Origin of the sequence: Bradyrhizobium sp. CCBAU 45321 (genome assembly GCF_028128975.1) — a bacterium.
GTDB classification, from domain to species: Bacteria; Pseudomonadota; Alphaproteobacteria; order Rhizobiales; family Xanthobacteraceae; genus Bradyrhizobium; species Bradyrhizobium yuanmingense.
In genome coordinates this window covers 447,095-557,331 of record NZ_LFKZ01000017.1, presented here as the reverse complement: position 1 = coordinate 557,331, position 110,237 = coordinate 447,095, and the positions used below count along the sequence as shown (strand labels likewise).

The window sequence follows — 110,237 nt, the reverse complement described above, 5'->3', positions numbered from 1 at the left end:
GCTTTGCGCCGCTGCTGATCGCCGGGGCCGCGCCTTCTGCTTGCTGCAAGCCCCTCAACGTTTCCCGGGCCACCAATGTCTGGCCGGGCGGAGCAACGAAGCTGCTGAGATCCGCGGCACCCAGGCGTGGCGCGTTGCCGACATCGACCGGCAGCGTGACCGGCTCGATGCCGAGCAGCCGCACCGAATGCCCGTTGATCTGGACGCGCCCCTCCAGCACCGGCGACACCGGCCAGCCGGCGCGGCGGAGCTTTATGAACAGCTCCTGCGGGAAAGTCGCCGCATTGGGGGCGACCAGCATCGCCGTGCGCACGCCGCCGAATGTCGCTGCGGCGCGGTCATAGGCATTGCGGGCCTGCTGGTTGATGGCCTGCACCCCGCTCCACAGCGCGGTTGCAGCGATCAATCCGATGAGCAGCGTCGCGAATTGCATCTTGTGGCGTCGCCAATGGCTGAGCAGCACGGCGAGAACCCAGAGCGCGCGCTTCATGAAATGCGCCCCGCATGCAACGTGAGATGACGGTCGAGCGTGGCGGCGAGATGCAGGCTGTGCGTCACCATCAGGAAGCCGCAGCCGGTGCGCGCCACGAGATCGCGCGCCAGCGCCAGCACCTCCTCGGCGGTAGCTTCGTCGAGATTGCCGGTCGGCTCGTCCGCCAGCAGCAGCGCGGGCTTTGCCGCCAGCGCCCGGCCGATCGCGACGCGCTGCTGCTGGCCACCCGATATTTGCTCTGGATAACGTTTGAGCAGGCTGCCGAGTCCGAGCCGCTCGACGAGCTCTCTTGTCCAGGCCGCATCATGCCGGCCGGCGATCCGCGCCTGGAAGGCGAGATTGTCCGCGACGGAGAGGCTCGGGATCAGGTTGAACTGCTGAAAGACCAGGCCAACGCGATTCCGCCGCAAGCTGGCGCGTCCGGCATCCGATAGCGTGGTGACCTCGGCGTCACCCAGCCTGATCGAGCCGCCATCGGCGGCGTCGAGGCCGGCGATCAGGTGCAGCAGCGTGCTCTTGCCGCTGCCGGATTCACCGGTCAGCGCGACGCGCTCGCCAGCCCCGAGGTCGAGGTCGACGCCGCGCAGAACATGGACGGGCTCGCCGGCCGAAGAGAAGGTCTTTGAGAGGTTTCGGATGCTCAGCACGGGCCTGCCACTTCTCTTCCACCTCTCCCATAGGGAGAGGTAAGAATGCTGCCTAGCACACCTGATGCGGAAATGCCGGGGTTGCGTTGGCCCTGAAGCCGCTGTTAGCTTCCAAGACGGCCAAATCAAAAAGGTACCGAAAAGACATACGGGGAGAATGATGAGCGCTCAGGAAATGCCGAATGTGGCGGCTAAGACGACCAAAACGCCAAAGGGCGCCTGGACTATTACATTTCTCCTCTTTCTTTTCATGGTGGTGAACTTCGCGGACAAGATCGTGGTCGGTCTCGCCGGCGTGCCGATCATGACCGACATGAAGCTCAGCGCCGAGCAGTTCGGCCTGCTCGGGTCCTCGTTCTTCTTCCTGTTCTCGATCTCGGCCATCGTGGTCGGCTTCATCGTTAACAAGGTGCCGACGCGCTGGGTGTTGTTGACGCTGGCGGTGATATGGGCGGTGTCGCAGTTCCCGATGGTCGGCACAGTCTCCTTCACCACGCTCTTGATCTGCCGAATCGTCTTGGGGGCGGGCGAAGGGCCGGCCTTCTCGGTCGCCGCGCACGCCATCTACAAATGGTTTCCCGACGAGAAGCGCACGCTGCCGACCGCAATCCTGTCACAGGGCTCGGCCTTCGGCGTCATTCTGGCGGTGCCGGCGCTGAACTGGATCATCGTCAACCATTCCTGGCACTACGCGTTCGGCGCGCTCGGGGTCGTCGGCTTAATCTGGGTCGCAGCCTGGCTCGCGCTCGGCAAGGAAGGCCCGCTGGAGGATACCGAGGTCCTGGCCGCCACCGAGCCGAAGATTCCGTACGTGCAGCTGCTGACCTCGCGCACCTTCCTCGGCTGCGTGGTCGCGACCTTCGGCGCTTATTGGGCGCTGTCGCTCGGCCTCACCTGGTTCACGCCCTTCATCGTCAAGGGGCTCGGCTTCTCGCAGAGCCAGGCCGGCTTCATCTCGATCCTGCCCTGGGTGTTCGGCGCCACCATCGTTCTCCTCACCGGCTGGATCTCGCAGGTGATGATGGCCCGCGGCTACACCACGCGCGTCTCGCGCGGCGTGCTCGGCTCGGTGCCGCTGGTGATCGGTGGGTTGATCCTCGCGATGATGCCGCATGTGCAGGGCGCCGGCCTGCAGATCGCGCTGCTCGTCGTCGGCTCCGGACTCTGCGGCGCGATCTACGTGGTCTGCCCGCCGATGCTCGGCGAGTTCACCCCGGCCTCGCAGCGCGGTGCAGTGCTCGCGATCTACGGCGCGCTCTACACGCTTTCAGGCATCATCGCGCCGAGCGTGATGGGCACCGTGATCCAGCGCGCCGGCAGCATGCTCGACGGCTACCTGACCGGCTTCACCATCAACGCGGTGGTCATGATTGGCTCCGGCGTCATCGGCCTGCTGCTGCTGTGGCCGAATACGGAGAAGGCCAGGCTGACGCGTGGTGCGGCGGCGCAGGGCGCGGCGCTGAAGGGCGCGGTGTCGCCGACGTAAGTCGCGGCTCTCTCTTACCCTGCCCTGGAGGGGGAGGGTCGCTGCGCATGTGGGGTGGGGTGACGGTGTTTCCCCATCCGGCAGTGCCCGAGAGGAGAGATCACCCACCCCGCTCGCGCTGCGCGCGATCGACCCTCCCCCTCCAGGGCCCCTCCAGGGGAGGGTAAGCGGCCGCCTCGCTAGCCTTCGCAGGAACGACAGTTGAATTTGTGTCGATACCGACGGCTCAATTTGCTTTCGCCGGCCGGCGCTCCGTGAACGGCGACAGCACCACCGTCGCCACCATGAAGATCACGGACGCGCCGAACACCCAGTGCGGCGCGCTTTGATCCATGATCCAGCCGAACAGCAGCGGTGAGACGATGCCACCGAGGTTGAAGCCGGTGGAGACGATGCCGAAGGCGCGCCCCGCGGCACCCGGAGGCGCGGCATTGCGCACCAGCATGTCGCGCGAAGGCGCGATCACGCCGGAGAGGAGACCTGCGGTCGCCATCGTCGCGGTCAGGGCCCAGCCCGGCAGCGTCACCAGCGCGATCAGCAGCACGATAGCCGCATTCGCGGCGAAGCAGGCCGCGGCGACATAGCCGTGGCGCTCGGTGCGGTCGGCGAGGAAGCCGCCGGCGAGCACGCCCGCGGCGCTTGCGGCGAGAAACGCAGTCAGCGCGACATTGGCGATCGAATAGGACGTGCCGTAGCCGCTCATCAGCGCCACCACGCCGAAATTGTTGATGCCCGCGACCGACAGGCTCAGCAGCATGAACAGTGCGGTCAACGTGATCAGCGCCGGCGTGATCACGGCCTGCTTCGGCGCGCTTGCGCTGCCCGATTTCTTCTTGTGTGCGCCGGCCTCGGGGATGCCCATGGCTACCAGCAGCATCGCCACCAAAATGGCGATCGCGCCAGAGGCGATCAGCGCACCGACGCCGCCCCATAGCATGACCAATGCCGCCACGATCGCCGGCGTCACGGCGCCGCCGAGATAGCCGGCGAAGGTGTGGACCGAGAAGGCGCGGCCCATCCGCGCCTCGTCCATGTGCTCGGCCAGGATCGCGTAATCGGCGGGGTGATAGACGCTGTTGGCGAGCCCGAGCAGCACGGCGCAGGCGATCAGCGCAGCGTAGCTGAGGTGCAGACCGAGCAGGATCAGCGCGCAGCCGCCGAGCGTCAGCCCGATCAGCAGGATTTTGCGCGCGCCAAAATGATCGACGAGGTAGCCGGTCGGCGCTTGCGTCAGGCCGGAGACGAGGGCGAGCGTGGTCAGCGAGAAGCCGAGCTCGACATAGCCGACGCCGAGCTCTTCCTTCAGGAACGGAAACAGCATCGGCAGGACCAGCAGATGGAAATGGCTGACCCAATGCGCGATCGAGATCCCCGTCAGCGTGCGCAGCGCACTGTCCGTCTTGCCTTGTTGCGGTGCGGCGAGAACGTCGACCATTGCAGTTCCGTTTCACTCCCGATGGACCGGCAAACTATCGGGGCTGGCGGTTATTTGTCCATGAACGCAGACGCATGGCAGGTAGTGCGGGTAGGCCTCCATCCCACTAGCGCGCGATCAAAATCAACGTCCCCCTCAGAACGGCTCGTCGTCCGGGCCATAGCGATCACGTTTCGGCGTCGCGATGTCGCCGTCTTCGTAATCGTCGTCATCGGTCTGGTGCCGGCGCGGGGCTCTCTTGTTGTCCGCGGGCTTGTTCTCGGTGGTCTTGGGCGGCTCGCTCGGCTTGCCGGTCTTGGCCATGGCTGGTCCCGGATGGTGATGCTGCATCCGAATGTACCTGCCAAATATGTGCGGCGCCTGATTTATCTCAAGGGGCGACGAGGCCGTCAGTGCACCACCGGCCCGCCCGCCTTCTTCCAGGCATCGATGCCGCCGGCGATATGTGCGGTGTTGAGAAGCCCCGCCTCCTTTGCAGCCGCAACGGCCATCGCCGAGCGTTCGCCGAAAGCGCAGAAGAACACCACGCGGCGGCCGCTAGCGGCCGCGACCTCGCGCAGCATGCCGCCGGGCTTCAGGCTCTCTTCGACGGAGGGATAGGGCGTGTGCAGCGCGCCTTCGAGCATGCCGTGCTTCATCCGCTCATTGGTCTCGCGCAAGTCCACCAGCAGGATGTCGGGCCGGCCGAGGCTGCGGATCGCCTCGATTGCGCTGAGCGCGCGGCCTTCCTTCTCCAACTCTTCCTGATGCAGGCCGACATGCATGTTGGCGGGGATCGCCACGTCCATCATCTTCGGATTGGGCAGCTTCAAATTGGCCATCAGCTCGACATATTCGTCGACCGAGCGCACCTGGAGCCGCGGATTGTAGCGTCTTTCCTCGCCGATGGTGGAGACGGTGTCGCCCTTGTAGTCGTGGGCCGGAAACACCATCGTCTCGTCCGGCAGCTTCAAGAGGCGGTTGAAGATCGAATCGTATTGCGCGCGCGCCGAGCCGTTCTGGAAATCGGTGCGGCCGGTGCCGCGGATCAGCAACGTGTCACCGGTGAAGACGCGGTCGCCCATCAAATAAGAATAGGAATCGTCGGTGTGGCCCGGCGTGTACATCACGTCGAGCGACAGGCCCTCGATCGTCACCTTGTCGCCGTCGGCCACCCGCATGGCGACGACGTCGGCCTTGGTCTGGTCGCCCATCACGGTCATGCAATGGGTGCGGTCGCGCAGCTCGCCGAGGCCGGTGACGTGGTCGGCATGCAGATGCGTGTCCACCGCCTTGACCAGCTTGAGGTCGAGCTCGCGCAGCAATTGGCAGTAGCGGTCGACCTTCTCCAGCACAGGATCGAGAATCAGCGCCTCGCCGCCGGGGCGGCTGGCGAGGACGTAGCTGTACGTGCCCGAAACGCTGTCGAAGAGCTGTCGGAAGATCATGGCAGGACCCGGCTTGGAACTGACTTCCAAGATTCTACTACAATACGGGTCGGAAAGAGAAGTAAGTCACTGCATGAGCAGAAAAATCTAGAAGATTATTATTATGGCCAGCATGATCGCGGACAAAACACATCATCCCAGTCCTGCAATGCCTGGATTGCCCTCGACCCCTTTCAGCGTCACGCCGGAGCCGAGCCGTTCGGGCATCATCCGGCCCGAGCGCAGATATTTGCCGACCACGTCCCACACCGGCGCGCCCTGCTGGCCGTTGACTGAGGCCCAGCCCGCGACCTTGTAGCGGTGGCTGGCGCTGAGCGCCTTGCCGCTGCCGAGCTTCAGCTCCGAGATGCGGCTGCCGATCGCAGCGTCCGGCGTGCAGGTGTAGCTGAGCCCGCCGGCACGGACCATGTCTCCGCCCTGCTGGTAGTAGGGATCGGCGTTGAAGAGGTTGTCGCAGACGTCCTCGAGCAGGTCCTTGATCTGGGCCCCCGTCATCTCCTGCACATAGGTCTCGGGATAGGTGATCGCGGTTTCCGCCAGCAGATCCTCCATCGTCATCGCCTGGCCGGACAGCGCGGTGATGCCCCAGCGGAAGCCCGGCGACAGCGCGATTTCGGCATCGAGCTCGGTGCGCAGCGCGGTGCAGATCAATTCGTCCATGGGGCCGGAGAAATTGCCGCGGCGATAAAGCAGCCGGTCGGGCGTTGCGATCTTTTCCGACCAGTCGGCCACGTGCGGCGCACGGACCCGGCCGATCAGCTCGGCCATCGCCGGATCGGGCTTCAGCAGCTCCGAATAGACCGGCAGCAACCGATACCTGACGTCGCTGACCTTGCCGCTGTCGAGCGCGAGGTCGAGCACACCCAGAAATTTGCCGTTGGAGCCGGCATTGGTGACGAGCGTCGTGCCACCTGCGTTCTTCACTGGCATAGGCTGCGGCACGGCATCATGGGTGTGGCCGCCGAGAACGACGTCGATGCCGGTGACCCGGCTGGCGAGCTTGAGGTCCACGTCCATGCCGTTGTGCGACAGCAGCACGACGGCGTCGACCTTGTCGGTGCCGCGCAAGGCATCGACATGCTTCTGCAGCTCCTCCTCGCGGATGCCAAAGCTCCAGTCCGGTGTAAACCTCTTGGGATGCGCGATCGGAGTGTAGGGAAAGGCCTGGCCGACGATCGCGATGCGATGCCCGCCGAGCTCCTTGATGACGGAAGGCTTGAACACGCGCCCAGTGGCCTTGTCGAAGGCGGGCGCGTCGTTGAACGCGGCCTCCTCAGTCAGGAACACGTTCTGCGCCAGGAACTCGCCCTTGAAACGCTCGAGATTGTCGCGCAGCGTCTGCTCGCCATAGGTGAATTCCCAATGCCCCGTCATCGCCTCGATGCCGAGCAGATTGGCGACCTCGACCATGTCGCGGCCCTGCATCAGGTTGGCCAGCCCCGTGCCCTGCCAGAGATCGCCGCCGTCGACGAGCAGCGAACGCCGCTCGCCGACATCGGCGCGCAGGCGATCGACCAGCGTCTTCAGATGGGCAAAGCCCCCGAGCTTGCCGAAGCGGCCTGCGGACTTCTCGAACTCGAAGCAAGTGAAGGCATAGGCATCGGCGCTGTCGGCGCGGATGCCGAAGCGCTCGAGAAAGGCCCGGCCGACCAGATGCGGCGGCCGTCCCGCCATCTCGCCGATGCCGATATTGACGCTGGGTTCGCGGTAATAGACCGGATTGAGCTGCGCATGCGTGTCGGTGATGTGCAGAATCCGCGCATTGCCGAACCGTTCGAGGTCATAGATGCTGGCGGCGTCAGCGCCGCAGGCGAGCCGCGGCAGGCCGATCGTTGCGGCGGCAACGCCTGCACCTTTCAGGAAATCGCGGCGGCGGATCGCCATTCAAGAATTCTCCGCGCCTCTCGTGGGGACCGCGTTCACCGCGGGGCAGTCTAGCGGATTTCCATCGCCTTCCAGGCTTCTTTTTCGGAAACAGCCTGGAAGATCGACGCCTTCGCCAGCGCTTCGGCTTCCCTGGCCGCGGCCACCGCACGGCCGAAATCGCCGCCATCGGCAGCCCTTTTCGCGGCCGCCAGCGCAGATACGGTCACCGTCCACTGGTTGCGCATGCCCGCCGCCTCCTTGGAGGCGGCTTCGGCGGCGGCATAGGCCGCCTTGTAGTCCGCCTCACTCGCCGCGCGCGCGGATGGCGCAAGGCTCAAGGCGAGCAGCATGGCCAAGCCAAGTGACAGCTTCATGGCCGTGCTCCCGGTCCCGAGATCGGCAGGCCGTTGGCGACGTAGGACAGGAAATATTCGACGTCGCGATATTCATCCGACTGCGGCTCCAGCGGAACCGCGCGGGTCTGGCTGTTGCAGGTGACGAAGCGGCGGCTGGTCGTGCCCATGCCGCTCCATTCGGAGCGGTAGATCGGCATCGCGTTGAGGATGCCGAGCGCCGGGGCGAGGGTCTCGGCGCGGATGCGCTCGCCCGGGCTCTGCACGTGGCAGCTCGCGCAGGAGAAATTCATCTGGCCGCGCCGCGTGTAGAAATAGCGCTTGCCGTTCTCGTACGCCGCCAGCGCGCGGGGATCGTCGGGTATCTTGATGTCCATCAGCTTGCCGCGCGAGGTGTAGGCCATGTAGGCGGTGAGCGAGGCCATCTCGTCCTTGATGTAGGAATAGGGCGCCTCGCCATTGGCCTCGCGGCAGCGGTTGAGCGCGAGCTCCAGCGTGATGACCTTGCCTTCGCCGCTGTCGAAGTACGGATAGTTCTGGCGGATGCCGATGCCGCCGTTCGGAAAGCAGTCGGCATAGGTCTTGCCGTTCTTGAACGGGGTCGAGAACATCTCCTTGCCGGCCTCGAGCGCGAACTCGTAAGGCGGGAATTCCTCCTTCTCCTGCCACTGCCGCTTCATGTCCTCGTTCATGGAATACGGACCGTTGACGAAATCCTCGTGCTTCACGTTCGGAAACTTTTGGAAGAAGAAGTTCTGGAACGCCTTGGCGTCGGCGACGGGATCGACCTTGTCGGCAGCGATCACGCGCGGCGCGGCGAGCGCGAACGCGACGAGCGCAGCGCTGAGCGAGCCAAGCAGGAGGTGGATGCGGGCGTTCATCACGCGATCTTCGCGGTGGTCGTATCCGAGCCGCCCTTGTTGTCGGTCCAAGAGATCTTGAGCTCGTCGCCCTTCTTGGCGCCCTTGAAGCTGAACTTGACGTAGGGGTCCTTAGAGACCGCTGTGCCCCAATCGGCGACGAACACGTCCTTGCCGTTACACTCGAACTTCAGCTGCTGGATGAAATGTGCCGGGATCAACTCGCCCTTGGAGTCCTTGACGAGGCCGGTGTCCATGGGGTGCTGGATCAGCGTCTGCACCTCGGTGATGTCGCCGGTCGATGTTGCGCGCACGCGAATGCTGGATGCCATGTCGAACTGCCTCGCTTAGCCGCCGCAACCGCCGACGGTGACCTTGACCTCCTTGGTCGCGCTGTAGAGCTTGCCGTCGGCCTCTACGATCGCGGTCAATTTAGTGGTCCTGGCCATCTTCAGCCGGTTGGCGACGGCAGGGATCGTGCCACCGGGAATCCTGTAGCTGGCCGCCAGCGCGTTCGGGTTCTCCGCCACGAAGAACGAGATCGAGGTGACCTTATCCAGCGTCGTCGTCACCGAGATCGGCACGACGCCGCCATTCTCGGCGATCTCCGGCGCATCCAGCTTGACCTTGTCCGACGGCTCGGCGGCCTTGCCGTAGAGCGCCTTGATCGCATCCGCCTCGCTCTTCTGCCTGAAGGCCTCTTCCGGATATTTGTCGTTCGCCGCGGCGCGCGCGGGCGCGAACGGCAGATTGCCGAGGCCGAGCAGCGCCACGGAGGCAGCGCCCTGAAGGATCAGGCGCCGCGTCGGATGAGGCCTCCAATGAGGCTTGGGGGTCGTGGTCATCTCAAGTCTCCTGTGGGCCGCCGGCGGTTACAGGGTCTGCAGGAAATCAACGATCGCGTCGATCTCCTGTTCGGTCAAAATCCGGTTCCGGCCGAACGGCGGCATCATGGTTTGCGGATTGCGCTTGGTCTCGTCGAAGATGATCGCAACCAGCTCGTTGCGATCGGGGTATTTGGCCTTGATGTCCTTCAGCTCCGGTCCGATCGTCCCCGGCAGGTCGCCGCCTTTGATGACGTGGCAGGTGAGGCAATTGCCCTTGCCGCGGTCGAAGGCGAGCTTCTGGCCCTCCGTCACAGTGGATTGCGCCTCCGCCGGGGCCATTGCCGCCCCGGCGAGGAGGGCCAGCGCAGCAAGCAGAGCGGGCTTGCGAGGAAAGGCGGTCAAGGCATCGTCCCGGCGTTATCTCGATGATCTCGTTTGCGGAATTGTTCAAAAGCACAAAGGCCATCGTCTGACAATCAAGACTATGCACGCGGTGAAATGGAGTTAATATCCTGCGCATTGCAACTGACGAGATAGTTCGTTCATTCGTATGGGCGTGAACTAGCAGATTATTCTCGGACGTTTGGTCGCCTTTTCCGGTTCGCATTTTTTGGGGACGTCACTTGGCTGAATATGTGGTCGAATTTGGCAGGGATGGCGGACGGGTCGAGCCGGATGGCCGGCTCGATGCGCCGGCCTTCCATCGCAATCACGAACCGATCTGGGCGGCGCTGGAAAAGCATCTCGCGGATGCGACCGGCAGCGTCGTGGAACTCGGCAGTGGAACCGGGCAGCACGTGGTGCATTTCGCCCGCCACACGCCGGGCCTGATCTGGTGGCCGAGCGATCTCAACCAGCGCCACCTCAAGAGCATCGAAGCCTGGCGCGTGCATGCCGGCCTGCCGAACATCCGCCCACCCCTGCGCATCGATCTCACCGATCCCGACTGGTGTCCGGAAATGAAAAGCGGGCAGGGGCCGACCAGCCTCGCGGCCGTATTCTGCGCCAACGTCATTCACATCGCGCCCTGGGCCGTGGCCGAAGGCCTGTTCGCCGGCGCCGGCCGTTATCTGCGCCGTGACGGCAAGCTGTTCCTCTACGGCCCCTTCAAGCGCGACGGCAAGCATACCGCGCTCAGCAACGCGGTGTTCGACACCTCCTTGCGCGAGGGCAATCCCGAATGGGGCGTGCGCGACGTCGTCGACGTCGAGAAGCTGGCGAAGGCGGCAGGCCTCGGCCTCATCGACACGATCGAGATGCCCGCGAACAATCTGACGCTGGTGTTCGCAAGAGGCTAGGAGGTCGTCATGCCCGGGCTTGTCCCGCCTGCGCGGCCGAAGCCGCTTCGGCGAGGCGAAGGCCCGGGCATCCACGTTCTTCGGGCGGTAAGGCAAGGCGTGGATGGCCGGGTCAAGCCCGGCCATGACGATGTGGAGACGTCAGCGCACCCGCCTCTAGCCTTCATCCCGCCACCCGATCTTCTCCTTCAAGAACCGATAGCCCAGCACCTCGAAACCGGCGCGCTCCTTGTTGTCCTTGCCGTAGCCGTGGCCGCCTGCCGGCGGCTCGTAGAACCAGGCCTCATAGCCCATGGCCTGCAGCTTTGCCGCCATCTTGCGGGCATGGCCGGGATGGACGCGGTCGTCGCGCCGCGTGGTCGCGATCAGGATCGGCGGGTACGCCTGGCCGTCCCTGACGTTGTGATAGGCGGAATAGGTCTTCAGCCATTCCCATTCGTCGGGCTTGTCGGGATCGCCATATTCCGCGATCCAGCTCGCGCCGGCGAGCAGCTTGGTGTAGCGGCGCATGTCGATCAGCGGGATGGTACAGAACAATGCGCCGAAACGCTCGGGGTAGCGTACCAGCATGTTGGTGATGAGGATGCCGCCGTTCGATCCGCCCTGCGCGGCGATGCGTTTTGCGCTCGTCACACCGCGGCGGACGAGATCGGCGGCTACGGCGGCGAAATCGTCGTGAGAGAGCTTCTTGCCGGCAAGCCGTCCGGCATCGTGCCAGCGCGTGCCGAACTCGCCGCCGCCGCGCAGATTCGCCTGCACAATCGTGCCGCCGCGCTCCAGCCACAGCTTGCCGAGCGAGGAATTATAGTACGGCTTCACTGAAACGCCGAAGCCGCCATAGGCGCTCAGATAGACCGGCGCATCGCCGGTCTCGCCAGCGGGGCCGGTCTGCACATAGGGGATGCGCTCGCCGTCAACCGAGATCGCCTCGTGCTGGATCACAACGAGGCCATCGGCGGTGAACGTCTTCGGCGCCTGCTTCAGCACGATCGGGCTTGCGATGCCGCGCTCGATCAGCAGCAGCGCCGGCGGCGTCAGCGGATCCTGCACATTGGCGAGCAGATCGCCATTGCTCTCGGAAGGATGGCGATCGAGCGTCCAGACATCGACGACGCCGATTCCCGGCAGGCCGGGAAGCATCTCGCGGCTCCAGCCGGCCGCGGACGGCGTGCAGACCTCGAAGCGTGGGCGCAGTTCGTCGAGGATCGAAAGCACAAGCTTGCCCGCCGCCCAGAACAGGCCCTGCAAGGCGCGCCGCGGCGCCGGCTCGAACAGCACCGCAAAGTCGCGACTGCCGTTTAGGAACGCCGACAAGGAGATGCCGAGCACGGTGTCGGTGGCATAGGTCCGCCCCCCGGCCGTCCAATCCTTGCGCAGCTTCATCGCGAACCAGTCGCCATGGGCCTGCAGCCAAATGCCGGTCGGCAGATCGAGCTGCTTCATCGCGCCCGACGCATCGCGCAGGCAGATCGCGTGATTGAAGAAGTCGATCTGGTCGACGATCCACGCCCGCGGCGCAGGCCCGGTGTCATCAGTGCTGCCATAGATCACCATGTGATCGGCGGTGGTTTCGGCGATGATCTCGGCGTGATCGACGGGCTGGCCGCGCCGCCACAGCCGAACCGTCCGCGCATAGCCCGAGCCAGTCGCCATGTCCTCGCCATGGGCGCTCGACAGCAACAGCGTGTCGGCATCGAGCCAGTCGACGCCGCCTTTCGCTTCCGGCAGCGCGAAGCCATCAACGACGAAGCGCTTCGTCTCCATGTCGAATTCCCGCAGCGTCACGGCATCGCTGCCGCCGCGCGACAGGCTCAGAATCACGCGTGAGTTCCCCGGCATGCTGGCGATCCCGCCGAGCAGCCAGTCCTCGTTTTCGTTCTGCGCGAGCTGATCGATGTCCAGCATGATCTCCCATGCTGGGTTGGCTTTGCGAAACTCGGCCAGCGTGGTTCGCCGCCACTGGCCGCGCGGGTTGGCGGCGTCCTTCCAGAGATTGTGCAGATCGGAGCCGCGCCGGCTGACATAGGGAATGTTGTCGGAGCGGTCGTAGATCGCGGCAAGGAGATCGCGGTCGTGCTCGAAGGCCTTTCCGCCGAAGGCGCTGAGCGTCAGGCTGTTCTGCCGCTCGACGAAATCGAGCGCCTGCCGGCCCTCGATCTCCTCGAGCCACAGCCAGGGATCGTCGTCGGGAGCTTGCAGGGTGGGCCTGTCGTCGACGGACATGAACGTAACTCCCAAGATCGCGGCGGATAGGATTTGATCGTGCGCAAGCCGTCAAGGGCGCGCGGCGCTATCATTCAAGCGATTGCGTCAGGGGCATGGCCCGCGCCCGTTTGCGCCGGTTGCCGGCCCTCTCTCACCCCTCCATAGTGCCGCGAATCAACAGGCCCTTTGGGCGGAAATGCCGATGCTGGACGTGACTGCAGCCAACGAGATAGTCGGCGATGCCCGCGTGCGCGCCAACGTGGTGCGCCTCGCCGCCGCGCAGGCGCTGACCGGCGCCAACTCGGCTGTGATCTTCGCGACAGGTGCGATCGTCGGCGCAACGCTCGCCCCGGACATGTCGTTCGCGACCGTGCCGATCTCGATGTATGTGGTAGGGCTCGCTGCCGGCACGCTGCCGACCGGCGCGATCTCGCGCCGCTTCGGCCGCCGCGCCGCCTTCGTCATCGGCACCGGCCTCGGTGCGCTCACCGGCCTGCTCGGCTCGTTCGCGATCCTGCACGGCTCGTTCGCGTTGTTTTGTCTGGCGACTTTCCTCGGCGGCCTCTACGGCGCGGTGGCGCAGTCCTATCGCTTCGCGGCTGCCGATGGCGCCAGTGCGGCTTACCGGCCGAAGGCGGTGTCCTGGGTGATGGCGGGCGGCGTGTTCGCCGGCGTGCTCGGTCCGCAGCTCGTGCAATGGACCATGGATGTCTGGCAGCCTTATCTGTTCGCCTTCAGCTTCCTGGTGCAGGCCGCCGTCGCGCTGATCGCGATGGGCATCGTCGCCGGCGTCGATATGCCGAAGCCCGCGCCGGCCGATCTGCACGGTGGGCGGCCGCTGCTCACGATCGTGTCCCAGCCGCGCTTCATCGCGGCGGCGCTATGCGGCGTCATCGCCTATCCCATGATGAACCTGGTCATGACGTCGGCGCCGCTCGCGATGAAGCTGTGCGGCCTATCTGTGTCCGATTCCAATTTCGGCCTGCAATGGCACATCGTTGCCATGTACGGGCCGAGCTTCTTCACGGGCACGCTGATCGCGCGCTTCGGCGCTCCGAAGATCGTCGCCGCCGGCCTGCTGCTGGAAGCGGGCGCCGCCATCATCGGGCTCTCCGGCCTCACCGCGATGCATTTCTGGGCGACGCTGATCGTGCTCGGCGTGGGCTGGAATTTCGCCTTCATCGGCGCCTCCGCACTGGTGCTGGAGACGCATCGCCCGCAGGAGCGCAACAAGGTGCAGGCCTTCAACGATTTCCTGGTGTTCGGCATGATGGCGATCGGCTCGTTCTCGTCGGGCCAGCTGCTCGCCAATTACGGCTGGTCCGCCGTGAACCTCGTGGTGTTCCCGCCGGTGGTGCTGGGTCTTGCCGTTCTCTCGCTGGTCTCCTGGGCCCGCCGCCGCAGGGCGCGCCTGGAGGCGGCGATGGGCGAATTCCCCGACGCGGTCTAGTTTGGCAAGAGGCTGTCAGCAGCGTTGACACTTCGATCCAGGACGAAGTGATTTTCCGGCGACGACTTATTAAATGCGTCACGGCCGGACTTTGGTCCCGGCCATCCACGGCTTAGGCGCGGATCGAAGAACGTGGATGCCCTGGCCTTCGCCTCGCCGAGGCGGCTTCGGCCGCGCAGGCGGGACGAACCCGGGTTAGACGGAGTAGGCGACATGCTCGATAATGCTCGGCATCCCACGCTCGACGAATCCTCGCTCCGTTACGAAGGCTGGCGCGTCGTCGCGGTCTGCTTCCTGCTCGCGACCTTCGGCTGGGGCCTCGGCTTCTACGGCCAGAGCGTCTATGTCGCCGAGCTGCAGCGCGCGCGGGGTTGGCCGGCCTCGCTGATCTCATCTGGCACCACGTTCTTCTATCTGTTTGGCGCGCTGCTGGTCGTCTTCGTCGGCGAGGCCGTGCGGAAATACGGTCCGCGGCTGAGCCTGATCGCCGGGACGCTGGCGATGGCGACGGCTGCGGTCGCGATCGGCGCGGTGCGCGAACCCTGGCAGCTCTATCTCGCTAATGCCGTGCTCGCCTTCGGCTGGGCCGGCACCAGTCTTGCCATGATCACCACCACGATCAGCCTGTGGTTCGACGAGAAGCGCGGCATGGCGATCAGTCTCGCGCTCAATGGCGCCAGCTTCGGCGGCATCGCCGGCGTGCCGCTGCTGGTGGCGTTGATCGGCCATATCGGCTTCGCCGGTGCGATGTACGCCGCCGCCGGCGCCATGCTGGTGCTGCTCGTGCCGATCATCCTTCTTCTCGTCGGCAGCCCGCCCGATCGCCACGGCTGGCACGCGGCAGCGAAGGCGAAGCCGCCATCATCGACCGAAGTTCGCGCCTGGGCGCTGCGGGACACGCGCTTCCTCACGGTGACGATTGCCTTCGCCCTGGTGCTGTTCGCTCAGGTCGGCTTCATCGTGCATCTGATCTCGTTCCTTGATCCCGCGATCGGGCGCGAGCGCGCGGCCGTGGCCGTCGCGGTGCTGACCGCGATGGCGGTGGTCGGTCGCGTGCTGTTCTCGCTGGTGATCGACCGCATCAATCAGCGCCTCGCGTCCGCGCTGTCGTTCCTCAGCCAGGCTGCCGCGCTTCTCGTCGTCGTCAACCTGCACAACGATTATATGCTGATCGCGGCCTGCGCAGTGTTCGGCTTTTCGGTCGGCAACCTCATCACGCTGCCCTCGCTCATCGTGCAGCAGGAGTTCGATTCCGCTGCCTTCGGCGTGCTGATCAGCCTCAACACCGCCATCAACCAGGTGACCTACGCGTTCGGCCCCGGCGTGGTCGGTTTCCTGCACGATCTCTCCGGCAGCTATACGCTGCCCTTCTACCTCTGCATCGCGCTGGAGGTGATGGCGGCGGCGCTGATCATGGTGCGGGGGAAGCCGCGTCTATCCGGGACGGCGCGCGCCTAGCGAGGCGTTAGTCCACCACGATTTTGACGCGGTCGCGCACCTTCACCTGCGAGGTACGATCGAGGCCGTTAAGCACGCGGAAGCGCTCGGCGGGATGGTCGACGCCGGCCATGCGGTGCGAGAGCGATTCCACGGTGTCACCGGGCTGCACGGTGATGACCTTGATGCGCAGCGGGCGCGCGGCCTGGATTTCCTCCAGCGTCAGCCGGCGGAACGAGTTGACGGTCTCGCGCGCATTCCGCTCGCTCTCGGTCGATTTCTGCCGTGCCGCGAAGATGAAGCGATAGACGTCGCTGCCGAATCGCAGCGCATAGACCTTGAACTGCCACTGATCGCCCTTGGCGGTGGCGGACGCCGCCGGGAAACCGTTGACGGTGAGATCCTCGGTCGACGCCTTCTCGACGCCTTCCATCCAGCCGGAGTTGAGGTAGTCCCCGAGTGATTGTTCGGCCGGCACGCGCACGACGTCGAAGCGCATCGCCTGCGCGCCGCCCTCGCGCACGCCGATCACGGCCTGTGCGGTGTTGTCGAGCGTGAAATTGTCCGGCGCCTGGAAGGTGAAGCCGAGCTTCGGATGCAGGAAGCGCCGGCCGCGGACGAAGCCTTCGCTGGGGTCCTCGCCATAAACGAGATTGTCGATCGCGGCGAGATAGCTTTCGCGATCGCGCTCGGCGCCTTCAGGCGCCGTGTATTGGCGGGCAATGTTCTGCGCGTTCTGCACGCGTTCCGGAGTTGCCGGATGCGACGAGGTGAAATCCTGCGCGCGGGGGTCGAGCGAGCTCTTGCCGGCCTTCAGCTCGGCATTTCGCTCCATTGCGGAGAGGAAGCGGGCTGCGCCGTAAGGGTCGAAATTCGCCTTGGCGGAGATGCCGACGCCGATGCCGTCGGCCTCGAATTCCTGCTTGCGCGAGAAGCTTGCCATGGTGAGCTTGGTCTTGGCCAGCGCCAGCGCCGTGAGGTCGGGATCGTTGCTCATGTCGGTGACGACGCGGGTGACGATCGCGGCCTGGCGGGCCTGGTCTTCGCGCATCGCCGCGTGCTTGGACAGCACATGCGCCATCTCGTGGCTGAGCACGGAGGACAATTCGGAGGTGTCGCTGGCGAGCGCAAGCAGGCCGCGCGTGACATAGAGTTGGCCGTTGGGCAGCGCGAAGGCGTTCACCGCCCCGGAATTGAGGATGGTCACCTTGTAGCCCTGATCGGGCCGCTCGGAGGCCGCGACCAGCCGGTCGACGGTCTTGCTGACGAGCGCCTCGAGCTTGGGATCGTCATAGGTCCCGCCGTAGCTCGCCAGGATGCGCTCGTGCTCCTTCTCGGTGGCCGGCGTTTGGGCGACCGCGGGTTTCGGCTTCGGCATCGCGACGGCTGGCGGGGTCGCCGCAGTCTGGAACCGGCCCATATCGCCGCAGCCGGCGAGAAGTCCGCCCAGCACAAGGCAAAGCGCGGCCGGCGCAGCCCGCAGGCGGCGGCAATCGCCCAGTCCGTGCCGTTCTAGCACTCCATTCACGTTGCTTAACCCGTGCCTGGCCTGTCTTAAGGCCTTACCCCTGTCGGCTCGTTTGCGCCCAGCAACTCGATCTGCCCCACGGAGCGCACATCGATACGCGGCCCCGTATTCCCCTCAACCCAGCCCCGAACGCGAATACGCCGATTCTCCAAGGACTTAATGGCCAGACCAGCGCTTTCGAACGCCGCTAGCGTGCGCTTTGAAATAGTCACGGCAAAGCCGCGTGTCCAGTTCCGTCCGAAGTTGAGGTAGGTCGTTGCCCCAGCTTGCCGGACCGACAGGACTTTGCCCTCGACCACCGCAAAACGCCCGATCTCCGCCAAAATATCGTCCGGACTTTCCGCGTTTTTTATGGCCGACGGGTCAGCCCAGCTGCCCATTGTTTGGTGCCGGGCTGCGGCTTCGGAGGCCATCAGGGCGGCCGCGCAGTCCTTGTCCCCGATCTCGGCGGAGGCCATGGCATCGCCCCGGGCGAGCAGCATGGCCTGCACCGAGACGTCGCTTTCGTCGATGAAGACCATTGCGCCCTGGCGGCCGTAGCGATCGGGCGTGTCGTCAGCGCTCCGCAGCATCACGTCGCGGCCGGCGAGCAGCGAGGTCAGCGCCTGCTTCGTGGTCGCGGTCGGCGCGATGCCGCTGAGGCGGATCTCGCGCCCGTCATCGAGCCGCAGGCTGCGCGCATCGACGATGGCAGCGACGCGGCCTTCGCCTTGGGACTCGAACTGACAGGGGCTCGCGAATGCCGAGCTACTTGCGACAAGAAGACATGCGACGATGAAGCGAAGCCGTTGCGTCACGTGATCCGGAGAGGTTGTACTACGCGGTAACCATACCTCATGCGTAGTGGCGCGCGAAGAGGCTTCCTCACGCTCCGTCATTGCGAGCGCAGCGAAGCAATCCGGGCTATTTACGCGGAAAGACTCTGGATTGCTTCGTCGCAAGAGCTCCTCGCAATGACGATGCGGAGACAGCTTCCGTCTTCTCAGCATTCCGCTTTGCGGAAAGCGCGCATTGATCATTCATCTGCATCGCACCTGCGCTTGCTGCGCTCTTGCGCATGCGGCATGATTGCGGCAACAGCGAATAGCCACGAGCAATAGCCAAGAGCAATAACCAAGCCGCCATCAGAGCACGGCGCGATAAGGGAGGTCGTTTTCGATGAAGACTATTTTGTCCGGCATTTTTGCCGCCGCGTTTGCCCTCAATGCGAGCGCCGCACAGGCTCAGGACAAGCCACCGCTGAAGATCGGCGGCATCCTCGACATGTCGAGCCTTTATGCGGATATCACGGGTCCCGGCAGCGAGACTGCGGCGAAGATGGCGGTCGAGGATTTCGGCGGCGAGGTGCTTGGACGCAAGATCCAAGTGCTGGCGGCCGACCATCTCAACAAGGCCGATCTGTCCGCCAACATCGCCCGCGACATGCTCGACAATCAGGGTGTCGAAATGATCTACGACGTCGCGGCCTCCGCGACCGCGCTGGCCGCCGGCGAGATCGCGAAAGCGCGCAACAAGATCATCATGTTTAACGGGCCGGGCTCGATCCGTCTCACCAACGAGGCCTGCGGCCCCTACACCATCCACTACGTGTTCGACACCTACGGCCAGGCCAATGTGACCGGTCTTGCGGCGGTGAAGTCGGGTCTCGACAGCTGGTTCTTCCTTACCGCCGACTATGCCTTTGGCCAGGATCTGGAGAAGGACACCAGCGCGGTCGTGACCAAGACCGGCGGCAAGGTGCTCGGCAGTGTCCGCCACCCGCTCAACACGTCCGATTTCTCGTCCTTCCTGCTCCAGGCCCAGGCCTCCAAGGCCAAGGTGATCGGGCTCGCGAATGCCGGCGGTGATACCATCAACGCCATCAAGCAGGCTGCGGAGTTCGGCATCACCAAGGGCGGCCAGAAGGTCTCGCCGCTGCTCGCCTTCGTCACCGATATCGATTCGATCGGGCTCGAGACCGCGCAGGGGCTGCTGCTCGCGGAAGCGTTCTACTGGGATCTCAACGATGACACGCGCGCATTCTCGAAGCGCTTCATGGAGCGCACCAAGCGGGTGCCGACTTCGGCGCAGGCCGGCGTCTATTCCTCCGTCACGCATTACCTGAAAGCCGTGAAGGCGGCCGGCACCACCGACGCCGCGGCGGTGATCAAGCTGATGAAGGAGACGCCGATCAACGACTTCTTCGCCAAGAACGGCAAGATCCGCGAGGACGGCCGCATGATCCACGACATGTACCTGTTCGAGGTGAAGAAGCCGTCGGAGTCCAAGGGCCGGTGGGACGATTACAAGCTGCTCGCCACCGTCCCCGGGAACGAGGCGTTCCAGTCGCTAGAGCAGTCGCGCTGCCCGCTGGTGAAGAAGTGACGGCGTGACGTAAGTCGCGCCGTCATCCCGGGGCGCGCGTAAGCGCGAGCCCGGGATCCATCGGGCGGCAGTGACGGTCGATGAATGGATTCCGGGTTCGCCCCAAGGGGAGCCCCGGAATGACGGAGCAAAACAACAACCAGGGAGACGCCCCATGAACGACATGGTCCTGCAAAAGCTCGACGGCGGGCTGCTCACCATCACGATGAACCGGCCGGAGCGGAAGAACGCGCTCAACCCGGAGATGGTCGCCGGGCTGGTCGAGGCGGCGCGACGCGCGGCTGATGATCCCGAGGTGCGGGCGGTGCTGTTCAAGGGCGCCGGCGGCTCGTTCTGTGTCGGCGGCGACGTCAAGTCGATGGCGGCAGGGCGCGCGCCGCTGCCGTTCGAGCAGAAGCTTGCAAATCTGCGCCGCGGCATGGAGGTCTCGCGCATCCTGCATCAGATGCCAAAGCCCGTGGTGGCCCAGCTCGATGGCGCGGCGGCCGGCGCCGGCCTGTCGATGGCGCTGTCCTGCGACCTGCGCATCGCCTCCGAATCCTGCAAGATCACCACTGCTTTTGCCAAGGTCGGCTTCTCCGGTGACTACGGTGGCACCTATTTCCTGACACAGCTGCTCGGCAGCGCGCGGGCGCGCGAGCTCTATCTGATGTCACCGGTGCTCACGGCGAAGGAGGCACATGCGATCGGTATGGTGACGAAGGTCGTGCCCGACGCCGAGATCGACGCGGCCGCGCACGAGCTCGCACTGTCTCTGGCGCAGGGGCCGTCGATCGCGCTCGGCTTCATCAAGCGCAACATCAACAACGCCGAGCACCTGGCGCTGGAGGATTGCTTCGACGGCGAGGCGATCCATCACACCCGTTGCAGCGACACCGAGGACCACAAGGAAGCCGCCAAGGCCTTCGTCGAGAAGCGCAAGCCGACCTTCAAGGGCGCTTGACCATGGCGCCCTATGTCCGGCTGCGTCAGATCTGCCTGGTCGCGCCGCAACTCGAGCCCGTCATCACGGATATCGGGCGGATCATGGGCCTCGCGGTCTGCTACCGCGACGGCAATGTCGCCAAATACGGCCTGGAGAACGCGCTGCTCCCGGTCGACACGATCCTGCTGGAGGTGGTCGCGCCGTTCAAGGACGGCACCACGGCCGGCCGCTTCATCGAAAAGACCGGCGGCCGCGGCGGCTACATGGCGATCTTCTGCTGCGACGATCCGGACGAGCGCGGCCGCAACGCCAATGCGCTCGGCGTGCGCACCGCCAACGTCATCGACCACGCGCCATATCACGGCGTCCAGCTCCACCCCCGCGATTGCCGTGCTGCCTTCATCGAGTTCAATCACACCGCAGGCAGCGACGACGTTCTGGGCGCCTATCCGCCGGCGGGACCGGACTGGCAGAAATTCATCCGCAAGGATGTGACCGAGGCGCTGACGGCGGTGGAGATGCAGAGCCCGGATCCGCAAGGGCTGGCAGAGCATTGGGGCAGGATCATCGGCATCGCGCCTGAAGGCGCCGAACTGAAGCTGCCCAACGCGACCTTCCGCTTCGTGAAGGGCGCCAGCGAGATCATGAGCGCGCTGGAGTTTCGGGTGACTGACGTGGCGCAAGTGCTGCATGCCGCCAAGGCGAAGGGGCTCGCGGTCGCAGGCAACGAGTTCTTGCTGGGCGGAGTGACGTTCCGGGTGAGTTGATCGCCCTGAACTCTCTCCCCTTGTGGGAGGGGATGGATCGCTGCGTAGCCGCGAGACGGGTGATGGGTTTCCATCCCCACGAACCGTCTAACGCAGAAGAGTAGGGTGGGCAAAGCGAAGCGTGCCCACGCACTCTTTCATTGGAGACACGACGGTGGGCACGGCGCTCGCACGCCTTTGACCCACGCTACGGCATCGCGACGCTCACCTTCCCTTAAAATTCGCCGCGCGGCGCTCTTCCGTCGCCTTCACGCCTTCCTTGAAATCCTCCGTCGCGCGCAGGCGCGTCTGTTCGGCGAGCTCGTGATTGGTCGCGGCCATCACACGGTCGGCGAGGCCATTGCGCATCGTGGCGCGGGTGGAGAGCAGGCCGAGCGGGGAGCATTCGGCGATCTCGGCGGCGAGCTTCATCGCGGCCGCCTTGACCTGGTCCTGCGGCACCAGCTCGTTGGCGAGGCCCCATTTGTAGGCCTCCTCGCCGGTGACGCGGCGGCTGGTGTAGAACATCAGCTCGGCGTTGTTCTTGCCGATCAGCTCCGGCAGCGTCACGGTCAGGCCGAAGCCGGGGTGGAAGCCGAGCTTGGTGAAGTTTGCGGAGAAGCGCGCTTCGGGACAGGTGACACGGAAATCGGCGGAGACCGCGAGACCGAGTCCGCCACCGATGGCCGCGCCCTGCACGGCAGCAACGATCGGCTTCTTGGCGCGGAAGATGCGCACGGCCTGGATGTAAAGATGGTTGATCGGGCCGAGACTGTCGGCGGGATCGCCTTTCTTCTCGGCCTCGCGCGCCTCCTGCGCCTGCCGCGCTGGATCGCCGAAATTGGCGCCAGCGCAAAACGCCTTGCCCTGCGCGGAGAGCACGGACGCACGAATCTCGATTTCGCGGTCGAACTCGTCGAGCGCGTCCGCGATCTGGTTGATCAGCGAGATGTCGAAGAAGTTGAGAGGCGGACGGCGGATCTCGATGGTGCCGACATGCCCGACCTTCTCGACGCCGATATCTTGATAGGTGCTCATGATGATCCTCGATTGAATTAGCGCAGACCCAATCCGCGGGCGATGATGCCGCGCAGCACCTCGGTGGTGCCGCCCTGGATGGTGAGTTTCGGCGCGGTCTTGATCGCGAAGTCGAGCTGTCGCTCCAAGGTCTCGCGGTTGGTCGCGGTCTCCTCGACGAAGGCAGCGAGATCGCGCACGCGATGCGGCAGCTGCTGCTCCCAGACCGTGCCGATGTCCTTGACGATGGACGCTTCGACCACCGGCTCCTTGCCGGCTTCCAGCATGCCGGCGACCGAGACCGACATGCGCCGCATGGTGTGAAGCTGTGCGACCAGGCGGCCGATGCCCTCGGCGCTACGCGTGTCCGGGTTGGGGCCGACCGCGCGGACCAGCTCGGTCAGCACGTAATAGGTTTCGAGAAAGCGCTCGGGACCCGAGCGTTCATAAGCGAGCTCGCTCGTCGCCTGCTTCCAGGCGCCGTCGACTTCGCCGAGCACATGATCATCGGGAATGAAGTGATCGGTGAAGACGACCTCGTTGAACTCGTACTGGCCGGTGATCTGGCCGATCGGGTTCACCTTGATGCCCGGCTGCTTCATCTTGACCAGGAACTGGGTCAAGCCGTGGCGGCGGTTCTCCTTGGTCGGCGGCGAGGTCCGGAAGATCGCGATCATGTAGTCGGCGATATGCGCCGACGAGGTCCAGATCTTGGTGCCGTTGATGAGATAGCCGCCCTCGGTCTTGGTCGCGCGCGTCTTCGCCGCGAACAAATCGGAGCCCGAGTTCGGCTCGCTCATGCCGATGGCAAAGCAGACCTCGCCGCGGCAGATCCGCGGCAGGATGTCCATCTTGATGTGCTCGGGCGCGTATTTCAAAAGCACCGGCCCGCTCTGGCGGTCGGCGACAAAGAAGCGCCGCGTCGGCGCATTGGCGACGCGCATCTCCTCGGTCACTACGTAGCGCTCGAGGAAGGAGCGTTCCTGGCCGCCATACTTTTTCGGCCAGGTCATGCCGAGCCAACCCTTGGCGCCGACCCGGCGGGAAAATTCCGGCGCGTCGGTGTCCTCGCGATTGGGCTTGTGCGGATCGAAAGTGCCGGCGGCGATTTCCTCGGCGAGGAAGGCGCGCACTTCCTTGCGCAATTGCTCGCATTTCTCCGGCAGGCGGATCGGATCGAAGCGGAGGGCAGCGGTCATTGTGTCTCGTCCCCTGATCAGCGCGATGCCACGAGCGGCCACAATTCGTCGGCGCCGCGATTTGCCACGAGCTTGCCGAGTTCGACGGCCCAGTAGCTTTCCGAGCCGAAATCGTCGCGCCAGGCCAGCGCGCGCAGCGAATAGCGGTGCAGGATGTGCTCCATGGTGAAGCCGATCGCGCCATGGACTTGATGCGCGATGCCGCCGCCCTTCTCGGCAGCTTCCGCGCAGCGGATCTTTGCCGAGGCGGCTTCGAGATAGATCTCGTCGTTGAACGATCTTGCATTGGCGATGGCGTCGGCGGCGGACGTCGCCGCCGCAAGCGCCGCGGCGGATTCGCCGGCGAGGCGGGCGAGATTGTGCTGCACCGCCTGGAATTTCGAGATCTTCTTCTCGAAGGCGACGCGCTCGTTGGAATAGCGCACGGAAATGTCGAGCATGGATTCGAGGGTGCCGGCGATCTGGAGGCTACGCGCGACGCCGCCCATCAGCATAAGATGGGTCTGCTCAAAGCCCTTCGGCGCGGGCTTGATGGCGACGGGCTGGACCTTGTCGAGCATGACGGTATCGCTGTGGTCGTAGCCGACATTGAGCCCGGCCTCGATCCGCGCCTTGGCCGCGTCGATCAGGGCAATGGAAGCACCGTCCTTGCCGTGTGCCAGGACCGCAAAATGCTTCGCTGCTTTTGCAAAGGGCACGCCGCGCGCGCGACCGGAGAGCGCACCGTCGGCATCGAGGGTGATACGGTCCTTCGGGGACGCCGGCACGATCGTCATCTCGCCTTCGGGGGAAGCGATCTTCGCCTGTGCCAGCAGCCATCCCGCCAGCATGGTCTCGGCCAGCGGCACCGCGACTGCGAAACGGCCGGCGGCGTTCAGCAGCGCAAAGCCGTCGGCGAGGCTCGCGCCCGAGCCGCCGAGATCGTCCGGCACCCAGGACAGCGGCAGGCCGGCTTCGCTCAGCGCCTGCCACAGCGGCGCCTGCCAGGAATTCTTCTTGTCGTTGTTGATGGTTTGCGGATCGGCGAGATCGGCGAAGATCTTCTCCGCGGTCTCGACGACGATATTGTCACTCTCCGCCACAGCGTTCCCCGTATCTTGCCATTGGCGCGTCCGGTCTGATCGGCCAGTGCGCAGTCTCTTCTTGCGCCCGATGATCGGAAAAAGCCATGGCCCTGACAAGCGTTGATCGCAGGTCCATCTGCGGCGCCGGCATAGGGCCAGGCTTCAGGAAATGCTAATTCCGCTTAGCGGAGTTTGCTCGATTTGCAGGGCGCGGCAAACTCGCTAAACAGGACGCTACACCAGATACAGGGGAAGGAAATCCGGATGGCAAAAGACGGCTTGTGCGCAATCGTGACGGGGTCCGCATCCGGGCTGGGTGCAGCGACTGCGGAGATTCTCGCCCGCAGTGGGGCGCGGCTCGTCATCAACTATTCGTCGAGCCAGAAGGAAGCCGAGGCGACGGCCGAGACCTGCCGCAAGGCCGGCGCTGCGGAGGTGCTGGTTGCGCAGGGCGACGTCTCCAAGGATGAGGATTGCCGCAAGATCGTCGCGGCGGCGAGCGGCTGGGGCCGGCTCGACATCCTGGTCAACAATGCCGGCACCACCAAGCATGTGGCTCACGCCGATCTCGACGGTCTGTCGGCGGAAGATTTCCAGCGGGTCTATGGCGTCAACACCATCGGCCCGTTCCAGATGGTGCGCGCGGCGCGCAGCTTGCTCGAAGCCGCCGCCAAGGCTTCGGGGCGGCCATCTGCGGTCGTGAACGTCTCCTCGGTCGCCGGCATCAGCGGCGTCGGCTCGTCGATTGCGTACGCCGCGAGCAAGGGTGCACTCAACACCATGACGCTGTCGCTGTCGCGCGCGCTGGCGCCGCTGATCCGCGTCAACACGGTCTGCCCCGGCTATATCGACACGCCCTGGTTCACCAAGGGCCGCGGCGAGGCGCAGGCCAAGCAGGTGCGCGACAGCGTCGTGGCGAAAGTGCCGCTGAAGGTCGCATCATCCGCGGAGGACATCGCCCAGCTCGTCTGCTTCCTGGCGACGCCGGCCTCCAGCAACATGACCGGCGAGGTCGTGCGCATGGATGCGGGGATGCATTTGATTACGTGAGCTCGCGCTCCAATTTCCGCTGTAATCCCCGCCTAGTGCGCAATTGCGCACGTGGGGCGGGGATCCATAACCACAGGGAGGAGTGGTTGCGCGACTCTGGTCACGCCGAGTCTTCGCCAAACTCCTGCCTGTGGCTATGGGTCCCGGATCTGCGCTTCGCTTGTCCGGGACGACAGTGGAGTTGTGGCGGCAGTGGTCACCCCTTGATCACGCCGCTCGCCACCAGCCGATTCCAGATGAACAGCACCACCACTGCGCCGATGGTTGCGGTGATGAAGCCGGCGCCCTGGTCGGGGCTGTAATGGCCGATGGCCTGGCCGATCCAGGTGGCCAGAAACGCGCCGGCAATGCCGAGGATGGTGGTGAGGATGAAGCCGCTCGGATTGTTCGGCCCCGGCGACAGCCAGCGCGCGATGAGCCCGGCAATGAAGCCGACCAGGATGATCCAAAACAGGCCGCCCATGCTCATGATAGTGCTCCCCTCTCTTTGAACCGATCAGACCCGATCCGAGAGTTCATTCTCGGTCGGCAGCCGTCCGTCCGGCGTCAAATGGTCGACCACCTGCGGCAGATACTGGCTGAGGCCGGAGAGCAGCTCTTCGCGCGACAGGCCGCTCTGGGCGGACAGGCTCTCGATCTGGTCGGCGCCGAGTGCGCTGGCGAGATCGCCCGGCGCGATTGGCTTGTTCTCGCCCTTGCCGACCCAGGAATTGGCGGCATCACCGTGTCCGCTTTGCTGGAGCTGGTTGAGGAGATCGCCAAGCCCGCCGCTCAGAATGCTGCCGGCCGCACCGCCGGCGAGCAGGCCGCCGAGGCCGCCCTTGAGCATGTCGTTCAGACCGCCGCCCTGACCTACGTTCACGGGCGGAGGCGCGGGTGTCGGCAACGGTTGGGGCGCTGAGCCGGACTGGTTGCCGGTGAAATGCTTGAATGCTTTCCAGGCGAGCAGGCCGAGCAGCGCCATGGTCATCGGCGACATGCCGCCGGAGGATTTCTCGGAGCTCGGTGTGCTCTGGTCGCGCGGGCCGTTCTGCATGCCGTTGAGGACGTCGAGTAGACCCATGGTGCTCTCCTTTGGCGTCTCGTTCGGCGAGCGCTCGCCGCTGACTGCCCCCGGGGCGAGAAGATATGGGGCACTCATGACCGTTACAAGTCGGATGCGCCGCGATTGGTTGTCGGGCTCGGCTCTGCTATCGAAGGCCGGTCATTCAGGGAGTGAGCTCGGTGATTGCGGATCGACCGATCGTTGTGGCCGGCGCCGGCGCCATCGGCTGTTTCGTCGGCGGCATGCTGGCCGCCAGCGGCCGCCGCGTCGCGCTCCTGGTGCGGCCGCGGGTAAAGACCGAGATCGAGCGGTTCGGCTTGCTTCTGACTGATTTCGACGGCTCCGAGAACAAGCTCGGCGCGGGTCAACTGGCGCTGTCGGAGGATCCCTCGATCTTCCACAGCGCCGGCATCGTGCTGGTGACGGTGAAAAGCGCCGATACCGCTGCTGTCGCCGAGCAGATCGCGCAGCATGCGCCTGAGGATGCCGTCATCGTCTCGCTTCAGAACGGCGTCGGCAATGTCGCTGTGCTGCGCGAGCGGCTGGGCGGCCGGTCCGTGCTGGCCGGCATGGTGCCGTTCAACGTGATCGCGATGGGCGAGGGCCGCTTCCACCGCTCGACCTCCGGCGACATTCATGTTGGCGAGGATGCGGAGAACACGGCCGGGAAGCTCTCGGTCGCCGGCCTCACGATGCGCGCGAGCGGCGACATCACCGGCGTGCAATGGGGCAAGCTGATCATCAACCTCAACAACGCGCTCAGCGCGCTGTCGGACATGCCGCTTGCCGCGCAACTGGCCAGCCGCGACTGGCGCAGGCTGTTCGCCGACCAGATGGCCGAAGGGCTGGCCGTGCTGAAGGCCGCCCACATCGTGCCGGTGTCGTCGACGCCGATCCCGATGAGCTGGTCTCCAACCCTGCTGCGGCTGCCGGATGCGATCTTCGGTGCAATCCTGGGCCGGACCATGAAGATCGATCCCGAGGCGCGCTCCTCGATGTGGCAGGATCTGAAGCAGGGCCGCAAGACCGAGATCGACTATCTGCAAGGCGCGGTCATCGCGCTCGCCGAGCGGAACCATGTTGCCGTGCCGCTGATGCGCCGCATTGTTGCGCTGATCAAGGAAGCCGAGGCGGCAGGCAACGGTCCGCTCCGTATGACGCCGCAGCAGATTCGGGGGTAGCGCCCGAAAGGAGGAGCGCGATGAAATGTGGTCTTGTGATCGGGCTCGCGCTGACCGCCTTCTGCGGCACATCGACGCTCGCCTATGCGAGGCCGCCGACGGTGATGAACTCACCTGGATATGACAGGCGATTGCAGGAGAGCCGGTCGCAGTTGGGTGCTTCGCCGATGGTAACAGCGCCGGTGGATGTGCCGAAGGTCAAATCGAAGCGCGGCAAGAAGAAGCACACGAACTAAGGCGCGACGCTCTCGTAGGGTGGGCAAAGCGAAGCGTGCCCACCAATTCTCTCAATCGCGAATGAATGGTGGGCACGGCGCCTTGCGCCTTTGCCCACCCTACGTCATCTCGCAATGACGGGTGCCGATTCACCCCTTCTTCGCGGGCTTGCTCGGGGTCGGGTTGAACAGCTTCTTCAGGTCGTTCAAGCTCTCCGACAGCCGCGGCCATTCGCAGGAGAACGAGCCCTTGGCGCAAGGTGCAGCCTTCGGCTTCGCGCCCGCGGCTTGCTGCACCTTCGGCCGCTCGACCGGCACCGGCACGCGCGCGACTTCGGTCCGCAGCGCGACCTGCTGCAGCTGCTGCAACTGTTGCTCCTGCTGTTCGCGCTGCTGCCGGGCGATAGCCTGGGCCGCTTCGTTGCTGCGGCGCTGGTTGGCGAGATAGGCCGTATAGGCTTCGTCGATCTTCTTCTGCTCCTCCGGCGTCGGATTGGGACCGGCGATGTCGAAGGTGCGATCCTGGAGGAAATCGTAATAGGAATAGCCGCCACCCGGCTTGCGGCGGCCGGCAAACTTGGCGTTGCAATCGGCAAGGGCCGCCGTTTTCTCCGCCTTGGTCGCGGCCTTCTCGGCGACGTCGGCGCATTCCTCGAAATCGACAGGTGCGCGTTTCCACCATTGCGCCTCGGCACGCCCCTGCGCCAGCAGGAAAAATCCTGCTGCGGCAACGAGAAGCAACGCCGCGCGATGCGATGTGACCACGGCCGACATTCTAAGAGAGCATTCCCTGCAAGGCGCAACCCGAACTGAGTCGAGCCGGATTTTTGCCCCTTTCTTGCCGGCTTGTCACCCATGGAACCCGGGAAATTCATGGCTGCAATGCTGACATTTTGTGCTTGACGTGGCGTGAGAGTCACAGCGCCCTGCCGCGAGGCTGATACACTTCAACTGCGAGCGCCTCACCTCCATGGCGACGCCAAGAACACGAAATGGAAACGCTTGATGTTGCTGCCGCTCTCCGATGTGCCGCGCTGGTACGCGGAACGCAAACCACACGGCACGATTGCGATCCGTCACGGGCAGGACACGCTGACCTGGGACGAGCTCGAGCGCGGCGCCAACCGCCGCGCGCGGGCATTCATGGCCAAGGGCGTCAAGCCCGGCGATTTCGTCGCGATCGGATTGCCGAACGGCAACGCGTTCTTCGAGACCTCCTTTGCTGTGTGGAAATGCGGCGCGACGCCGACCTCGCTGTCCTGGCGGCTGCCGCGCGGCGAAGCCGCCGCCGTGCTCGATATTCTCAAGCCTGCGCTGGTGGTCGGCGGCGAGGCCGACTGGAATGCGCCCAACCGGTTGCCCGCCGACTTCATGCCGGAAGGATTTTCGGATGGGCCGCTGGCGCCGCCGGTGGCGCGATATTGGAAGGCGATGACCTCAGGCGGCTCGACCGGCCGACCCAAGGTGATCCTCGATCACCAGCCGGCCGTGACCGATACCGCGGCTGCGCCGCCGCTCAATATTCCCTTCGGCGTATCGCTGCTCAATCCCGGTCCGCTCTACCACAACGCGCCGTTCATCGTGTCGCATTATGCGCTGTTCGTCGGCGGCAAGCTCACGGGCCTGACCAAGTTCGACGCCGAGGAGACGCTGCGGCAGATCGAACGCGAGCGCGTGCAATGGGTCAATTTCGTGCCGACCATGATGCACCGGATCTGGGCGCTGCCTGCGAGCGTGCGCAACTCTTACGATCTGTCGAGCCTGCAGACGGTCTTCCACATGGCTGCGCCGATGCCGCCGTGGCTGAAGGAGAACTGGATCGGCTGGCTCGGACCCGAGCGGATTTGGGAGCTCTATGGCGGCACCGAGCGGCAGGGCGCCTGCATCATCTCCGGCACTGAATGGCTGACGCACAAGGGCTCGGTTGGCAAGATCGGCGACATGGCGAAGCTTCGCATCATCGGCGAGGACGGCAACGACGTCGCGCCGGGCGAGACCGGCGAGATCTATTTCCTCAACAATGACGGCAAGGACGCCACCTACCATTATCTCGGCGCCGAGCCGAAGCGTCGCGCCGACGGCTGGGAATCGCTGGGCGATATCGGCCGGCTGGACGCCGAAGGCTACCTCTATCTCGGCGACCGCCTCGCCGACATGGTGCTGCGCGGCGGCGCCAACATCTATCCGGCCGAGGTCGAGGCCGCGGTGTCCGAGGCTCCTGGCGTGCGCTCCTGCGTCGTGGTTGGCTTGCCCGATCCGGAATTGGGCCAGCGTGTGCATGCCATCATCGAGCCGGAGCCCGATGCCGACGGGCAGGCCATTGCCGACAGCATGGCGGATTTTCTCAAGGACCGGCTCAGCCGCTATAAGCATCCCGAAAGCTTCGAATTCGTCGGCGCCCCACCGCGCGACGATTCCGGAAAAGTTCGCCGCACCCTGTTGCGCGACGAGCGTGCGGCGTGGATGAAGGAGGGGCGCGCCTTCCGGATCTTGCCATCGAAGGCGCAGGCCCATGCCGAATGAGACAAGCAAGGAAGGATTGACATGACCATCACCATCGCAGCGAGCAGCGTGCCGAAGCCGCCGGCCGATATCATCGAGGGGTTCAGGGACGCGCCGACCTCGGTGATCTCGGACAATCTCGCCCGGCTGCCCGGTGCAGTGGGGCTGAGGCCCTATCATCGCGGCGGCAAGCTGGTGGGCACGGCCTTCACCGTGCGCACCCGTCCCGGCGACAATCTCGCGATCCACCGCGCGCTGGATCTGGTCGGGCCCGGCGACGTCATCGTGGTCGACGGCGGCGGCGACGAGACGCGCGCGCTGATCGGTGAGATCATGAAGAACATCGCGCAATCGCGCAAAGCCGAAGGCTATGTCATCGACGGCGCGATCCGCGACGTCGCAGCATTCGGGGCCGACGACTTCCCCTGCTACGCCCGCGCAGTGATCCATCGCGGTCCCTACAAGAACGGCCCCGGCGAGATCAACGTGCCGGTGACGATCGGCGGCAGCGTGATTGCGCCCGGCGACATCGTCGTCGGCGACGAGGACGGCGTGGTGTCGTTTCCCGCTGCCGGCGCGGCCGCCCTGTTGGAAGCGGTGCGCGTCCAGGTCGCGCGCGAGGAGGAGACGCTGAAGGCGATCCGCGAGGGCCGTTACCAGGGCGCCTACGGCAAGTCCTGATCAGAGGAGCGTGAAGGGAGGATGGCGTGAGCCAGAAGGAAGAATTTCACAATCTCGATGATGCCAGCGACGGACTCTTCCGCGAGCTTGCCGCCGGCGTGACCACGCGCATCTTCTCCGGCGAGCAGGCGATGCTGTCGGTGGTGACGCTGGCCCCGCATGCGCAAGGCACGCTGCATCATCACCCCGAGGAGCAGTGGGGCGTGCTGCTCGACGGCTCCGCCATCCGCGTCCAGGGCGACGAGGAAATCCCGGTGAAGAAGGGCGATTTCTGGCGCACCCCCGGGAACGTGCCGCACACCATGCGCGCCGGCCCCGATGGCGCCCGCGTACTGGACATCTTCAGTCCGCCTCGGCCAGAATACAGAAAAGCAGGGTCAGGCTTCGGCACGACCTAGCGCTCAAAAGCAAAAAAGCAAAGCGCTACACATAAAGGGAGGGGACCATGACGATCACACGACGGGCGCTGCTGGCCGCGCCGGCTATTCTCGCATTGACGCCGGCGATGGCGCAGGCCGGCAAGATCACGCTGGTGGTGCCGTTCCCGCCGGGCGGATCGACCGACGCCATGGCGCGGCTGCTGCAGACGAACCTGCAGACCAAGCTTGGGCGCATCGTGGTGGTCGAGAACAAATCGGGCGCGGCCGGTGCGCTCGGCGCGGCGCAGGTAGCCAAGAGCCCGGCCGACGGCTCGACCTTCCTGGTGACGTTCGATTCCCACGCGGTGATCCCGTCGATCCTCGACAAGCCGCCGGTCGATGTCGAGCGCGAGCTGATACCGGTGCTGCTGATCGGCACCGCGCCTTACGTGATCGCGGCCGGCGCCGGCCGCCCCTACAAGACCTTCGCCGACGTGGTCGCCGCCTGCAAGGCGAGCCCCGGCGCGGTGAAATACGCCTCGGTCGGCATCGGCACGCTCGGCCATCTCGCCATGACCGTGCTCGGCAGCAAGGCCGGCGTCGAGATCATGCACGTGCCTTATCGCGGCGGCGGGCCGGCCATGAACGACGTGCTCGGCGGCCATGTCGATCTCATCGCGGGATCGGCGGCGCTGGTCGCCGCCCAGCTCGGCACCAACATGCTGCGTCCGATCCTGCAGCTCGGCCGCGAGCGGCTGCCGGCCCTGCCTGATACTCAGACCGCGATCGAGGCCGGCTACCCGGACTTCGAGACGCTGGCCTGGTGGGGCATCTTCGCGCCCGCGGGCACGCCGCCGGACGTCGTTGCAGCCTTCGCGGCGGCGTCCAAGGAGATCCTGAGCGAGCCCGCGACCGCCGCCCAGCTGAAGGAGACGCAACACATGACGCTGCTGCTCCAGGACGGCGCCGCCTTCAAGACCTTCTTCGACAAGCAGGTCGCCATTTGGGGCAAGGTGGTGAAGGATAATAATATCAGGGCGTGAGGCCCCCCGTCATGCCCGACGAAGGGGACGTGCGAAACTAAGCTCATGGCCGTCGGGGTCGGTGAGATGGAAGTAGCGCTCACCCCATTCGGCATCACGGGGCGTGGTCGACGGCTGCCATCCCGCAGCGCGCGCCTGCTCATAGGTTGCGTCGACATCGGCGACATGGAAGATGACGCGGCCCCACCAGGACCAGCGCTTGTCGTCCGGCTGTGCCGTCAGGTTGAGATAACCGGGGCCGACGCGAAAGCTCGTGAATGCGGCGGCTTCTCCACCATACAAGAGCTCGAACCCCAGCGACCGGTAGAAGTGCACGGAGCGCCCCATGTCATGCGTGCCGAGCGTGATGGCGCTGATGCTTTCGATCATGTGAGCTGCTCCGTTGGGAGGGGCCTGGAAGTATAGCCGCCCCGTTCAGGTTGACGATGGATCTCGCCCGCCTGACGGCTGGCGAACCGCATTTTGCTCTGCTATGAGGGGGCCGAGCCCGCACCCACGGGTTCCGCGGTCCCGTAGCTCAGCCGGATAGAGCGGCGGTTTCCTAAACCGTAGGTCGGAAGTTCGAGTCTTCCCGGGATCGCCATTTTCCGCGCGTTTGCGCCTCGCCAAGGGCACGCAACGCCGGTATTCCCCCAAGCGTTATTCCACTGTGACGTGTGCCGACAGCCGGCTAAAACACGGCGGGTGCAGGGGCCTTTGCATGGCGGACTCATGGTACTACGCTGAGGGCGGGCAGCGGCGCGGCCCGTTTTCGATTTCTGAACTCCTTCCGCTCCTCGCTAGTATCGCCGATCCTCGGCGTGTGCTGGTCTGGCGGCACGGCTTCGAGAATTGGAAGCCGGCCGGGGAGGTGCACGAGATCACGCAGCAGCTCCTTCAATCGCCGCCGCCAAGCCCAGCATCGCCGCCGCTTGAGGTCATTCGCGAGGCGGCCGCTCCCGCAGAAGACGCCGCTTCATTCAAGGACGTCCAGCCAGAGATGACCGGCATCAGCGGCTGGCTCGGGCTTCTGGCGTTCGGCCAAATGATCGGCATCGTGCGGCTGGTCGTCAGTACTGCGCAATATGTGCAGTCGATCCGCGCCGACCTTTGGATGCAATTCTCGGCCGTGTTTTGGAGCGAGACTGCGATGAACGTTGCGCTGATCGGGCTCGCGATCTGGACAGCGGTGCTCCTGTTCAGTCATTCCCGAAAATTTCCGGCCTTCTTCATCCTGCAAATGATCTGCGCGGTGCTCATGCCTTTCGTCGACCTTCTCTGCGTCGCGTCGTTCTTCTCCGCAGCGCTGAACCGACCTTTCAGCGAGTTCTTCATCATCGAACCTCTACAGATCGGACAGACATTCGTCACTGCGATCAGCGCCGTGGTCTGGATCATTTACATCCTTCGCTCCCGGAGAGTCGCGAATACGTTCACTAGATAGGGTCCACCGGGCACCGGCAGCAGCTGATTTGCGTCGCTGGTGCGAAAATTGCTAGCAAAGGCGGCCAGGCTGAAAGGGTACTTTCTGGCCGGTCCATGCTTGCTTATCTGGAGACCCTGATGCCTTTCGACTTGATCCTGCGCGGCGGCCGTGTGGTCGACCCGTCCCAGAAGCTCGACGCCGTGACCGATGTCGCCTTTGCCGGCGGCAAGGTGGCCGCGGTCGGCAGCGCGCTCAAGGCGGATCCGGGCACGGATGTGCGCGACGTCTCGAAATACATCGTGACGCCCGGACTGATCGATCTGCACACCCATGTCTATTGGGGCGGCACCTCGCTCGGCATCGATGCCGAGGAATTCTGCCGGCTCTCCGGCGTCACCACGGCGGTCGATACCGGCAGCGCCGGACCCGGCAATTTCGCCGGCTTCCGCAAGCATGTGATCGAGCCGAGCCAGGTCCGCATCCTCGCTTATCTCCACGTCTCGCATGCCGGCATCTTCGGCTTCTCGCACCGGATCATGGTCGGTGAGAGCGAGGAGCTGCGGCTGATGAATCCGATCGAAGCCGCCGAGGTGGCCGACGCGAACCGCGATCTCATCGTCGGCATCAAGGTGCGCGTGGGCCTGCATTCCTCGGGCACTTCGGGCGCGGTGCCGCTCGACATCGCGCTCGAAGTCGCCAACGAGGTCGGCATGCCGCTGATGGCGCATATCGATCATCCGCCGCCGAGCTACGAGGAGGTGCTGGCCCGCCTGCGGCCCGGCGACGTGTTGACCCATGCCTTCCGTCCATTCCCGAACACCCCGGCGACGGCGCAAGGCACGGTGAAGAAGGCGGTGCTCGAGGCGCGCGAGCGCGGCGTGCTGTTCGATATCGGCCACGGCAAGGGCTCGTTCGCGTTCAAGACCGCGCGCGCCATGCTCGCCAACGGCTTCTATCCCGACACCATCTCCTCCGACATCCATCAGCTCTGCATCGACGGCCCGGCCTATGACCAGGTCACGACCATGTCGAAGTTCCTGTGCATGGGCATGGAGCTGTCGGATGTGATCGCGGCATCGACGGTGAACGCGGCGATGGCGCTGCGGCGTCCCGAGCTCGGCAGCCTCAAGCCGGGCAGCGTCGGCGACGCCACGTTGATCTCGGTGCGGCAGGGCCAGTTCGACTACGAGGACGTCGTCGGCGAGCACCTGATCGGCGATCGCAAGATCGCGTCCGAAGGCGTCGTTATCGGCGGGCGTTGGTGGCATCCGAATTGACGGCGCTCATGGACCGGGAGCGCCGTCGAGGGACGTTTCGTCAATCGCGTCCCGCCTCCATGATCGCCTTGGCGAGCCGCGCGGGGTCCGAGAAGCACAGCTCGTGGCTTCCCGCGACCTGCACCAGGCGAAACAGGCCGAGCTTCTCCGACAGGCGCGGATGCCAGCCATGGCTGTGCGGCAGCGCGACGTCTTCGGTGCAGTTGATGTAGGATTTGGCCAGCGGCATCTCGGCCGGATTGGTCTTCAGCGTGATCTTGTCGGTGAAGGTCGCCAGCGGATGCGGATTGAGAACCTCGTAGGCGCGCTGCGCCGTCTCCAGATCGGCATCGTTGATGAAGGCCTCGCGCCAGACCGGGAACGGCAGCACCACCGAGCCGTCGCCGCGCTCGGCCGCGATGGCGTCGAACAGCCCGATATAGTGCGGCGGCACCATGTCGTTGAGGCATTCGCCGTCGTTGGGCACGAAGGCATTCCAATAGACCAGGCGGCGGATGCGCTCGGGCGCGAGATCGGCAACGCCGGTGATGACCATGCCGCCATAGGAATGGCCGAGCAGGACGACGTCCTTCAGATCGTTCTCGGCGAGGTAGTCGGCGATCGATTGGATCGCTTCCTTCAACCCGGTCGTCTTGGCATCGCCCGGACGGTTGCCCTTGATGGTGGGGGTATGGACCTGATGGCCGGCGGCGCGGATCGGCGCGGCGACCGGCTCGAGCTCGGCACCTGTGTGCCAGGCGCCATGGACGAGAACGTAGGTCGACATATTGCGGCTCCCTTGGAAGACTGCTTAGATCGGCGCGGCGATGACCTTGTCTGGATTTGCCGGCTGAACACCGGTCGACGTCGTTGTTGCCGCCATACTGAACCGCTGGGCGCGTTGCGCGCTTGTCTGACGCTGAACCGGATTGGTCCTGGAGCGAACTGATGGAGCAGCTCAATTCCGAAAGCCGGCCCCGTCATCTGGTCTGGGACACCGGCGAGACGCGGCCCGAGGAGCAGTTCTCCTACTATCGCGAAGCGATCTGCCAGGCCTTCATGAACCTGACGCCGGAATCGGCGACCACCTCGCGGTTTCCGGCCAAGGTCGAGGCGATCAAGATCGGCAGCGGTGCCATCAACCGCGTGGTCTTTCCCGAGCACACCGTGCTTCGCTCGCGCGCGGATATCGCTGCGTCGACCGAAAGCTGCTTCTATCTGAACTTCAAGCTCGCCGGCCGCTGCCGCATGGTCCAGGGCGGCTGTGACGTCAGCCTGTCGCGCGGCCAGGTCGGCATCTGCGACAGCGACCGGGAAGTGACCTTGCTGCATGATCGCGGCCCGACGCTGCAGGTTGCATCCTTCTGGGTGCCTTCGCGCGAGCTGCGTGATCGGCTGCCACCGTCGTTCGACTTCAAGGTGGAGCGCGTGTCCGACGATCCCTTCGTCGGCCATCTCATCGTCGAGACCGCGCGGTCTCTGAATGCCGGCGCGCTGCGGATGACCGAAGGCGAAGCCGTCAGGCTGTTCGGCGTGCTGCTCGACCTCGTTGCGCTGAGCCTGTCGCGCCGCTCGCGTGCGCAGACGGCCGAAGCCGCCAGCTTTGCCGATGCGACCGCGCTCGCGCTCCGCCGCGCCGTGCATGAACGCCTCTCCGAGCAGCGCCTCGCGGTTGCGGACGTCGCACGTGCCATCGGTATCAGCGAGCGCTACGTGCACAAATTGTTTGAGCGCGCGGGTACCACATTCTCGGACTACGTCATGGACCGCAGGTTGGACGGCGCGGCGCGCGACCTGAGCGATCCCGCGAAGGCGGGCCAGGCGATCGGCTCGATCGCCTTTGATTGGGGCTTCTCGGACCTGTCCCACTTCACCCGCCGCTTCAAGCAGCGCTTCGGCTGCCGGCCGCGCGACTGGCGCGCGCGGTGATCGACAGCGACCTGATCTACAAGGATCTGGCGATCAGGAGCTTCATGATCTCGTTGGTGCCGCCATAGATCTTCTGGATGCGGGAATCGATGAAGATGCGCGAGATCGGGTATTCCTGCATGTAGCCGTAGCCGCCGAACAGCTGCAGGCATTCGTCGGCGGTCTCGACCTGCTTCTCCGAGCACCAATATTTCGCCATCGAGGCCGTCACGGTGTCGAGGTCTTTGGCGATCAGGCGCTCGATGCACCAGTCGACGAAGACGCGCGCGATCATCGCCTCGGTCTTGCGCTCGGCCAGCGTGAAGGCGGTGTTCTGGAAATCCATCAGCGGCTTGCCGAATGCCTTCCGCTCCTTGGTGTAGTCGGTGGTGAGCTTGACCGCGCGCTCCATCGAGGCGACGGCGCCGACCGCGAGCGCAAGGCGTTCCTGCGGCAATTGCTGCATCAACTGGACAAAACCCTGGCCCTCCTCCTTGCCGAGCAGGTTTTCCGGCGGCACCGTCACGTTGTCGAAGAACAGCTCCGAGGTGTCGGAGGCATGCAGGCCGATCTTGTCGAGGTTGCGCCCGCGCTTGTAGCCGTCCGCGCCCGCGGTCTCGACCACGATCAGCGAAATGCCCTTGGCACCAGCCTCGCCCGTGCGCGCGACCACGATGACGAGATCGGCGGCCTGGCCATTCGTGATGAAGGTCTTCTGGCCATTGATGACGTAGGAATTGCCCTGCTTCTTCGCCGTGGTTTTCACGGCTTGCAGGTCCGACCCGGTGCCCGGCTCGGTCATGGCGATTGCGCCGACCATCTCGCCGGACGCCATCTTCGGCAGCCAGCGTTTCTTCTGCTCCTCCGAGCCGTAGTTGAGAATGTAATGCGCGACGATGGCGCTGTGCACGGAGACGCCGGTGGTCAGCTCCGGCACCGTGCTCTCGAGATCATCGAGCACGGCGGCGTCATAGGCGAAGGTCGCGCCCAGGCCGCCATATTCCTCCGGCACGCTCGCCAGCAGCGCGCCCATCTCGCCTAGCCCGCGCCAGGCGAAGCGGTCGACCATTTTCTGCTCGCGCCATTTCTCGGCATGGGGCGCCAGGTCCTTGGCGAGATATTTGCGGAACTGGTCGCGGAAGACGTCGAGCTCTTCGGTCATCCAGGAGGATCGATAATGCATCAGCGCCTCGCTCTCAGACAATCAGGCCGCCGCCGGCGACGACCACCTGGCCGCTGATATAGTTGGATTCCGGGCTGCAGAACAGATAGACGGCGTCGGCCGCCTCTTCCGGCGTACCGCCGCGGCCGAGCGGGATCATGCGCGACATGGCTTCCAGCATGTGCGGCTGCACGCCGACCTTGATGTCCCGGCCGGCGACGTCAATGGTCTTCTGCTGCGCCTCGATCGGCTGGGTCAGGCGGGTGTTGATGAGGCCGAAGGCGACGCAATTGACGTTGACCTTGTAGCGGCCCCACTCCTTACACATGGTTCGGGTCAAGCCGATCAGCGAGGCCTTGGCCGAGGAATAGCTGGCCTGCCCGGCATTGCCGTAGAGGCCCGCGATGGAGGAGATGTTGACGACCTTGCGGAACACCTCGCGCCCTTCCTCGGCTTCCTTCCGGGCAAAGACGCGGATCGGCTCGGCGGCCGCGCGCAGGATCCGGAACGGCGCGACGAGGTGGACGTCGAGCATGGCTTGGAACTGCTCGTCGGTCATCTTCTGGATGGTGGAGTCCCAGGTGTAGCCGGCATTGTTGACGATGATGTCGAGCCCGCCGAACTTGTCCAGCGCGGCGCCGACGAAGCGATCGGCGAAACCCGCTTCCGAGACGCTGCCGTTCACGGCAGTGGCGTCGCCGCCCATCGCCTTGATCTCCGCCACCACGGCATTGCCAGGCTCGGCATCGAGATCGTTGACGACCACCCTGGCGCCTTCGCGCGCGAGCTTGAGCGCGATCGCGCGCCCGATGCCGCGGCCCGAGCCGGTGACGAGCGCGACCTTTCCCTGCAGTTTTGTCATCTGGATGAGTCCTCTTGCTGTCAGAGCGCGACGACGGCGCTGCCTTCGAGCTTGAGCTCGCCGCGATCGTCCCTGGTGGCGAGCGCGAGCCTTGCGCGATCCTCGCCATCCTCGGCGAAGAGCTCGGTCACGGTGCCTTCGCAAGTGAGCTTGGCGCCGAGCTGAGTTATCGAGACGAACCGGGTCGTAAAGGTGCGGAGCTTCGAGGGCGGCACCACATCCGTCAGCGCCTGCCCGAGACAGGCCATCACCAGCATGCCGTGGACGAACACATCCGGAAATCCGGCCGCCTTGGCGAAGTCGATGTCGACGTGAATCGGGTTGTGGTCGCCCGATGCGCCGCAATAGAGCGCGAGCGTGTGGCGGGTGATCGGCGGAAAGACCTTGTGGACGATGCGGTCGCCGGCCTTGATGTCTCCGGACGCCGTCATGACGTCACCTCGTTGCGGACGACGATGGTCCGCGCGGTATCGGCGACATGCACGCCGTCCTGGTTGGTCACCTCGCATCGGATGCCGATCAGCGTCATCGCGCCACCCTTCTTGTCCGTTACGCTGGTTACGCGCGGCCGAAACGTCAGGGTGTCGCCGACCAGAACCGGCGCATGATAGGCGAAGCTCTGCTCGCCATGCAGCACGCGGGCGAGATCAATGCCGAGCGTGCTGAACATCTCGAATGGGTCGTCGACGTCCATCATCTCCAGGCAGAACAGATAGGTCGGCGGCACTGGGGTGCCAGCGAATCCAGCCGCTCGCGCGGCATCCGCATTGCAGTAGACCGGATTCTGTTCACCCAGCGTGTTGAGGAAGTAGCGGAGACGGCCGGGCTCTACGCGCGCGGTGACCGGCGTGAAGCTGCGCCCTACGGCGGACTGGTCGACCATGGCCGATATCAGTGCCGCTTGTAGAGCGTGACGACGCAGGCGCCGCCGAGGCCCAGATTGTGCTGGAGCGCGACCTTCGCACCCTCGACTTGCGTGGAGCCTGCCGTGCCGCGCAGCTGCCGCGTCAGCTCGTAGCACTGCGCAAGCCCGGTGGCGCCGAGCGGATGTCCCTTGGACAGCAATCCGCCGGACGGATTGGTCACGATCCGGCCGCCATAGGTATTGTCGCCGTCATTGATGAACTTGCCGGCTTCACCCTCGCCGCAGAGGCCGAGCGCCTCGTAGGTGATGAGCTCGTTATGGGCGAAGCAGTCGTGCAGTTCGACGACATCGAGATCGTCAGGCCCGATGCCGGCGCTTTCATAAACTCGGCCTGCCGCCTCTTTGGCCATGTCGTAGCCGACCAGCTGCATCATGTCGCCTGCCTTGAAGGTCGAGGGCTTGTCGGTTGTCATGGCCTGCGCCGCGATGCGTACTTCTTTGCCGATGCCATGCTTGTCGGCAAACCGCTCGGAGACCAGCACGGCGGCGGCGCCGCCGCAGGTCGGCGGGCACGCCATCAGGCGCGTCATCACGCCCGGCCAGATCACCTGATCGTTCATGACGTCGTCCGCGCTGACTTCCTTGCGGAAGAGTGCGAGTGGATTGTTCTTGGCGTGACGGCTCGCCTTGGCGCGCACCTTGGCGAAGGCGTCGAGCGGGGTGCCGTATTTCTTCATGTGGCTGAGCCCGGCGCCGCCGAAATAGCGCAGCGCCAGCGGAATGCCGGGGGCGTCGATCAGCCGGTCCGCGGCGGCGTCGAAGTCCTCGAACGCGCTCGGGCGATCGGTGTAGACGCTGCCGAGCGCGCCGGGCTTCATCTGCTCGAAGCCAACCGCCAGCACGCAATCCAGCGCCCCGCTTGCGATCATTTGCCGCGCCATGAACAGCGCGGTCGATCCGGTCGAGCAATTGTTGTTGACGTTGACGATGGGGATGCCGGTCATACCGACGGGGTAGAGCGCGCGCTGCCCGCAGGTGGAATCGCCATAGACGTATCCGACATAGGCCTGCTCGATCTTCTCGTAGCCGAGGCCGGCATCGGCGAGCGCGAGCTTGACCGCTTCCGTTCCCATCTCGTGATAGGGCGCGCTGGCGCCCGGCTTGGCGAACGGAATCATGCCGACCCCGGCGACGACGACGTCAGACATCGCTTCCTCCCAATAAATTACCCGTTGGACTTTTTCTTACCCCTGGGTAACATATCGTCCGATCTCCACCAGAGTCAACCGATCGACCATGGATTCAGCTCCGCCGTCATCGCCTTCGCCCTGGCTGCCGTTCGAGAGCCGGCGCCGCGCCCGCGACGAGAAGCGCGAGGCGGTGCTGCGTGCCGCCGTGCAGCTGTTCCTGGAGCAGGGCTATCATCGCGTAACGCTGAACGAGGTTGCGGACCGGCTGAACATCACCAAGCCCGCGCTATACAACTACTTCCGGGGCAAGGACGAGATCCTGTTCGAATGCTGGTCGATGGGCGCCGAGCTCGTCGACGGCGTGATCACGGAGATCAACGCCGGTGGTGGTTCGGGTCTCGCCAAGCTGCGCAAGCTGGTCCGCGCCTATGCCGAACTGATGGCGACCGATTTCGGCGCGAGCCTGGTGCGGTTCGATCTACGCGACCTCGCGGAACGGAACGCCGTCGTCGCGCGCGCCGCCAAGAGGCGGATCGACGCCACCTTCCGGCGATACATTACTGCAGGCATTGCTGACGGTTCGATCAGGCCTTGCGATCCCAAGCTTGCAGCCTTCGCGATCGCGGGTTCGCTCAATTGGATCGGCCATTGGTATCGGCGGGAGGGCAACCTGTCGCCGACCGCGATCGCCGACGAGTTCACGGTGCGGCTGACGGACGGCCTGGCGGCCGAGGTTCGGCTGCAAATGGCAAGGAAGACGCCGAGGGCGCCGCAAGGGCGCAACTCAGGACGCAAAGCAACAGGGAAGAAACGCACGGGAGGAGGAACGGGATGAACATCACGCACGGACTGCGCAGGGCGCTGCAGATCAATCCGAATGGGCTGGCGACCGTTTATGGCCAGCGGCGGCGCAGCTGGGGCGAGCTCGGCGAGCGCGTTACACGGCTGGCCGGCGGCCTGCGCACGCGCGGCGTCGGGAACGGCGACCGTGTTGCGGTGCTGTCCTTCAATTCCGACCGCTATCTCGAACTCTATCTAGCGACCGGCTGGGCGGGCGGCGTGATCGTGCCGCTCAACATCCGCTGGAGCGCTTTGGAAAACGAGGATGCGCTGCGCGACTGCCGTGCCTCCGTTCTGCTGGTCGACAAGGCCTTTGCGCAGGTCGGTGCGCAGCTCGCCGGCGCCATTCCGGGGCTGAAGCTGATCTATGCCGACGATGGCGAGGCGCCGGCGGGGATGGAGAGCTATGAGGATCTGGTTGCGGGCAGCGCTCCGGTGCCCGACGCCATGCGCAAAGGCGATGATCTCGCCGGCATCTTCTACACCGGCGGCACCACCGGCCGTTCCAAAGGCGTGATGCTCGGTCATCAGAATCTGATGGCCAATGCGCTCAACGCACTCGGCGAAGGCCTGTTTCCGGCAAGTGCGATCTATCTGCATGCGGCACCGATGTTTCACCTTGCCAACGGGGCGGCGATGTATTCGCTGCTGCTCTCCGGCGGCTCGAACGTGATCGTTCAGGGCTTCACGCCCGAAGGCGTGATGGCTGCGATGCAGAACGAGCGCGTCACAGACGTGCTGCTGGTGCCCACGATGATCCAGATGTTCGTCGATCACCCCGCGATCGGCAAATATGACCTGTCGTCCCTGAAGAACATCATTTACGGGGCCTCGCCGATCAGCGAGGCGGTGCTCGACCGTGCCGCGCGCGCACTGCCGCATGTGCGCTTCACGCAGGCCTATGGCATGACCGAATTGTCGCCGATCGCGACGCTGCTGCACCCCGACGAGCATGTCGGGGAGGGGCGCAAAAAGGGGCGCCATCGCGGCGCCGGCCGCGCCACGATCGGTTGCGAGGTGCGGATCGTCGACGAGAACGACCAGCCGCTGCCGGCGGGCGCCGTCGGCGAGATCGTGGTGCGCGGCGACACCGTGATGATGGGCTATTGGGAGCGGCCGGAGGAGACCGCGCGCGCCGTCGTCGACGGCTGGATGCACACGGGCGATGGCGGCTACATGGACGAAGACGGCTTCATCTATGTCGTCGACCGCGTCAAGGACATGATCATCTCGGGCGGCGAGAACGTTTACTCGGTCGAAGTCGAGAACGCGCTGGCCCAGCATCCGTCGGTGCTCCAATGCGCCGTGATCGGAATTCCCAATGAGCAATGGGGAGAGCAGGTCCATGCCGTCGTGGTCAAACGCAGCGGCGTAGAGGTTTCGACCGGCGAGCTGATCGAGTTCACGAAGACGTTGATTGCCGGCTACAAATGTCCGCGCAGCATCGAGATCACCGAGACGCCGCTGCCGTTGTCCGGCGCCGGCAAGGTGCTGAAGCGCGAGCTGCGCAGGCCGTTCTGGGAGGGGCGGGAGCGGCGGGTCAGCTGACGGCTCCCGCGCGTTACGGCATGCGCGCCGAGGACGGCGGCAGGTACGCCCACGGGATCGCCATGAATTGTGTTTTCAGGCTGCGTCCGATCTAGCCATGAGCCGTCTTGCCTCCGTCGATCACGAACTGGCCGCCGGTCGTGTAGGGATGATCGTCTGAGGCGAGCACCAGCGCAAAAGCCGCGATCTCCTCGGGCGTCGCCAGGCGCTGCAACCCCGGGACGTTGGATTTAGCCCATTGCGCGATGCCGACGTGCCAGGCCGCATCGGGCAGGCCCTCCATCCCGGCGAGCCGGCGGATCATCGGGGTATCCGTGGTGCCGGGGATCAACGTGTTGATGCGGATGCCATGCTTTGCGTAGTCGAGTGCCGCGGCCTGAACCAGGCCGACCAGTCCGCGCTTGGCCGCCGAATAGGCCGAGCGCTTGGCCGAGGTCGCAATGGCGTTCGACGAGGAGGTGACGACGATCGATCCGCCTTTCTCCAGCATGTGCGGGATTTGGTACTTCATTGACAGGAACACGCCGCGCAGATCCGTGCCGATCACGTCGTCGAATTCGGCCGCGCTAAATTCATGCAGCGGCTTCTCGATGGAGATGCCGGCATTGTTGAAGGCGACGTCGAGCCGTCCGTAGCGCGCGATCGTCGTGTCGACCAGCGCCTTCACCTCGGATTCGTGGCGCAGGTCGGCGCGAATGAAGACGGCCTCGCCGCCGGACGCGCGCACCTCGGTCTCCACCTGCTTGCCACGGTCGGCGTTGCGCCCGCAAAAGGCGACCCGGCCGCCCTCGGCGGCGAACATCAGCGTTGCGGCCCGCCCGATTCCCGAGGTGCCGCCCGTGACGATGACGACCTTGCCCGCGAACCTTTGCTTGCCGCTCGGCTTCTGCTGCGGCAGCGCCGCGCCCTGGCCGAGCGCCACGCCGCCGGCGAGGCCGCCGACGGCACCTGCGAGCATGCCGAGGGCCGCGCTCCCGACCAGATGACGCCGCTTTACGGGATTGCTCGCGGTGATATTCTGTATTTCGGTCATTTCGAACTCCGGTCCGCTCAATCTGAACAGTGTTAAGATAGATATGCTGCAATCTGAACAGTGTCAAGTTACATGAAGAAACGGGCCCCCGCCGCCAAGCGCAGCACTGCTCCGACCCGGCCAAAGCCGGAGGTCGGATACCATCACGGCGAATTGCAGGAGGCGCTGATCGCCGCGAGCGAAGCCATTCTCGCCGAGCAGGGTGCGGAAGCCTTCACGCTGCGCGAAGCCGCACGCCGCGCCGGCGTTTCGCCGGCCGCGCCGTCGCATCATTTCGGCAACGCCCAGGGCCTTCTCACCGAAGTGGCGATCCGCGGCTACGACGCGCTTGCCGGCGCCTTGCGCGAGGCGGCGTCCGGCAAGCAGGGCGTCCGCGACAAGCTCCATGCCCAGGGGCTTGCCTATGTCGATTTTGCGTTGAGGCATCCCGGCCGTTTTCAGATGATGTTTGCCAACAAGCGGCTGGTTGCCGACGATGCGCGCCTGAAGCAGGCGAGCAGGGCCGCCGGCCATGCGTTCGAGGTCGTCGTCGCCGAGCTGACCGGCGGCACCGCGAAGGAGGCGAAGACGGCGGCTGCGGCGGCCTGGTCAACCGTTCACGGCTTTGCCAAGCTTGCGCTCGAGGAGAAATTCGGCTCTGTGAAGAACGAGGCCGGACGCCGCGAGATCATGATGACGCTCGATCAGGTCCTGAACTATCTCTGGCCCGCGAGCGGCACGCGTCGCTAGAGCATGATCCGGAAAAGTGTGAAGCGGTTTTCCGGAAAGATCATGCGCAAACAACAACCTAAAGCGCGATGACGTTCATCCAGATCTCATTGCGCTTTAGATGCAAATCGAGGCGGTCATGACGGGCAAGACGACAGAGCTCAAGTTCGACATCGAGCGCATCGGCACGGTCTCGGCGATCCTGACGCAGCCGACCCACGCGCGAGCCTGCTACGTCCTGGCGCACGGCGCCGGGGCTGATATGCGGCATTCCTTCATGGAGAAGGTTGCAGCCGGCCTTGCCCAGCGCGGCATTGCGACGTTCCGCTTCAATTTTCCTTACATGGAAGCGAAGAAGGGACGTCCTGACCCGCCCGCAATCGCCCACGCGAGCGTGCGCGCAGCGGTCGCGGAGGCGGGGCGGCTCTGCCCCGGGCTGAAGCTCGTTGCCGGCGGAAAATCGTTCGGAGGCCGCATGACCTCGCAGGCGCAGTCGAAGTCGCCGCTCCCCGATGTCAAAGGGCTGGCCTTCCTCGGCTTTCCCCTCCATGCTGCCAAGAAGCCGTCGAGCGAGCGCGCCGAGCACCTCGCTGCAATCGCGATTCCCATGCTGTTCCTGCAAGGCACACGCGATGAGCTTGCCGATCTTGCCCATCTCGAGCCCGTCATCGAGCGGCTCGGGCGTAAGGCGACACTGCATGAGGTCGCAGGCGGCGACCATTCGTTTGCGGTGCTCAAGAAGTCCGGCCGGACCAATGACGAGGCGCTCGGCGAGGTTCTGGACACGCTCGGGGCCTGGATCGATGCGCTCTGAGGCTCACGCGGAATAAAGCCCCTTGTCGCGTGCCTTCTGAATCGCGAGGGCGGCGATCAGGTCGAGCGTCGGCGTCGACAGGCCGGCGGTGCGCGCGAAGGCCTGGGGCGCCTTCACCAGCACGTCGATCTCCATGGCACGGCCGAGTTCGTAGTCCTGCAGCAGCGAGGGCTTGTGGTTGGGGGCGGGGCCGCTGCGGCTGGCACGCTTGACCTCGGGAATGAAGTATTGGGCAATCTCATTGGCCTCGTTCAGCATGCGCGGAATCACCTCCGTGAAGGCGGAGTCGTCGCGCACGCCGCGCGCGGTCTGGCCGGTGAGCAGGCACAGCACCGACAGCGACATGTTGGTCAGCAGCTTTGACCAGATCGCCTCGCGGATCTCGGCCACCGGCGGCGATTCCAGCCGCGCGTCGTTGAAGACACCGCGCAGCCTGGTGATGCGCTCGCAATTGCGGTCGTCGCACTCGCCGATCAGGAGCCTATTGCGGTCCGGGGTCAGGTTCTGCACCACGCCGGGCGCGATCACCTCGTTGGAGGAGAAGATCACGCCGCCGACGATCCGCTCCTTCGGGATGCAGGCACGCAGGCGTCCGCCGGGATCGAGGAATGAAATGTCCGGCGGTGCCGGGTGCCGCGGAGGCAGGCCGATGCCGTACCACCAGGGAATGCCGTTTTGAGCGAACACGATCGCTGTGTCGTCCTGGAGCAGCGGCTTGATGCTGGAAACCAGCCCTTGAAGCGCGGTCGCCTTCAAGGTCGAGATCACGACATCCTGCGGGCCGAGCTGAGCCGGGTCGCCTGACGCGTTCACCTTGGCGCCGACCTCGGAATCGCCGACGCGCAGCTTGAGGCCACCCGCGCGGGCTGCCTCCAGATGCGCCCCCCGCATCACGCAACTGACCTCATGGCCGGCGCGCGCCAGCCGTACCGCAATGTGGCTGCCGACGGCGCCTGCGCCGAAAATGCAGATGCGCATATTGATATCCCGTATCCATCCCGTGGTGTCGCCCGCAGCCAGCATGACACAAGCCGCCATGCGATGGACGCGGCCACCCTACGCCGGAAAGATATGGATCAGGGCAGGCGCGCTCAGCCATAGTGTGCGGCAAACAACCGGAGGACCGCCGATGACTGCCAGCCCCGTCCTGTGGAGCCTCGATGAACGCGGGGTTGCGACCGTCACGTTGAACCGGCCGGAGGTCAACAACGCCTATGACGGCGCGCTGATCTCAGGCGTGCTCGCGGCCATGGACGACCTCGGCAGCAAGCCCAATTTGCGTGTCGTCGTGCTCCGGGGCAACGGCAAGCACTTCCAGGCCGGTGCCGACCTCAAATGGATCAACAGTGTGCGTCCGCAATCGCGCGAGGCAAACGAGGTGGCCTCGCGGGCGACGTTCGAAGCCGTGCAGCGGCTCAACACGTTGCCGATCCCCACCGTCGCGTTGGTGCAGGGCGGCTGTTTCGGAGGGGGTACCGGCGTCATCGCGGCCTGCGATGTCGTGATTGCCGCCGACAACGCCCTGTTCTCGATCGCCGAGGTGCGCTGGGGCCTGACCGCCGCGATCATCATCCCGCAGCTCTGCGATGCCATTAGTGTACGGCAAGTCCGCCGTTACGCGCTCACCGGCGAACGCTTCGGCGCCGAAGACGCCCGCCGCATCGGCCTCGTCCACGAGGTGGTGCCGCTCGCCGATCTCGAGGCCGCAGGCGCCAAGGTGGTCGAGCAGCTGCTCGCCAACGGACCGGAGGCCACGGCCGAGACCAAGCGGCTTGCGCTGGAGAGCTCGTTCGGCGGCATGGCCGTGGACGATGACGCTTACACCCGGCTCGTGCAATTGCACTCGCTCAAGCGCCAGAGCGCCGAGGCAGCGGAGGGACTGGCGTCATTCGCCGAGAAACGGGCAGCGAGGTGGGGCGCCGACAAAAGCTGAGGGATGCGACGAGGTGCGGCTCGAAAAAGTGGGCTATGGGGGTATCGCGCGGAACTGCGGACGGGGCAGAAGATTTACCCGATTCAGCCTTATGGAGCGCGCCGATGTTCATTGTGGTTGGGGCAAACGGGCGTATCGGATCGGCCGTCGCGTCGAGGTTGCTGAATGCGGGGCGACCGGTTACAGCCGTGCTTCACAGCAACAACAACGAGGCCGATTGGCGCAGTCGCGGTGCGCAGACCGCGGTTGTCGATGTGCGCGACACCGACGGCTTGCGCGCGGTGTTCAGAACGGGCAAGCGCGCTTTCCTGCTCAATCCGAACGCCGACATCTCCACCGACACCGATCGTGAGGAGCATGCGACCGTCAGGAGCATCGTGGCGGCGCTCGAAGGATCCGGGCTCGAAAAGGTCGTCGCCGCATCTACCTATGGCGCCCAGCCGGGAGAGCGCTGCGGCGATCTCAATGTTCTCTATCATTTCGAGCAGGCGCTTGCCGCCCAACCGATACCAGCGACCATCCAGCGAGGCGCCTACTACATGAGCAACTGGGACCAACTGCTCGATGCGGCAAAGTGCGGCATGTTGCCGACCATGCTGCCCGCAGACATGAAGATCCCAATGGTCGCGCCCCCCGATCTTGGCAAGGCGGCCGCGCGCCATTTGTTGGAGCTGCCCCGCGATCAGGACGTGCATCATGTCGAAGGACCCGAGCGGTATTCGCCGCGGGATGTCGCGGATGCCTTCGCGGCCGTGCTCGGCCATCAGGTGAAGGTCGAGGTCATCCCGCGCGATCAATGGATCGCGGCTTATGGAAAGCTCGGCTTCTCCGCCGCGGCGGCGGAGTCTTATGCGCGAATGACCGCGGTCAGCGTCGACAGCGGCTTTGCCATGTCGGAGCCGTTCGAACGCGGCGAGACGACACTCGAAGACTATATCGGCGCTCTTGTCGCCCAGTCGCGCGGCTCGCACGCTGCTGCCAGCAGAGTCCTGTGACCGCCCAAATTGCAGTGCTCGTGGTCAGCAGCCGCGGCAGATGTTGTTGATGCTGCGATAGACGGCATCATCATCCTGGCGCAATTGGCGGAGGGTTTCGAGCGCTTTGCCGTCGTCGGCCGCAGGTGCAGGCTTGCGCTTCGCGGCTAGCTCCTCCTCCTGCCGCTTGTAGCAGGCTTCGCGATCGGGCTTGGCGGGGATGAAGCGGCAGTTTTGCTCCACGGCCGCCGCGGGAACGGCCGAGATCGCGAGGGCGATAGAAGCGGCGAAGCAGTATCTGACGATGATCGAATCCATGCCTGCACTTGTCTCAGGTCCACCGTTAGCGAGCAACCGCGATCTTGCGGGCATGAGAGCCGCCGGCTAAGCCGTGATCCAGTTCGAACCAGATTCCGGGAAGGAACGCGCCATGCGGGCCACGACGATCGACGAACCAGCGCGCAAAGTACCGCTCTACGGCGAGTATGAAGTCGTCGTGCTCGGCGGCGGCCCGGCCGGCATCGTGGCGGCGGCCGCAGCGGCGCGCGCGGGGCGGAAGACGCTGCTGATCGAACGTTACGGTTTTCTCGGCGGCATGGGCACTGCGGCCGGCGTCACCAATTTCTGCGGCCTCCACGGCAATGTCCATGGCGAGCACCGGCGGCTGGTGCAGGGTCTGGCGTCGGAGCTGTTGGCGCGGATCGATCGCTTGAACGGCCTCAATGCGCCGCATCTGATCCTCGGCAAGGTTTTTGCCCAGGCCTATGACACCGCCGCCTACAAGATCGCGGCCGACGAGCTGCTCGCCAGCCACAAGGTGAATATGCTGTTCCACGCGCTCGGCGCCGGCGTCGTCATGGCCGAGGAGCGCCGCATCGACGCGATGCTGGTCGAGACCAAGGCCGGCCGGCAGGCGGTGCGCGCGGAGATCTTCATCGACTGCTCCGGCGACGGCGATCTTGCTGTGTGGGCCGGCGCGCCGTTCGAGATCGGCGACGCGCACGGCCATCCGCTCTACCCCTCGATGATGCTGCGTCTCAACGGCATCGACCCCGCCAAGGCCGGCGAAGCCTGGCGCACCATTCCGCAATTGATGGAAAAGGCCTCCGCGGCCGGCACCCACACATTCCCGCGCAAAAGCGCGATCGTGCGGCCACAGAAATCCGGCATCGAATGGCGGGTAAACTTCACTCAAGTGGCGCGCGAGGACGGCCATGCCATCAACGGCATCGAGCCCGACGATCTCACCCGCGGCGAGATCGAGGGCCGCAAGCAAGCGCTCGCCGCGTACGAATTCCTGCGCAGCGCGGTGCCCGGGTTTGAGAAGTCCTACATCGTCGACCTGCCGCCACAGCTCGGCATTCGCGAGACCCGCCGCATCAGGGGTGGCTACCAGCTCAGCGGTGAGGACGTGCTCGGCTGTGCCTCGTTCGCGGATTCCATCGGCGTCAACGGCTGGCCGATCGAGGCCCATGTGCCTGGCGACGTCGTCTTCACCTTCCCACCGATCCCGGATTCGCGCGGCTATAACGAGCTGCCTTACCGGATGCTGGTCCCCGAAGGGGTCGACAATCTCCTGGTTGCCGGCCGCTGCGCCTCGATGACCCACGAGGGCCAATCGGCTGCGCGGGTCTCCGGTGCTTGCTTCGCGATGGGTGAGGCCGCCGGTTCCGCCGCGGCGCTGGCGCTGTCCGGAAACCGGATTCCACGCGAAATCCCCATTGAAAAGTTGCAGGAAACGTTGAAACAACAGGGCGCCTTCATCGGACGGGATCAGGCGGTGCCCGAAGGCCTGTAACGCACTGCAAGACAAAGCGGAGGAAACGGGATGATCGGGATTGCGCGGCTCGCGGTAACGGGCCTGATGGCGATCATGGCTATGGGCACGGCACGGGCCGAGGATCCGCCAAAGGCCAGGATCGGCGTGCTCCGCCTGTCTTCGTCGGCGCCGGTCTTCATCGCGCAGGACAAGGGCTATTTCCGTGAGGCCGGCCTGGAGGTCGAGCTGAAGTTCTTCGACGCGGCGCAGCCGATTGCGGTTGCCACCACCTCGGGCGACGTCGATTTCGGCGTCACCGCCTTCACCGCCGGTCTCTACAATCTCGGCGGCAAGGGGGTGCTGAAGGTGATCGGCGGCATGAGCCGCGAGAAGCCCGGTTATCCCCTGATCGGCTATTTCGCCAGCAACAATGCCTATGTGAGCGGCCTGAAGACGCCGAAGGACCTTGCGGGCAAGCGCGTGGCGATGACGCAGGTCGGATCGAGCTTCCATTATTCGCTCGGCCTGCTCGCCGACAAATACGGCTTCAAGCTCGCGGACGTGAAGATCGTGCCGCTGCAATCGCTGTCGAATGCCGCCGCTGCGCTCAAGGGCGAGACCGTCGATGCCGCATTGCTGCCGATCTCGACCGCGCGAAAGCTGATGGACGAAGGCGGCGCGAAATTCTTAGGCTGGGTCGGCGACGAGACGCCCTGGCAGCTCGGGGCGGTATTCGCCGCGCCGAAGACGCTGGCCAACAAGGCGCTGGTGACGAAATTCCTCGGCGTGCTCGCGAAAGCCGACCGCGAATATCACGACGTCATCCTCACAGCGATGAAAGACGGTGTCGCCCCGATCAACGACAAGACCAGGCCGCTCCTGGAGATCATCGCAAAGTACACCAACCTGCCGGTCGAGCAGGTGGTCGGCAACTGCGCCTATATCGATCCCGACGGCAAGCTCGACGTGAAGAACGTCGACAACCAGATCAAATGGCTGCAGGAGCAGGGCTTCGTCGACAAGGGCTTTGATGCGGAAGCGATCATCGCGAAGGACTATGTGAAGGCGGATTAATGCTGATTGTGCAAACTCCCGCGGCAGGCGATCTGCCACCCTCCCCTGGAGGGGGAGGGTCGATCGCACCGGCGATGCGCAGCATCGTCCGGAGCGAGCGGGGCGGGGTGAGCCACGGCGGTGGTCTATCCGTCGTTTGCTCAGGCCAGTCGTGGAAAGTTCGAGAGGAGGCATCAGCGCAGTCGTGGATGGACTGTCACCCCACCCCGGTTTGCATTTCGCTTCGCTGCATGCAAACCGATGCTCCCCCTCCAGGGGAAGATGAAGAAAGTGGGTGCGCTTCATGGACCTGATCGCCAGCCACATCTCCCATCGCTTCGGCGATCTCGCCGTGCTCGACGACGTCTCCTTCGCCGTCAGTGCCGGCGAGGTGGTGGCGATCGTCGGGCCGTCCGGCTGCGGCAAGAGCACGCTGCTGTCGATCCTCGGCGGGCTGCTGCAGCCGACCTCCGGCGCGCCGGAGCTGCGCGGCGCGCCGCCGGCGGACAGTCTCAATCCGCTGACCTTCGTGTTCCAGGACTTTGCGCTGCTGCCCTGGGCGACGGTGGAGGAGAACGTCGAGTTCCCGCTGCTGCACACAAAACTCTCGGCCGCGCAGCGCCGCGCGCTGGTCGAGGATGCCTTGCGTCGCACCGGCCTCACCGATTTTCGACAGACCTATCCAAAGCAGCTCTCCGGCGGCATGCGCCAGCGCGTCGGCATCTCGCGCGCGCTCGCGGTGAAGCCCGCGATCCTCTTGATGGACGAGCCGCTGTCGGCGCTGGATTCGCAGACTCGCGAGCTGCTGCTGGAGGATTTCATCCGCCTGCTTGCCGATGGCGGCATGGGCGCGGTCTATGTGACACACAATCTCGAAGAGGCCGCGCGGCTCGCCGACCGCATCGTGGTGCTGTCGCGCCGTCCTGGCCGCATCCGCGAGGTCGTCACCGTGCCGATGGCGCGGGCGACGCGCGGCGAAGCGGGGGCCCGCGAACAACTGCTGGCCCTGCAGAACCAGATCTGGTCGCTGATCCGCAACGAGGCGATCGATGCCGAGCGCGAGGTCCAGCATGCTTGATCGCGCGGCGACGGGCACGACGGCCAAGGATGAGCCGACGCGGCGCGTCCACTTTCGTGGCGCCGGCTTCGTGCCCGCGTCGAGCCGGTATGGCGGCTGGATCGCGCTCGGCCTCCTCCTCGCGATCTGGCAAGCCGCCGGCAGCGCCGGCCTTGTCAATGCGCTGTTTCTGCCGACTCCTTCCGCAATTGTCCGCGCGATCTATCAGCTCGCCGTTTCCGGGGCACTCTGGCAGCATGTTTCGGCTTCGCTGCTGCGGATCGGCGTCGGCTGGCTGTTGGGAACGGCGGCCGGAATCGCCGTCGGCTTCGCCATCGGCCTGTCGCGTCTCGCGCGCAGCGTCGGCATCACCTTCATCTCGGCGCTGTTTCCGATCCCGAAGATCGCGCTGCTGCCGCTGCTGATTCTCTGGCTCGGCATCGGCGAAGAGCCGAAGATCGCGACCATTGCGTTAGGGGTGTTCTTCTCGACTGCGATCTCGGTCTATAGCGGTGTCGATGCGGTGCCGCGCAACCTGATCCGCATGGCGCAGAGCTTCAACGTTCCGTTCGCCACCATCGTGCGCAAGGTGATCTGGCCCGGCGCGCTGCCGGCGATCCTCGCGGGCTTCCGCATCACCGCCTCCGTCGCGCTGCTGCTGGTCGTCAGCGCCGAGATGATCGGCGCCCAATACGGCATCGGCGCCTTCGTGCTGCAGGCGGGCAACCTGATGCAGACCGATCAGCTGCTCGCGGGCGTCGTGATCCTGTCGGTGTTTGGGCTGGCGGTGGGCAAGGTGATCGGCTGGCTGGAGATGCGGCTGTTGCACTGGCGCTAGATACGATCACCGGCGCCGTAGGGTGGGCAAAGCGAAGCGTGCCCACCATTCCTTCATGAGTCGCGAAAACGTGGGCACGGCGCAAGGGCGCCTTTGCCCACCCTACGAGACCGGCGACCGTCACGCGTTTCCACGATCTTCCCTGAACAGATCCAGCTTCTGCTGCACCGGCCGATCCGAGAAGCTGAACAGCACGGCGTCCTCATCCGCCTCGTGTGTCACCCAGTGCCAGCTCGGCACCACGAATAGATCGCGCGGGCCCCATTCGAACACGGTATCGCCGATGCGGCTGCGACCGCGTCCTTCGATCGGGCAGAACACGGTGGCGTCCGTCGAACGATAGCGCGTGGTCTTAAAACCCTTGGGCAGCAGCTGGATGAAGGTGCCGATGGTCGGCATTGCGAAATCGCCGGTCTCGGGGTTGCTGAACTTCAGCTTGAGGCCGTGGCAGGCGTCCCATTCCTGGCTCGTCCTGGCCTTCTCCAGCGCCTCGCGGGTGTAGGCATAGGGATAGCTGAAGATGGGCGACGTCTTCGAGCTCCGCTTCACATCGACGGGCAGGAGGTTGTGGCCGTAGCGGGCAAAGCTGTCGCCGGCAGGCTTTGTGATCTTCTGCTGGTCTTCGTTCGCGCCTTCGGCAAAGGAGCAGTCGAAGAACTGCACCAGGGGGATGTCGAGGCCGTCGAGCCAGAACATCGGCTGGTCGGTCTCGTTGGAATGATCGTGCCAGGTCATCGAGGGCGTGATGATGAAGTCGCCCGGCTCCATCGCGGTGCGCTCGCCGTCCACCGCGGTGTGGGCGCCCCTGCCTTCGAGCACGAAGCGCAGCGCCGACTGGCTGTGCCGGTGCGCGGGCGCGACGTCGCCGGGCACCACCATCTGCACGCCGGCATAGAGCGAGGTCGTGATCTTGGATTGCCCGCGCAGCCCCGGGTTCTCCAGCACCAGCACGCGCCGCTCGGCTTCCTTGGCGGTAATGAGCTTGCCGGCCTCCGTCATGTAATCGCGGATGACGTCGAACTTCCAGAGGTGAGGCCGGCACGCGCTTTTCGGCTCCGGCGTGATCAGGTCGCTCATCACCGTCCACAGCGCGGTGAGATTCTCGCCGTCGATCTTCCGGTAGAACGCCTCGCGTTCCGGCGTCTTGGTCACGGCTTCCATGAATGAGCCTCCCGTTCATTGTTGATTGACAGTATACTGACAATCTATATAGCGTCAACTTGACGAACGACACACAAAGGTCGTGTCATTCCGGGGCGCGCCGCAAGGCGCGAGCTAGGGTGCGCAATTGCGCACCTGAGAATCCATACTCCCGATCGTGGTTATGGATTCCGGGCTCGACGCTGGCGCGTCGGAATGACAAAAGCAGGGAGGTCTCAATGAAGCTGCACGGCTATTTCCGCTCCAGCGCCGCCTATCGCGTGCGGATCGCGCTGAACCTGAAGGGGCTCGGCGCCGAGCATCTGCCGCATCATCTGCGCAAGGGCGAGCAATGCGCCCCCGGCTATCTCGCCATCAACCCGCAGGGCCTGGTGCCGGCGCTGGAGGACGATGCGGGTGGCGTGCTGACGCAATCGGTGGCCATCATCGAATGGCTCGACGAGACCCATCCCAATCCGCCGCTGCTGCCGAAGGATCCGCTGCGCCGCGCCAGGGTGCGGGCGTTTGCGCTAGCGATCGCCTGCGACACCCATCCGGTGCAGAACCTGAAAGTGCTGGCGCGGCTGCGTGAGCTGGGTCTGCCCGAAGAGAAGGTCCAGGATTGGGCCGCCTGGGTCAACCGTGAGGGCCTGTCGGCCTGTGAGATGCTGATCAAGGACGAGAAGGGCCCATTCTGCTTCGGCGATGCGCCGACGCTGGCCGATCTCTGCCTCGTGCCGCAGCTCGGCAATGCCCGCCGCTTCGGCGTCGACGTCTCCGCCTATCCGCGCCTGCTCCAGGCCGAGGCCGCCGCCAAGGCGCTGCCGGCATTTGCCGATGCCGCGCCGGAGAAGCAGCCCGATGCCGAGTAAGCCGCCCCCTCCGATCACGATCGACGCGGTCTATGCCGCGCCGGGCTATCTGTTCCGGCGCATGCAGCAGATCGCGGTCTCGATCTTCATGGAGGAGTGCAAGGCGTTTGATCTCACGCCGGTGCAATATGCCGCGCTGGTCGCAATCCACACCCATCCCGGCATCGACGCGACGCGGCTGTCGGCGGTGATCGCCTTCGACCGCTCGACGCTCGGCAGCGTGATCGAACGTCTGCAGGCCAAGGCCTATATCGAGCGCAAGCCGGCACCCGAGGACAAGCGGATCAAGCTGCTCTATCTGACCAAGTCGGGCGCTGCGATCCTGCGCGAGATCATCCCCGCCGTCGAGCGCGCACAGGCCCGGATGCTGGAGCCGCTCAAGCCCGCCGATCGCAAGGCGCTGATGGGGCTGCTGGCGCAGCTGGTTGATCTCAACAACGAAGCCTCCCGCGTGCCGCTGCGCGCGGAGGACGCGCTGGAGCATCTGGGGAAGGGGGCGTGAGGGGGCGCCCCGGCCAGCCCAGAGCGCGATCTCGTAGGGTGGGCAAAGGCGCGAAGCGCCGTGCCCACGATCTCTCTCCTATTGGGGAATGGTGGGCACGCTCCGCTTTGCCCACCCTACGATCGCGGTGCGCGGAACTCCGTCCTCGCCTCACATCCGCAGCAACGCCTGCCGATCGATCTTCCCCGTGCCGGTCTTCGGGAGTTCGTCGATGAAGATCACCTCGCGCGGATATTTGTACGGCAGCAGCCTGCTCTTGACATAGTCCTGCAGCCTGCGCGCCGCCTCACTCTGGTCGACCGCGCGGTTGTTCATCACCACCACCGCCTTCAGCGTCATGCGACGGTCCGGCAGCTCGGCGGCAAACACCGCGCATTCGCGGATGTCGGGGTGATCGGCGAGGCACAGCTCGACCTCGAGCGGGTAGACCCACTGGCCGGAGATCTTGATGAGATCGTCGGCGCGGCCACGGAAGAAGTGGAAGCCGTCGGCATCCCGCACGAAGCGATCACCGGTGTAGATCCAGCCGCCCTCGCGGATCGTCTCGGCGGATTTGTCCGGCCGATTCCAGTACAGCGGCGTGTTGGAATCGCCGCGCACCCACAGAATCCCTTCCTCGTTGTCGCCGACGTCGCGGCCGTCCTTGTCGCGCAGCGCGACCTCGTAGCCGGGAACGCGCAGACCCGCGGCGCCGAGTTTCTTCTGCTCGGGCCGGTTGGAGAGATAGATGTGCAGCACCTCGGTCGAGCCGAGGCCTTCGACGATTTCGAGCCCCGTGAGCGTCTTCCAGCCGTTGAAGACCTCGGCCGAGAGCACCTCGGCGGCGGAGAGCGCCATGCGCAGCGACGAGAAATCCGTCTCGTCCGAGCCCTCGGCCTTGGTCAGCGCGGTGTACAGCGTCGGCAGGCCGAAGAAGACCGTCGGCTTGTACTGCTCGATCGCCGCGAAGATCGAGGCCGGCTTCGGCTGGCCCGGCAGCAGCAATGTTGCGGCGCCGGCCGAGAACGGGAAGGTGACGGAATTGCCGAAGCCGTAGGCGAAGAAGATTTTTGGCACCGAGAAGCAGATGTCGTCAGGCGTCAGCTTCAGTACGCTCTGCGCAAAGGCGGCATCCGTGTAGGCCATGTCGTGCTGCAGGTGCACGATGCCTTTGGGCCGTCCGGTCGAGCCGGAGGAGTACATCCAGAACGCCATTTCGTCGCGCTGTGTCGGCGCTTCCGCCAGCTCGGCAGAAAATTGCGCGAGCCAGCTCGCCGCCGCGAGCGCCTGCGGCGCCGCGTGCTCGCCGGCCGCGCCGTTGGCGACGATCAGCGTATGCAGCTTGGTCTCCCTGCAAGCCTCGGCATTGAAGCGCGCTACGAATTCTGCATCCGCCACCGCGACGGTCGCGCCGGAATCGGCGAGGTAGAATTGCAAGAGGTCCGGCGGCGTCAGCGTGTTGATCAGGAGCGGCACGAAGCCGGCGCGCACCGCGCCGAAGAAGGCGGCCGGATAGGCCGGTGTGTCGTCGAGGAACAGCAGCACGCGGTCGCCGCGCTTCAGGCCGAGCGACGCAAGGCCGTTGCCCCAGCGGCAAGCCTCGTCGCAGAGCTCGGCATAAGTCCGTGTGCCCGCGGGGCCGATCAACGCGCGCTTGTGGCCGCGGCCCTTGGCGAGATTCTCGAACAGGATGCGGCTGGCGTTGTAGATGTCAGGGACGGCAAAGCCGATCTCGCGTGCGCCCTCGCTGTCGGCGGGCACCTGATCGAAAATCGCGTTGCTCATGCCTCGCCTCCGCCATTGTCCCCGCCATTCCTGGCCGCTTGATAGCGGGCCATGAAGGCCGGCGACATCGCACGCAGCCGGGAATCGTCGATGCGGCCGGAGCGGGTGATGTAGCTGTAGGCGAAGTCCATCAGGGGAAGCTTCATGTGCTCGGCGAAATGTTCGTACCAGAACGCACTGGTGCGCGCCGCGTTGACGAGCTTCTGCACGATGGGCTTGCGCGCGGCCTGATAGCGATGCAGCGCGGTCGCAAGATGCGCATCCGACTCCAGCGCCTTGACGAGGGCGATGGCGTCCTCGATCGCGAGCCGCGTGCCCGAGCCGATCGAGAAATGTGCCGAATGCAGGGCGTCGCCGAGCAGCACCATGTTCTTGAACGACCAGTGCTCGTTCCAGATCCAGGGAAAATTGCGCCAGACCGATTTGTTGGAGACGAGGCAATGGCCGCCGAGCGTGTCGGCGAACACCTCCTCGCAGACGCCCTTGGACTGCTCGACGTCCTTGTAGGCGAACCCATAGGCCTGCCAGGTGGCGTAATCGCATTCGACCAGGAAGGTGCTCATGGTCGGCGAATAGCGGTAGTGATGGGCGTTGAAGGCGCCGCGTTCGGTCTTCACGAAGGTCTGCGACAGCGTGTCGAAGCGTTTCGAGGTGCCGTACCAGACGAACTTGTTGGATGAGTAGGACAGCGACGTCCCGAAATCGCCCTCATAGGCGCGGCGCACCAGCGAGTTCAGTCCGTCGGCGGCGACGATCAGATCGTGGCCGTTGAGCTGGTCGATCGCCTGGATCTGCGTGTCGAAGCGCGGGGTCACGCCGACATCGAGCGCGCGCTGCTGCAGGAATCTGAGCAGATCCAGCCGCCCGATCGATGAGAAGCCGACGCCGTCGATGGCGACGCTGTCGCCATGGAGGTGCAGCGTGATGTTCTCCCAGCTCTCCATGTGCGGGGCGATCGCATCGACCGTCTCGGGGTCGTCCGCGCGCAGGAACTCCAGCGCTTGGTCGGAGAACACGACGCCAAAGCCCCAGGTCGCGTCGGCCGGGTTCTGTTCGAACAGGTCGACCTGATCCTCGGGGTGACGCTTCTTCCAGAGATAGGCAAAGTAGAGCCCGCCGGGCCCCCCGCCAATCACGGCGATCCGCAACGTCTGCCTCCCTAATTGACAGTATACTTACTATCTAGGGGTAGACTAATGTGCTCCGGCGTCCGGCGCCAGCGGAATTATCGGCAGCGCGCGGCACGCCAAAGCACGTGTCCGGACACGCGTTTTGCGGGTCCGAAACCGTCAGGTGCGAATCATAGCCAAACCGGGGCGGATTGGCCACCAGGGGTCAGACGCAGCGCTTCACATAGACCCCGTTCACCAGAACCCTGGTGCAGCGGACCGCCGGCACCGGCTTGCGGACGACGACGGCCGCGTTCGGTCCGACGCAGCCGGCGCGAACGACGCCGCGTGCGCACACCACCGCATTGGCGTCGGTGGCCTCGAAGGTCATGGTGGCGGCGAAGGCGAAGAGCGCAGAAGCAACGAGCAGCAATGAACGCATGTTGTCCTCCCGGGGCTTGTCGTGGTCGTAGCGGCCTTTCAAACAAGGATCGGTTAGTTTACGCCTCAGCACGCGAAAACCTTCGCGTCACTCACCGCAATTCATGCCGCGGACGAATTAAGCCCGCTCGGTCTCATCGCGCCGCGAAAGGCGCGAGCACCTCTTTGCAGGCCGGCGAGAGCGATGCCGCCCGGTTGGAAATGCATTGGATGATCCGGCCGCCGCCGGGCGCCACGCCGGCGCAGAGGGCGCGGATGTCGGCGCCGCAAGCTGACCGCACGATGAACAGCTCTTCGCGCGGCAGCAATGGTCGCAGCGTGATCGTGGCCGGCGCCGCGGCGGCCGCGGGAGCTGCTGCGGCCGGAGCCGCGCCTGCGGGCGCTGCGGCTGCTCCGCCACCGAATGCTGCATTCACGGCCTTGGCGCAACCGGCCGACACCTTCGCCTTGTTCTTCTCCAGGCATTCGAGCGCCGGCGCACCGCCGGGCGGCACGCTGGCGCAGACCTTGGGATAATCGCCGCGGCAGGCGCTCTTGATCGCGGAAACCTGCGCGGGGCTCGGCTGCTTTGCTGCTGCCGCCTTCGGCGCCGCCGCCGCTCCCGGCTTGGAAGCTGGCGCGGCAGCCGGCGCCGCTTCCGTTTTTGCCGGTTCAGACTTGGCAGGTTCAGACTTGGCCGGTTCAGATTTGGCCGGTTCAGATTTGGCGGGCGCTGCTTCGGTCTTCGGCGCGGCGGCCGGTTCGACCGCGCGAACCGCAGCCTGGCAGCCCGACGACAGGCTCGACATGTTCTTGGCGAGGCATTGATACGCCTCCACTCCGCCAGGCGTCACGCTCGAGCAATGCGCCATGAAGTCGGAGCGGCATGCGGACCGGATGGCGCTTTTCTGGGCCTCGGTCTGCGCGAACGCTCCTGTTGCAGTTGCGAAGAGTGCTGCCAGCAACGCCGTGCGCGTCGATGCATGCTTCAACGTGTTGAACATTTGAATGAATTCCTGCCCGATCGGGAATACCGACCATTCTGAAAAAGATATGCAAGCGCAATCGTCGCGAGGGTCAGCTCGCGAGCGGCATCTTTGGCCGCTTCGGCCTCTACCGCAAGTCAATTATGCCGACGCAATTGGGGCGCGACTACGTCGTCAGTCTCACCATGCGCTTGCCGCGATTCTCGCCTGCGAGCAATCCGATCAGCGCTTTCGGCGTGTTCTCGAGTCCGTCGAGAATGTCCTCCTGCACCTTGAGCTTGCCGGATTTCACCCAAGCCTGGAGATCGGCGAGTGCGCGCTCGCTGTCCTTCATGTAGTCCATCACGATGAAGCCCTGCATGGTTAGCCGCTTCACCACGATCAGGCCGGGCACGCCGCGCGGGCCATGTGCGGCAGGCGCGCCGTCATATTGCGAGATCGCGCCACAACAGGCGATGCGGCCGTAGTTGTTCATCTGCGGCAGGCAGGCTTCGAGGATGTCGCCGCCGACATTGTCGAAATAGACGTCGATGCCTTTCGGCGCCGCTGCGCGCAGCGCCTTGAACACCGCGCCGTCCTTGTAGTCCACGGCGGCATCGAAGCCGAGCTCGGAGGTCAGCCAGTTGCACTTGTCGGCGCCGCCGGCGATGCCGACGACGCGGCATCCCCTGATCTTTGCGATCTGTCCGACGATCGAGCCGACCGAGCCTGCGGCCGCGGAGACCACGACCGTCTCGCCCTCCCTGGGCTTGCCGATCTCAAGCAGGCCGAAATAAGCGGTGAGACCGGCGATGCCGAACACGCTGAGCAGGTGCGTCATCGGCTCGAGCTTCGGCATTTTGGTCAGATGCTTCGCCGGCACGGCGGCAAATTCCTGCCAGCCGGTGTCGCCGAACACGATGTCGCCAGCCGCAAGCCCCGCTGTCTTCGAGCTGACGACCTCGGCGATGGCGCCGCCGGCCATGACGCTATTGGCTTCGACGGCGGAACGATAGGTCGCGCCGTGCATCCAGGCGCGGTTGGCCGCATCGAGCGAGATGTAGCGTACGCGCAGCAAAGCCTCACCCTCCTTCGGCTCCGGCATCGCGCCTTCGACCATCCTGAAATGTTCGGGACCGAGCTTGCCGCTGGGCTTTTCCACCAGCAGGATCTGGCGATTGATGTTGCCGCTCATGGCGTTTCCCTTTTCATTTGCTTGACGATCATTGATGCAGCCGCCGCAAGGAAAGCGTGCAAGCCGCATGCGTCGTGCGCTGCATGAAGGCTAGATCGCCGCTTTCCATTTCACAATGGGAACATCCCGAAAACGCGACCGCACGCAGAAGGGATTGCAGCTTGCGCTTGGCGCTCGGAGCGTCACGCAAACACCCGATCCAGCGCCGCATCATAAGCCGCCTGCACCAGCTCCGGATGCAGCTTGCCCAGGGTCTCCATCATCACGCCGGAATTGATCTCGAGCACTTTCCATTCGCGATTCACCCGAACCACGTCGATCGAAGCAAAGACGATGCCGATGGCGCGCGCGGCATCGATCGCGAGCTTTGCGCAGGCCGCGCGGACTGCGCCGTGCTCCAGCAGCACCGGCTTTGCGCCGGCATCGAGATTGTGCCGCCAATCCGAGCCGCGCTGCTTGCTGTAGACGACGAGCGGCATTTCATCGAGCAGGACCACGCGGACCTCCTCCTCGATCGCGACATAGGGCGAGATCACGAGCCCCGTGCTCATCGAGAAGACCTCGTCGGCGGCGTGGTCGAGCTCCGCCTCCGTCGTCACCTTGAATACCGAGCGCCCCGATGTTCCCTCGTTCGGCTTCACCACCACGCCGTGCGGATTTTCGGCGAGCAGCGCCAGCATCCCCTCGCGCCAATCGGCGCCGGCGACATGCACGCCCAGCTTCGGGTTGAGGAACAGCCGATGCGGAACGCAGGGCACGGCCGCCAGCGTCAGCGCCTCGGCGGTGGCCGACTTGTCGTTGGCGAGGCGATGGGCGATGGCGCTGTTCAGGCCGATGTCGTAGCCGAAGGCGAAATGGCGTGTCGGTCCCCGGCGCATCGCGATGAGCCAGCCACCGGAGCGGACATCGACCGCGATGCCCCGCTCCGCGCAATAGCGCCTGATCGCCTGAACGAAGATCCGCTCGCCGCTTGCCATGGTGTTTCGTCGTTCCTGGCGCCAAAAACCGCAAAAATGCGGGCGCCGGCGCCAAGCCGGGTGAGAATTCAGAGCTATTCTTAATGAAATTCTTGCGAGCGCGCCGGAAATTAAGTGCTGCAATGAAGCCCGGCAGGGAAAAGAAATTATCCTCCTCGCGTGCGAGACAGCAGATTCCTTAATGATGTGACCAGTTCTGCCGCAAATGCCGGTTTGACCGGCATCAATTGCATCCGAAACGAGGTTGATTATTGGTCTCAATGGCGTAGATCACACACGCGAAATCCTCCGCCATGGCAAATGGTGACCGCCCGATTTCGGGCCGGGCAACGCTTTTGCCCTAAAACCGCAGTTATTCGGAATATCGAAAATCATGAGCGCGTTTTACCGAGAGAAGGTTCTTTCCGTCCACCACTGGACCGACACGCTGTTCAGCTTCCGCGCCACCCGCGATACCGGCTTCCGGTTCCAGAACGGCCAGTTCGCCATGATCGGCCTCGAGGTCGATGGTCGGCCGCTGCTGCGGGCCTACAGCATGGCGAGCGCCAACCACGAGGAAGAGCTCGAGTTCTTCTCGATCAAGGTGCAGGACGGCCCGCTCACCTCGCGCCTGCAGAAGATCAAGGAAGGCGACACCATCCTGGTCGGCCGCAAGGCGACCGGCACGTTGATCACCGACAACCTGCTTCCCGGCAAGCGGCTGATGCTGCTCTCGACCGGCACCGGCCTTGCGCCCTTCGCCAGCCTAATCAAGGACCCCGAGGTCTACGACCAGTTCGAGTCCATCGTGCTGGTGCATGGCTGCCGCCAGGTCTCCGAGCTCGCCTATGGCGAGAAGCTGGTCGCGACCCTGCGCGAGGATGAGCTGTTCGGCGAGCTGCTCGCGGATAAGCTCGTCTATTATCCGACCGTGACCCGCGAGCCGTTCAAGAACCGCGGTCGCATCACCGACCTCATCAGCTCCGAGCAGATCTTCAACGACATCGGGCAGGGCCCGCTCGACATCGCAACCGACCGCATCATGATGTGCGGCAGCCCGGCGATGCTGGAAGAGCTGAAGCAGATGTTCGAGAGCCGCGACTTCGTCGAAGGAAGCGGCAACAAGCCCGGCCATTTCGTGATCGAGAAGGCCTTCGTCGAGCGCTGAGCGCTACGCGCTCGCGTCCCGGACGCAGCGCCCCTTCGCCGGTGCGCTGCAGAGCCCGGGGTCCATCTCGCCGCATCGTATGCTGTTGCATTCTGGGTCCCGGGTCTGCGCTTGCCCGGGACACTGCATGGCTTGCGCCGCCTCCGACCCCTCTGCTGCACCGCAAAATCCGTCCATCCGGCTGATTGATTTGTCTCGGCCGAATTCGCTAGCCTGAAACAAGGGCGGCGTCATATCCGTATGACAGGCGCGGGCGTATCGTGACGCCTTCTGCTGGCGAGAGGATCGGAATCGTGGCCGACGACAACAAGACGCATGCATCCCCGAAACGCCTGCCGCTGGCGGAGGAGGGGATCATGGAAACCCTGCTGCTGCCCTTCTCGCCGCGCTTCATCGTGCTGACGATCTGCGCGGTGGTCACCGCGCTCCTGATCGGCATCGGCATCTCCGACGGCAAGATCTTCGACATCCTGCTGATTCCGATCCTCATCTTCGGCGCGCTGACCCTGCTCGGCGTCCGCGATCTTCTGCAGAAGAGCCACGCGGTGCTGCGCAACTACCCGATTTCGGCGCATATCCGCTTCCTGCTCGAAGAGATTCGCCCCGAGATGCGGCAATATTTCTTCGAGAGCGAGAAGGACGGCATGCCGTTCTCGCGCGACACCCGCGCGGTGGTCTATCAGCGCGCCAAGATGGAGCTCGACAAGCGTCCTTTCGGCACCCAGGAGGACGTCTATCGCGAGGGCTACGAGTGGATGCATCACTCGGTCTCGCCGAAGGCGCATGCCACGGAGAAATTCCGTGTGGTGATCGGTGGGCCGGACTGCGCAAAGCCTTATTCGGCCTCGGTGTTCAATATCTCGGCGATGAGCTTCGGCGCGCTCAGCCCGAATGCGGTGCGGGCATTGAATGCCGGCGCCAGGAAGGGCGGTTTCGCGCACGACACCGGCGAGGGCGGCGTCAGCCCCTATCACCGCGAGATGGGCGGCGACATCATCTGGGAGATCGGCTCGGGCTATTTCGGCTGCCGTCATCTCGACGGCAGCTTCGATCCCGAAGCGTTCGCGCGCGTCGCCGGCGACGACCAGATCAAGATGGTCGAGCTCAAGGTCAGCCAGGGTGCCAAGCCAGGCCATGGCGGCGTGCTGCCGGCGGCCAAGGTCTCCGAGGAGATCTCCAAGATCCGCGGCGTCGCCATGGGCGAGGACTGCATCTCGCCGGCCTCGCACCGCGCCTTCTCGACGCCCGTGGGCATGATGCAGTTCATCGCCGAGATGCGCCGCCTTTCGGGCGGCAAGCCGGCCGGCTTCAAGCTCTGCATCGGCCATCCCTGGGAGTTCCTGGCGATCTGCAAGGCGATGCTTCAGACCGGAATCTATCCCGATTTCATCGTCGTCGACGGCAATGAGGGCGGCACCGGCGCGGCGCCGCTTGAGTTCATGGATCATCTGGGCATGCCGATGCGCGAGGGCGTCAATTTCGTCCACAACGCGCTGGTCGGCATCAATGCGCGCGACCGCATCAAGATCGGCGCCTCCGGCAAGATCGCGACCGCCTTCGACATGGCGCGCGCCATGGCGATCGGCGCCGATTGGTGCAATTCGGCGCGCGGCTTCATGTTCTCGCTCGGCTGCATCCAGTCGTTGAGCTGCCACACCGACCGCTGCCCGACCGGCGTGGCGACGCAGGATCCGACGCGGGCGCGCGCGCTCTACGTGCCGCTCAAGATCGACCGCGTGCACAATTATCACCATGCCACGCTGCACTCGCTGACCGAGCTGATCGCCGCGGCAGGGCTCGAACATCCGCAGCAGCTGCGGCCGATCCATTTCAGCCAACGGACGTCGACGACCCAGGTGAAGTCGTTCGCGCAGCTCTATCCGGCGCTGCGTCCGGGCGAGCTGCTCGAAGGCACGGAAGACCCGCGCTTCCGCGACGCCTGGCAGATGGCGCGCGCCGAGACGTTCCAGCCGGCGTTGTAAGATGCGGGCTGCGGCTGCCGTAGGCCAGGGACCTCAAATTGCCGAGAGCGGAGGGTAGGGTTTAACGGCTGGTTCAACTTTGGGTGTAGATTCGGCCCATGGACGAGCGACGCGACAAGGCCCGACATCGCGTGCTGAAGGCCGGGACGATCGAGTTCGGCGGTGGCGCGATCGACTGCACCGTCCGCAATCTCTCCGATACCGGCGCCGCACTCGACGTTGCCAGCCCCGTCGGCATTCCCGATCATTTCACCCTGTTCGTCCAGGCCGACGGCACGCATCGGGCCTGCACGGTGGTCTGGCGCAAGGAAAAGCGGATCGGGGTCAGGTTTGGGTAGGGTTCTGCGAGTGACGCGAACTCGAGCCACAACTCAGCTGTCGTCCCGGACAAGCGCGAGCGCAGATCCGGGACCCATACCGCGTGATCTCGCGAGTGCGGCTGGTGGCAATACCAAACTGCGAGTCTTCGCCAAACCCCTCCCTGGTTATGGATCCCGGATCGGCGCGCGCTTGAGGCGCGCTTGTCCGGGACGACGCCTAACTTTGCGGCTTGCTAAATTCACCCCGTCTCGACCTCAGTCAATCGGCTCGCCAATATCTTGTCGATCCTTCGCCCGTCGAGATCGACCACCTCGATGTGCCAGCCGCCGAAATCGAAGGCATCGCCGACATTGGGCAGCATGTTGAATTGTTGCAGCACGAGGCCTGCGACCGTGTTGTAGCGATGCGGCGGCAGCTTGATGCCGAGCAGTTCGCCGAACTCGTCGACCGGCATCCAGCCGGAGATCAGCAGCGAATCGTCGTCGCGCCTGACGAAGGCCGGCTCGGGCGGTCCCTCCTCGGAATGAAAGGCGCCGACGATCGAGTAGAGGATGTCGGCGGCGGTCACCATGCCTTCGAAGGCGCCGTATTCGTCGTAGACGAGCCCGACGTGAACCGGGGCCGCTTTCAGGATGGTCAGCACGTCGCGCGCATCTGCCGACACCGGGATGCCGGGCGCCTCGCGCACGAGCGCGCGCAGGTCCGGATTGCGTTCGTTCATATAGGCGATCAGCAGGTCCTTGGCCTGCAGCACGCCGATCGGCTTGTCGCGGTCGCCGTCGGACACGGGAAAGCGCGAATGCGGGCTCTTGGCGATGATGTCCTGGATGGCGGCGGGATCGTCGTTCAGGTCGATCTCGTCGACCTCGGTGCGCGGCGTCATGACCGCGCCGACCGGCCGGTCGCCCAGCCGCATCACGCCGGCGATCATCTCCTTCTCGCCGGGCTCGAGCACGCCTGCGCTCTCGGCCTCGCTGACGAGGTGATGGATCTCGTCCTCCGAGACTTTCTCCTCGGCCTTGCCGCCGCGGCCGAGCAGCGTGAGGATCAGCTTGCCGGAGACGTCGAGCAGAAACACGAGCGGCAGCGATATTTTCGCAAGCGCGTGCATCGCCGGCGCGACCCGCACCGCGATGCTCTCGGGGTCGCGCAGCGCCACCTGCTTCGGCACCAGCTCGCCGACGATCAGGGTGCCGTAGGTGATGAGCGTGACCACGATGCCGACGCCGACGATGTCGGCAATGCCTGGCGACAGGCCGAGCTCGAGCAGCCATTGCGTCAGCCGCTGCCCGAGCGTCGCGCCCGAGAACGCGCCGGAGAGCACGCCGACCAGCGTGATGCCGATCTGCACCGTCGAGAGGAACTTGCCGGGATCGGCCGCCAGCGTCAGCGCTCGCTCGGCGCCGCGCACGCCCTTGGCCGCGAGCAGCGACAGCCGCGCTGGGCGTGATGACACCACGGCCAGCTCCGACATGGAGAGCAGGCCGTTGATGACGATCAGGACGACGACGATGGCGAGTTCGAGCGAAAGCATTGACGTTCCGGAGGTAAGCAAGTGTGGCCGGGATGCCGGCAAGCCACTGATATAGGTATTCAGTGCGGAAGTGCTGGCGATTCTGCTTATTCATCGCCGAAAGGGAACCCGTGCGCGACGGCGTTCCCAAAGGCGTCCGCGACGCCTTGACACCCCGCGGAACTACGGATCGTTGCTTAACGAGCCCTTAGTGGCCGCCCGCTAGCTTTTGCGCTTGCAAGAATAGACCCGGGGGACCTGAGGATGCGGATCGGAAAGCTTTTCGCGCTGTCGATGCTGACGGTGACGGTGTTTGCAGTCATCCTCGGCGCCGAGGTGCTGATACCGCAGACGCGCATCTTCACCAATCGCTCCGATGCGATCAGGACGGTGGAGGCATTTGGCGCGACGCTGATGGCCAGCCAGCACGTCGCCAGCCTTCGCGCTCCCTATATCGGACCGATCTTCCAGGAAGGCGCTGCAACGCAGGCGCAGCTCGAAGCTGCCGCGAAGGCCGCGAAAACGGCCGAGGAGGGCTTCGAGGCCGCAAGGCGCTCCGTCATGGTGCTGGACGGCGGCGGCGCCATCGCCGAGAATCTCGACCGTGCCGCGCGGCGGCTGAAGGAAATCACCACCGCGGCCGGTCGCGCGATGAGCGTTCCGCTGGCGGCGCGCGACGGCGCCGCGACAAAGGGCTTCCTGCCCGGCGTTGCCGAGGTCCTCGCCAATCTCGAACCCGTCATGAACAAGCTCGAGGCAAAGGTGATCAACGCCGATTCCTCGCTTGCGGCGCTGTTGAACCTGGCGCGGACGGCGCAGGATCTGCGCGTTTCGGCCGGCAGCCGCGCGGCCACGCTGTCGCCTGCGCTCTCCGCGCGCCGTCCGCTCACCGCGGCCGAACTGTCGCTGATGGATCGCATGCAGGGGCGCGTGGAGGTCGATCGCGAGCGCATCGAGGCCGGTCTCGAACAGCTCGAAAATCCCGTCCGGATCGCCACCGCGCTGAAGGCGGCGACGGAATCCTATTTTGGAAAAGCCGCAGTTGCCGTGGACAAGGAGATTCCTGCAGCACGGACTGACGGTAAGTACGCCGGCACCGCCGATGAGCTGGCGAAGGTCATCGTGCCGGCCATCCAGATGTTCTACGGCGTGCGCGACGCTGCGCTGGCGGAAGCCGCCGAGCGCGCCTCGGCCGCGCGCGACGGCGCGCTGGCGATGCTCGCGCTCGCCGGTGTCGCCGTGCTGGCCCTGCTCGGCACGCTCGGTGGCGTGACCATCATGCTGCGCAGGCGCGTGGTGACGCCGCTCGGCCGGATCGCCGACGTGATCGGCGCGCTCGCCGCCGGGCAGCACGAGGTCGAGATTCCCGCGACGGGCCGCAGCGACGAGATCGGCCAGGTCGCAGGCTCGCTCCAGCATTTCAAGGATTCGCTGCTCGCCAAGAAGTCCGCCGACGAGGCGGCCGCGATCGAAGCGGAAGCGAAGCTGAAGCGCAGCCAGCGCATGGATCAGATCGCGCGGGAGTTTGAAGCCATGATCGGCGACGTCATCAACACCGTCTCGTCGGCATCCTCGGAGCTGGAAGCCTCCGCGGGAACGCTGACGAGCACGGCCGAGCAATCCGAAAAGGTCACGGCGACCGTTGCCGCCGCATCCGAGCAGGCCTCCACCAACGTGCAGACCGTTGCCGCCGCGGCGGAGGAGATGGCCTCGTCGGTCGACGAGATCAGCCGTCAGGTTCAGGATTCCGCGCGCATCGCCGGCGAGGCCGTGCAGCAGGCCGGGCGGACCAACGAGCATGTCGGCGAGCTCGCCAGGGCTGCGGGGCGGATCGGCGACGTCGTCGAGCTCATCAGCCAGATCGCCGGCCAGACCAACCTTCTGGCGCTCAACGCCACCATCGAGGCGGCGCGCGCCGGCGAGGCCGGTCGCGGCTTCGCCGTCGTCGCGTCCGAGGTCAAGGCGCTGGCCGAGCAGACCGCCAAGGCCACCGGCGAGATCAGCCAGCAGATCTCGGGCATCCAGACGGCGACGGAGGACTCCGTCGGCGCCATCAAGTCGATCGGCGACACCATCTCCCGCATGTCCGAGATCGCGTCCGCCATCGCCGCGGCGGTCGAGGAGCAGGGCGCAGCGACGCGCGAGATCTCACGCAATGTGCAGCAGGCCGCGCGCGGCACCCAGCAGGTCTCCGCCAGCATCGTCGACGTGCAGCGCGGCGCGAGCCAAACCGGATCGGCCTCCTCCAACGTGCTCGCATCGGCAAGGTCGCTGTCCGGCGAGAGCAGCCGGCTCAAGACCGAGGTCGGGAAATTCCTCGACGCGATCCGCGTGGCATAACAAGGTCATTGTGCAAGAAGGCCGCTTCACCTAGACTTGCATCCCGGGGATGTCGCAGCCTCCCCGTGAAGTGGTGATCCCACGCAAGCGCTGCTCGCTTATCCATGGAGCGAGCAATGGACGGGATCGCAATCGAGCTTCCGCTGTTTTTGTTGGCCACCTTCGCCGGCGCGTTCGTCGCGGGCCTCTCCGGCTTCGCCTTCGGCCTGGTCGCGGCATCGTTGTGGCTTTACGTGCTGACGCCGCTTCAGAGTGCCAGCCTGATCGTCGGCTTCGGCCTTCTGGTGCAGGGCTATTCGGTCTGGAAGCTGCGCAGCGCGCTCGACTGGCACCGGCTGTGGCCGTTCATCGTCGGTGCAATCATCGGTGTGCCGGCGGGGGTGTCGCTCCTGACCTGGGCCGATCCGAAGAGCGTTCGCATCGCGGTCGGTGCTATCCTGATCGCCTACAGCCTCTATGCATTCTTCCGGCCGCAGCTCAAGCTCGCGGCCGCCATGCCGCCGACCGCCGACGTGACGGTCGGTTTCGTCAACGGACTGCTCGGCGGCCTCACCGGTCTTGCGGGCATCGTCGTCACCATCTGGTGCAATTTGCGCGGCCTGCCCAGGGACGCGCAGCGCGCCACGTTCCAGCCGGTCGCCGTCGTGGTATTCGCCATGGCGGCGTTCTGGCTCGGTGCCAAGGGATCGCTCACATCAGACACGGCGAAGCTGTTCGCGCTCGGTCTGCCCTTTCTGTTCGCCGGAACGTGGCTCGGGCTGAAGCTGTTCGGCCGGATCGACGAGGCCACGTTCCGCAAGATCGTGCTGGCGCTGCTGTTCGTCTCGGGCGTTGCGCTCCTGTTCTGAGCCGCGGGCTCAGAACTCCCCGTGCAGCCGCCCCGAAAACACCGATATCGGTCCGCGGTCGGCATTGTAGGCGGGGTTGACGATGAGCTGGTAGTCGGCGGTGAGGGTGATGTTCTTGTTCACCGCGTAGGCGTAATAGGTTTCGAGGATACGTTCCTTGCGGTAGTTCAGCGCGCCGTCGCCGACCAGCACGCCGAGGCCGCCAGCGGCGAGGAAGTCGCGGTAATCCTGTGAGATCGCGTTGATCGCGCCGCCGACGCCGATCACGTCGTCGGGTCGGCCCCAAGTCGTGCCCTTGATCGAAACGCCACCGGACAGGCTGCGATGAATGTCGGTGAAGGCCAGCGTTTCTGTCTTGCCGTCGTTCCAGCTCCAGCGGCCGAACAGGCCGACATCGTCGGTGATCGCCTGCTCGAGGTTGAGCACGTAGCCGTACTTCAGGCGGCCGCGGCGGGTCTGCGCGATGTCGAGATTGAGCGCGGGATTGTCCAGCGTCTCGCGGAAGCTGCCCATGTTGGCGCTATCGAGCCAGCCGATGGTCCTGAGCTTGCCCGGCCGGCCGAACAGCGAGAAGCGCGTCTCGAGCTCGAGCAAATATTGACCGCGCTCCCCAACCCTGGTGTCGAAGTGATTGGCGTTGGACTCGGCAACCATCAGGAAATAGCCGCCGCGCAGTGCCCATTGCTTCTGGTTGAGCTCGGCGGTGACGCCGTAGGTGAGGCCGACCTTGTCGGCGGAATAGTCGAAGGCGCCGGGCGCCCAGATCGACCAGTTCATAAAATCCCGGCGCGTGTCCTTGGCGTAGGCATTGCCGTCGAACACGTCGACCACCGGGAATTTGCCGGCCTGAATCGTGAGGCGCGACACGTCGACCTTCTGGCCGAGTTGGAGCTGACCGCTCGCAAGCTCCTCCTGCTCGCCGCCGAAGCCGAAGGTCTGGCGCACGAACAGGCGCGAGGTGTTGTAATGCGGATAGGGGAAGTTCGACTTCTGCGCTTCGCCGTTCGGGAAGCCGGCCGCACCGACCGTGTCGTTCAGTCCAAATCCCTGCAGCAATTCGGGATTGTAATAGACCTCGCCGCCGTCCCACAGCCGCGCGTTCAGGAACAGGCTGTTGCTCCACGTCGCTTTGGCCTGCCGCGACGGCGACAGCGAGTTCGGCCCGGTATAGAGCGCGGGAAAGGATGGATAGCCCTGCGGCAGATAGGTGGTCTGGCCGTGAATCTCCCAGCGATCCGATTCCGTGTCGATCAAGGAGCTGTTCGGATTGTAGCTCGGCAGGCCCGGCCAATCGACCTTGCGGTTGAGGCCGAGCCTGACCTGCTGGAAGTCGAGCGACGAGGAGGTGTACTGCGCGCCCGTGGAGAAGGCGACGTTGGCGCCGTCGAAGCGGCTGTAGAGATATTCGAGCCGCGCGCTCCAATGTGGCGCGAAGGCGTATTCTAGGCCGGCGCCTGCGACCCAGCCGGGCCGCGTGTTCAGGATCTTCGGGATTTCGGCGCCGGAGGCCGGCGCGTCGAAATAGCGCTCGCCCATCCAGGCGAAGCCGCCGGTGGCGTAGATGAGCCAGGGACCGCTGGTGTAGCCGACGCGGCCGCGCACGCTCGCGGCGTAGTCCCATTGCTGGGTGACGGTGTTGGCGGGCGTTGCCAGGAACGAGACGATCGAGTTCGAGGTGATGTAGTTGGGAAACGTAAAATCGCCTTCGACGCCGACCAGCCAGCCGGAGTTGAGGCGATAATTGTAGCCCGCCTGCACGCCGCCGATCATGCCGCTGAAGACGCCGCTGTCGCCCAGTGCGGAGCCGTCGTTCAGCGCGAAGCGCGACGAGCCGTGGCTGTAGCCGGCATGCGCGCCGATATAGAGGCCGGTCCAGTCATAGACCGCTCTCAAGGCTGGCGCCTTCAGCGGCAGATCGGCCGCGCGGCTGGCCGCGGGAAGGGCAAGCACGCCCGTGGCGATCGCCGCGGCCGTTCGCAAGCACCGGTGTCTGTGACCTCTCAACGCCAAAACGCACGCCCCCAAACGCGAATGTGTCTCACCTGCCGCGATATCCCTGCCGTGTCGCGGCGATTCTGTCACCAGGTCTCCGCGCTCGAGGCGACTGGCCGAGATAATCTCGATTGACCTCGACTTCGTCCCATGTTCCTGAATCTACGACTAGTCTTATTGCGAATAATTCGCAAGAGCAACTCACCTTGCGTTGTCGCAGAGGAGAGTTCGCACCACTGTGTGACGCGGGTGCAACAAAATCCGGGAATCCAAAACGGAATGACCCCGCCCGGGGGGGACAGCCGGGCGGGGTCGGGGGCACGACACGGGGTGGATGAGGCGCCCGTGTCGGACGCAGGATCCACGTGGAGATCGGCCTCAGATACTCAGATCAGTAGCAGGTGCGAACGCGGCCGACGTACTGGCCGAAGGCGTTGTACTGCGCGACCCAGCCGCAGCGGCGATAGCCGTGATAGTAGGGGTCGTGCGTGGCGGCGATCGCGGAGCCGACGACGGCGGCGGTGGCGATGCCGGCGCCCACACCATAGACCCAGGCGGGCTGCTTGGCTTCGGCCGAGGAGGTGGTGGACGCGATGCTGCCGGTCACGGCGAGAGCAGCGAGAGCTGCGGCGGCAAACTTGGTCTTGATCGACATGTGAAACTCCATCCGGGGTTGAGGCGGTCCGTTGTGGCCCGCGTGCCCAGTTGGACGGAGGCTCCTCGCGTCCGGTTCGAAGACCGCAAATGTGCTCGCCAAAGCTCGATCTTTCCTGAATGAATCCAGGAAGATGCCCCCTAGCCGAGGGGGCCCTTGGCGAGCCTGTTCACGTCGAAGTTATCGATCTCCGCCAGCAGCTCGCAGAACGCCGTCGCACCCTGATCGAGCAGCTGCTCGCCCTTCGCGGGGGCAGCCAGCGTCGCGTTGCCGACGGCACCGCTGGCGTTGAGATCCTGCGCCTGCCAGGCGAACGGCGCCGGCCGCTGCGTCGACAGCCAGCGATACTGCTGCTCGATCGCAATACTGCTCGCTGGAAAATCGGCGATTGCATCCTTGCGCACCTGATCGGGATAGCTCGCCAGCATGATCGAAGTCTCGACGGCGCCGCCGTGAATGCCGTGCCGCACTTCATCGGCCGGGAACAATTTGTCGGCGCCTGAGAGCCGCGACCACGAGGTCGTCACCACGAACAGCTTGTGATGCGCACGCAGGTCCTGCGCGACCAGCATCATCGCTGCACTGTTGCCGCCATGGCTGGTGACGATGACAAGCTTCCGCACGCCGCGGCTTGCAACGTCCGCGCCGATCGCTGTCCATTTCCTCAGCGCAATTTCGGTCGGCAGCGTCTGCGTGCCGGGATAGTCGATATGTTCGGTCGAAATCCCGACCGGTTCGACCGGGAGGAAGCTCGCCGGAATCCTGGTTGGTAACAGCTGACGCACACGTGCCAGATAGGCGTCCGCGATCAACACGTCCGTCGTCAGCGGCAGATGCGGACCGTGCTGCTCGGTTGCCGCCAGCGGCAGCACCGCGATCCAGCGCGACACCTCGCCGGGGCTCGCATCAGCCCAGTCGATGTCGATCCAGTCGCGGGAGGGCGTCATCGAGGTTTCCTTGCCCGAATTTGTCACGTAATTTGCGGTATGAGGGGATGCGGGCCCGGGCGGCTCGCATCCCCTGATGTCATGCGGTTCTATCGCGTTGCCTTCACCCGGACCAGTCGCGATTGGGCCAGCCACGATCGACGGAGTGCCATTATGACCCCCTTTCATCTGCGGCGAGCGTTAGTTGCGGGCTTGTTGGCCGCTCTCGCCTCTTTTGCGCCGGCGCGCGCCCAAACGCTCGACAAGGTCACCTTCGGCACCAACTGGGTCGCCGAGGCCGAGCATGGCGGCTTCTTCCAGGCGGTCGCCGACGGCACCTACAAGAAATACGGCCTCGACGTCACCATCGTCCCCGGCGGCCCGAACGAGAACAACCGGATGCTGCTGATCGCCGGCAAGATCGATTTCTTCATGGCCGCGAACACGCTGATGTCGTTCGACGCCGTCGCCAACAACGTTCCCGTCATCACCATCGCCGCGATTTTCCAGAAGGATCCGCAGGTGATGCTGACGCAGCCTGATGCCAAGGTCGCCAAGATCGAGGACCTCAAGCCGCTGACGCTGTTCGTCTCCAAGGAAGGCATGACCAGCTACTTCCAATGGCTGAAGTCCGAATACGGCTTCAGCGAGAAGAACCTGCGCCCCTACAATTTCAATCCGCAGCCCTTCATCGCCAATCCCAAGAGCGCCATGCAGGGTTACGTCACCTCCGAGCCGTTTGCGGTGGAGAAGGCCGCCGGCTTCAAGCCCAATGTGCTGCTGCTCGCCGATTACGGCTTCAACACCTATTCCACCCTGATCGAAACCCGCCGCGAGATTGTCGAGAAGAAGCCTGACCTCGTGCAGCGCTTCGTCGATGCCTCCATGATCGGCTGGTACAATTACCTCTACCGGGACAATTCCGCCGGCAACGCCCTGATCAAGCAGCTCAACCCGGAGATGACCGACGATCTCCTGGCCTATTCCGTCGCCAAGATGAAGGAGCACGGCATCGTCGATTCCGGCGACAGCTTGAAGAACGGCATCGGCGCAATGAGCGACGAGCGCTATGCCTCCTTCTTCAACAAGATGGTCAAGGCCGGGGTCGTGAAGGCGGATCTCGACTACCGCAAATCCTACACGCTGCGCTTCGTCAACAAAGGCGTCGGCCTCGAGCTGCGCCCGAACAAGCCGTAACGCATGGTGAGATCAGGGGTAGGTGGCTCGGCGTCCTACACCTCTCTCGAAAGGAGAGGTCACATCGCATCACAAGATGCGATGCGGGTGAGGGGTTACGCTCTCTCGTGGGACGTGAGGCCCCTCACCCGGCGCTACGCGCCGACCTCTCCCCGTCGGGGAGAGGTGAAGAGCGCCCGAAACGCGGCAGCCCGCTCTCAATGGTAGAGCGCAATCCATCGCCCTCCGTCGAGGCCAGCCTGACGCATCTCGCCGTCAGCCTGCGCGGCGTGACGAAAACTTACGACAACGGCGTGATGGCGCTCGGCCCGTTCGACCTTGCCGTCCGCAAGGGCGAGTTCATCTCGCTGCTGGGCCCCTCCGGCTGCGGCAAGTCGACGGTGTTGCGGCTGATCGCCGAGCTCGGCGCGCCGTCGTCGGGCACGGTGCGGGTGGCACGGCACGAGGGCGTGCCGCAGCCGGGCCACGGCATCGGCTTCGTGTTTCAGGAGCCGACCCTGATGCCCTGGGCCAACGTCCGCGAGAACGTGCGCCTGCCGCTGAAGCTCGGCGGCGTTCCGAAGGCGGAGGGGCGCGCGCGTGCCGACGCGGCGCTGGCCAGCGTCGGCCTCGCCGATTTCGCCGATGCCTTTCCGCGCGAGCTCTCCGGCGGCATGAAGATGCGGGTGTCGCTGGCCCGTGCGCTCGTTACCGATCCCGATATCCTGCTGATGGACGAGCCGTTCGCCGCGCTCGACGAGATCACGCGCTTCCGCCTCAACAACGATCTGCTCGCGCTGTGGCGACGCTTACGCAAGACCGTCATCTTCGTCACCCATTCGGTGTTCGAGTCTGTCTATCTGTCGCAACGTGTCGTCGTCATGACGGCGCGCCCCGGCCGCATCCAGGCCGACATCCGTATCGAGACGGTCGAGCCGCGGGCCGAGGAGTTTCGCACCTCGACGGCCTATTCCGATTATTGCCGACGCGTGTCGGCCGCGCTGGCCCCGTCCTATTCCGGGCAGTCGACGCTATGAACGCGCAAGCTCCCGTGCCCGCAAAGTCGTCCGGCGCGCAACGCGCGATGCGCTTTGTGCTGCCCGTCATCGTCTTCGCAGCCGGCCTCCTTGCCTGGGAACTCGTGGTCCGCATCAGGGAGATCCCGCCTTACGTTCTGCCGGCGCCCTCCGTCATCGTGCTGACGCTGATCAAGGACTGGGCGGTGCTGTCACAATCGCTGGCGACCACGCTTGTCACCACGCTCGAAGGTTTTGTCGCCGCCAGCATCGGCGGCATCGCGCTGGCGCTGCTGTTCAACCAGTCGAAATGGGTGGAATATTCGCTGTTCCCCTATGCCATCGTGCTGCAGGTGACGCCTGTCATCGCGATCGCGCCGCTCTTGCTGATCTATCTGGAGCAGCAGACCGCGGTGGTCGTCTGCGCCTTCATCGTCGCCTTTTTCCCGGTGCTGTCGAACACCACGCTCGGGCTGAACTCGGTGGACCGCAACCTCGCCGGCCTGTTCCAGCTCTATGGCGCGTCGAAGTCGCAAACCCTGCACTTCCTCAAGCTGCCGGCGGCGCTGCCCTACATTCTCGGCGGCCTGCGCATCGCCGGCGGCCTGTCGCTGATCGGCGCGGTCGTGGCCGAGATCGCGGCCGGAACGGCCGGCGCCGGCTCCGGGCTCGCCTACAGGATCGCCGAGTCAGGCTATCGCTTGAACATACCCCGCATGTTTGCCGCGCTGCTTCTGTTGTCGCTGGCCGGGATTGTCATCTATGGGGTGCTGGCGCTAGTTTCCCACCTCGTTTTACGGCGCTGGCATGAGAGCGCGCTTGGAAAGGAAAACTGATGGCTGCCGGTTCGATTTCGTCCGAAAAGATCGACCTTCTGATCTATGGGCCGGTGCGGCCGATCCTCGAGAACGGGTTTTCCGATCATTTCGTCGTGCACAAGGCGGAGACGCGCGGCGATCTCGAGCGGCTGACGCCCGCGGTGCGCGACAAGATCCGCGGCGTCGCGGTGACCTATCACACCGTGCGCGCGGACAAGGACTCGCTGTCGCAGCTGCCGAAGCTGGAGATGGTGGCAAGCTTCGGCGTCGGCTACGACCACGTCGACGCCAAATATGCGGCCGAGCACGGCATCGTCGTCACCAACACGCCCGACGTCTTGACCGAGGAGGTTGCCGACGTCGCGATGGGCCTTCTGATCTCCACCTTGCGCGAGTTCATCAAGGCCGACCGCTATGTCCGCTCCGGGCTCTGGCAGACCCAGAACTATCCGCTCAGCGTCGGCTCGCTGCGCGACCGCAAGGTCGGCATCGTCGGCATGGGCCGGATCGGCCAAGCCATCGCGCGCCGGCTCGACGCCTCGCTGGTGCCGGTGGTCTACCACTCCCGCAACGCCTCCAAGGATGTCTCGTACAAGCACTACCCTGATCTGATCGAGATGGCGAAAACGGTCGACACGCTTGTTGTGATCGTGCCCGGCGGTGCCAGCACCAACAAGATGATCAATGCCGAGGTGCTCAAGGCGCTCGGCCCGCGCGGCGTGCTGGTCAACGTCGCCCGCGGCTCGGTGATCGACGAGCCCGCGCTGATCCAGGCGCTGAAGTCAGGCACCATTCTCGCCGCCGGGCTCGACGTGTTCGCGGCCGAGCCGAACGTGCCCGACGAGCTCAAGACCATGCAGAACGTCGTGCTGCTGCCGCATATCGGCTCAGCTTCGGTGGTGACGCGCAACGCCATGGACCAGCTCGTGGTCGACAATCTCAAGGCCTGGTTCGCCGGAAAGGCGCCGCTGACACCGGTTGCGGAAACGCCGGTCAAGGGGCGCTGATGAGAGTTCTTCGGGTTCTCGCATTCGCCGTCGCGGCCTCCTTGGCCGCGATCGGCATCGCGCATGCGCAGGATGCGGCGAGCCTGAAGAAGCAGATGCCCGGACAGTGGGAGCTCTCGACCACCGAGCGCAGCAAGACCTGCGTCGTCACGCTTAAGGGTGACGCCGCAGGCCAGGGTTTCAAGCTGGAGCTGGAGCCGTCCTGCAAGACCGCGCTGCCCTTCACCAAGGACATCGTGGCCTGGAGCGTGAGGGGCCTCGACATCGTGCGCCTGCAGGATGCGACCGGCGAAGCCGTGATCGACTTCACCGAGGTCGAGGCCGGCATCTTCGAGGGCCTGCGCCAGGGCGAGGGCGTCTACATCCTGCAGGATCTCGCCGCCGCGCGCTCGATGGCGAAGTCAATGGACCAGATGATCGGTGACTGGTCGATGGTGCGCGGCAAGGGCCAGCCGATCTGCGGGCTGACGCTGACCAACACCGAAGCGGATTCGGACAATTTCCAGGTTTTCCTCAAGCCGAGATGCGACGCGGCGATTGCGCAGTTCAACCCGACGCAATGGCGCCTCGAGCGCGGCCAGATCATCCTGATGTCGAAATCAGGCGAAGCCTGGCAGTTCGAGGCCGACGACCACGCGCAGTGGCGCCGCGTCCCCGACACCGCCGATCCCCTGATCATGCTGCGGCAGTAGGGCGTCGGTAAACAGGGGGCTCTCCGGCCCTCACCCGCAATCGCATATGAAGATTTACAAGAGGTCGTCATGCCCGGGCTTGTCCCGGGCATCCACGTTCTTTGGGCCGCGTAGCCAGGCGTGGATGGCCGGGACAGGCCCGGCCATGACGCTGTGGAGACTGTCGACGTCCCTCGCGCCTCATCCATATTCTAAGCCGTCACCTTCGATCGCAGCGCGGTGCCTTGCGCCGATTCCGACAGGCGAGATCGCTGATTTCGGAATTTGTTGGATTTCGAACTTTTCGTCCGTCTCGAGCGACCTAAGACGGAATGGCTCAATCTCAATCGGGCTTTGACATGAAATCCGTTGCCCTGGCCTTTTTGGGCCTTCTGCTGTTCGCGATGCCGGCCGGCGCGAATGACACCCGCACCTTCAATGCGATGGTCGGGTTGGCCAATCGCGGAGATGCCGAGGCGCAATATCATGTCGGCATGATGCACAACAACGGCATCGGCACACAGCAGGATCGCAGCCAGGCATTCGAATGGTTTCAGAAATCGGCCGCCGCCAACGATCCGCTCGGAGCCTACAAGCTCGGCTGTTATTATGACGGGCAAGGCGCAGGCGTCATCGCAACCGACGCGGACCAAGCACTGAAATACAAGCTCGTTGCCGCCAATGCGGGCTATGCGCGCGCCCAGCACGACGTCGCGCTCATGTATGACCGGCAAGGCAATTCGGAAGAAGCGCTGAAATGGTGGAAGCTGGCGGGCGATCAGGGGCTTCCCGAGGCCCTGTTCGGCCTGTCCCGCGCCTATTCGGCCGGAAAGGGAACGCCGAGAGATCTGTCACTGTCGTATGCCTATTTCAAACTCTCGAAGGTGCCGGCCAAGAACGTGAACGAAATGGCTTCCATGTTGTCCAAGCCTGAGCTCGAGAAGGCCGAGAAAATGGTTGCCGAATGGAAACCGCAACCGACCGCCCTGACGCTCAAGGCATTCGCCGGCTTCACAGCCGCGGAAGACCATTTGAAAGCCGCCAAGAGCCAGGCGTTCTGATTTGGCCTAGATCAACCGCATTCCCCGCAGGCTCGCATGCCCGCTCTTACCAACGATGATGTGATCGTGCACGGCAATCCCGAGCGGTTTTGCGATGTCGATGATCGCCTTGGTCATCTGGATGTCGGCCTGCGAGGGCGAGGGATCGCCTGAGGGGTGGTTGTGCACCAGGATCAGCGCGGTCGCGGACAGCTCGAGCGCGCGCTTGATCACCTCGCGCGGGTAGACCGGGGTGTGGTCGACCGTGCCGGTCTGCTGCACCTCGTCGGCGATCAGCTGGTTGCGCTTGTCCAGGAACAGCAGGCGGAATTGCTCCTTGTCGGCAAACGCCATGCTGGTGCGGCAATAGGCGATCACCTCGTTCCAGGATGACAGCGCGTTGCGGCTGTTGACCTCGCCCTTGGCGACGCGATGGGCGGCAGCTGCGATCAGCTTGAGCTGGTTGACCGCGGATTCGCCGACCCCGTCGATTTCGCGCAAGCGCGCCACCGGCGCATGGACGACCTCGGCGAACGAGCCGAAGGTCTTGATAAGCGCCTTCGCCAGCGGCTTGGTGTCGCGCCGCGGCAGCGCGGCAAACAGCGCCATCTCGAGCAGCTCGTAATCGCTGAGCGCGTCCGCGCCCGCGCTATAGAAGCGCTCGCGCAGCCGCTCGCGATGGCCGAGATAGTGCGGCGCGTCGTCAGGCTTGCTCTTGTCGTGGTCAGGCTTGGCGGGCATCGGCCGCCAGCATTGCCGGGGGCCAGCGCTTTTGCAACCGTCAATTGCGGGAGAAAGTCGCGCGTCAGACGAGGACGGGGGCCTAGCTCACCCGATCTGCTTCTCGCCGTGCCGCGCCGACAGCGTGAAAATCTCCACGCCCGTTGCCGTCACGCCGACGGAGTGCTCGAACTGTGCCGACAGCGAGCGGTCGCGGGTCACCGCGGTCCAGCCGTCGGACAGGATCTTCACATGCGGCTTGCCGAGATTGATCATCGGCTCGATGGTGAAGAACATGCCGGGCTTGAGCTGCACGCCCTCGCCGGGCCGGCCGATATGGATGATGTTCGGCTCGTCGTGGAACATGCGGCCCAGACCATGGCCGCAGAAATCGCGCACCACGCTCATGCCCTGCGGCTCGACGAAGCTCTGAATGGCATGGCCGATGTCGCCGGTGGTGGCGCCCGGCTTCACCGCGGCGATGCCGCGCATCATGGCTTCATAGGTCACCTCGATCAGCCGCTCCGCCTTGCGGGCGATCGGGCCGATCGCATACATCCGGCTGGAATCGCCATACCAGCCGTCGACGATGAAGGTGACGTCGATGTTGACGATGTCGCCCTCCTTCAGCGGACGGTCGCCGGGCATGCCGTGACAGACCACGTGGTTGAGCGAGGTGCAGGTCGAGTAGCGGTAGCCGCGATACATCAGCGTCGCCGGGTAGGCGCCGTGGCTGAAGGCGAAGTCGCGGACGAAATCGTCGATTCTGGAGGTTGGCACGCCGGGCCCGACGATGTCGGTGAGCTCGTCCAGACATTTCGCCACCAGCGCGCCGGCCTTGCGCATGCCGGCAAAGGCGGCAGGCCCGTGCAGCTTGATCTGTCCGGTCTTGCGCAGGGAGGTCTCGGTGGCGTCGACGTAGCTCATGCGTGTCAGGTCTTCTCGGGCTGATCTCGATATCGGTGGAAAGGCTTGATTTCAGGCCCCAATTTAATGATTGGCAGCCTTCATGCAAGCCGAGGGGCCTGCTTGGGGGGTGAAAGTGACCTAATTCGGGACTTCCACGGCGGTTTCCACCGGCAGGGCGCCGCCGCGGATGCGGATTTCGCGGACGGGATAGGGAACCCGGATACCCTCGCGCTTGAAGGCGTCCCACAGCTCCAGCATCACGTCGCTCTTGACCTTGTCCATGCCGTCGGGGTCGGCGATCCAGAAGGTCAGCGAGAACTTCATCCCGGCTTCCGCGAACTCGGTCAGGAGACAGGTCGGCGGCTTGCCCTTCTGCGCGCGCGGATGAGCGGCGGCGGTCTCGGCGGCGAGCGTACAAACCAGCTTCGGGTCGGCGTCGTAATTGGTACCGAAGGCGATCTTCACCAGCGTGTTCTTGTCGGTATAGGTCCAGTTGACGACCTTCTGCGTCACCAGATCCTCGTTCGGGACCAGGAATTCGCGCCCGTCTCCGGCAGCGACGGAAATATAGCGCGTCTTCATCGCACTGATGCGGCCGGTATTGTCGCCGATGGTGACGAGGTCGCCGGGCTTCACCGATTTGTCGGCGAGCAGGATGATGCCCGAGATGAAATTGGCGACGATCTTCTGCAGGCCGATACCGATGCCGACGCCGACCGCGCCGGAGAACACCGCGAGCGCCGACAGGTCGATTCCGACCGCGCCGAGCGCGATCACGATGGCGACCGTGAGCAGCCCGATGCGGATGATCTTGACCAGCAATACCTGCACCGACGGCGTCAGGTCGGTGGTCGAATTGATCCGGCTCTCGGCGAAATTGCTGGCGATGTTGGTGAGCCAGAGTGCGATCAGCAGCAGCGCGCCGGCCTTGAGCGCCAGGAGCGGGGTCAGCCTGAGGCCGCCGAGCACGATCGCGAAGGAATCCAACAGGTCGACCGTCGCATCGAGCTGGCCGACGATGGAGAGCGCGGCGACGAACCAGGCCGTGATCGACACCAGCTTGACGATGAAGGCGTTGCGCAGCACCGAGGTCACGAGCCGGATCACCAGCCATGCGAAACCAAGTTTGGCTGCGACCATCAGGAGATAGGAGCGGCTCGGCCAGGTCGCGTGATACATCACCACGCGCGAGACGATCACGAGCAGCGTGAACACCGCCGTCGAGGCGCTGGCGACCATGACCCGGACGAAATGCCGGAGCGGCAGCGGCCAGCGCATCGCCAGCGAGGTCAGGTCGACACGGCTGCGAATGGCGGCCTCCGCGGCATAGGCGATGCCGGCGGCGGCCAGGATGAGGCCGAATTGCAGGTAGAACCAGGGTGAGGAGATTTCCGCCCCGACGCTGCGTGCGGTGGTCTGCACGAACTCCATGAAGTCTTTGAGGTCCATGTCCATCGGGTCTCGTCGGCAAGCGGGGAGGAATTGATTCGAGGGCGCCGGACAATCCCACAAAGGGCGCGGCCGGGCCATCGATACACCGTGAAGTGAAGCGCGTTAAGGCCGTAAAATGCGGGCAGATTGCCGCGAAGCGCGAAAATGGGTTGGCGCGCGAGTCCACCGACGATAAGGATGAAATTCCAGCGATTTCTTACCCGGAAGGTGGATGGCTTCTCTCGACTCCGTCAGTCTCGCCATATTGCTCGGCGCCGTCCTCGTCATGGCCGGCATCCTCTCCAGCCTGCTTGCGCTGCGCTTCGGCGCGCCATTGCTGCTCGTCTTCCTCATCATCGGCATGCTCGCCGGCGATTCCGGCCCAGGTCAGCTCCAGTTCGACGACGTCCGCACCACCTATCTGGTCGGCTCCGTCGCGCTCGCCCTGATCCTGTTCGACGGCGGCCTGCGCACGCGCTTTGCCAGCATCCGCACCGTGCTTGCGCCGTCCGTGGTGCTCGCGACCGTCGGCGTGCTGCTGACCGCGCTGGTCACGGCGCCGTTCGCCAAATATGCGCTCGACCTCAACTGGTCGGAGGCGCTGCTGGTCGGTGCGGTGGTGGCCTCGACCGACGCGGCCGCGGTGTTCCTGCTGGTGCACACCCAGGGCCTGCGTCTGCGCCCGCGCGTCGGCGCGACGCTGGAGGCCGAATCCGGCACCAACGATCCCTTCGCGATCTTCCTCACTTTGATGCTGGTCGAATACATCTCGGTCGGTACCAGCTCGCCCGGCCATGTGCTGATGGAGTTCATCCAGGAGGCGGTGCTGGGCGCCGTCGTCGGCGTCATCGGCGGCCGCCTCGTCGTCATCGCGCTCAACAAGGTCGCTCTACCGCAGGGCCTGCATGCGCCCTTCGTGACCACGGCCGCGCTCGTCATCTTCGGCGGCTCGCAGATCATGCACGCCTCCGGCTTCCTCGCCGTCTATCTCGCCGGCATCATCATCGGCAACCGGCCGACCCGCGCGCACAATTCGGTGGTGACGTTCCTCGACGCCGCGACCTGGCTGGCGCAGATCGTGATGTTCGTGCTGCTCGGCCTTCTGGTCTCGCCGAGCCGGTTGGGTTCCAGTGTGCTGCCGGCGGTCGCCGTCGCGTTGGTCTTGATGCTGGTGGCGCGCCCGCTCGCGGTGTTCGTGTGCCTGTCGCCGTTCCGCTTCAACTGGCGTGAGAAGATCTTCATCGCCTGGACCGGCCTGCGCGGTGCGGTCGCGATCTTCCTGGCCTCGATCCCGATGCTGGTCGGGCTGCCCAAGGCCTATCTCTATTTCGACGTGGCCTTTGTCGTCGTCATCATCTCGCTTCTGCTGCAAGGCTGGACCCTGGCGCCGGCCGCGCGCAAGCTGCACGTGGCGCTGCCTCGCGCCGACCGCGGCCCCCGCCGCGTCGAGCTCGATCTGCCCGGCCAGCTCGAGCAGCAGCTGGTCGGCTATCCGGTGCGGCCCAAGAGCCTGTATTTCCGTCGTGGCCTGATCCCGTCCTGGTCCAAGCCGACACTGGTGATCCGCAACGAGCACATCCTGACGCCGACGGAGGCCGATCCGATCGCACCGGGCGACTACATCTATCTGCTGGCGCCGCCGGAAAAGGCCGAAGCGCTCGACCGTTTCTTCGTCGACATGCAGCCGAGCACCGCGCCCGATCCGCATCTGCTCGGCGACTTCATGGTCTCCGGCGAGCACACGCTCGCCGAGCTCACCGAGATCTACGGCGTCAAGGTGAGCGAGGACGACGGCAAGCTCACGCTCGCCGATTATTTCGACGTCCATCTCGACCACGCTCCAAAGGAGGGCGCCGAGCTCGCCCTGGGCGAGATCGTGCTGGTCGCCCGCAGCATCTCCGGTGGCCGCGTCAACCTCGTCGGCCTGCGCCTGCCCGAAGATGATGAGACACCGCTGCCGCTGACAGGCGCTCGGGCGCTGCGGAAGAAGCTCGCCGATGTCTGGGCGTCTGTGGCGGGGGTCTGACGCTGCGGTAGGGTGGGCAAAGGCGCGCCTTGCGCCGTGCCCACCAACAGAAACGACGTGGGCACGGCGCGCGAAGAGCGCGCCTTTGCCCACCCTACGAAGTCTGGTGGTTCGGCAGGACAAAGCCAGTCAAGGACCCGTCATTGCGAGGAGCCCTTGCGACGAAGCAATCCAGACTGTCTCTACGGAAAGACTCTGGATTGCTTCGCTCCGCTCGCAATGACGATGGGGCGCGATCGTCACTCTTCAAACGGCAGTCCGTAGCCCGGATGGAGCGCAGCGTAATCCGGGTTCTCACCTCACGGACAGACCTTCCCGGATTGCGCTTCGCTCCATCCGGGCTACGGACTACGTCAGCACCTTCACCCCGCCGAACGACGTCACCCGTCCCTGCTTGAGCATCACGATCTGCGTCGCGAGCTGGCGCAGCTCGGCGACGTCGTGGCTGACATAGACCATCGGCACATTGGCCTCGTCGCGCAGCCGCACCAAGTAGGGCAGGATCTCGAGCTTGCGGCCCTCATCGAGCGCGCCGAGCGGCTCGTCGAGCAGCAGGAGACGCGGCTTCGACAGCAGCGCGCGGCCGAGCGCGACGCGCTGGCGCTCGCCGCCGGACAGCTTCCCGGGACGGCGATCGCTGAGCGCGCCGATGTCGAGCAGGTCGATGATGCGCCTCTGCTGCGCCGGATCGGGCGCAAGCCCGTTCATCCGCCGTCCGTAATCGAGGTTCTGCGCCACACTCAGATGCGGAAACAGCCGCGCATCCTGGAACACGTAGCCGATGCGGCGGCGGTAAGTGGGCACGTGAATGCCGGCCGCGGTGTCGTCAACGGTCTCGCCATCGATCACGATGGTGCCGCGATCGGGCCGCAGCAGGCCGGCGATCATGTTGACCAGCGAGCTCTTGCCGGCGCCCGAGGCGCCGAACAGCCCGATGACGCGCCCCTCGCTGCTGAAGGAAGCGGACAGCGAGAATTCACCGAGCTGTTTTTCGACGTCGACGCGCAGCATGGTCAATTCCCGTGCAGGCGCTGCGTGGCGCGGCGGGCGAACCATTCGGCCGCGATCAGCGCGCCGATCGCGAGCACGATCGAGACGATCACGAGCCGGCCTGCCGCGGCATCGCCGTCGGGCGTCTGGATCAGCGAATAGATCGCCGACGAAATCGTCTGGGTCTCTCCTGGAATGTTGGAGACGAAGGTGATGGTGGCGCCGAACTCGCCGATCGCCTTGGCAAAGCCCAGCACCATGCCGGCGAGCACGCCCGGCAGCGCCAGCGGCAGCGTCACCGTGAAGAACACTTTCCACGGCGCTGCGCCGAGCGTCTCCGCAGCCTGCTCGAACCGGCGGTCGATCGCCTCGATCGACAGCCGCATCGGCCGCACCAGCAGCGGAAACGCCATCACGCCGCAGGCGAGCGCCGCACCGGTCCAGCGGAACGCGAAGACGATGCCGAGATGGTCGGCGAGAAAGCTGCCAATGAGACCTTTGCGACCGAAGCTGAGCAGCAGCAGATAACCGGTGACGACGGGCGGTAGCACCAGGGGCAGGTGCACGAGTGCGTCGAGCACCGACTTGCCCCAGAAGTCACGCCGCGCGAGCAGCCACGCCAGCGCAATGCCGAACGGCGTTGCGACCAGCGTGGCGATGACGGCGACCCTGAGCGAAAGCAGGATCGCCGTCCATTCGGCGGGAGAGATCTCGAACATCAAGTCGTCATATCAGGTCGCAGAAAACAGGTTGCAAAATCAGGTTTGCAAGAATCAGGTTCGCAACAATCAGGTTGTGGGGCTGATCAGGAACTTGAAGCCGTATTTTTCCAAGATGGCCTTGGCCGCCGCCGAGCGCAGGAAGGCGAGATAGCCGTTCGCCTCCGGCTTGGCGGTGCTGGTCGCCGCGACCGGATAGATGATCGCAGGATGCGAATCCGGCGGGAAGGCGCCGACGATCTTCACGCCCGGCTCGACCTTGGCATCAGTGGAATAGACGATGCCGAGCACAGCCTCGCCGCGGGCGACCAGCGTCAGCGCCGCGCGCACGCTCTCGGCCATGGCGAATTTCGGCTCTGCGGCCTGCCAGGCCCCGAGCTTTTCCAGCGCCGCCTTGGCATATTTGCCTGCAGGGACCGACTTGACGTCACCGGTCGCGATCCTGCCGTCGCCGGCGAGCTTGGCGAGATCGAAACCTGGCGCGATCGTCACGCTGTCGATCTTGGAATCCTTCGGCGCGATCAGCACGATGCTGTTGCCGAGCAGATTCACTCTGGAAGGCTCGTTGATGGTCTTCTTGGCGATCGCGTAGTCCATCCAGTCGGTGTCGGCCGAGACGAACACGTCGGCCGGCGCACCCTGCTCGATCTGCTTGGCCAGCACCGAGCTAGCGGCGTAGCTGACGCTGAACTTGACCCCGGTCCTGGCGGTGTAGGCGGCGTCGATCTCGTCCAGCGCGTTCTTCATCGAGGCGGCGGCGAACACGGTGATGGTCTTGTCCTCGGCCGCGGCGGGCGCGACGGCCGTGCCGGCGAGGATGACGAAGGCGGTGAATAGTCCAGCAATACGAATCATGAACAGCGCTCCGTGCGAGCTTGCGCGGACGATGCACGCGCAATCTGGCGTTGGTGGTCTGATGCGACGGGCGGACGCGCTGTTCCACGGCGCCACGGTGGCTTACGGCCAGCGTGGGATATCGCAGCTGCGAAGATAGCAGGCCAGGTCGGAAGGTCAAACCTGATGCGTCATCCCGGGGCGCGCGCAGTGCGAGCCGGGATCCATAGCCACAGGATTGTGTTTGGCGAAGACTCGGAGTGGGCACCTCGCGCCATAACCACGTCTTGTGGTTATGGGTCTCGGGCTCGCTTCGCGCCCCGGGACGACGACGGTGGATTCCGTGGCAGCGAACCTTACGGCTTCGCATCCCCTGCATGCAGCACCGCCTTGCAGGCTGCCGGCATCTGCGCCAGCGTCATCGGCGGCTTCGGCTTGGGCGGCTCGGGCGGCGGCTTGGGGTGCAGCACCGCATCGGAGAACCAGTAGGCGAGATCGGCGGGCTTGCAGCCTTCGTCCTCGGCCTGTGACGGCTGGCCCTCGCATTCGCCGGCCCCGGCCGGGCAGTGCATGCGGATGTGGAAATGGTAGTCGTGGCCCCACCAGGGGCGGATCTTCGACAGCCAGGCGCGGTCGCCCTTGGCCTCGCGGCACAGCGCCTTCTTGATCGCGGCGTTGACGAAGATGCGCTGCACGGCGGGCTCTCGCGCCGCGGCGCGCAGCACCAGCACGTGGCCTGGTGTGAACACCTTGGGGTCGATGTCGAGCCGGTCCTGGCGCACCATCATCACCGCAGACATTTCCTCGCGCTCCTCGCGCGAGAGCCGGCGGTCCGGCATCGGCGTCAGCCAGATGTCGGCGTCGAGACCAATCTGGTGGCTGGCATGGCCTGACAGCGCCGGCCCGCCGCGCGGCTGGGCGATGTCGCCGACCAGGATGCCGGGCCAGCCGGCGTCCTTGTGCGCCTTGGCTGCAAGCCGCTTGATCAACGCGATCATGTCGGGATGACCGTAGCTGCGATTGCGCGACAGCCGCATCACCTGCCAATTGTCGCCGTTGACCGGCATCTGCGCGGCGCCGCCGATGCAGCCCCTGGTGTAGGAGCCGATCACATGGGCCGGCCCCTTCGACGGCAGCAGCTTTCGCGCGAACAGCTCCTTCGCGGCGAGATCGGGGTCGTTGGGATTGGCGAGCGGCGGCAGCGGCTTCGGGTTGATGCTGCCACGGTCCTGGGCCAGCGCGCCACCGGCGCCCAGGCAGACGAACGAGAGCAGGAGGAGGGTGATGCCGCGGCGACTCATGCAAACGTTCTTATAACCCAATGCTGCACCAGGGTTAAGAACGAGCCCGCCGCCAACTCACCGCAGCGCGCCCGAATCGCGTCTCGACCCGCCGTTTCTTAAGGGTGTAATAACCGTATCCTGCATTGACCAAAATTCGTGCGCGGCGCGCAAAAAATTCTGCGGTTCGCATGCGATCGCGCGAGATTTCGGAACCGATTCAGGCGCGCGCGCAATTTTGCGCCAGATCGCTCACTGATTGAGGGCGCCGCACTCAGTCTGATGGCGCCTACCGCCGCCCGCCACGCCGCGCAAACAGGCAATATGCGCCCCGCGCGCGGACCGCGGCTGGCTAGGATTACTTTTTTTTCAGACACTTGCCTCAAATCTTGCGGCCGCTGGACGCGACTGGGACGAGTGAAGTTGAGTTTGGGGTCTCGAAAAACAAGAAAGCGAAAGCAAAGCATGCTTGCCCGCGCCGGCCAAAAGGCGCGCAAGCCGCGCTTCGCGCACGCGCACCGTGCCCTTTCCGAACACGACGAAATCCTGCGCAGCCGTGCCGAGGCGGAAGCCGCGATCGCGGAGGCGCGCAAGTCGCATGAGCGCCTGCGCCAGGCCATCGACATCCTGCCGCAGGGCATCGTGTTTCTCGACGCCGAAGGCCGCTACGTCCTCTGGAACAAGAAATACGCCGAGATCTACAGCAAGACCGCCGATCTGTTCGAGGAAGGCGCGCGGCTCGAGGACACGCTGCGCATCGGAGTCGCCCGCGGCGACTATCCCGAGGCCATCGGCAATGAAGAAGCCTGGATCGCCGAGCGCCTGCAAAAGCTCTACAAGCCCGGCGCGCGCCACGAGCAGAAGCTGTCGGACGGGCGCGTCATCCTGATCGACGAGCGCTTGACCGAAGACGGCGGCGTCGTCGGCCTGCGCGTCGACATCACCGAGCTCAAGCAGCGCGAGGCCTCGTTCCGCCTGCTGTTCGACGGCAATCCCGTGCCCATGATCGTCTGCGCGCTGGACGACGAGCGCATTCTCGGCGTCAACGATGCCGCGGTCGCGCATTACGGCTACAGCCGGGCCGAGTTCGAGCGATTGAAGATCCGGTCCTTGCAGGCGTTCGAAAGCGTGCCGCCCTGGACCGTCGATGGGACCGGCGAGGATCAGGCCGGCCGCACCTGGAAGCACGTCAAGGCCGACGGCGCGCTGATCGACCTTGCGATCTATTCCCGCGAGTTGACTTATGCCGAGCGGCCCGCGGTGCTGCTCGCGCTGATGGACATCACCGAGCGCAAGCGCGCCGAGGCGCGGCTCGCCTTCATGGCCCAGCACGACGGGCTGACCGGCCTGCCCAATCGCAGCCTGCTGCGGCAGCAGATGGACGAGATGCTGCTGCACACGCGCCGCGGCTCGGAGAAGGTCGCGCTCCTGATGCTGGGGCTGGATAATTTCAAGGCGGTCAACGACACGCTGGGGCATGCGGTCGGCGATAAGCTCCTGCGCGGCGTCGCCAAGCGGCTGCGCTCCACCTTGCGGGACGAGGACGCGCTGGCGCGGCTCAATTCCGACGAGTTCGCGGTTCTGCAGAGCGGGCTGGCGCGTCCCGAGGACGCGGTGATGCTGGCCAAGCGGCTCCTGGCGGCCATTGCCGATCCCTATCTGCTCGACGGTCATTCCGTGGTGATCGGCGCCTCGATCGGCATTGCGATGGCGCCCGGCGACGGCGAGGATTCCGAAAAGCTGCTCAAGAGCGCCGACATGGCGCTGTCGCGCGCCAAGCTGGATGCGCGTGGCAGCTTCGCCTTCTTCGAGGCCGCGCTCGATGCGAAGGCGCAGAGCCGCCGCAAGATCGAGGTCGAGCTGCGCGACGCGATCCAGAACGACGTGCTGCGGCCGTACTACCAGCCGCTGATCGACCTCTCGAGCGGCCGCATCACCGGCTTCGAGGCGCTGGTGCGCTGGCCGCATGCCGAGCGCGGCATGGTATCGCCGGCCGAGTTCATTCCGGTCGCCGAGGACACCGGCCTGATCAATCCGCTCGGCGGGCTGATGCTGCGCCGGGCCTGCCTCGACGCCGCGGCCTGGCCGGACGACGTCCGCGTCGCGGTCAACCTGTCGCCGCTCCAGTTCCGCAGCGGCAATCTGCTCTCGATGGTCACTGACGCGCTGAAACATTCCGGCCTGGCGCCGCGCCGGCTCGAGCTCGAGATCACCGAGACGCTGCTCCTGGAGAAGAGCGCGCAGGTGCTGGCGACGCTGCATGCGCTGCGCGCGCTCGGCGTGCGCATCTCCATGGACGATTTCGGCACCGGCTATTCCAGCCTCAGCTATTTGCGCAGCTTCCCGTTCGACAAGATCAAGATCGACCAGTCCTTCGTGCGTGATCTCGCGGCCAACCGCGAGGCCCAGGCGATCATCCGCTCCATCGTCAGCCTCGGCAAGGGCCTCGGCGTCACCATCACCGCCGAAGGCGTCGAGACCGAAGCGGAGCTCAGCTGCCTCCGCGCCGAAGGCTGCCATGAGGGCCAGGGCTTCCTGTTCAGCAAGGCCCGGCCGAATGCGGAGATCGTCAGCCTGTTGGCCGCACAGCGCGGCATCGACCGCAACGAGGACGCCGCGCTGGTGGCGTGACCGCTCGCCTCCGCTTCGCCATCGGCCTCTCCCGCCTTGCCCGGCGCCAGCAGCCTTGATCTGCCTCAACAACGAGGCCAAAGGCTGGGGCACATGACAGCGCGGCCTCGGTCAATTTCCGTTTGGAGGTTCGGACGGATAACGGCCCGGGCGCGCCACCCGTAAATTTCCCAAGTGCGGACCGTCAGCTGCCGTCGTTAAGTCGTGCGGTCGTGGGGTCGCACCATGAAGACACCGAAGCCGAAGCAATGGGCCGAGCAGGAGGTTCGACGGCTGGTCACGCTGGCCCGGCAGGGCATTGGGGTATCGAAGATTGCCGCCGAACTGGGCCGCCACGCCGGATCAGTCAGGCGCATGGCGCGAGCGAAAGGAATATTATTGAAGAAATAGTCGCCGGTAGGGCAGGCGCTGCCTGATCGACGAGGCGCGTGGACGGCGCCCTACAGCCCGAAGCCTCGGCCGATGTCCCGCACAAGGCTGGGCGCAGCCTCAGTATTGCGACCATGGGAGAGCGCTCGATCGAGCCGAGACAAGATGCCTTTTCCGAAGAGCGCTATAGCGATGCCTCTGAGCATGGTTGTGGATCGGGTTTGAACGATGCTGCGAAAGTTCAAAACGGCCCCAGCCGCAGGATGGGGTAACAGCCGGGGCCGGCATTCCCATTCCAATGTGCCGCATCGGCGGTGGGCGGCACTCTTCAAGTTACGCACACGGAAGCTAACAAACTATTTTGCTTCGCACTCACCCCACAGGGGCCGCGGTTGGTTTGGTGATACCAGGCTCGGGATCGGGCGGCGAGCCAACCGAGCAACGTTCGAAATGATCGAGCGGCGCATCATTGGCCAAATGCTCCCAATATTCAGCTTCCGCGAGCAGTTTCCAGCCTCGATCAGGATGACGCGCGGCTGTCTGACGGCATAAAAATGCCATCGCGCGCAGGCGACCCGCAGTGTCCATCTCACTCCTCCCATTATTCTTGTTGATTTCACCCTATTTTCTTTTTTTGCGTCGGAGTCATTACGATTATGTCGCAAAACTAATTTCCATCTTCGAAGCGCGGCTCGACTTTCGTTGCCGCTTCAAATCGCGCGTCGAACACAAGCTGGTGCAATCCAGCTCGTAGGGCAGGGCGAAGTACAACCCGTCAAGCTTCATGCTTACAAATCAGAACTGGCAAGAACGACGAGATACCCGCGCCCCTGCGTTTGGGGCAATAGGTTCCGCAGGAGCTCGACCCGCCCTGCGAAACTGCGTCGGAGTGATCGGTGGGGTCAGGATCGCGCAGCGAGGCGTGGAATAGACCCAAGGCGGAGAGTGAGACGAGCGGAATCCTGCGCAGCCATTGCCAGTGCGTCCACCAGTCCTAGGACCGGTCTGCCAGCACTCGCTCCATGATGATCGTGCGTTCGTCGCCATAATAGCTGTCGCGCACGTGGGCCGGATGCTGCATTCCATGAATTGCTCCGCCGAAGCTTCGCGAATGACTGGATGTTGACCCGCCTCACGGCGCGGCAATCGGCGGATTTTCAACGACCCGTCACTCGATCACGTCGTCCGTCAGCACGAGGATGGTGGGCGGGATCGTCACGCCAAGCGCACGCGCGGTCTTGAGATTGACGGCCAGCTCGAATTTGGTTGGCAGCTGGATCGGCATGTTTGCCGGCTTTTGTCCCTTCAGGATCAGATCGACATAGCCCGCGGCGCGACGAAACAGGTCGCCGATGTCGGCACCATAGCTGATCAGAGCGCCGGCATGGGCGAACTCCTTCTGCTGGCCGATGACGGCGATCTTCATGTCGATGCCGATACGGCAAATTGCGTCCTGCATCGCGGCGGTCATGTAGTCGCGAATGACGATCACGGCGTTGCCGCCGGCGCCCGCGAGCACGTTGAATTGCTCGGCAACCGCCGCCGGCGATGCGCTCGTCAGTCCGAGGCGCACCGGCTCCAGCCCGGCACGTCGTGCTTCCTCGATGGTTTGCGCGCCCCAGGCGCTGAAGGTCGGGTCCGTCGCATTGTTCAAGACGCCGATCCGCTTCAGCGAGGGCAGGATCTCCCGGATCATCTCGATGCGCTTGGCCGACATCTCCTCGCCGAACGCGGCGAAGCCGGTGAGGCTGCCGCCCGGCCGCGCGAGGCTCTGAAACAATTCAGGGTCGCTTTGCACCGCAGGCAGCGCCACGGCGACGACGGGAATATTGGTTTTCCTGACCATCGCGCGTGCTGCGGCCGGGCCGGGCGAAAGCAGGACGTCCACCTGTCTGGCCACGAGGTCGTCGATCAATGCAAGGCCCCGCGACACGTCGCCGGCCGTCGAGTGGGCCTCGATGACGATGGTGCGGCCCTCCACGTAACCCAGCTCGGCCAGCGCCTTCCGGAACGGAACGAGCACCGCATTGTCGATTTCCGGCGTGGCAAATCCGACGAATCCCACGACCGGAACGCGCTTTTGGGCCAAGGCTGCGCGCGCCGAGATCGCCGTCATTCCCAAGAAGCTCAGAAACGTCCGCCGCCTCATTTAGCCTCTCGCGATGCCAGAACGATCTGATCACAAGGGAATGCTACACCAAGATAATCGGTGCCAGAAGGCAGGAAGTAGGATGACAGAGGGAGGCGAAATCCATCAAACTTACATTATGCAAAGTCAGATCCAGTAATCGCCACTATCCAGTGTCACGCCGTCGCGCGGCTAAGATCGAGCGATGGCCTGCGCCGCGTCGGAAAACTCAGCGCCACCGCGACCGCTGCAAGCCCGATCGCGAAGGAGCCCACATGCAGCCAGGTGTATTGCTGGAACGTGTCGAACACGATCCCGCCGGCCCAGGGCCCGAGCGCCATGCCGAGGCTGGCGAAGGCCGACACGGCGCCGAACACCGTGCCCATGATGCGCGCGCCGAAGAACTCGCGGACCAGCACCGCATAGAGCGGCATCACCCCGCCATAGGCGAGTCCGAACACGACCGAGAGCGCGTAGAACTCGCCGAGCTGCGCCACCGCCAGATAGGTCGCGATGCACATCGCCTGCACGAACAGCCCGCCGACAAGGACCGGTTTCGCGCCGATGCGATCGGCCAGCACGCCCAGCAGCAGGCGTCCGCCGAGGCCTGAGACGCCGGCGACGCTATAGACCGTCACTGCCGTGAGCGGAGCGATGCCGCAGACCATCGCATAGGACACCATGTGGAAGATCGGACCGGAATGCGCCGCGCAGCAGGCGAAATGCGCCGCTGCGAGCGCGATGAATTGCGGCGTGCGCAGCGCCTGCGCCGCGCCCATCTCGACCTCCGGCACAGCGTCCGTCGTTGCGGAGCCCGCGGCTGGTGGCGCCGGACGCACCAGGAAGCAGGCGGGGATCAACAGCGCCCACGAAGCGATGCCGATCGCCAGCATCGCGGTGCGCCAATCATAGGCCGTGATCAGCCAGCTCGCGGCCGGCGCGACCGTCACCGGCGACACGCCCATGCCGGCCGAGACCAGCGCCACGGCGAGGCTGCGGTTCTTCTCGATCCAGGCGCTCGCGAGCGCCATCATCGGTGCGTAGAAGCTGCCCACGGCGATCCCGATCAGCACGCCGAAGCAAAGCTGGAATTGCCACAGGCTTGCGGCCTGGCTCGCTGTGACGAGACCTAGTCCCAGCAGAACGCTTCCCGAGAGCACCACGATGCGGGTGCCGAACCGGTCCGACAGCGTGCCCCATAGGAATGCGGCGAATCCCATAAAGAGGAAATCCAGCGTCGCGGCAGCCGACACCCCGGCGCGCGACCAGCCCATCGCCTCCGAGATCGGCTGCAGGAACACCGCCAGCGACAGCATCGTGCCGAACCCGATGCAGGTCATCAGCGCGCCCGCGGCGACAACGACCCAGCCATAGTCGAAGCGTGACGGCTTGCTCATGCGTTTCCTCAGCGCTGTTGGTTTGTTGATGGCGCGGAGAGGATGGTGGCTTATCTGCAGGGCGAGAGCAAGGCTGGGTGTTGCACGCCATTGCCGACCGATCGGGAGCGCAGTTCATGACGGTCTGTTTTGCGGGTGGCCATCAAGAGATAAGTGATCTCGCGTTGGCAGGTCTACCGTCCGCGATATCGGAGCGCCTCGACCAGCACCGAAAAGGCGGAGGAAGGCTGCCGCCGGCTCGGATAGTAGAGGTGGTAGCCCGAGAATGGCGGACACCAATCGGAAAGCACCCGGACCAGTCGGCCCTCGGAAACATGTTGCTGCACGTGGCCCTCCGTAAGATAGGCGAGGCCCAGGCCCTTGAGTGCTCCGTCCAGGAGAAGGCCCGCACTGTTGACCACCAGCCGTCCCTCCACACGCACCTTGAGTTCGCGCCCGTTCTTCTCGAACTCCCAGGCGTACAGGCTGCCACCATGGGTCGGCAGGCGAAGGTTGAGGCAGTTGTGATGCGTCAGATCCCGAGGCGACTTCGGCCGTTTGCGCTCGGCGAAGTAGGAGGGGGAACCGACGACGGCCATCCGCAGGTCGGGACTGACGCGCACGGCGATCATGTCCTTGGCGACCAGTTCACCCGGCCGGATGCCGGCATCGACCTGCTGCGCCACGATGTCGGTGAGCCCGTAATCGATGACGATTTCGACGTGGATGTCGGGGTACTTTGGCAGGATCTTCCCGAGGGCAGGCAATAGGATCGCGACGGCTGCGTTCTCCGTCGCCGTCAAACGAACCGTTCCCGCCGGCTTTTCGCGGAGTTCGCTGAGCTCAGCGAGATCTGCATCCATGGCGTTGAATTTCGGCCCAATGCTGAGGAAGAGCCGTTCTCCAGCCTGAGTCGGGGTGACGCTGCGCGTCGTCCTGTTCAAAAGCCTGATGCCGATCCGCTCCTCCAGATTTCGAATGATCTGGCTGAGGGCAGACTGCGTCATGCCGAGTTTCGCCGCGGCTCGGGTGAAATTGCGCTCCCGCGCCACCGCGAGGAAGGCCAGCAGGTCGCTCGCGTCCTCTCGCTGCATTGATAAGCTATCCTAATGACTGCATATCAAATCTATCACCTAATCGCGGACGAACCAAAGTCTTAGGTTCGGACCAGCCGTGGAGGAGCCCGCGGTCGTCCGGTGGGAAGATCATGGGGTGACTTGGTCGCCTGTGTTTCGCGTCAGCGGCGCGACCTTGTACGCTGTGCTCTCGGCTGCGTGACTGATGACCGACCCGACAACCATTGATGGATGCCCGCAATGAGACGGCTTGCCGCGACCCTGTTTTTGTTCTGCCTGATTGTCGGCGCGGCCGCCGACGATCGGTCATCGAGCGAAGGAGCACATCGCATGTCGAAACCGGAGGACATCCGCGCCGTCGCGCCCGTGCTCCAGAATTATGCACAGGAGGTCGTCCTGGGCGATCTCTGGAAGCGCCCCGGGCTTTCGCCGCGGGACCGCAGCATCGTCACGCTCGCTGCTCTCATCGCCCGCAATCAGAAGATCGAGCTGCCATTCTATCTCGGTCTCGCGCTCGACAACGGCGTGAAGCCGGCAGAGGTCTCCGAGATCATCACGCACCTGGCCTTCTACACCGGGTGGGCGAACGCGATCGACGCGGTTCCGGCGGCAAAGGCGGTCTTCGACAGCCGCAACATCGGAGCCAATCAGCTGCCGCAGGCGTCGGGACCGCAGCTTCCGCTCGACGAGGCGGCGGAAAAGCAGCGAGCCACACGCGTCGGCGAGCAGTTCGGCCAGATCACGCCAAGCCTGGTTCAGTACACCACCGACGTGCTGTTCCGGGATCTCTGGCTCAGACCGGGTCTGGCTCCGCGGGATCGCAGCCTCGTTACCGTGAGCGCGCTCATCGCAACAGGACAGGTCGCCCAGATCACGTATCATCTAAACCGGGCGATGGATCACGGACTGACGCGGGAGGAAGTCGGCGAGATGCTCGGCCATCTCGCCTTCTATGCCGGCTGGCCCAACGCCTTCTCTGCGGCGCCGGTCGTCAAGGACGTCATCGAGAAGCGCCCGCGCTGACGTAGTCCGGATGTCGCCCGCTGTGAGCCGGGGAACACAATGATCACGCGCAGAGACGCCCTCATCTGCGGTGGCATCGCCGCCACCGTCTCACTTCGGCGCGCGCAAGCACTCACGTCCGAACCGCCAAAGGAACTAGCCATGGACATCGGCATCACGAAAAACGGGTCTCGTCCCTCCCAGAAGGGTTCGCAAGACTGGTTCACCGGAACGGTGCGGGTCGATCCGCTGTTTCAGGCGCCGGATCCCGCCCGTGTCGGCGGCGGCCAAGTCACCTTCGAGCCCGGTGCTCGGACCGCGTGGCACACGCATCCGCTTGGGCAGACGCTGATCGTCACTGCGGGGCTCGGCTGGGTGCAGCGAGACGGCGGTCCAGTCGAGGAGATCCGGCCCGGCGACGTCGTCTGGGTTCCGCCGGGGCTCAAGCATTGGCACGGTGCATCGCCGACGACCGCGATGACGCACATCGCAATTCAGGAATCGGTGAACGGCAGGAACGTCGAGTGGCTCGAGAAGGTCAGCGACGCGCAATACCAAAGGTGAGTTGTTGCCGAGACGTGATGCCGCCGCCGTTGTTGGCGCTGCGCAGGAGGTAATCGTGAACACGAAGCAGCTTCTGATTGTCGGTGCATCCATGCTGGCTTCAACTCTGGGAGGACCTGCCATTGCCCAGGAAGCACAGGGCCGCTACATCCAGCTCGCCGAAATCGAGATCGATCCGGCTCAGCTTGAAGCCTACAAGACGGCGGTCAGGGAACACATCGAGACCGCGGTCCGCGTCGAACCGGGCGTCCTGGTGCTGTATGCCGTGTCGGATCAGGACAACCCGACCATGGTGAGAGTTTTCGAGGTCTATCGCGACGTCGAGGCGTACAGGTCGCACCTCGAATCTCCCCACTTCAAGACATACAAGGCTACGACGGAGAAGATGGTCAAGTCGCTGAAGCTGGTCCGGACGGATGCCATCGCGCTCGGAGCAAGGAGGAGTTGAACGACCATTCGGAAGGGTCGTGTCTCTGAGAGGTTTTGTTGTGGCCTGCGCTTTGGCCGCAGGCATCGCCATTGGTGCGCTGGAGAGTCACGGAATTTACGCGCAGACTAGTCGTCCGGTCTTCATGATCGAAGACAACACGGTGACAAATCCGGACGGATTCGCAAAAGAGTTCGCTCCGCTCGCCCGGGACAGCGTCAAGACTTACGGCGGGCGCCATTTGGCGGGCGCATGCGCGGCAATGATGCCGGTCAAATCCCTCATTTTGGCTTGCTCAAGGGTTTCCTCGTGCTTTGATTTTACTGATGCTGCGCAGCAAAGATGCTGGCCTATCCATGGGAGAGAGTGAAGCAGACTGTCACCCGCTGACACCATTTGCCCATGATGATAGTATGCCTCTGTTTACCGGCTAGCGATGTTGTTCTCGTGAAGCGCACACCCACCAACGTGCGGGGAGGCAAGTGCAATGAACTGGGGAGCGTCGTTTAGGCCGCGCGGGTGCCGCCGGCTTTTCCTGCCCGTCATTTTTGCCTCCGCGATCTGGTCGCCCCTGGCGTGCGCGCAGGACGTTCGAAGCGCGCCCGCCGCGCCGGGGCCGGTCTTTTCGGAGAGCGGTCCCGATGCCGGGCTCTACGGTGCGGCTGAGGGCTATCCGGTCGGCACGCGGGGAGCCGCTCCCCCGCTCGACAAGCTCGTCGGCAGCTACAGCCATTTCGGCGAGATCTATCCCTCGCGCCGGGTCGCTCGCGCGACGGCGCCCTGGCAATTCAAGCGCGCGCCGGAGCCACAGGTCACCTACAGTTTTGGCACCGAAAAGTTCGGCATCGCGGACTACCTCAAGCGCAACCCGGTGACGGGCCTCCTGATCGCCAGGGACGACACCATCCTCTACGAGCACTATCAATATGCGCGGACCGACCATCACCGCTTTGTCTCGATGTCCATGGCCAAGACGGTGGTGGCCATGCTGGTCGGGATCGCGGTCTCGGAGGGACGGATCAAGTCGATCGACGACCTCGTTTCGACCTATGTCGGCGGCCTTGCAGGCACGGAATATGGCAACACGTCCATCCGCGCCTTGTTGAACATGTCGTCGGGCGTCGAATTCTCGGAAGTCTATGACGGGAACGACGATATGGCCCGGCTTGGGCGGGCCCTGTTCGCTGGCCCGCCGAAAGATCCCGACGCCATCGTCGCGCAGTTCAACACGCGGACCGCGCCGCCAGGCACCAAATTCCACTATGCCAGCGTTGAAACGGAGATACTCGGCTTGGTCCTGCGCGCCGCCACGGGCACGCCGGTCGCCGACTATCTCCGCGATCGGATCTGGGACCCCATCGGCACCGAGGCTGATGCATCCTGGGTGATCGACGGCAGCGGGCAGGAGATCGCCTATTGCTGCTTCAACGCGACCTTGCGCGACTATGCGCGCCTGGCCCGGTTGCTCGCCCATGACGGCGCCTGGGAGGGGCGGCAGCTGATCCCCCGGCAGTGGCTGCTGGATGCCACGACCGTCAGGCCAGAGGATGGTCATCTCGCTCCGCGCGTGGCCACGCGCTATTTCGGCTACGGCTATCAGGTGTGGCTCCTTCCGGGCGAGCAGCGCCGATTTGCCCTGCTTGGCATCCGCGGTCAGGTCATCCTGGTCGATCCCGCCTCCAAGCTCGTCATGGTGCACACGGCCGTTCGCCAGAAGCCGTCCGAGCCGGGCGCGCTCCGGGAGCCGCTGGCGTTGTGGTCTGCTGTGCTTCAACAGCTCGGGCAATGATGAATTACTCACGCCTGCCAATGGCATACGGCCGCGCTGGCGCGGTCGGTCGGGTCGGAAAGCCGCGGCTGCATTGAACCTGTCCGGCTTCCGGGCGCACCAACGGCGCGTAAGTCCCAATAGCCGCGACGAGGGAAGGCGCGATGAGGACCCTGAGAAAATCGATCTGCGTTGCAGTTGCTGCGCTTGCCTTGAGCCTGTCGTTCGGCGTGCCGTCCGATGCCGACGAGGACGAGGCGGGCACGCTCGCGCGGCAGATGAAGGTGCTTTATCAGGCCGGGAAGTACATGGAAGCGCTGCCTCTGGCCCAGAAGTCGCTGGCCCTTCGCGAGAAGGAGTTCGGCCCTGATGATGCCCACGTCGCGATGCCGCTGAACGACCTTGGCACGATCCATTACAATCTCGGCCAATACGCCGTCGCCGAACCGCTGTACAAGCGCTCGCTGGCGATTCGGGAGAGGACACTCGGTCCGAATCATGCCGAAGTCGCCATGGTGCTGAACAATCTGGGCGATCTCTATCGCGCGGAAGAGCGTTACGCAGAAGCGGAGCCGCTCCTCAAGCGATCGATCGCCATCAGCGAGAAGACGGTCGGCCCCAATGATGCGTCGATCGTGATGGCGTTGAGCAACCTCGGCGCGGTCTACAGCCATCAGGGCCGGTACGATCAGGCCATACGGCTATTCGAGCGAGGCCTCGCCGTGCTGCAGAAGGAGCTCGGTCCCGACGATCCCGAAGCCACGGTGCTGATGAACAATTTGGCCGACGCCTATACCAATCGGCATCGCTATGCCGATGCCGAGCGCCTGCTGAAGCGGTCGATGGCGGTCACCGAGAAGGCGTTCGGCCCGGATCATCCCGACATCGCGCAGGCACAGAACAATCTGGCTGCGCTCTATGGGCGTCAGGGCCGTAACGCGGAGGCCGAGCGGCTGTTCAAGCGGTCGGCGGCCACTTTCGAGAAAACCCTCGGCCCCAACCATCCGGATCTCGCCGGCGTTCTGGAAAACCTCGCCGGTCTCTACAAGTATCTAGGCCGCTATGCCGATGCCGAGCAGGTCCTGAAACGGTCGACGGCCATCCGAGGGAAGACGAGGCCGATCTGAAGAGCGGCGCAGGATGGTAGTGCGACTTGTCCGCCGCAGCCCGAAGAGCGACGCTGGCGGGCAGGGCTATCGCATTAGAGAGTTTTTCCCTGCGGCCATCCTTCGAGACGCCCGCTTGAGCGGCTCCTCAGGATGAGGGCGGAGTCCGCGGCAGCAGTTTCAACAGGCACCGCCGCCAATGAGCCTCATCCTGAGGAGACGCGTCAGCGTCGTCTCGAAGGACGAGGCGTGCGCGCAGGCACACTTCGCTTTGCCCACACCACAACTTTTCCAACTTTTTTGGCACATTGACGCCGGACCATGTCGGCATGGGCCGGTCTCGATCGTCCTTGGGTCGACACGTCCCGGACGTGCTGGAAATGGACCCGGCACACGTGGCGAGATTCCGTCAATTCGAGCGTCAAAGTCGCAACTGGAGCAATGCCCATGAGGATCACTGTCGAAACCAGCGTAGCCGCCCCGATCGATCAGGTCTGGCGTGCCTATACGACGCCAGCCGACATCGTGAAGTGGAATGCCGCATCCGACGACTGGCATACGACCAGGGCGACGGTCGACCTGCGGGACGGCGGCGCCTTCTCATCGCGGATGGAGGCCAAGGATGGCAGCATGGGCTTCGACTTCGCCGGCACCTACACCAAGATTGTCGAGCACAAGCGGATCGAATATTCGTTCGGCGATCGGAAGGCCGAGGTCGAGTTCGTGCCGGGCCCGAAGGGCGTTGTCGTCCGTGTCGTCTTCGACGCCGAAACCACGCACTCTGTCGAGCAGCAGCAGGGCGGCTGGCAGGCGATCCTCGACAATTTTGCGCGATACGTCGAGGCGAAGAAGATGTCGTGAGGATTTGCCGCGAGGAGCGAAGGCGAGCACAGCTTTCGTAGGGTGGGCAAAGGTGCGCTGAGCGCCGTGCCCACCACTCTTCCCGACGGCACACAAGCGGTGGGCACGCTTCGCTTTGCCCACCCTACAAACTTCCTGTCTTGCTGATGCTGCGCAGAAGGGATGGTGGCTTACCGGGCGAGGGCAAGGCGGTTGAGTGCGGGTGAAATCCTTGAGGCTATTCGATCACTTCGTCGGCGCGGGCGACGACGGTTGCAGGCAAGTCGAGACCCAGGGCCTTGGCGATGCGCAGATTGATCCTGAGGTCGAACTTGGTGGGTCGTTCGAAAGGCAAATCTGCCGGCTTTGCGCCCCGTAGAATGCGATCAACCTGCGCAATCAAGCGGCGTGCTGCGTCCGCAAAGTCCGGTCCGAACGACATGAAACCGCCGTTCGCGACCCAGTCTGGTGAAGCAAAGATCGCGGGCTTCTTGCTCAGATTCACCAACCTGACGACTTCGGCCAGGTGGGCGCTGAGCACGACGTCCGGAACGAAAACAAGACCGTCAAATCGGGCGAGGTTGTCCGGGCTCAGGATTGTCCCGATGCTGGCGGGATCATCGATGTTGAGTGCTTCAACCTCAAAGCCGAGCTTGCGGCCGCCCTCCAGAACAGGCGTGAGACTCTGTGCACCGCTCGAAACCTTTGTCGTGACAGTCCCGAGGCGGGCGGCTTGGGGCAGGATCTCCCGCATCAGCTCGACCCGCTTCAGGGTGGTTTCCTCCGAAAAAACCGCGATGCCGGTCACGTTGCGGCCTGGATGGGCGAGGCTGTCGGCCAGTCCGGACGCGACTGGATCGACGGCAGCAAGGGTCACGATCGGAATGGTTCGCGTTGCCTTGTAGGCCGCGAGAGCGGCAGGTGTGCTGATCGCGATGATCACGTCCACCCGCCCATCCCGCACGATCTCCTGCGCGAGCGCCGGCAGCGCGTCGGCATCTCCGGCCGCGTGACGAAACTCGAGTCGAATCCGTCCCTCGACGTAACCAAGCTCAGCAAGCAGCCTTTTGGTTGCCGCCATCTGCGCGGGGATTTCGACCGGTCCCAAGTGGACGACGCGCGGTGTGGAAGACTGCTGGGCGCGTGCGATGAGCGATCCGCCGATTGCTCCCGTCATCAGCCCGATGAATGCGCGCCGTCTCATCTGACCTCGCTCGAAGCTGCCGTGCGATAGTCGACTATAGCACGCTTCAAGGCTCGTAAGCCAAAACAGTCCCGCCGATCCCACGGCTATCGCATTTGAGAGTTTTCCGTGCGGCCATCCTTCGAGACGCCCGCCTTAGGCGGGCTCCTCAGGATGAGGACGAAGCGCGCGGATGCAGTTTCAAAGGGCACAAGCGCTGACTAGCCTCATCCTGAGGAGGCGCGTAAGCGCCGTCTCGAAGGACGAGGCGTGCGCATCGGCCGCGCTACAAGTCATATGCGATAGCCCTGCCTCTGTCGGGAACGGGACGAGGTCTCGAAAAGACTGGCCGTCCGCGGGCTTGAATGCATCGACTTGAATATCAGTCGATCATTCTATCACCCCGTCCGCGTGGGCCAGCAATGCAGCTGGAACTTCGATCCCGAGTGTCTTTGCAGTCTTGAGGTTGACGAATAGTTCATACTTGGTCGGTTGCTCGACCGGCAGATCCCCGGGCTTGGCGCCCTTGAGGATTTTATCGACGTAATCAGTGGCTAGCCGGTTCAAGTCGATGATGTCCGCTCCGTAGGACAGCAGCGCACCGAGTTGAACGAATTCCTTGCCGATGGCAAACAGCGGCAGCCGATGCTCTGCGGCGAGGTCGGCGATGCGCTTGCGTGCAATGAAGAACATCGGGCTGGGAAACAGGAAGACTGCATCGGCACGCGCGCCCGCAAGCGCCGAAAACGCCTCGCCCAGCCCGTCAGGATCCTGGACGGCAATGAGTTGCAAATGAACGCCCACGGTTTTTGATGCGGACTCCGCACCGCTGATCATGCCTTGAGTTGTAGTCTTGCCGTATGCAGCCGGATGCCAGATCGCTGCTATCCGAGACGCCTTGGGCAATGCTTCCTTCAATTGCGCGAGCCGCTTGGGAACAAGCTGCGGGCCGATGAAGGTTAGTCCCGTGATGTTACCTCCTGGTCGGGCGATGCTGGCAACGAGTCCGTCTTCGACCGGGTCGCCCATAACTGGCACAACAACAGGAATTGTTTTGGTAGCTTGCTGCACTGCCCGCGCAGCAAGCGAATTCTGTGCAACGATAAGAGCAGGATTGAGACGGACGAGGTCACTCGCCAAGGCCGGGAGTTGTTCGGCCTTTGAATCGGCTGCTCGAAGCTCGACGATGATATTCTCTCCGTCGATATAACCGCGTTCGCGTAGTCCTTGATGAAAGGCAGCCATCGAAGTGCGGGTTTGCTCGATCGAGCCGGTGGTCAAAAAGCCAATATGGGGGACTTTCTTCGGCTGTTGCGCGCGAGCAAGGGGTGACCAGGCCGCCGCGGCGCCGATCAGTGCGAGAAATTCCCGTCGCTGCATGACACCTCCTCTGATTGAGGCTCAACCACAATAACGCGGGCGCCGACCCGAGCCAACAACCACTTGCCCAGCGCCCACGCAATCGTTCCGTGACGCGATGGCGCGATCAGGGTCCGTAATACGCGCGGGAACGAGACGCATCTTTCCGAGCCGATTGCGTGTGGGCCGAAGCAATGAACGTCCCCGACGCTACTGCAGAAGCCTGGCATGCTTCAGCGCCTAGCCTGCCAAGTATCTTTGCGACGCATGATATTTGCACGGACCATGAAATTGCTCCGTGCATGAATGATCGAGACTCGAGAAAATCAGATTGGACTATCGTGCCGGCTCATCCGGCCCTCTCCGATAATGCCACTATACCCCTGTTTTGCCCGACGGGTCAAATCGGATTCGCAAAAATCGAAAAAGCGCAATGCCGCCAAGGCGACGGCTACTGTGCATGGGGTTGTTTTCGCACTTTTGTTTTGCCGCCCGGAGGCCGCCTGTTTCCCGGCCCCGAAGACCGGACCGGCCCTCCCGAGCCCCGCCTCAGCTATCCACCTTCAGTGCGGCAATAAAAGCTTCCTGCGGGATGTCGACCTTGCCGAACTGCCGCATCTTCTTCTTGCCTTCCTTCTGCTTCTCCAGAAGCTTGCGCTTGCGCGTGATGTCGCCGCCGTAGCATTTCGCGGTGACGTCCTTGCGTAGCGCGCGCACCGTCTCGCGGGCGATCACCTTGCCGCCGATCGCCGCCTGGATCGGGATCTGGAACATGTGCGGCGGGATCAGCTCCTTCATCTTCTCGACCATGGCGCGGCCGCGGCCTTCCGCGCGGGTGCGGTGGACCAGCATCGAGAGCGCATCGACCGGCTCGGCATTGACCAGGATCTGCATCTTGACGAGATCGGCCGGCTTGTAGTCGGTGAGGTGATAGTCGAACGAGGCGTAGCCCTTGGAGACCGATTTGAGGCGGTCATAGAAGTCGAACACCACCTCGTTGAGCGGCAGGTCGTATTTCACCATGGCGCGGGAGCCGACGTAAGTGAGCTCCTTCTGCGCGCCGCGGCGGTCCTGGCACAGCTTCAGGACGCTGCCGAGATACTCGTCGGGCGTGAGGATCGTCGCCTCGATCCAGGGCTCGTCGATCTCGGCGATCTTGACGACGTCAGGCATGTCGACCGGATTGTGGATCTCGATCTCCTGGCCGTCGGTGAGCTTCATCTTGTAGATGACGCTCGGCGCGGTCGCGATCAGGTTGAGGTCGAACTCGCGCGACAGGCGTTCCTGAATGATCTCGAGGTGGAGAAGCCCGAGGAAGCCGCAGCGGAAGCCGAAGCCGAGCGCGGCTGACGTCTCCATTTCGAACGAGAAGCTGGCGTCGTTGAGGCGCAACTTGCCCATCGCGGCGCGCAACGTCTCGAAATCGTCGGCGTCGACCGGGAACAGCCCGCAGAACACCACCGGGATCGCCGGCTTGAAGCCCGGCAGCATCTCGGCGACCGGCTTCCTGTCGTCGGTGATGGTGTCGCCGACGCGGGTGTCGGCGACCTCCTTGATCGCGGCGGTGATGAAGCCGATCTCGCCGGGGCCGAGCTCCTCGACCTGCTGCATCTTCGGCGTGAAGAAGCCGACGCGCTCGACGTCATAGGCCGCGCCCGTGCCCATCATGCGCACGCGCTGGCCCTTCTTCATCGTGCCGTCGACGATGCGCACCAGCACGACGACGCCGAGATAGACGTCGTACCAGCTGTCGACCAAGAGCGCCTTCAGCGTGGCGTCGCGATCGCCCTTCGGCGGCGGCAGGCGGGTGACGATGGCTTCCAGCACGTCGGGGATGCCGAGGCCGGTCTTGGCCGAGATCATCACCGCGTCGGAGGCGTCGATGCCGATGACGTCCTCGATCTGCTGCTTGACCTTCTCGGGCTCGGCCGCGGGCAGGTCGACCTTGTTCAGGACCGGGACGATCTCGTGATTGTTGTCGAGCGCCTGGTAGACGTTGGCGAGCGTCTGCGCCTCGACGCCCTGGCTGGCGTCGACCACGAGCAGGGAACCTTCGCACGCCGCCAGCGACCGCGAGACCTCGTAGGCGAAGTCGACATGGCCGGGCGTGTCCATCAGGTTGAAGATGTAGTCCTTGCCGTCCTTGGCGCGGTAGGCGAGGCGCACCGTCTGCGCCTTGATGGTGATGCCGCGCTCGCGCTCGATGTCCATGGAATCGAGCACCTGCTCCTTGCCCGCCATCTCGCGGTCGGAGAGGCCGCCGGTCATCTGGATCAGGCGGTCGGCCAGCGTCGATTTGCCATGGTCGATATGGGCGACGATGGAGAAATTGCGGATGTTGGAAATGGGGGCGGTCGTCATGGGCGCGGGATACCACTCACATCCCCGTGCGGCAACCATATTGCTGTATTTTCAGGGCCTTTGTTCACGCCAAGCTGATTCCATGAGGGGCCAAAACGCGCTACGCAACGGCCATGTCCACGACCTCTCTTCCCACTGCCGGAGCGCGGGCAAAGACCCGCTTGAGTTACAACCGCTTCCGGGCCTTCCTGGTCGCCTGTGCGATCCGCCCCGAGGCGCGCCTGTGGCTGGTGATCCAATTCGCTCTCCTGCATGCGGTGCTCTGGACCTTCATCCTGATCAATCTGAAGGCGGCGCAGGACGTTCACATGGACGTCGCAGAAGCCTGGGGCTGGGGACAGAAATTCCTCTGGGGCTATGGCAAGCACCCACCGCTGTCGGGCTGGGTGGCCGGCCTCTGGTTCAAGGCGCTCCCGGCGGCGGACTGGGCGACCTATGCGCTGGCGATGACGACGGTGAGCGTCGGCATGGTGCTCTGCTGGCTGATCGCCTTGCGCGTGGTGGATGCGCGCCGCGCGTTCCTGGTCGTGGTGATGATCGCGCTGTACCCGATCTTCAATTTCAAGGGGTTCAAGTACAATCCGGACCTGCTGCAGCTCGTCACGCTGCCGCTCCTGGTGCTCGCTTATCTCAACGCCTTCGAGAAGCGGAGCTGGCAATCCGGAATCCTGCTCGGGCTTGCCGGCGCGTTGGCGCTGATGACCAAATATTGGGTGCTGACCATGATCGGCGCGATCGGCCTCGCCGCGCTGATCCATCCCGAGCGGTTGCGTTTCCTGTCATCGCCCGCGCCGTGGGTCGCGATTGCCACCTTGGTCGCGGCGATGATCCCGCACCTCGTCTGGCTGGCGGATGCGCATTTCGTGCCGCTGACCTATGCCGGCGACACCTACAGCCTCCAGGACAAGGCCCAGCTGCATCAGCTGGTCGCGGGCTATGTGCTGCACAACTTCGCGCTGCTGGCATTGCCGGTGGCGCTCGCGGCGCTGGCCATGGCGCTGGTGCCGCCATGGGTCAAATTGCTGCTGCGTGCGCCGTTGCGCATCGTCACGCGCGCCTGGGCGCGTGGCGCCAATGCAGGGATCAATGTCTCGCAGGCGCTGAATGTCTGGATCGTCCAGGTCATCGTCGCAGTCGGCCCGCCGCTCGGCGCGCTCGCCTTCAGCATCTACATGAAGACGGATTGGGGCATCTCGCTGTTCTTCTTGGTGCCGCTCGCACTGGTCGCGATTCCGACGCTGCGCGTGCAGAGCGCCGCGCTGTTCAACATCGCCGCGATCTGGCTCGTGCTCAGCGCCGCGACGCTCGCCGCTTCGCCCCGGATCGCCGCGCGCGAGATGGAGGCCAATGCCGGCAACGCACAGATCTATGGCGCGCGCTCGGAGCTCGCGCGCGAATTGACCCAGGCCTGGCACAGCCGCTTCGGCTCGCGCTGGGCCGTCGTTGCCGGCACGATGGAGCAGATCCAGCCGCTGGTGTTCTACAGCCCGGATCATCCGTCCGCGCTGCTACCGTTGGAGGCTTGGGATTCCGGACTGACCTCGCGCGACGACGCCAGGAAGCACGGCTTCATCGGCGTGTTCGATCCGACCGACGGCCGCCTGCCCGCATTCGAGAAATGGGTGTCGGAGGTTGCGCCCAACGCCGAGCGCATCGTGATGACAACGCGCCGCTTCACCAACGGCAAAGCCGGCCCGTCGATGAGCTGGAACATCTACTTCGCGCCGCCGGGGAAGTAGCCGAGCTGCCGTAGGGTGGGCAAAGGCGCGAAGCGCCGTGCCCACCATCTCTCGGCAAGCGCGACAGACTTGGTGGGCACGCTTCGCTTTGCCCACCCTACGGCAGCTTCATTGACGAAGCCCCTAAACCCCTTCCTCGTTGAACTTGCTCTCAACGAGCTCCGTGATCGCCGCGAGCGCGGCTTCGGCGTCGGTTCCTGCCGCCGCCACCGTGATCGTCGTGCCGGGACCCGCGGCGAGCATCATCAAGCCCATGATCGAGGTGCCGCCGACGGTCTCGCCGCCGCGCGTCACCCACACCTGCGCATCGAAGCGCTCGACGGCCTGGACGAATTTCGCCGAGGCGCGCGCATGCAGGCCGCGCTTGTTGATGATCAGGAGATCCTTGGAGATCGCGCCCGCGGGCACGCCGGTCGCGGCTTGTGGCGCCTCCTCGCTCATTTGCCGGCGAGCACCCGGCTGGCGATGGTGACGTATTTGCGGCCAGCTTCCTGCGCCATCGCGATCGCGTCGGGCAGCGGTCGCTCCTCGCGCACCTTGGCAAGCTTCACCAGCATGGGCAGGTTGATGCCCGCGAGCACCTCGACCTTGGGCCGGCTCATGCAGGATATTGCCAGGTTCGACGGCGTGCCGCCGAACATGTCGGTGAGGATCGCAACGCCGTCGCCGGAATCGACGCGGTTGACCGCCTCGATGATGTCGCTTCGGCAGAGATCGGAATCATCTTCGGCGCCGATCGTGATCGCTTCGATTTGCTTTTGTGGGCCCATGACATGCTCAAGCGCTGCCTTGAATTCGTCGGCAAGGCGCCCGTGGGTCACAAGTACTAGACCAATCATCGGAAAACTCCTCGCGGGCGCTTTTGGTGCACCGCACGAACGCGCCACTTTGACCATCCAGAGCCCCCGCGCAAGAGGGGATGTTGCGTATCTCCCTGAATCTAGACGGATGGATGAGGGGAGCTGCGCCGGTCTATTCGGTCGCGATAGTGGGGTTCATATGGTTACCATTTCCCTTCAAACAATCGCCTGAAGGGTTAACCGAAGATGAACTCTTGGTAGTGGTCAAGGCCGCAACAACCAGGGGAAGGGGCGA

Annotated in this window: 109 protein-coding genes, 1 tRNA gene and 1 pseudogene (2 of these 111 running past the window's edge); 53 read left to right on the top strand and 58 right to left on the bottom strand. The window is 64.8% G+C overall.

All coding sequences use genetic code 11. The features are described 5' to 3' along the window. A protein-coding gene (locus ACM43_RS08655) for an FtsX-like permease family protein (RefSeq protein ID WP_271539706.1) crosses the window boundary here: on the bottom strand, positions 1-490 show its 5' portion. It extends 1,973 nt beyond the left edge of the window; the window shows 490 of its 2,463 coding nt (coding positions 1-490); it begins with the start codon at positions 488-490; its stop codon lies off the left edge, out of view. Then, positions 487-1,140: an ABC transporter ATP-binding protein gene (locus ACM43_RS08650; protein WP_271539705.1), complete on the bottom strand. Its 654-nt coding sequence runs from the start codon at positions 1,138-1,140 to the stop codon at positions 487-489. Before ACM43_RS08650 ends, ACM43_RS08655 begins: the two co-directional genes overlap by 4 nt. A 160-nt stretch (positions 1,141-1,300) precedes the next feature. On the opposite strand from ACM43_RS08650, the gene ACM43_RS08645 reads away from it, so the two are divergent. Then, positions 1,301-2,626 (top strand): MFS transporter, encoded by a 1,326-nt coding sequence (locus tag ACM43_RS08645; RefSeq protein ID WP_157285774.1) that lies wholly within the window; start codon positions 1,301-1,303, stop codon positions 2,624-2,626. 226 nt (positions 2,627-2,852) lie between these two features. Here ACM43_RS08645 and ACM43_RS08640 read toward each other — a convergent pair whose 3' ends face one another. The 9 genes from ACM43_RS08640 to soxX form a co-directional block, all read right to left on the bottom strand. Beyond that, positions 2,853-4,061: an MFS transporter gene (locus ACM43_RS08640; RefSeq protein ID WP_271539704.1), complete on the bottom strand. Its 1,209-nt coding sequence runs from the start codon at positions 4,059-4,061 to the stop codon at positions 2,853-2,855. A 135-nt stretch (positions 4,062-4,196) separates the two neighbouring features. Continuing rightward, entirely contained in the window at positions 4,197-4,364 is a 168-nt protein-coding gene (locus ACM43_RS08635; protein WP_271539703.1) for a hypothetical protein, read from the bottom strand. Positions 4,365-4,450: 86 nt separating this feature from the next. Continuing rightward, entirely contained in the window at positions 4,451-5,488 is a 1,038-nt protein-coding gene (locus ACM43_RS08630; RefSeq protein WP_157285777.1) for an MBL fold metallo-hydrolase, read from the bottom strand. A gap of 132 nt (positions 5,489-5,620) precedes the next feature. Beyond that, a complete protein-coding gene (soxB, locus tag ACM43_RS08625) occupies positions 5,621-7,372 on the bottom strand; it encodes a thiosulfohydrolase SoxB (RefSeq protein ID WP_271539702.1) in 1,752 nt (583 codons plus the stop codon). A 50-nt stretch (positions 7,373-7,422) separates the two neighbouring features. Next, positions 7,423-7,728, bottom strand: a complete 306-nt coding sequence (locus tag ACM43_RS08620) for a hypothetical protein (protein WP_036042510.1) — start codon at positions 7,726-7,728, stop codon at positions 7,423-7,425. Further along, positions 7,725-8,588 carry a sulfur oxidation c-type cytochrome SoxA gene (soxA, locus tag ACM43_RS08615; protein WP_271539701.1) on the bottom strand — a complete coding sequence of 288 codons (864 nt, stop codon included), beginning with the start codon at positions 8,586-8,588 and terminating at the stop codon, positions 7,725-7,727. The genes ACM43_RS08620 and soxA overlap by 4 nt, the downstream gene beginning before the upstream one ends. Then, entirely contained in the window at positions 8,588-8,899 is a 312-nt protein-coding gene (gene soxZ / locus ACM43_RS08610; protein WP_036014600.1) for a thiosulfate oxidation carrier complex protein SoxZ, read from the bottom strand. The genes soxA and soxZ overlap by 1 nt, the downstream gene beginning before the upstream one ends. Positions 8,900-8,914: 15 nt before the next feature. Then, positions 8,915-9,412 (bottom strand): thiosulfate oxidation carrier protein SoxY, encoded by a 498-nt coding sequence (soxY, locus tag ACM43_RS08605; protein ID WP_157285780.1) that lies wholly within the window; start codon positions 9,410-9,412, stop codon positions 8,915-8,917. Between the two features lie 27 nt (positions 9,413-9,439). Next, entirely contained in the window at positions 9,440-9,796 is a 357-nt protein-coding gene (gene soxX, locus ACM43_RS08600; protein WP_157285781.1) for a sulfur oxidation c-type cytochrome SoxX, read from the bottom strand. A gap of 221 nt (positions 9,797-10,017) precedes the next feature. Here soxX and ACM43_RS08595 point away from each other — a divergent pair, with 221 nt between their 5' ends. Then, positions 10,018-10,692, top strand: a complete 675-nt coding sequence (locus ACM43_RS08595) for a DUF938 domain-containing protein (RefSeq protein ID WP_157285782.1) — start codon at positions 10,018-10,020, stop codon at positions 10,690-10,692. Between the two features lie 156 nt (positions 10,693-10,848). Here the strand turns inward: ACM43_RS08595 and ACM43_RS08590 are convergent, their stop codons facing one another. Next, positions 10,849-12,915, bottom strand: coding sequence for a prolyl oligopeptidase family serine peptidase (locus tag ACM43_RS08590; protein ID WP_271539700.1), 2,067 nt, complete (start codon positions 12,913-12,915; stop codon positions 10,849-10,851). A gap of 184 nt (positions 12,916-13,099) precedes the next feature. On the opposite strand from ACM43_RS08590, the gene ACM43_RS08585 reads away from it, so the two are divergent. Then, positions 13,100-14,347 (top strand): MFS transporter, encoded by a 1,248-nt coding sequence (locus ACM43_RS08585; RefSeq protein ID WP_271539699.1) that lies wholly within the window; start codon positions 13,100-13,102, stop codon positions 14,345-14,347. A gap of 213 nt (positions 14,348-14,560) precedes the next feature. Further along, positions 14,561-15,805, top strand: coding sequence for an MFS transporter (locus ACM43_RS08580; RefSeq protein ID WP_271539698.1), 1,245 nt, complete (start codon positions 14,561-14,563; stop codon positions 15,803-15,805). Between the two features lie 7 nt (positions 15,806-15,812). Here the strand turns inward: ACM43_RS08580 and ACM43_RS08575 are convergent, their stop codons facing one another. Both ACM43_RS08575 and ACM43_RS08570 read right to left on the bottom strand, forming a co-directional pair. After that, positions 15,813-17,204, bottom strand: coding sequence for a M48 family metalloprotease (locus tag ACM43_RS08575; protein ID WP_271539827.1), 1,392 nt, complete (start codon positions 17,202-17,204; stop codon positions 15,813-15,815). Positions 17,205-17,338: 134 nt separating this feature from the next. Continuing rightward, positions 17,339-18,190, bottom strand: a complete 852-nt coding sequence (locus ACM43_RS08570) for a thermonuclease family protein (RefSeq protein WP_271539826.1) — start codon at positions 18,188-18,190, stop codon at positions 17,339-17,341. A 280-nt stretch (positions 18,191-18,470) separates the two neighbouring features. Here ACM43_RS08570 and ACM43_RS08565 point away from each other — a divergent pair, with 280 nt between their 5' ends. The 3 genes from ACM43_RS08565 to ACM43_RS08555 all read left to right on the top strand — a co-directional run bounded on the left by ACM43_RS08565 (position 18,471) and on the right by ACM43_RS08555 (position 21,368). Beyond that, entirely contained in the window at positions 18,471-19,676 is a 1,206-nt protein-coding gene (locus ACM43_RS08565) for an ABC transporter substrate-binding protein (RefSeq protein ID WP_271539697.1), read from the top strand. A gap of 154 nt (positions 19,677-19,830) precedes the next feature. Further along, positions 19,831-20,619, top strand: coding sequence for an enoyl-CoA hydratase (locus ACM43_RS08560; RefSeq protein ID WP_271539696.1), 789 nt, complete (start codon positions 19,831-19,833; stop codon positions 20,617-20,619). Positions 20,620-20,621: 2 nt separating this feature from the next. Then, the gene (locus ACM43_RS08555; protein WP_271539695.1) at positions 20,622-21,368 is read left to right on the top strand and encodes a hypothetical protein; all 747 of its coding nucleotides are present in this window, start codon (positions 20,622-20,624) and stop codon (positions 21,366-21,368) included. A gap of 204 nt (positions 21,369-21,572) precedes the next feature. On the opposite strand, the gene ACM43_RS08550 is transcribed toward ACM43_RS08555, so the two are convergent. From ACM43_RS08550 to ACM43_RS08540, 3 genes are read right to left on the bottom strand one after another with little or no spacing between them, the layout of a single operon-like run. Next, entirely contained in the window at positions 21,573-22,385 is an 813-nt protein-coding gene (locus tag ACM43_RS08550) for an enoyl-CoA hydratase/isomerase family protein (protein ID WP_271539694.1), read from the bottom strand. A 17-nt stretch (positions 22,386-22,402) separates the two neighbouring features. Beyond that, a complete protein-coding gene (locus tag ACM43_RS08545; protein WP_271539693.1) occupies positions 22,403-23,563 on the bottom strand; it encodes an acyl-CoA dehydrogenase family protein in 1,161 nt (386 codons plus the stop codon). Between the two features lie 17 nt (positions 23,564-23,580). After that, complete coding sequence (locus ACM43_RS08540; protein WP_271539692.1) at positions 23,581-24,645, bottom strand: acyl-CoA dehydrogenase family protein; 1,065 nt, start codon at positions 24,643-24,645, stop codon at positions 23,581-23,583. 246 nt (positions 24,646-24,891) lie between these two features. Between ACM43_RS08540 and ACM43_RS08535 the strand changes: the two genes are divergently transcribed. Further along, positions 24,892-25,677: an SDR family NAD(P)-dependent oxidoreductase gene (locus tag ACM43_RS08535; RefSeq protein ID WP_109141716.1), complete on the top strand. Its 786-nt coding sequence runs from the start codon at positions 24,892-24,894 to the stop codon at positions 25,675-25,677. A 196-nt stretch (positions 25,678-25,873) separates the two neighbouring features. On the opposite strand, the gene ACM43_RS08530 is transcribed toward ACM43_RS08535, so the two are convergent. Then, a complete protein-coding gene (locus ACM43_RS08530; protein ID WP_370103030.1) occupies positions 25,874-26,146 on the bottom strand; it encodes a GlsB/YeaQ/YmgE family stress response membrane protein in 273 nt (90 codons plus the stop codon). A 27-nt stretch (positions 26,147-26,173) separates the two neighbouring features. Next, a complete protein-coding gene (locus ACM43_RS08525) occupies positions 26,174-26,740 on the bottom strand; it encodes a YidB family protein (RefSeq protein WP_271539691.1) in 567 nt (188 codons plus the stop codon). A gap of 161 nt (positions 26,741-26,901) precedes the next feature. Here ACM43_RS08525 and ACM43_RS08520 point away from each other — a divergent pair, with 161 nt between their 5' ends. After that, positions 26,902-27,903, top strand: coding sequence for a 2-dehydropantoate 2-reductase (locus tag ACM43_RS08520; protein WP_271539690.1), 1,002 nt, complete (start codon positions 26,902-26,904; stop codon positions 27,901-27,903). Between the two features lie 20 nt (positions 27,904-27,923). Next, positions 27,924-28,139, top strand: coding sequence for a hypothetical protein (locus tag ACM43_RS08515; RefSeq protein WP_157285793.1), 216 nt, complete (start codon positions 27,924-27,926; stop codon positions 28,137-28,139). 129 nt (positions 28,140-28,268) lie between these two features. Here the strand turns inward: ACM43_RS08515 and ACM43_RS08510 are convergent, their stop codons facing one another. Further along, positions 28,269-28,892: a hypothetical protein gene (locus ACM43_RS08510; protein ID WP_271539689.1), complete on the bottom strand. Its 624-nt coding sequence runs from the start codon at positions 28,890-28,892 to the stop codon at positions 28,269-28,271. A 231-nt stretch (positions 28,893-29,123) separates the two neighbouring features. Here ACM43_RS08510 and ACM43_RS08505 point away from each other — a divergent pair, with 231 nt between their 5' ends. Genes ACM43_RS08505 through ACM43_RS08490 form a run of 4 tightly spaced genes read left to right on the top strand, consistent with a single transcriptional unit; the run spans position 29,124 to position 32,703 of the window. Next, positions 29,124-30,641, top strand: a complete 1,518-nt coding sequence (locus ACM43_RS08505) for an AMP-binding protein (protein ID WP_271539688.1) — start codon at positions 29,124-29,126, stop codon at positions 30,639-30,641. A 21-nt stretch (positions 30,642-30,662) separates the two neighbouring features. After that, positions 30,663-31,301 (top strand): RraA family protein, encoded by a 639-nt coding sequence (locus ACM43_RS08500; RefSeq protein WP_271539687.1) that lies wholly within the window; start codon positions 30,663-30,665, stop codon positions 31,299-31,301. A gap of 26 nt (positions 31,302-31,327) precedes the next feature. Beyond that, positions 31,328-31,699: a cupin domain-containing protein gene (locus ACM43_RS08495; protein WP_036042482.1), complete on the top strand. Its 372-nt coding sequence runs from the start codon at positions 31,328-31,330 to the stop codon at positions 31,697-31,699. 47 nt (positions 31,700-31,746) lie between these two features. Further along, positions 31,747-32,703, top strand: coding sequence for a tripartite tricarboxylate transporter substrate-binding protein (locus ACM43_RS08490; RefSeq protein ID WP_271539685.1), 957 nt, complete (start codon positions 31,747-31,749; stop codon positions 32,701-32,703). Between the two features lie 9 nt (positions 32,704-32,712). Here the strand turns inward: ACM43_RS08490 and ACM43_RS08485 are convergent, their stop codons facing one another. Then, positions 32,713-33,072, bottom strand: a complete 360-nt coding sequence (locus ACM43_RS08485; protein ID WP_271539683.1) for a VOC family protein — start codon at positions 33,070-33,072, stop codon at positions 32,713-32,715. Positions 33,073-33,209: 137 nt separating this feature from the next. Here ACM43_RS08485 and ACM43_RS08480 point away from each other — a divergent pair. The 4 genes and pseudogenes from ACM43_RS08480 to ACM43_RS08465 all read left to right on the top strand — a co-directional run bounded on the left by ACM43_RS08480 (position 33,210) and on the right by ACM43_RS08465 (position 35,385). Beyond that, positions 33,210-33,286, top strand: a tRNA-Arg gene (locus ACM43_RS08480). Between the two features lie 117 nt (positions 33,287-33,403). Continuing rightward, positions 33,404-33,550 (top strand): annotated as a pseudogene (locus tag ACM43_RS08475) (DUF4339 domain-containing protein); the annotation flags it as partial. Between the two features lie 3 nt (positions 33,551-33,553). Then, positions 33,554-34,126, top strand: a complete 573-nt coding sequence (locus ACM43_RS08470; protein ID WP_271539825.1) for a DUF2569 family protein — start codon at positions 33,554-33,556, stop codon at positions 34,124-34,126. A 119-nt stretch (positions 34,127-34,245) separates the two neighbouring features. Beyond that, positions 34,246-35,385 carry an amidohydrolase/deacetylase family metallohydrolase gene (locus ACM43_RS08465; RefSeq protein ID WP_271539680.1) on the top strand — a complete coding sequence of 380 codons (1,140 nt, stop codon included), beginning with the start codon at positions 34,246-34,248 and terminating at the stop codon, positions 35,383-35,385. 40 nt (positions 35,386-35,425) lie between these two features. On the opposite strand, the gene ACM43_RS08460 is transcribed toward ACM43_RS08465, so the two are convergent. Further along, positions 35,426-36,151: an alpha/beta fold hydrolase gene (locus ACM43_RS08460; RefSeq protein ID WP_271539678.1), complete on the bottom strand. Its 726-nt coding sequence runs from the start codon at positions 36,149-36,151 to the stop codon at positions 35,426-35,428. 161 nt (positions 36,152-36,312) lie between these two features. Between ACM43_RS08460 and ACM43_RS08455 the strand changes: the two genes are divergently transcribed. Further along, positions 36,313-37,293: a helix-turn-helix domain-containing protein gene (locus ACM43_RS08455; protein WP_157285801.1), complete on the top strand. Its 981-nt coding sequence runs from the start codon at positions 36,313-36,315 to the stop codon at positions 37,291-37,293. A gap of 16 nt (positions 37,294-37,309) precedes the next feature. Here the strand turns inward: ACM43_RS08455 and ACM43_RS08450 are convergent, their stop codons facing one another. From ACM43_RS08450 to ACM43_RS08430, 5 genes are read right to left on the bottom strand one after another with little or no spacing between them, the layout of a single operon-like run. Continuing rightward, positions 37,310-38,455: an acyl-CoA dehydrogenase family protein gene (locus ACM43_RS08450; RefSeq protein WP_157285802.1), complete on the bottom strand. Its 1,146-nt coding sequence runs from the start codon at positions 38,453-38,455 to the stop codon at positions 37,310-37,312. Between the two features lie 13 nt (positions 38,456-38,468). Then, positions 38,469-39,296, bottom strand: a complete 828-nt coding sequence (locus ACM43_RS08445) for an SDR family NAD(P)-dependent oxidoreductase (RefSeq protein WP_157285803.1) — start codon at positions 39,294-39,296, stop codon at positions 38,469-38,471. A 20-nt stretch (positions 39,297-39,316) separates the two neighbouring features. Beyond that, positions 39,317-39,727, bottom strand: coding sequence for a MaoC family dehydratase (locus tag ACM43_RS08440; RefSeq protein ID WP_271539673.1), 411 nt, complete (start codon positions 39,725-39,727; stop codon positions 39,317-39,319). Then, positions 39,724-40,179 carry a MaoC family dehydratase N-terminal domain-containing protein gene (locus tag ACM43_RS08435; RefSeq protein WP_271539671.1) on the bottom strand — a complete coding sequence of 152 codons (456 nt, stop codon included), beginning with the start codon at positions 40,177-40,179 and terminating at the stop codon, positions 39,724-39,726. Before ACM43_RS08435 ends, ACM43_RS08440 begins: the two co-directional genes overlap by 4 nt. A gap of 8 nt (positions 40,180-40,187) precedes the next feature. Then, positions 40,188-41,369, bottom strand: a complete 1,182-nt coding sequence (locus tag ACM43_RS08430; RefSeq protein ID WP_271539669.1) for a lipid-transfer protein — start codon at positions 41,367-41,369, stop codon at positions 40,188-40,190. Positions 41,370-41,457: 88 nt separating this feature from the next. Here ACM43_RS08430 and ACM43_RS08425 point away from each other — a divergent pair, with 88 nt between their 5' ends. After that, complete coding sequence (locus tag ACM43_RS08425; protein ID WP_271539667.1) at positions 41,458-42,186, top strand: TetR/AcrR family transcriptional regulator; 729 nt, start codon at positions 41,458-41,460, stop codon at positions 42,184-42,186. Continuing rightward, positions 42,183-43,739 carry an acyl-CoA synthetase gene (locus ACM43_RS08420; protein ID WP_271539665.1) on the top strand — a complete coding sequence of 519 codons (1,557 nt, stop codon included), beginning with the start codon at positions 42,183-42,185 and terminating at the stop codon, positions 43,737-43,739. Before ACM43_RS08425 ends, ACM43_RS08420 begins: the two co-directional genes overlap by 4 nt. A gap of 91 nt (positions 43,740-43,830) precedes the next feature. Here ACM43_RS08420 and ACM43_RS08415 read toward each other — a convergent pair whose 3' ends face one another. After that, a complete protein-coding gene (locus tag ACM43_RS08415) occupies positions 43,831-44,772 on the bottom strand; it encodes an SDR family NAD(P)-dependent oxidoreductase (RefSeq protein ID WP_271539663.1) in 942 nt (313 codons plus the stop codon). Positions 44,773-44,844: 72 nt separating this feature from the next. On the opposite strand from ACM43_RS08415, the gene ACM43_RS08410 reads away from it, so the two are divergent. Both ACM43_RS08410 and ACM43_RS08405 read left to right on the top strand, forming a co-directional pair. Next, positions 44,845-45,501, top strand: a complete 657-nt coding sequence (locus ACM43_RS08410; protein WP_271539661.1) for a TetR/AcrR family transcriptional regulator — start codon at positions 44,845-44,847, stop codon at positions 45,499-45,501. 118 nt (positions 45,502-45,619) lie between these two features. Further along, on the top strand, positions 45,620-46,294 hold the full coding sequence (locus tag ACM43_RS08405; protein ID WP_271539659.1) for an alpha/beta hydrolase family protein: 675 nt from the start codon (positions 45,620-45,622) through the stop codon (positions 46,292-46,294). 3 nt (positions 46,295-46,297) lie between these two features. On the opposite strand, the gene ACM43_RS08400 is transcribed toward ACM43_RS08405, so the two are convergent. Further along, positions 46,298-47,272 (bottom strand): ketopantoate reductase family protein, encoded by a 975-nt coding sequence (locus ACM43_RS08400; RefSeq protein ID WP_271539658.1) that lies wholly within the window; start codon positions 47,270-47,272, stop codon positions 46,298-46,300. A gap of 151 nt (positions 47,273-47,423) precedes the next feature. On the opposite strand from ACM43_RS08400, the gene ACM43_RS08395 reads away from it, so the two are divergent. Continuing rightward, positions 47,424-48,227, top strand: coding sequence for an enoyl-CoA hydratase-related protein (locus ACM43_RS08395; RefSeq protein WP_271539656.1), 804 nt, complete (start codon positions 47,424-47,426; stop codon positions 48,225-48,227). 104 nt (positions 48,228-48,331) lie between these two features. Further along, a complete protein-coding gene (locus ACM43_RS08390; RefSeq protein ID WP_271539654.1) occupies positions 48,332-49,222 on the top strand; it encodes an NmrA family NAD(P)-binding protein in 891 nt (296 codons plus the stop codon). A 24-nt stretch (positions 49,223-49,246) separates the two neighbouring features. Here the strand turns inward: ACM43_RS08390 and ACM43_RS08385 are convergent, their stop codons facing one another. Next, positions 49,247-49,519 (bottom strand): hypothetical protein, encoded by a 273-nt coding sequence (locus ACM43_RS08385; RefSeq protein WP_271539653.1) that lies wholly within the window; start codon positions 49,517-49,519, stop codon positions 49,247-49,249. Positions 49,520-49,631: 112 nt separating this feature from the next. Between ACM43_RS08385 and ACM43_RS08380 the strand changes: the two genes are divergently transcribed. From ACM43_RS08380 to ACM43_RS08365, 4 genes are all read left to right on the top strand, one after another. Next, the gene (locus ACM43_RS08380) at positions 49,632-50,999 is read left to right on the top strand and encodes an FAD-dependent oxidoreductase (protein ID WP_271539651.1); all 1,368 of its coding nucleotides are present in this window, start codon (positions 49,632-49,634) and stop codon (positions 50,997-50,999) included. A gap of 30 nt (positions 51,000-51,029) precedes the next feature. Continuing rightward, a complete protein-coding gene (locus ACM43_RS08375) occupies positions 51,030-52,034 on the top strand; it encodes an ABC transporter substrate-binding protein (RefSeq protein ID WP_271539649.1) in 1,005 nt (334 codons plus the stop codon). A 283-nt stretch (positions 52,035-52,317) separates the two neighbouring features. Further along, on the top strand, positions 52,318-53,091 hold the full coding sequence (locus ACM43_RS08370; protein WP_271539629.1) for an ABC transporter ATP-binding protein: 774 nt from the start codon (positions 52,318-52,320) through the stop codon (positions 53,089-53,091). After that, entirely contained in the window at positions 53,084-53,908 is an 825-nt protein-coding gene (locus ACM43_RS08365) for an ABC transporter permease (RefSeq protein ID WP_271539627.1), read from the top strand. Before ACM43_RS08370 ends, ACM43_RS08365 begins: the two co-directional genes overlap by 8 nt. 120 nt (positions 53,909-54,028) lie before the next feature. On the opposite strand, the gene gtdA is transcribed toward ACM43_RS08365, so the two are convergent. Next, the gene (gene gtdA / locus ACM43_RS08360) at positions 54,029-55,069 is read right to left on the bottom strand and encodes a gentisate 1,2-dioxygenase (RefSeq protein WP_271539625.1); all 1,041 of its coding nucleotides are present in this window, start codon (positions 55,067-55,069) and stop codon (positions 54,029-54,031) included. A gap of 218 nt (positions 55,070-55,287) precedes the next feature. On the opposite strand from gtdA, the gene maiA reads away from it, so the two are divergent. After that, the gene (gene maiA / locus ACM43_RS08355) at positions 55,288-55,920 is read left to right on the top strand and encodes a maleylacetoacetate isomerase (RefSeq protein WP_157285820.1); all 633 of its coding nucleotides are present in this window, start codon (positions 55,288-55,290) and stop codon (positions 55,918-55,920) included. Further along, the gene (locus ACM43_RS08350) at positions 55,910-56,422 is read left to right on the top strand and encodes a MarR family winged helix-turn-helix transcriptional regulator (protein ID WP_198399897.1); all 513 of its coding nucleotides are present in this window, start codon (positions 55,910-55,912) and stop codon (positions 56,420-56,422) included. The genes maiA and ACM43_RS08350 overlap by 11 nt, the downstream gene beginning before the upstream one ends. 150 nt (positions 56,423-56,572) lie before the next feature. On the opposite strand, the gene ACM43_RS08345 is transcribed toward ACM43_RS08350, so the two are convergent. The 6 genes from ACM43_RS08345 to ACM43_RS08320 all read right to left on the bottom strand — a co-directional run bounded on the left by ACM43_RS08345 (position 56,573) and on the right by ACM43_RS08320 (position 62,852). Then, positions 56,573-58,186 (bottom strand): benzoate-CoA ligase family protein, encoded by a 1,614-nt coding sequence (locus ACM43_RS08345; RefSeq protein WP_271539622.1) that lies wholly within the window; start codon positions 58,184-58,186, stop codon positions 56,573-56,575. Then, complete coding sequence (locus tag ACM43_RS08340) at positions 58,183-59,334, bottom strand: FAD-dependent monooxygenase (protein WP_271539620.1); 1,152 nt, start codon at positions 59,332-59,334, stop codon at positions 58,183-58,185. Before ACM43_RS08340 ends, ACM43_RS08345 begins: the two co-directional genes overlap by 4 nt. Before the next feature lie 187 nt (positions 59,335-59,521). Beyond that, entirely contained in the window at positions 59,522-59,737 is a 216-nt protein-coding gene (locus ACM43_RS08335) for a hypothetical protein (RefSeq protein WP_128265055.1), read from the bottom strand. Between the two features lie 133 nt (positions 59,738-59,870). Further along, positions 59,871-60,719 carry a cysteine rich repeat-containing protein gene (locus tag ACM43_RS08330; protein WP_271539617.1) on the bottom strand — a complete coding sequence of 283 codons (849 nt, stop codon included), beginning with the start codon at positions 60,717-60,719 and terminating at the stop codon, positions 59,871-59,873. A gap of 148 nt (positions 60,720-60,867) precedes the next feature. Next, on the bottom strand, positions 60,868-61,875 hold the full coding sequence (locus ACM43_RS08325; protein ID WP_271539615.1) for an NADP-dependent oxidoreductase: 1,008 nt from the start codon (positions 61,873-61,875) through the stop codon (positions 60,868-60,870). Between the two features lie 182 nt (positions 61,876-62,057). Continuing rightward, the gene (locus ACM43_RS08320) at positions 62,058-62,852 is read right to left on the bottom strand and encodes an ATP-grasp domain-containing protein (RefSeq protein ID WP_271539613.1); all 795 of its coding nucleotides are present in this window, start codon (positions 62,850-62,852) and stop codon (positions 62,058-62,060) included. A 373-nt stretch (positions 62,853-63,225) separates the two neighbouring features. Here ACM43_RS08320 and ACM43_RS08315 point away from each other — a divergent pair, with 373 nt between their 5' ends. The 3 genes from ACM43_RS08315 (at position 63,226) to ACM43_RS08305 (ending at position 66,319) form a co-directional block, all read left to right on the top strand. Beyond that, on the top strand, positions 63,226-63,999 hold the full coding sequence (locus ACM43_RS08315) for a ferredoxin--NADP reductase (RefSeq protein WP_128265051.1): 774 nt from the start codon (positions 63,226-63,228) through the stop codon (positions 63,997-63,999). Between the two features lie 293 nt (positions 64,000-64,292). Continuing rightward, complete coding sequence (locus tag ACM43_RS08310; protein ID WP_404544432.1) at positions 64,293-65,981, top strand: FMN-binding glutamate synthase family protein; 1,689 nt, start codon at positions 64,293-64,295, stop codon at positions 65,979-65,981. 98 nt (positions 65,982-66,079) lie between these two features. Continuing rightward, a complete protein-coding gene (locus tag ACM43_RS08305) occupies positions 66,080-66,319 on the top strand; it encodes a PilZ domain-containing protein (protein WP_271539610.1) in 240 nt (79 codons plus the stop codon). Positions 66,320-66,540: 221 nt separating this feature from the next. Here the strand turns inward: ACM43_RS08305 and ACM43_RS08300 are convergent, their stop codons facing one another. Next, complete coding sequence (locus ACM43_RS08300) at positions 66,541-67,836, bottom strand: hemolysin family protein (RefSeq protein WP_157285827.1); 1,296 nt, start codon at positions 67,834-67,836, stop codon at positions 66,541-66,543. A gap of 243 nt (positions 67,837-68,079) precedes the next feature. Between ACM43_RS08300 and ACM43_RS08295 the strand changes: the two genes are divergently transcribed. Together ACM43_RS08295 and ACM43_RS08290 are read left to right on the top strand one after the other, a co-directional pair. Further along, complete coding sequence (locus tag ACM43_RS08295; RefSeq protein WP_271539608.1) at positions 68,080-70,155, top strand: methyl-accepting chemotaxis protein; 2,076 nt, start codon at positions 68,080-68,082, stop codon at positions 70,153-70,155. 116 nt (positions 70,156-70,271) lie between these two features. Then, on the top strand, positions 70,272-71,003 hold the full coding sequence (locus ACM43_RS08290; RefSeq protein ID WP_271539606.1) for a sulfite exporter TauE/SafE family protein: 732 nt from the start codon (positions 70,272-70,274) through the stop codon (positions 71,001-71,003). Between the two features lie 9 nt (positions 71,004-71,012). Here the strand turns inward: ACM43_RS08290 and ACM43_RS08285 are convergent, their stop codons facing one another. The 3 genes from ACM43_RS08285 to ACM43_RS08275 form a co-directional block, all read right to left on the bottom strand. Continuing rightward, positions 71,013-72,983 carry a carbohydrate porin gene (locus ACM43_RS08285; RefSeq protein WP_271539604.1) on the bottom strand — a complete coding sequence of 657 codons (1,971 nt, stop codon included), beginning with the start codon at positions 72,981-72,983 and terminating at the stop codon, positions 71,013-71,015. A 403-nt stretch (positions 72,984-73,386) separates the two neighbouring features. Further along, complete coding sequence (locus ACM43_RS08280; RefSeq protein WP_271539602.1) at positions 73,387-73,650, bottom strand: hypothetical protein; 264 nt, start codon at positions 73,648-73,650, stop codon at positions 73,387-73,389. 140 nt (positions 73,651-73,790) lie between these two features. Beyond that, a complete protein-coding gene (locus ACM43_RS08275; RefSeq protein WP_271539600.1) occupies positions 73,791-74,597 on the bottom strand; it encodes a creatininase family protein in 807 nt (268 codons plus the stop codon). Between the two features lie 153 nt (positions 74,598-74,750). On the opposite strand from ACM43_RS08275, the gene ACM43_RS08270 reads away from it, so the two are divergent. The 6 genes from ACM43_RS08270 (at position 74,751) to ACM43_RS08245 (ending at position 80,325) form a co-directional block, all read left to right on the top strand. Beyond that, positions 74,751-75,773, top strand: a complete 1,023-nt coding sequence (locus ACM43_RS08270) for an ABC transporter substrate-binding protein (protein ID WP_271539598.1) — start codon at positions 74,751-74,753, stop codon at positions 75,771-75,773. 200 nt (positions 75,774-75,973) lie between these two features. Continuing rightward, positions 75,974-76,789: an ABC transporter ATP-binding protein gene (locus ACM43_RS08265; protein WP_271539596.1), complete on the top strand. Its 816-nt coding sequence runs from the start codon at positions 75,974-75,976 to the stop codon at positions 76,787-76,789. Then, positions 76,786-77,604: an ABC transporter permease gene (locus ACM43_RS08260; protein WP_271539594.1), complete on the top strand. Its 819-nt coding sequence runs from the start codon at positions 76,786-76,788 to the stop codon at positions 77,602-77,604. Before ACM43_RS08265 ends, ACM43_RS08260 begins: the two co-directional genes overlap by 4 nt. Beyond that, positions 77,604-78,593, top strand: coding sequence for a 2-hydroxyacid dehydrogenase (locus ACM43_RS08255; RefSeq protein ID WP_271539592.1), 990 nt, complete (start codon positions 77,604-77,606; stop codon positions 78,591-78,593). Before ACM43_RS08260 ends, ACM43_RS08255 begins: the two co-directional genes overlap by 1 nt. Further along, positions 78,593-79,285 carry an AprI/Inh family metalloprotease inhibitor gene (locus ACM43_RS08250; RefSeq protein ID WP_271539590.1) on the top strand — a complete coding sequence of 231 codons (693 nt, stop codon included), beginning with the start codon at positions 78,593-78,595 and terminating at the stop codon, positions 79,283-79,285. Before ACM43_RS08255 ends, ACM43_RS08250 begins: the two co-directional genes overlap by 1 nt. Before the next feature lie 338 nt (positions 79,286-79,623). Beyond that, positions 79,624-80,325, top strand: coding sequence for a tetratricopeptide repeat protein (locus tag ACM43_RS08245; protein ID WP_271539588.1), 702 nt, complete (start codon positions 79,624-79,626; stop codon positions 80,323-80,325). Between the two features lie 6 nt (positions 80,326-80,331). On the opposite strand, the gene radC is transcribed toward ACM43_RS08245, so the two are convergent. The 3 genes from radC to ACM43_RS08230 form a co-directional block, all read right to left on the bottom strand. After that, positions 80,332-81,045, bottom strand: a complete 714-nt coding sequence (radC, locus tag ACM43_RS08240) for a RadC family protein (RefSeq protein WP_271539586.1) — start codon at positions 81,043-81,045, stop codon at positions 80,332-80,334. Positions 81,046-81,132: 87 nt separating this feature from the next. Next, positions 81,133-81,951 (bottom strand): type I methionyl aminopeptidase, encoded by an 819-nt coding sequence (gene map, locus ACM43_RS08235; protein WP_271539584.1) that lies wholly within the window; start codon positions 81,949-81,951, stop codon positions 81,133-81,135. Positions 81,952-82,071: 120 nt separating this feature from the next. Next, complete coding sequence (locus ACM43_RS08230; protein ID WP_271539582.1) at positions 82,072-83,388, bottom strand: mechanosensitive ion channel family protein; 1,317 nt, start codon at positions 83,386-83,388, stop codon at positions 82,072-82,074. Positions 83,389-83,596: 208 nt separating this feature from the next. Here ACM43_RS08230 and ACM43_RS08225 point away from each other — a divergent pair, with 208 nt between their 5' ends. Beyond that, on the top strand, positions 83,597-85,390 hold the full coding sequence (locus ACM43_RS08225; RefSeq protein WP_271539580.1) for a potassium/proton antiporter: 1,794 nt from the start codon (positions 83,597-83,599) through the stop codon (positions 85,388-85,390). A gap of 348 nt (positions 85,391-85,738) precedes the next feature. On the opposite strand, the gene modC is transcribed toward ACM43_RS08225, so the two are convergent. The 4 genes from modC to mepA form a co-directional block, all read right to left on the bottom strand. After that, complete coding sequence (modC, locus tag ACM43_RS08220) at positions 85,739-86,401, bottom strand: molybdenum ABC transporter ATP-binding protein (RefSeq protein ID WP_271539578.1); 663 nt, start codon at positions 86,399-86,401, stop codon at positions 85,739-85,741. A 2-nt stretch (positions 86,402-86,403) separates the two neighbouring features. Further along, positions 86,404-87,099, bottom strand: coding sequence for a molybdate ABC transporter permease subunit (modB, locus tag ACM43_RS08215; RefSeq protein WP_271539576.1), 696 nt, complete (start codon positions 87,097-87,099; stop codon positions 86,404-86,406). 69 nt (positions 87,100-87,168) lie between these two features. Continuing rightward, entirely contained in the window at positions 87,169-87,954 is a 786-nt protein-coding gene (modA, locus tag ACM43_RS08210; protein WP_271539575.1) for a molybdate ABC transporter substrate-binding protein, read from the bottom strand. 335 nt (positions 87,955-88,289) lie between these two features. Continuing rightward, positions 88,290-89,234, bottom strand: coding sequence for a penicillin-insensitive murein endopeptidase (gene mepA, locus ACM43_RS08205; RefSeq protein WP_157283431.1), 945 nt, complete (start codon positions 89,232-89,234; stop codon positions 88,290-88,292). 444 nt (positions 89,235-89,678) lie between these two features. On the opposite strand from mepA, the gene ACM43_RS08200 reads away from it, so the two are divergent. Both ACM43_RS08200 and ACM43_RS08195 read left to right on the top strand, forming a co-directional pair. After that, positions 89,679-91,844, top strand: a complete 2,166-nt coding sequence (locus ACM43_RS08200; RefSeq protein WP_271539572.1) for an EAL domain-containing protein — start codon at positions 89,679-89,681, stop codon at positions 91,842-91,844. 225 nt (positions 91,845-92,069) lie between these two features. After that, a complete protein-coding gene (locus tag ACM43_RS08195; protein ID WP_162130849.1) occupies positions 92,070-92,234 on the top strand; it encodes a helix-turn-helix domain-containing protein in 165 nt (54 codons plus the stop codon). Between the two features lie 351 nt (positions 92,235-92,585). On the opposite strand, the gene ACM43_RS08190 is transcribed toward ACM43_RS08195, so the two are convergent. From ACM43_RS08190 to ACM43_RS08175, 4 genes are all read right to left on the bottom strand, one after another. Further along, complete coding sequence (locus ACM43_RS08190; RefSeq protein WP_082641383.1) at positions 92,586-92,801, bottom strand: hypothetical protein; 216 nt, start codon at positions 92,799-92,801, stop codon at positions 92,586-92,588. 580 nt (positions 92,802-93,381) lie between these two features. Next, positions 93,382-94,329, bottom strand: coding sequence for an ABC transporter substrate-binding protein (locus tag ACM43_RS08185; RefSeq protein WP_271539565.1), 948 nt, complete (start codon positions 94,327-94,329; stop codon positions 93,382-93,384). 188 nt (positions 94,330-94,517) lie between these two features. Beyond that, positions 94,518-95,738, bottom strand: coding sequence for an MFS transporter (locus ACM43_RS08180; RefSeq protein WP_271539563.1), 1,221 nt, complete (start codon positions 95,736-95,738; stop codon positions 94,518-94,520). 173 nt (positions 95,739-95,911) lie between these two features. Further along, entirely contained in the window at positions 95,912-96,811 is a 900-nt protein-coding gene (locus ACM43_RS08175; RefSeq protein WP_271539561.1) for a LysR family transcriptional regulator, read from the bottom strand. A gap of 222 nt (positions 96,812-97,033) precedes the next feature. Here ACM43_RS08175 and ACM43_RS08170 point away from each other — a divergent pair, with 222 nt between their 5' ends. The 7 genes from ACM43_RS08170 to ACM43_RS08140 all read left to right on the top strand — a co-directional run bounded on the left by ACM43_RS08170 (position 97,034) and on the right by ACM43_RS08140 (position 102,521). Then, a complete protein-coding gene (locus ACM43_RS08170; protein ID WP_271539559.1) occupies positions 97,034-97,816 on the top strand; it encodes a carboxymuconolactone decarboxylase family protein in 783 nt (260 codons plus the stop codon). Positions 97,817-97,957: 141 nt separating this feature from the next. Next, positions 97,958-98,359 (top strand): (R)-mandelonitrile lyase, encoded by a 402-nt coding sequence (locus ACM43_RS08165; protein WP_404544393.1) that lies wholly within the window; start codon positions 97,958-97,960, stop codon positions 98,357-98,359. Between the two features lie 55 nt (positions 98,360-98,414). Then, entirely contained in the window at positions 98,415-98,807 is a 393-nt protein-coding gene (locus ACM43_RS08160; protein WP_271539557.1) for a putative quinol monooxygenase, read from the top strand. Positions 98,808-98,859: 52 nt separating this feature from the next. Further along, positions 98,860-99,156 (top strand): hypothetical protein, encoded by a 297-nt coding sequence (locus tag ACM43_RS08155; RefSeq protein WP_271539555.1) that lies wholly within the window; start codon positions 98,860-98,862, stop codon positions 99,154-99,156. Positions 99,157-99,273: 117 nt separating this feature from the next. After that, positions 99,274-100,575, top strand: a complete 1,302-nt coding sequence (locus ACM43_RS08150) for a serine hydrolase domain-containing protein (protein WP_271539553.1) — start codon at positions 99,274-99,276, stop codon at positions 100,573-100,575. A gap of 143 nt (positions 100,576-100,718) precedes the next feature. Beyond that, complete coding sequence (locus tag ACM43_RS08145; RefSeq protein ID WP_271539551.1) at positions 100,719-101,681, top strand: tetratricopeptide repeat protein; 963 nt, start codon at positions 100,719-100,721, stop codon at positions 101,679-101,681. A gap of 426 nt (positions 101,682-102,107) precedes the next feature. Next, positions 102,108-102,521, top strand: coding sequence for an SRPBCC family protein (locus ACM43_RS08140; protein WP_157283413.1), 414 nt, complete (start codon positions 102,108-102,110; stop codon positions 102,519-102,521). Between the two features lie 217 nt (positions 102,522-102,738). Here the strand turns inward: ACM43_RS08140 and ACM43_RS08135 are convergent, their stop codons facing one another. The 3 genes from ACM43_RS08135 to lepA all read right to left on the bottom strand — a co-directional run bounded on the left by ACM43_RS08135 (position 102,739) and on the right by lepA (position 107,403). Next, the gene (locus ACM43_RS08135) at positions 102,739-103,704 is read right to left on the bottom strand and encodes an ABC transporter substrate-binding protein (protein ID WP_271539549.1); all 966 of its coding nucleotides are present in this window, start codon (positions 103,702-103,704) and stop codon (positions 102,739-102,741) included. Positions 103,705-104,073: 369 nt separating this feature from the next. Continuing rightward, the gene (locus ACM43_RS08130) at positions 104,074-105,063 is read right to left on the bottom strand and encodes an ABC transporter substrate-binding protein (RefSeq protein ID WP_271539547.1); all 990 of its coding nucleotides are present in this window, start codon (positions 105,061-105,063) and stop codon (positions 104,074-104,076) included. Between the two features lie 528 nt (positions 105,064-105,591). After that, positions 105,592-107,403 carry a translation elongation factor 4 gene (gene lepA / locus ACM43_RS08125; protein ID WP_271539545.1) on the bottom strand — a complete coding sequence of 604 codons (1,812 nt, stop codon included), beginning with the start codon at positions 107,401-107,403 and terminating at the stop codon, positions 105,592-105,594. Positions 107,404-107,516: 113 nt separating this feature from the next. Here lepA and ACM43_RS08120 point away from each other — a divergent pair, with 113 nt between their 5' ends. After that, positions 107,517-109,142 (top strand): glycosyltransferase family 39 protein, encoded by a 1,626-nt coding sequence (locus tag ACM43_RS08120; protein WP_271539543.1) that lies wholly within the window; start codon positions 107,517-107,519, stop codon positions 109,140-109,142. Positions 109,143-109,265: 123 nt separating this feature from the next. On the opposite strand, the gene ACM43_RS08115 is transcribed toward ACM43_RS08120, so the two are convergent. From ACM43_RS08115 to ACM43_RS08105, 3 genes are all read right to left on the bottom strand, one after another. Beyond that, positions 109,266-109,583: an HPr family phosphocarrier protein gene (locus ACM43_RS08115; RefSeq protein WP_036014186.1), complete on the bottom strand. Its 318-nt coding sequence runs from the start codon at positions 109,581-109,583 to the stop codon at positions 109,266-109,268. Then, positions 109,580-109,981, bottom strand: coding sequence for a PTS sugar transporter subunit IIA (locus tag ACM43_RS08110; protein ID WP_007597752.1), 402 nt, complete (start codon positions 109,979-109,981; stop codon positions 109,580-109,582). The genes ACM43_RS08115 and ACM43_RS08110 overlap by 4 nt, the downstream gene beginning before the upstream one ends. A 133-nt stretch (positions 109,982-110,114) precedes the next feature. After that, on the bottom strand, positions 110,115-110,237 hold the 3' portion of the coding sequence (locus ACM43_RS08105) for an HPr kinase/phosphorylase (RefSeq protein ID WP_157283401.1). It continues 402 nt past the right edge of the window; 123 of the gene's 525 nt are visible here — the last part of the coding sequence; its start codon lies off the right edge, out of view; it ends in the stop codon at positions 110,115-110,117.

What these genes read in the sequence shown, in the direction of transcription:
- ACM43_RS08645 (WP_157285774.1), top strand. Translation starts at nt 1,301, where the DNA reads ATGAGCGCTCAGGAAATGCCGAATGTGGCGGCTAAGACGACCAAAACG.
- ACM43_RS08640 (WP_271539704.1), bottom strand. Translation starts at nt 4,061, where the DNA reads ATGGTCGACGTTCTCGCCGCACCGCAACAAGGCAAGACGGACAGTGCG.
- ACM43_RS08635 (WP_271539703.1), bottom strand. Translation starts at nt 4,364, where the DNA reads ATGGCCAAGACCGGCAAGCCGAGCGAGCCGCCCAAGACCACCGAGAAC.
- ACM43_RS08630 (WP_157285777.1), bottom strand. Translation starts at nt 5,488, where the DNA reads ATGATCTTCCGACAGCTCTTCGACAGCGTTTCGGGCACGTACAGCTAC.
- soxB (WP_271539702.1), bottom strand. Translation starts at nt 7,372, where the DNA reads ATGGCGATCCGCCGCCGCGATTTCCTGAAAGGTGCAGGCGTTGCCGCC.
- ACM43_RS08620 (WP_036042510.1), bottom strand. Translation starts at nt 7,728, where the DNA reads ATGAAGCTGTCACTTGGCTTGGCCATGCTGCTCGCCTTGAGCCTTGCG.
- soxA (WP_271539701.1), bottom strand. Translation starts at nt 8,588, where the DNA reads ATGAACGCCCGCATCCACCTCCTGCTTGGCTCGCTCAGCGCTGCGCTC.
- soxZ (WP_036014600.1), bottom strand. Translation starts at nt 8,899, where the DNA reads ATGGCATCCAGCATTCGCGTGCGCGCAACATCGACCGGCGACATCACC.
- soxY (WP_157285780.1), bottom strand. Translation starts at nt 9,412, where the DNA reads ATGACCACGACCCCCAAGCCTCATTGGAGGCCTCATCCGACGCGGCGC.
- ACM43_RS08590 (WP_271539700.1), bottom strand. Translation starts at nt 12,915, where the DNA reads ATGTCCGTCGACGACAGGCCCACCCTGCAAGCTCCCGACGACGATCCC.
- ACM43_RS08585 (WP_271539699.1), top strand. Translation starts at nt 13,100, where the DNA reads ATGCTGGACGTGACTGCAGCCAACGAGATAGTCGGCGATGCCCGCGTG.
- ACM43_RS08580 (WP_271539698.1), top strand. Translation starts at nt 14,561, where the DNA reads ATGCTCGATAATGCTCGGCATCCCACGCTCGACGAATCCTCGCTCCGT.
- ACM43_RS08575 (WP_271539827.1), bottom strand. Translation starts at nt 17,204, where the DNA reads ATGGGCCGGTTCCAGACTGCGGCGACCCCGCCAGCCGTCGCGATGCCG.
- ACM43_RS08570 (WP_271539826.1), bottom strand. Translation starts at nt 18,190, where the DNA reads ATGACGGAGCGTGAGGAAGCCTCTTCGCGCGCCACTACGCATGAGGTA.
- ACM43_RS08565 (WP_271539697.1), top strand. Translation starts at nt 18,471, where the DNA reads ATGAAGACTATTTTGTCCGGCATTTTTGCCGCCGCGTTTGCCCTCAAT.
- ACM43_RS08560 (WP_271539696.1), top strand. Translation starts at nt 19,831, where the DNA reads ATGAACGACATGGTCCTGCAAAAGCTCGACGGCGGGCTGCTCACCATC.
- ACM43_RS08555 (WP_271539695.1), top strand. Translation starts at nt 20,622, where the DNA reads ATGGCGCCCTATGTCCGGCTGCGTCAGATCTGCCTGGTCGCGCCGCAA.
- ACM43_RS08550 (WP_271539694.1), bottom strand. Translation starts at nt 22,385, where the DNA reads ATGAGCACCTATCAAGATATCGGCGTCGAGAAGGTCGGGCATGTCGGC.
- ACM43_RS08545 (WP_271539693.1), bottom strand. Translation starts at nt 23,563, where the DNA reads ATGACCGCTGCCCTCCGCTTCGATCCGATCCGCCTGCCGGAGAAATGC.
- ACM43_RS08535 (WP_109141716.1), top strand. Translation starts at nt 24,892, where the DNA reads ATGGCAAAAGACGGCTTGTGCGCAATCGTGACGGGGTCCGCATCCGGG.
- ACM43_RS08530 (WP_370103030.1), bottom strand. Translation starts at nt 26,146, where the DNA reads ATGAGCATGGGCGGCCTGTTTTGGATCATCCTGGTCGGCTTCATTGCC.
- ACM43_RS08525 (WP_271539691.1), bottom strand. Translation starts at nt 26,740, where the DNA reads ATGGGTCTACTCGACGTCCTCAACGGCATGCAGAACGGCCCGCGCGAC.
- ACM43_RS08515 (WP_157285793.1), top strand. Translation starts at nt 27,924, where the DNA reads ATGAAATGTGGTCTTGTGATCGGGCTCGCGCTGACCGCCTTCTGCGGC.
- ACM43_RS08510 (WP_271539689.1), bottom strand. Translation starts at nt 28,892, where the DNA reads ATGTCGGCCGTGGTCACATCGCATCGCGCGGCGTTGCTTCTCGTTGCC.
- ACM43_RS08505 (WP_271539688.1), top strand. Translation starts at nt 29,124, where the DNA reads ATGTTGCTGCCGCTCTCCGATGTGCCGCGCTGGTACGCGGAACGCAAA.
- ACM43_RS08500 (WP_271539687.1), top strand. Translation starts at nt 30,663, where the DNA reads ATGACCATCACCATCGCAGCGAGCAGCGTGCCGAAGCCGCCGGCCGAT.
- ACM43_RS08490 (WP_271539685.1), top strand. Translation starts at nt 31,747, where the DNA reads ATGACGATCACACGACGGGCGCTGCTGGCCGCGCCGGCTATTCTCGCA.
- ACM43_RS08485 (WP_271539683.1), bottom strand. Translation starts at nt 33,072, where the DNA reads ATGATCGAAAGCATCAGCGCCATCACGCTCGGCACGCATGACATGGGG.
- ACM43_RS08465 (WP_271539680.1), top strand. Translation starts at nt 34,246, where the DNA reads ATGCCTTTCGACTTGATCCTGCGCGGCGGCCGTGTGGTCGACCCGTCC.
- ACM43_RS08460 (WP_271539678.1), bottom strand. Translation starts at nt 36,151, where the DNA reads ATGTCGACCTACGTTCTCGTCCATGGCGCCTGGCACACAGGTGCCGAG.
- ACM43_RS08455 (WP_157285801.1), top strand. Translation starts at nt 36,313, where the DNA reads ATGGAGCAGCTCAATTCCGAAAGCCGGCCCCGTCATCTGGTCTGGGAC.
- ACM43_RS08450 (WP_157285802.1), bottom strand. Translation starts at nt 38,455, where the DNA reads ATGCATTATCGATCCTCCTGGATGACCGAAGAGCTCGACGTCTTCCGC.
- ACM43_RS08445 (WP_157285803.1), bottom strand. Translation starts at nt 39,296, where the DNA reads ATGACAAAACTGCAGGGAAAGGTCGCGCTCGTCACCGGCTCGGGCCGC.
- ACM43_RS08440 (WP_271539673.1), bottom strand. Translation starts at nt 39,727, where the DNA reads ATGACGGCGTCCGGAGACATCAAGGCCGGCGACCGCATCGTCCACAAG.
- ACM43_RS08435 (WP_271539671.1), bottom strand. Translation starts at nt 40,179, where the DNA reads ATGGTCGACCAGTCCGCCGTAGGGCGCAGCTTCACGCCGGTCACCGCG.
- ACM43_RS08430 (WP_271539669.1), bottom strand. Translation starts at nt 41,369, where the DNA reads ATGTCTGACGTCGTCGTCGCCGGGGTCGGCATGATTCCGTTCGCCAAG.
- ACM43_RS08425 (WP_271539667.1), top strand. Translation starts at nt 41,458, where the DNA reads ATGGATTCAGCTCCGCCGTCATCGCCTTCGCCCTGGCTGCCGTTCGAG.
- ACM43_RS08420 (WP_271539665.1), top strand. Translation starts at nt 42,183, where the DNA reads ATGAACATCACGCACGGACTGCGCAGGGCGCTGCAGATCAATCCGAAT.
- ACM43_RS08415 (WP_271539663.1), bottom strand. Translation starts at nt 44,772, where the DNA reads ATGACCGAAATACAGAATATCACCGCGAGCAATCCCGTAAAGCGGCGT.
- ACM43_RS08410 (WP_271539661.1), top strand. Translation starts at nt 44,845, where the DNA reads ATGAAGAAACGGGCCCCCGCCGCCAAGCGCAGCACTGCTCCGACCCGG.
- ACM43_RS08405 (WP_271539659.1), top strand. Translation starts at nt 45,620, where the DNA reads ATGACGGGCAAGACGACAGAGCTCAAGTTCGACATCGAGCGCATCGGC.
- ACM43_RS08400 (WP_271539658.1), bottom strand. Translation starts at nt 47,272, where the DNA reads ATGCGCATCTGCATTTTCGGCGCAGGCGCCGTCGGCAGCCACATTGCG.
- ACM43_RS08395 (WP_271539656.1), top strand. Translation starts at nt 47,424, where the DNA reads ATGACTGCCAGCCCCGTCCTGTGGAGCCTCGATGAACGCGGGGTTGCG.
- ACM43_RS08390 (WP_271539654.1), top strand. Translation starts at nt 48,332, where the DNA reads ATGTTCATTGTGGTTGGGGCAAACGGGCGTATCGGATCGGCCGTCGCG.
- ACM43_RS08385 (WP_271539653.1), bottom strand. Translation starts at nt 49,519, where the DNA reads ATGGATTCGATCATCGTCAGATACTGCTTCGCCGCTTCTATCGCCCTC.
- ACM43_RS08380 (WP_271539651.1), top strand. Translation starts at nt 49,632, where the DNA reads ATGCGGGCCACGACGATCGACGAACCAGCGCGCAAAGTACCGCTCTAC.
- ACM43_RS08375 (WP_271539649.1), top strand. Translation starts at nt 51,030, where the DNA reads ATGATCGGGATTGCGCGGCTCGCGGTAACGGGCCTGATGGCGATCATG.
- ACM43_RS08370 (WP_271539629.1), top strand. Translation starts at nt 52,318, where the DNA reads ATGGACCTGATCGCCAGCCACATCTCCCATCGCTTCGGCGATCTCGCC.
- ACM43_RS08365 (WP_271539627.1), top strand. Translation starts at nt 53,084, where the DNA reads ATGCTTGATCGCGCGGCGACGGGCACGACGGCCAAGGATGAGCCGACG.
- gtdA (WP_271539625.1), bottom strand. Translation starts at nt 55,069, where the DNA reads ATGGAAGCCGTGACCAAGACGCCGGAACGCGAGGCGTTCTACCGGAAG.
- maiA (WP_157285820.1), top strand. Translation starts at nt 55,288, where the DNA reads ATGAAGCTGCACGGCTATTTCCGCTCCAGCGCCGCCTATCGCGTGCGG.
- ACM43_RS08350 (WP_198399897.1), top strand. Translation starts at nt 55,910, where the DNA reads ATGCCGAGTAAGCCGCCCCCTCCGATCACGATCGACGCGGTCTATGCC.
- ACM43_RS08345 (WP_271539622.1), bottom strand. Translation starts at nt 58,186, where the DNA reads ATGAGCAACGCGATTTTCGATCAGGTGCCCGCCGACAGCGAGGGCGCA.
- ACM43_RS08335 (WP_128265055.1), bottom strand. Translation starts at nt 59,737, where the DNA reads ATGCGTTCATTGCTGCTCGTTGCTTCTGCGCTCTTCGCCTTCGCCGCC.
- ACM43_RS08330 (WP_271539617.1), bottom strand. Translation starts at nt 60,719, where the DNA reads ATGTTCAACACGTTGAAGCATGCATCGACGCGCACGGCGTTGCTGGCA.
- ACM43_RS08325 (WP_271539615.1), bottom strand. Translation starts at nt 61,875, where the DNA reads ATGAGCGGCAACATCAATCGCCAGATCCTGCTGGTGGAAAAGCCCAGC.
- ACM43_RS08320 (WP_271539613.1), bottom strand. Translation starts at nt 62,852, where the DNA reads ATGGCAAGCGGCGAGCGGATCTTCGTTCAGGCGATCAGGCGCTATTGC.
- ACM43_RS08315 (WP_128265051.1), top strand. Translation starts at nt 63,226, where the DNA reads ATGAGCGCGTTTTACCGAGAGAAGGTTCTTTCCGTCCACCACTGGACC.
- ACM43_RS08305 (WP_271539610.1), top strand. Translation starts at nt 66,080, where the DNA reads ATGGACGAGCGACGCGACAAGGCCCGACATCGCGTGCTGAAGGCCGGG.
- ACM43_RS08300 (WP_157285827.1), bottom strand. Translation starts at nt 67,836, where the DNA reads ATGCTTTCGCTCGAACTCGCCATCGTCGTCGTCCTGATCGTCATCAAC.
- ACM43_RS08295 (WP_271539608.1), top strand. Translation starts at nt 68,080, where the DNA reads ATGCGGATCGGAAAGCTTTTCGCGCTGTCGATGCTGACGGTGACGGTG.
- ACM43_RS08290 (WP_271539606.1), top strand. Translation starts at nt 70,272, where the DNA reads ATGGACGGGATCGCAATCGAGCTTCCGCTGTTTTTGTTGGCCACCTTC.
- ACM43_RS08280 (WP_271539602.1), bottom strand. Translation starts at nt 73,650, where the DNA reads ATGTCGATCAAGACCAAGTTTGCCGCCGCAGCTCTCGCTGCTCTCGCC.
- ACM43_RS08275 (WP_271539600.1), bottom strand. Translation starts at nt 74,597, where the DNA reads ATGACGCCCTCCCGCGACTGGATCGACATCGACTGGGCTGATGCGAGC.
- ACM43_RS08270 (WP_271539598.1), top strand. Translation starts at nt 74,751, where the DNA reads ATGACCCCCTTTCATCTGCGGCGAGCGTTAGTTGCGGGCTTGTTGGCC.
- ACM43_RS08265 (WP_271539596.1), top strand. Translation starts at nt 75,974, where the DNA reads ATGGTAGAGCGCAATCCATCGCCCTCCGTCGAGGCCAGCCTGACGCAT.
- ACM43_RS08260 (WP_271539594.1), top strand. Translation starts at nt 76,786, where the DNA reads ATGAACGCGCAAGCTCCCGTGCCCGCAAAGTCGTCCGGCGCGCAACGC.
- ACM43_RS08255 (WP_271539592.1), top strand. Translation starts at nt 77,604, where the DNA reads ATGGCTGCCGGTTCGATTTCGTCCGAAAAGATCGACCTTCTGATCTAT.
- ACM43_RS08250 (WP_271539590.1), top strand. Translation starts at nt 78,593, where the DNA reads ATGAGAGTTCTTCGGGTTCTCGCATTCGCCGTCGCGGCCTCCTTGGCC.
- ACM43_RS08245 (WP_271539588.1), top strand. Translation starts at nt 79,624, where the DNA reads ATGAAATCCGTTGCCCTGGCCTTTTTGGGCCTTCTGCTGTTCGCGATG.
- radC (WP_271539586.1), bottom strand. Translation starts at nt 81,045, where the DNA reads ATGCCCGCCAAGCCTGACCACGACAAGAGCAAGCCTGACGACGCGCCG.
- map (WP_271539584.1), bottom strand. Translation starts at nt 81,951, where the DNA reads ATGAGCTACGTCGACGCCACCGAGACCTCCCTGCGCAAGACCGGACAG.
- ACM43_RS08230 (WP_271539582.1), bottom strand. Translation starts at nt 83,388, where the DNA reads ATGGACATGGACCTCAAAGACTTCATGGAGTTCGTGCAGACCACCGCA.
- ACM43_RS08225 (WP_271539580.1), top strand. Translation starts at nt 83,597, where the DNA reads ATGGCTTCTCTCGACTCCGTCAGTCTCGCCATATTGCTCGGCGCCGTC.
- modC (WP_271539578.1), bottom strand. Translation starts at nt 86,401, where the DNA reads ATGCTGCGCGTCGACGTCGAAAAACAGCTCGGTGAATTCTCGCTGTCC.
- modB (WP_271539576.1), bottom strand. Translation starts at nt 87,099, where the DNA reads ATGTTCGAGATCTCTCCCGCCGAATGGACGGCGATCCTGCTTTCGCTC.
- modA (WP_271539575.1), bottom strand. Translation starts at nt 87,954, where the DNA reads ATGATTCGTATTGCTGGACTATTCACCGCCTTCGTCATCCTCGCCGGC.
- mepA (WP_157283431.1), bottom strand. Translation starts at nt 89,234, where the DNA reads ATGAGTCGCCGCGGCATCACCCTCCTCCTGCTCTCGTTCGTCTGCCTG.
- ACM43_RS08200 (WP_271539572.1), top strand. Translation starts at nt 89,679, where the DNA reads ATGCTTGCCCGCGCCGGCCAAAAGGCGCGCAAGCCGCGCTTCGCGCAC.
- ACM43_RS08195 (WP_162130849.1), top strand. Translation starts at nt 92,070, where the DNA reads ATGAAGACACCGAAGCCGAAGCAATGGGCCGAGCAGGAGGTTCGACGG.
- ACM43_RS08190 (WP_082641383.1), bottom strand. Translation starts at nt 92,801, where the DNA reads ATGGACACTGCGGGTCGCCTGCGCGCGATGGCATTTTTATGCCGTCAG.
- ACM43_RS08185 (WP_271539565.1), bottom strand. Translation starts at nt 94,329, where the DNA reads ATGACGGCGATCTCGGCGCGCGCAGCCTTGGCCCAAAAGCGCGTTCCG.
- ACM43_RS08180 (WP_271539563.1), bottom strand. Translation starts at nt 95,738, where the DNA reads ATGAGCAAGCCGTCACGCTTCGACTATGGCTGGGTCGTTGTCGCCGCG.
- ACM43_RS08175 (WP_271539561.1), bottom strand. Translation starts at nt 96,811, where the DNA reads ATGCAGCGAGAGGACGCGAGCGACCTGCTGGCCTTCCTCGCGGTGGCG.
- ACM43_RS08170 (WP_271539559.1), top strand. Translation starts at nt 97,034, where the DNA reads ATGAGACGGCTTGCCGCGACCCTGTTTTTGTTCTGCCTGATTGTCGGC.
- ACM43_RS08165 (WP_404544393.1), top strand. Translation starts at nt 97,958, where the DNA reads ATGGACATCGGCATCACGAAAAACGGGTCTCGTCCCTCCCAGAAGGGT.
- ACM43_RS08150 (WP_271539553.1), top strand. Translation starts at nt 99,274, where the DNA reads ATGAACTGGGGAGCGTCGTTTAGGCCGCGCGGGTGCCGCCGGCTTTTC.
- ACM43_RS08145 (WP_271539551.1), top strand. Translation starts at nt 100,719, where the DNA reads ATGAGGACCCTGAGAAAATCGATCTGCGTTGCAGTTGCTGCGCTTGCC.
- ACM43_RS08140 (WP_157283413.1), top strand. Translation starts at nt 102,108, where the DNA reads ATGAGGATCACTGTCGAAACCAGCGTAGCCGCCCCGATCGATCAGGTC.
- ACM43_RS08135 (WP_271539549.1), bottom strand. Translation starts at nt 103,704, where the DNA reads ATGAGACGGCGCGCATTCATCGGGCTGATGACGGGAGCAATCGGCGGA.
- ACM43_RS08130 (WP_271539547.1), bottom strand. Translation starts at nt 105,063, where the DNA reads ATGCAGCGACGGGAATTTCTCGCACTGATCGGCGCCGCGGCGGCCTGG.
- lepA (WP_271539545.1), bottom strand. Translation starts at nt 107,403, where the DNA reads ATGACGACCGCCCCCATTTCCAACATCCGCAATTTCTCCATCGTCGCC.
- ACM43_RS08120 (WP_271539543.1), top strand. Translation starts at nt 107,517, where the DNA reads ATGTCCACGACCTCTCTTCCCACTGCCGGAGCGCGGGCAAAGACCCGC.
- ACM43_RS08115 (WP_036014186.1), bottom strand. Translation starts at nt 109,583, where the DNA reads ATGAGCGAGGAGGCGCCACAAGCCGCGACCGGCGTGCCCGCGGGCGCG.
- ACM43_RS08110 (WP_007597752.1), bottom strand. Translation starts at nt 109,981, where the DNA reads ATGATTGGTCTAGTACTTGTGACCCACGGGCGCCTTGCCGACGAATTC.